Origin of the sequence: Pseudomonas sp. PDNC002 (genome assembly GCF_016919445.1) — a bacterium.
Classification (GTDB): domain Bacteria; phylum Pseudomonadota; class Gammaproteobacteria; order Pseudomonadales; family Pseudomonadaceae; genus Pseudomonas.
Genome location: NZ_CP070356.1, coordinates 3,811,582 through 3,925,184, shown reverse-complemented (window position 1 = coordinate 3,925,184; position 113,603 = coordinate 3,811,582). Strand labels below are relative to the sequence as shown.

The following is a 113,603-nucleotide window of genomic DNA, read 5'->3' as shown; positions in this document are numbered from 1 at the left end:
AGCGCATCCTCGCCTACTCGACCATGAGCCAGATCGGCTACATGTTCCTGGCCCTGGGCGTCGGCGCCTGGGGTGGCGCGATCTTCCACCTCATGACCCACGCCTTCTTCAAGGCCCTGCTGTTCCTTGCCTCCGGTGCGGTGATCGTTGCCTGCCACCACGAGCAGAACATCTTCAAGATGGGTGGCCTGTGGAAGAAGCTGCCGCTGGCCTATGCGAGCTTCGTGGTCGGTGGTGCGGCACTGTCCGCCCTGCCCTTCCTGACCGCCGGCTTCTACTCCAAGGACGAGATCCTCTGGGAAGCCTTCGCCAGCGGACACCAGAACCTGCTGATCGCCGGTCTGGTCGGCGCCTTCATGACCTCGCTGTACACCTTCCGCCTGATCTTCATCGCCTTCCACGGCGAAGCGAAGACCGAAGCGCACGCCGGCCATGGCATCAGCCACTGGCTGCCGCTGGGTGTGCTGATCGTGCTCTCCACCTTCATCGGCGCGCTGATCACTCCGCCGCTGGCCGGCGTCCTGCCGGAAAGCGCCGGTCATGCCGGTGGTGAAGCCAAGCACAGCCTGGAAATCGCCTCGGGCGCCATTGCCATCGCCGGTATCCTGCTGGCGGGCCTGCTGTTCCTCGGCAAGCGCCGCTTCGTCAGCGCCGTCGCCCAGAGCGCACCGGGCCGCTTCTTCGGCACCTGGTGGTACCACGCCTGGGGCTTCGACTGGCTGTACGACAAGCTGTTCGTGAAACCCTACCTGCTGATCTGCCGCCTGCTGGCCGCGGACCCGATCGACAAGACCCTGGTCCTGGTCCCGCTCACCGCCCGCGGTGGTCACAAACTCCTCAGCCTCACCGAGAACGGCCGCCTGCGTTGGTATGCCGCTTCCCTGGTGGGTGGCGCCGCGCTGCTCCTCGGCGCGCTGCTGCTGGCTTAATGAATTCACGAAAGAGATTGAGCCCGACATGATTCTGCCCTGGCTAATCCTGATCCCCTTCATCGGCGGCTTCCTTTGCTGGATCGCCGAGTACACCAGCAAGACCCTGCCTCGCTGGGTCGCCCTGGGATCGATGGTCCTCACCCTCGCCCTGAGCCTGTGGGTGTGGCACACCGGCGACTTCCAGCTGGCCCCGGCGCCGGGTGGCGAGCCGCAGTGGACCCTGCAGTTCCAGGTACCCTGGATCGAGCGTTTCGGCATCAGCGTGCACCTGGCAATGGATGGCCTGTCCCTGCTGATGGTCGCGCTGACCGGCCTGCTCGGCGTGCTGTCCGTCCTCTGCTCCTGGAACGAGATCCAGCGCCGCATCGGCTTCTTCCACCTGAACCTGCTGTGGATCCTGGGCGGTGTGATCGGCGTGTTCCTCGCCGTCGACCTGTTCCTGTTCTTCTTCTTCTGGGAAATGATGCTGGTGCCGATGTACTTCCTCATCGCGCTCTGGGGTCATAGCTCGGACGACGGCAAGAAGACCCGCATCTACGCCGCCACCAAGTTCTTCATCTTCACCCAGGCCAGCGGCCTGGTGATGCTGGTGGCGATCCTCGGCCTGGTGTTCGTGCACTACAACAGCACCGGCGTGCTGACCTTCAACTACGCCGACCTGCTCAAGACCCAGCTGCCGCCGCACACCGAGTGGATCCTGATGCTCGGCTTCTTCGTCGCCTTCGCGGTGAAGATGCCGGTCGTACCGGTGCACTCCTGGCTGCCGGACGCCCACGCCCAGGCGCCGACCGCCGGTTCCGTGGACCTCGCCGGCATCCTGCTGAAAACCGCGGCCTACGGCCTGATCCGCTTCGCCCTGCCGCTGTTCCCCAACGCCTCGGCCGAGTTCGCCCCGATCGCCATGACCCTGGGTCTGATCGGCATCTTCTACGGCGCCTTCCTGTCGTTCGCGCAGACCGACATCAAGCGCCTGGTGGCCTACTCCTCCGTGTCGCACATGGGCTTCGTGATGATCGGCATCTACTCCGGCAGCCCCCAGGCGCTGCAGGGTGTGGTCGTGCAGATGATCGCCCACGGCCTCTCCGCCGCCGCGCTGTTCATCCTCTGCGGCCAGCTGTACGAGCGCCTGCACACCCGTGACATGCGCAAGATGGGCGGCCTGTGGTCGCGCATTCCGTACCTGCCGGCCGTGGCGCTGTTCTTCGCCACCGCGTCGCTGGGTCTGCCGGGCACCGGCAACTTCGTCGGCGAATTCCTGATCCTGCTGGGCAGCTTCAAGGTCGTGCCGGTGATCACCGTGATCGCCACCTTCGGCCTGGTGTTCGGTTCGGTCTATTCGCTGATCATGATCCACCGCGCGTACTTCGGTCCGGCCAAGTCCGACACCGCCATCGCCGGCCTGAACTTCCGCGAACTCTCCATGGTGCTTGGCCTTGCAGTGCTGCTGATCGTGCTGGGTGTCTACCCGCAGCCGGTCCTCGACACCTCCGCTGCAACCATGCATGGCGTCCAGCAGTGGCTGGGTGCCGCCCTTTCCACCCTGGCAGCACGGTAAGCGAGCGCGATATGACCTTCACGATCCAACACTTCATCGCGCTCCTGCCGCTGCTCATCACCAGCGCCACCCTGGTGGTGGTGATGCTCGCGGTAGCCTGGAAGCGTAACCACTCGATGACCGCCACCCTCTCGGTGATCGGTCTGAACCTGGCGTTGCTGTCGATCTTCCCGGTACTGAAAGTCACCCCGATCGAAGTCACCCCGCTGATGCTGGTGGACAACTTCGCCTGCTTCTACATGGCGCTGATCCTGGTCGCCGCCCTGGCCTGCACCACGCTCGCCCATGCCTACATGGAGAGCTTCCCGGGTAACCGCGAAGAGCTGTACCTGCTCCTGCTGCTGTCCACTGCGGGTGGCCTGGTGCTGGTCAGCGCGCAGAACCTCGCCGGCCTGTTCATCGGCCTGGAACTGCTGTCGGTGCCGGTCTACGGCATGGTGGCCTACGCCTTCTTCAACAAGCGCACCCTGGAAGCGGGCATCAAGTACACCGTACTGTCCGCCGCCGGCTCGGCTTTCCTGCTGTTCGGCATGGCCCTGCTCTACGCCGAGTCCGGCAGCCTGGGCTTCTCCGCCATCGGCGCATCCCTGGCCGAAGGCACCAGCCACGGTCCGCTGCTGTCCATCGGCGTCGGCATGATGGTCGTCGGCCTGGGCTTCAAGCTGTCGCTCGCGCCGTTCCACCTGTGGACGCCGGACGTCTACGAAGGCGCCCCGGCTCCGGTAGCGACCTTCCTCGCTACCGCCAGCAAGGTCGCCGTGTTCGCCGTGCTGCTGCGCCTGTTCCAGATCGCTCCGGCGGCCCTGAACAACGGCCTGCTGCATGACGCCATCGCGGTCATTGCCATTGCCTCGATCCTGATCGGCAACCTGCTGGCGCTGACCCAGAGCAACATCAAGCGCCTGCTCGGCTACTCGTCCATCGCCCACTTCGGCTACCTGCTGATCGCCCTGGTGGCGAGCAAGGGTCTGGCCGTGGAAGCGGTCGGCGTGTACCTGACCACCTACGTGGTCACCACCCTGGGCGCCTTCGGCGTGGTCACCCTGATGTCCACCCCGTACAGCGGCCGCGACGCCGACGCGCTGTTCGAGTACCGCGGCCTGTTCTGGCGCCGCCCGGTGCTGACCGCGGTGATGACCGTGATGATGCTGTCCCTGGCCGGCATTCCGCTGACCGCCGGCTTCATCGGCAAGTTCTACATCGTCGCCACCGGCGTCGAGTCGCAGCACTGGTGGCTGGTCGGCTCGCTGGTACTGGGCAGCGCCATCGGTCTGTTCTACTACCTGCGCGTGATGGTGACCATGTTCCTGGTCGAGCCCAACATGAAGCGCCACGACGCTCCCCTGGACTGGGCCCAGCGCGCCGGCGGCATCATGCTGGTAGCCATCGCCCTGCTCGCCTTCTTCCTCGGCGTCTACCCGCAACCGCTGCTGGACATCCTCCAGCACAGCGGCCTGGTAGCCATCGCCGGCTGAGATCGACAGGCATGAAAAACCCCGCTTCGGCGGGGTTTTTTATTGGCCAGGATTCAGCTTTCGTAGGGTGCATAACGCGACAGCGTTATCCGCCAAATTGCCAACGGCGGATAACCTGTTCCAGGTTATTCGCCCTACGCACTCTCCTACTCCGCCGCTTTCGGTGTTTCCTCTTCACGGCCGGTGAACAGATCCCACGACGCCATGAACAGCGCTGCGATCAGCGGACCGATGACGAAGCCGTTGAGGCCGAACAGCGACATGCCGCCGAGGGTGGAGATCAGCACCACGTAGTCAGGCATCTTGGTGTCCTTGCCGACCAGGATCGGGCGCAGGATGTTGTCCACCAGGCCGATCACCACGACGCAGAACAGCGTCAGCACCACGCCCTGCCAGATCGCACCGGTGAGCAGGAAGTACGCCGCTACGGGCACCCAGATCAGCCCGGCACCGATGGCCGGCAACAGCGAGAGGAACGCCATCAACGTCCCCCAGAGCAGCGAGCCCTGGATGCCGAGGAACCAGAAGATCAACCCGCCCAGCGCCCCCTGGGTCGCGGCGACGGCGATGTTGCCCTTCACCGTGGCGCGGATCACCGTGGTGAACTTGGTGAACAGATGCTGCTTGTGGTCGACGCTGAGCGGCACCGCCTGCTTGATTCGCCGGCCAAGGGTCGAGCCGTCGCGCAGCAGGAAGAACAGCAAGTAGAGCATGATGCCGAAGCTGATGACGAACTCGAAGGTGTTCTGGCCGATGCTGAACGCCTTGGTCGCCACCAGTTGGCTGGCCTGCATCGCGCCGGAGGAGAGTTTTTCCTGCAGGCTGGACAGGTCGGCCAGGTCGAAACGTTCCAGCCACTGGTGCGCCCAGGACGGCAACGCCGCAAAAGCCTGCTGGAAATAAGTGACGAAGTTCAGCTCACCGGACTTCAGGCGCTGGTAGACGGTGGCGCCCTCCTGCACCAGCGCGCCGGCGATGAAGGTCACGGGCAGGATCACGATCAGGAAGCAGACCGTGAGGGTGATCAGCGCCGCGAGATTGTTGCGACCTTTCAGGCGCACCCGCAGGCGGCGCTGCATGGGGGCGAAGATGATGGCCAGGATGGTGCCCCAGAACACCGCGCCATAGAACGGCAGCAGTATCCAGGCGAAGGCGATGGTCACCACCGCCAGCAGGGCGAGGAACGTCCGGTATTCCAGTTTCGAGTCGAACATGAGCGGGTCCGTGGGTGGGAATCCTGCTCATTAGTCAGCAGTTGACCTGCCGAGTGCAACTTTCAACGCGGAATTTCCCGTCCAGAGCCTTAAAGCACCATCGCGGCCACCCAGCCGAAGGCCAGCAGCGGCAGGTTGTAGTGCAGGAAGGTCGGCACCACGGTGTCCCAGATGTGGTTGTGCTGGCCATCCACGTTCAGGCCGGAGGTCGGGCCGAGGGTGGAGTCCGATGCTGGCGAACCCGCATCGCCCAGCGCACCAGCCGTGCCGACGATGCTGACGATGGCCAGCGGGCTGAAGCCCAGATGCACCGCCAGCGGCACGAAGATCGCCGCGATGATCGGCACGGTGGAGAACGACGAGCCGATCCCCATGGTCACCAGCAGCCCTACCAGCAGCATCATGAAAGCGCCCAGCGCCTTGCTGCTGCCGATCCAGCCGGCCGCGCTGCCCACCAGGCTGGCGACCTGCCCGGTGGCGGTCATCACAGCCGCAAAGCCCTGGGCGGCGATCATGATGAAGCCGATCATCGCCATCATCTTCATGCCTTCGGTGAACAGGTCGTCCGCTTCCTTCCAGCGCACCACGCCGGACAGCGAGAACACCAGGAAACCCACCAGCGCGCCGAGGATCATCGAATCCAGCAGCAATTGCACGGCAAAGGCCGCCGCCACCGCGACGCCTGCCACCAGCAGGCTCATCTTGCTGTACGGCGTGTCGACCCGCTCGGCCTGTTCGATGCGCTCCAGGTCGTAGTCGCGCTTGCGCCGGTAGCTGAAGAGCACCGCGACCAACAGGCCGCAGACCATGCCCAGCGCGGGAATCAGCATGGCGTGGGTCACGTTGATGCCCTGCACATCGACCCCGGCGCGGGCCACGTTGGCCAGCAGAATCTGGTTCAGGAAGATGTTGCCAAAGCCCACCGGCAGGAACATGTAGGGCGTGATCAGGCCGAAAGTGATGACGCAGGCGATCAGGCGGCGGTCGATCTGCAGACGCGTCAGCACGTAGAGCAGCGGCGGCACCAGCAGCGGGATGAAGGCGATGTGGATCGGCAGGATGTTCTGCGAGGAAATGGCGACCACCAGCAGCAAGCCGACCATCATCCATTTGAAGCCGTTGGAACCGTTCGTCTCGTGCCGACCGAGCATCGCCAGGGCGCGGTCGGCGAGCGCGTGCGCCATTCCGGAGCGCGCGATGGCCACGGCGAAGGCCCCAAGCATGGCGTAGGACAGCGCCACCGTCGCACCGGCGCCAAGACCCTCGTTGAACGCCTTGAGCGTGCCGTCCATGCCCAAGCCGCCGAGCAGCCCGCCGACCACCGCACCGGCGATCAATGCGACCACCACGTGCACGCGACACAGGCTCAGCACCAGCATCAGGCCAATGGCGATCAGCACCGCATTCATCTTCACCACTCCTCTCGCACTTGTCCGCGCCGCGGCGCGGGCAAAAGGCGCGCACTCTGCCAAACGTCCGTCGGGGTGTCAAAAAATGAGTCGAATCAAGACGTTTCCGAAGTTGCCCGGCGGGGTTTTCGCCGTAGTGCGCACGCTTTTTGCCTGAAAGTCGCCATCCGTCGTAACGGCGCGCCAGAATCGCCTGTTTTCCGGCGTTTCGCCCTGTTGCGGGTCAAGAAGATGCGGGAAAGGCCGATATACCGGGCATCCCGAGGCTTAGTTCAAACAAGGATTCCCCTCCATGCTGCTGCGCCGTCTCTCCATCCAGTGGAAGGTCACGTTGCTCGCCGGCCTGTGCCTGCTAGGCGTCGTCTCGCTTCTCTCCGGCATTTCCGTCTACCGCACCCAGACCAGTACCTCGCTGGTCAAGCAATCGAGCACGCAGATGCTCAACGAAGCGGCCCAGGCGCGCCTGCAATCACGCGGCGAAGTCCAGGCCATGCGGATTCAGCGCTACATCATGGATGCCTACCAATACGGAAAGGGATTTTCCCGCCAGGTCCTGTTCCTGCGCGACCAGGCGCAGAAGCGCTTCCTCGACGCCTATGACCTGCGCGAGGACCTGACCCGCCAGGTGAAGACCGCGCTGGAAGGCAACCCGGAGTTGCTGGGCCTGTACGTGGCCTTCGAACCCGATGCGCTGGACGGCAAGGACAAGCTCTTCGCCGGCCAGGGCGAACTGGGCAGCAATGACGCCGGCCGCTTCTCGATCTACTGGTCGCAAGCCACGCCCGGCCAGCTGGAATCCGAGGCCATGGCCGAGTCGCTGCTCAACGACACCAGCCCCGGTCCGAGCGGCAGCGCCTACAACGCCTGGTTCACCTGCCCCAAGACCACCCGCCAGCCCTGCGTCCTCGATCCCTACTTCGACGACGTCGGCAGCAAGAAGATGCTGATGACCAGCATCGCCTTCCCGCTGGAACTGGACGGCAAGATCGTCGGTGTCATGGGCCTGGACATCAGCATGGAGAAGCTGCAGGAAATCGCCGTCGAGGGCAGCCAGGAACTCTACGATGGCCAGGGCCGCGTCAGCATCGTCAGCGCCGCCGGCCTGCTCGCCGGGCATAGCGCCGATGCGTCCAAGCTGAGCAGGAAGCTGCAGGAGGTCTACCCGAATCAGGGCGCCGAGCTGCTGCAGGCCATTGCCGCCAATCACGAGCAGGTATTCCGCCAGGACGATCAGCTGCGTGTAGTGGAACCGCTGCAACCGATTCCCGGCTCCAAGCCGTGGGGCGTGCTGCTGGAGGTACCGCAGAACGTCCTGCTCGGCCCGGCCATCGAACTGCAGAACGAACTGGACAACCAGCGCGTGCAGGGCACTGTCTCGCAGTTGGGCTTCGGTCTGGTCGCCGTGCTGATCGGCCTGTTCGCCATGTGGCTCACCGCCCGCGGCGTGACCCGGCCAATCCTCAACGTCGCCGCCATGCTGCGCAACATCGCCAGCGGCGAAGGCGACCTCACCAAGCGCCTGGACTACGCCGGCAAGGACGAGCTGGGCGAGCTGGCCGGCTGGTTCAACCGCTTCCTCGACAAGCTTCAGCCGATCATCCGCGACGTGAAATCCTCGGTGCAGGACGCCCGCGCCACTGCCGACCAGTCCTCGGAAATCGCCAGCCAGACCAGCGCCGGCATGCAGCAGCAGTTCCGCGAAGTCGACCAGGTGGCCACTGCCTCGCAAGAGATGAGCGCTACCGCCCACGACGTCGCCAACAGCGCCGCCATGGCCGCCGATGCCGCGCGTGGCGCCGACGGTGCGACCCGCGACGGTCTCAACGTGATCGACAACACCACCCGCCTGATCGACGAACTGGCCAGCGACATGAGCAGCGCCATGAGCCAGGTGGAAGGTTTGGCGGCGAGCAGTGAGCAGATCGGTTCGGTGCTGGAAGTCATCCGCGGCATCGCCGAGCAGACCAACCTGCTGGCGCTCAACGCCGCCATCGAAGCGGCCCGCGCCGGTGAGGCCGGGCGCGGCTTCGCGGTGGTCGCCGACGAAGTGCGCAACCTCGCCAAGCGCACCCAGGACTCGGTGGAGGAAATCCGCCAGGTTATCGAAGGCCTGCAGAACGGCACCCGCGATGTGGTCGGTGCGATGAGCAACAGCCATCGCCAGGCGCAGGACAGCGTGTCCCAGGTCGAACAGGCTGTGGCCGCGCTCAAGCGCATCGGCGACGCCGTCGGGGTGATCACCGACATGAACCTGCAGATTGCCAGCGCGGCCGAGGAACAGAGCGCGGTGGCCGAGGAGATCAACCGGAACGTGGCGGGGATTCGTGACGTGACCGAATCGCTGTCGAGCCAGGCGCAGGAGTCGGCGCAGGTGAGCCAGTCGCTGAACAAGCTGGCGAATCATCAGCAGGGGTTGATGGATCAATTCCGCGTTTAAACAGGATGCGTCTGTAGGAGCGGAGCTTCTCCGCGACAACCCGGACAACCGGGGCGTTACACCGGCCTGCTGGCCGGGTCGCGGATAAGATCCGCTCCTACAAAAAATCGCATCGGTGCAGGCCGCTCCTGCACAGCCAACCCGACTCACGCCGCTCGGCGCGGCAACTCGACGACTACGCGCAACCCACCCAACTCACTGCCTTCGAGATGCAGGCTTCCGCCGCACGCCGCCGCGATATCCCGTGCGATGCCCAGCCCCAGGCCATGCCCGGCGACCTGCTCGTCCAGCCGCGTGCCACGTTCCAGCACACTGTCGCGCTGGTTTTCGGGAATGCCGGGGCCGTCGTCGTCGACGCTCAGCCGATACGCATCGGCGCCCTTCTCCACCGTCAGGCGAACCTGTGAATCCGCCCACTTGCAGGCGTTGTCCAGCAGATTGCCGAGCATCTCCAGCAGGTCCTCCCGGTCATACGGCAAGCGCGTGGCGGGCGGCGCCTGCCAGCCGATGGCGAGGTGATCGCCATGGATGAGCTTGAGCATGTCGCACAGGCTGGGCAACTCGGCATCACAGTCGAAGTGCGCGCCGGGTAATGCCTCGCCCACCAACCGCGCACGCCCCAGTTCGCGGGCCAGGCGCTGTTCGATCTGCTCCAGCTGCTCCTGCAGCACTCGCCGCAGCTCCGGGTGATCACGCAGCTCTTCGCGGTCGGCAAGGCTGATGAGCACCGCAAGCGGAGTCTTCAGAGCATGGCCCAGGTTGCCCAGCGCATTGCGCGAGCGGCGCAGGGTATCCTCGGTGTGCTGCAGCAGGTGGTTGGTCTGTTCCACCAACGGCTCCAGCTCACGGGGCACCTGGCTGTCCAACTGGCTGCGCTGACCTTCCTGCAACTGTGCAATCTGCTGGCGTATCCGCTCCAGCGGGCGCAGCGCACGGCGCACGGTAAAGCCCTGGAAGACCAGGATCAGCAGCAACGCCAGGGTTCCGGCGCCCAGGCCGATGTTGCGCAGACGATTGAAGCTCTTCAGGACGGGCGTGTAGTCCTGGGCGACGACGATGCTGATTTTCTTGCCGTAACGCTTGTAGTCGCCACGATAGACCAGCAGCCGCTGGCCTTCGGGGCCTTTCTCCAGCGACTTGGCCAGTCCCTTGTGCGAAGGCAGCTCCAGTTCGTTGTCCCACAGCGATCGCGAACGCCAGGTCTGCTCATCGAAGCGGATGACGAAGTAGCGTCCGGAGAACAGCCGCTCATAGGCCGCATCGACCCGCTCGCCGTCGAGCTGCAACCCCGCGGGGCCACGGGTGATACCCACCAGCAGGCTTTCCGCTTCGTCCTGCAAGCCGTTCACCAGATAGCGGCGCAAGCCCTGGTCGAACAGCCAGAGGCCCGCCTGGGCCAGCACGAGACCGACCACCACCAGTACCACGCCAAGCCCGAGACCGAGCCGACGCTGGATCGACATCAATTCGCGGCACCGTTGCCGGTGAAGCGGTAACCCTGGCCACGGCGGGTCTCGATGATCTCGCGGCCCAATTTGCGGCGCAGATGGTTGATGTGGACTTCGATGACGTTGGAGTCGCGCTCGGTCTCGCCGTCGTACAGGTGCTCCGCCAGGTGCGATTTCGACAGCAACTGGCCGGGATGCAGCATGAAGTAGCGCAGCAGTCGGAATTCGGCGGAAGTCAGGTCGACCTCCTTGCCGCCCTGCTGCACGCATTGGCGCGACTCGTCCAGGCTCAGCCCGGCCACTTCCAGCTGACTCTGGTTGGCCAGCCCGCGAGCACGGCGCAGCAGCGCCTGGATGCGCAGCAACAGCTCTTCCGGATGGAAGGGTTTGGTCAGGTAATCGTCGGCGCCGGCCTTCAGGCCGTCGATGCGCTCGGCCCAGGAGCCGCGCGCAGTGAGGATCAGCACAGGGGTTGCCAGGCCCATGCCGCGCCATTCCTGCAGCACTTCCAGCCCCGGGCGCCCCGGCAGGCCGAGGTCGAGGATGACCAGGTCGTAGGGTTCGCTGGCGCCCTGCACGGCCGCGTCGCGACCGTCGGCCAGCCAGTCCACGGCGTAGCCCTGGCGGGTCAGGGTGACGAGCAGTTCATCGGCCAGGGGTACATGATCTTCCACCAGCAACAGGCGCATCAGTCGTCTTCCTTATCCTTGAGGATGCGGCCATCGCGGGCATCCAGTTCCAGTTCGCGCACCACGCCGTCGACGGTCAGCAGTTCCACTTCATAAATGTAGTTGCCGTGCTCCTTCTCCAGCTCGGCCTCGAGCAGGCGCGAGCCGGGATAGCGGTTCAGCGCGGCGGGAAGGATTTCCTCGAAGGGGCGGATCACCCCTTCGCGGCTCAGGCGCAAGGCTTCATCCTGGCTCAGGTCATGGGCCTGCGCGGTCCCGGCCATGGCCAGCAGCGCCAGGCCAAGCAGCGCCGCGCGGGGTAGAACGGTCTTCATCAGTCATCCTGGTGATCGGTGAGGACTTCGCCGGTGACCGCATCCAGTTCGACATCCCACTTCACGCCCTGGGCGTCCTTGATGTCGACCTTGTACAGATAGCGGCCATGCTCCAGCTCGAGCTCGCTATCGTACACCGAACCGCCCTGGTGCTTCGCCAGGGCCGTGCGGTTGAGATCCTCGAAGTTGCGGATGGTGCCCGCATCGCGCAGGCGCAACGCCTCGTCAGGACCGATATCGTGAGCCGTGGCGACGCCGGCGCCCAGCAGCAATGCGGAGAACGTGGTCAGGATCGGCAGCCATTTCATGAACGTACCTCATCAGAATTTCACTGCTGTCAGACTAAGGCGAAGGACTTAACTCAAGCTGAATCGGCAAAGATCATTCACCCCATGAAGTATCCTTGCTCCCGGCATACAGGCTCTATAATCGCGGCCTGCCACAGCGAGGCCCGCATGACCGCCATCCAGATCAAGACCCCCGCCCTCACGCTCAAGGCCGGTAGCCGAGCGCTCCAGCGCATCCGCGAACAGGGACTCTCTCCCGCCGATGTAGGGATACTTCCCGGCGCCGCCGGCGGTCCGAAGGCACTGGGCATCCAGGGGCTGGACCTCGCGCTGTTCGGCGAATGGCTGCCGCGCGCACCGCGTGAACGCTCGCTGATCGGCGCCTCCATCGGTTCCTGGCGTTTCGCCAGCGCTTGCCTGCCTGATCCCGCCGAAGGCATCCGCCGCCTCGGCGAGCTCTACACCCAGCAGCGTTTCGCCCGCAACGCGAGCATCAGTGATGTCTCGAGAAGCTGCGCGAAGATGCTCGACGACCTGCTCGATGGCCGCGACGCCAGCGTGCTGGACAACCCCTGGTATCGCCTCAACGTGGTAGTGGTGAAGAGCCACGGCCGCCTGGCGCAGGACGGCAAGGCCAACCTCGGCCTGGGCCTGGGCGCGGTGATCCGCGACAACCTGGTAGGCCGCCGCCACCTGCACCGGCATTTCGAACGGCTGATCATCCACGATTCGCGCCGTGCGCCGCCGCTGGGGCCGCTGTCGGATTTCCCCTCGCGCTACCTGCACCTGGACCTGGCCAACCTGCGCCACGCCCTGCTCGCCTCCGGCTCCATCCCCATGGTCATGGAAGGCGTGCGCGACATTCCCGGCGCCGGCCCCGGCACCTACCGCGACGGCGGGCTGCTGGACTATCACCTCGACCTGCCCTACCAGCCTGAAGGCGTGGTGCTTTACCCGCACTTCACCGACAAGGTCATTCCCGGCTGGTTCGACAAGGGCCTGCCCTGGCGCCGTGGTGATGCCGGACGCCTGCAGGACGTACTGCTGCTCGCCCCATCGAAGGAATACCTGGCGCGCCTGCCGCACAACAAGCTGCCGGACCGCAAGGATTTCCACCGCTACCTGGGCGACGACGCGGGGCGCGAGCGTTACTGGCACAAGGCAATGGACGAAAGCCGGCGGATGGGCGACGAGTTCCTCGAACTGGCGGACAACGGCAAGCTGGGCGAGCGCCTGCTGCCGCTCTAGGCGCCGCTCGCCAGCGAGCTCGCCTGAAGCTCCACGACGCCACCCCCGCTCCCGTAGGAGCGGATCTTATCCGCGATCCGGCCGGCAGGCCGGTGTGATGTCCCGGCCGTGTAGGGATTTCGCGGAGAAGCTCCGCTCCTACCAAGAGCCTCCCGGCTGGCTCTCTGTTCAGGCGGCAATGGCAGATTCGGCGACCTTATCCCGGCTGTCCATCCACCCGCGGCGTCCAGAACATCGGGCCGTAGTGCCAGGCGAACAGCAGGAAGGCGACCACCCAGCACGCCGCCGCGATGCTCAGGCCTTCCAGCGGCCACCAGATCACCAGCAGCACCCGTGCGACCACGCCCAGGTTGAGCAGAGCGAATGCCCAGGCCATCGCCTTCGGCGGTTGCAGCGGGCGACCGGTGTGGCCGAGGCTCACGCGGGCGATCATCGCCAGGATCAGGCCGCCCACTCCACCCACGGTAAGGGCATGGATCGCCAGGCTCACGTTGAAGGTCGGCGAAAAGTGCCACAACGCCATGCCCGCCGGTGCCAGCAGCATCCACAGATAGGCCAGGTGCAGCGACCAGAGCAGCGGGACGCCCCAGATGCCCTTGTCGTACCAGCGCCACAGGCGGATCAGATGCCCCATAGCCAGCGCCGCGAACAGCGCGCCGAGCAGCGGATGCGCCGTCAGGCCGAAACCGATCGCCGTCAGCACCGCCACCAGCATGGTGCCGCCAAGCAGGGCATTGTCCAGCCAGTTCCAGGCCGGCACCTGGGCGGTGCGGCCCAGCCCACGCTGGGTGAAGAAGGGAATCACACGGCCGCCGATCAGCCCCATCAGCGCCGCCACCAGCCACAGTGCACCCAGTGCACCACCTCGCTGCCAGGCATCGTTCCCCGTCCAGATACCAGCCATCACCAGCGCATCGGCGAGTGTCAGCAGGCTCAGTACCGCGATGATCGGGTAGTTACGCTTCTGACGGACTTGCCAGAGGCTGCGACCAATGAAGAAAGCCAGTGCCGGCATGAATGCCAGCTCCAGCACGGTGACCAGCCACAGTGGTGCACCAACGAGCCAGCCAATGCGCGCCGCCAGCCAGACCAGCGACAGCACCATCAGCGGCTTGCCGCTGACGCCGGGCCGTCCAGTCCAGGTCTGCACCGCGGTCAGCAGGAAGCCGGCGATGATCGCGGCCGCGAAGCCGAAAAGCATTTCGTGACGATGCCAGGCGAGCCAGCCGCCCAGCGGCTGCCAGGCCGGCAATACGCCGAGCAGCACCGCCGCCCAGGCAGCGATGCCAATCAGCGCGAACACCGCACCACCGAGGAAGAACGGGCGGAAGCCCAGGCGCCACAGTGGCGGAATGGTCAACAGGGCTTTTCGATCAACCAGTAACACAGCAGGCCTCCCATCCGTCCTTGCGCATCTGGTGCTGGGCAATGAGCCGAAGCACATAGCCCAGTTTCAATAATGTCGGGCCCAGGATGGTGAAGGCATGCGCTGCGACAACGCTTTGCAGGTTCAGATAGCCATCGACGAAATAGGCTCCCACGATTCCCAGCAGCAGAAGCACGAGCCCGCCGGTCAGCAGTGACCAGGACATCGACAGATTGCGTTGCGGGCAGGCGAAAAGACTTTCCATCACACACCTCCTCGGGTTGCGCCGGCCCGCCATCGGACCGGCGCTCAGGTTCAGGCCTCCAGCGCGCTGGCCGGGCCGAAGAACTCGTAGTGGGACTGTTGCTCGGGTACGCCGATCTCGCGCAGGTGACGCTTCACCTGGGCCATGAACGGTTTGGGCCCGAGGAAGTAAGCGTCCAGGTCACGGTCTTCCGGCAGCCAATCGGCAAGCAGCTCGCGGCTGAGGAAGCCTTCGGCATGGGAAGTATCCTGGGCGCGCGGCTCGCTGTAGCAGACGTAGTGCTTGAGCTGCGGATGCGCATCGGACTGCGCCTCGACCCACTCGCGGAACGCGTGTACGCCGCCATGGCGGGCACAATGGATGAAATGCACTTCCCGGCCCGACTCCAGCGCCGGCTTGAGCATGGCCAGGGCCGGGGTGATGCCGACGCCAGCGGTGATCAAGGCCAGCGGCTTGTCGCCGTCGCGCAGGACGAAGTCGCCCGCCGGTGGGAACAGGTCCAGTTCATCACCTGCATTCAGACGGTCATGCAGATAGTTGGACGCCTTGCCTTCAGGCTCGCGCTTCACGCTGATGCGGTATTCACGGCCATTGGGCGCGTCGGACAGCGAATAGGTGCGACGTACTTCCTCGCCATCGATGTCCAGCGAGAGGCCGATGTACTGGCCCGGCTGGAAATCCAGCAACGGCGCGCCATCCAGCGGCTGGAAGTAGAACGAGGTGATCTCCTCGCTCTCGGTCTCCTTGCGGGCGACGCGGAAGCGCCGGGCGCCACGCCAGCCACCATGCTGCTCGGCATTCTGCTGATACACCGACTCCTCGGCGCCGATCAGGATGTCGGCCAGTTGGCCATAGGCGGCGGCCCAGGCATCGATCACTTGCGGGGTAGCGATTTCCTCGCCCAGCACTTCACGGATCGCGCGCAGCAGGCAGGTACCGACGATCGGGTAGTGCTGCGGCTGGATCTGCAGAGCAACGTGCTTGTTGACGATCTTCGCCACCAGCGGGCCGAGCTGTTCCAGCTCATCGATGTGGCGCGCGTACATCAGCACGCCGTTGGCCAGCGCACGGGGCTGGTCGCCCGAGGCCTGATGGGCCTGGTTGAACAGCGGACGAACTTCCGGGTACTCGCTGAGCATCATCTTGTAGAAATGCTGGGTCAGGGTCTCTCCGCCGGTCTCCAGCAGCGGGACGGTGGCCTTGACCAGGGTACGGTGTTCGTTGGACAGCATGTGGATCTCCTCGGGTTGACCAGACAGCGAGTGGTCTGTCTGTACTTTCTGTCAGATGTATTTCAGGAAGCGTGCCAACCCTACAGCCCAGTATTGGCGGGCCTTTTGTCTTTTATTGAGTCATAATGACTGCAACCATTCCGAGTCTAAAAGACTTCAAAGAGGTCAAAATGACCCGAAACCCCTTGCTGGCCACCCTTCTCCCGCTGGTCGCCGATCTCTCCCGCGAACTGCCCGAAAGCGAACGCTATCGTCGCTTGCTGGAAGCGCTTCGCGGCCTGCTGCCATGCGATGCCACCGCCCTGCTGCGCCTTGAAGGCGATCAGTTGGTGCCGTTGGCCGTCGACGGGCTCAGCCCGGACACCCTGGGTCGGCGCTTCAAGATCAGCGAACACCCGCGCCTGAGTGCCCTGCTCGAACGCCCCGGACCGACCCACTTCGCCGCCGACTGCGGCCTGCCCGATCCCTACGACGGCCTGGTGGAAGGCCTGCATGGCCATCTGGAAGTCCACGACTGCCTGGGCTGCCCGCTGTTCCTCGACGAACAGCCCTGGGGACTGCTGACCTTGGACGCGCTGGACCCCGCCCGATTCTCCAGCGGTGACCTCGACAACCTGGAAGCCTTCGCCAGCCTGGCCGCCGCCACGGTCAAGGCAAGCCAGCGCATGCTCGACCTGGCCGAACTGGCCGCCCATGAACAACAACGCGCCGACGCCTACCAGCGCGCCTCGGGCGAACAGCCCCGCGAACTGGTGGGCCAGAGCAAGGCGCACCAGGGGCTGATGGACGAGATCCAACTGGTCGCCGGCAGCGACCTCAGCGTGCTGATCACCGGCGAGACCGGCGTCGGCAAGGAACTGGTCGCCCAGTCCATCCATGCTCATTCGCTGCGCCGCGGGGAGCCGTTGATCAGCCTCAACTGCGCCGCGCTGCCGGAAACCCTGGTGGAAAGCGAGCTGTTCGGCCACGTGCGCGGCGCCTTCTCCGGCGCGATAGGCGAACGCCGGGGCAAGTTCGAGCTGGCCGATGGCGGCACCCTGTTCCTTGACGAAGTGGGCGAACTGCCCCTGGCGATCCAGGCCAAACTGTTGCGGGTACTGCAGAGCGGCCAGTTGCAACGTCTGGGCTCGGATCGCGAGCATCACGTAGATGTGCGGCTGATCGCGGCCACCAACCGCGACCTCGCCGAGGAAGTGCGCGCCGGGCGCTTCCGCGCCGATCTCTATCATCGGCTGAGCGTCTACCCGCTGCGCGTGCCGCCGCTGCGCGAGCGCGGCAACGACGTCCTGTTGCTGGCCGGCTATTTCCTCGAACAGAACCGCCCGCGCCTGGGCCTGCGCAGCCTGCGCCTGACCCGCGAAGCCCAGGCCGCGCTGTTGGACTATGCCTGGCCGGGCAATGTGCGCGAACTCGAGCACCTGATCGGTCGTGCCTCGCTCAAGGCCTTGGCCAATCAGTCGCAGCGCTCGCGCATCCTCAGCCTCGCAGCCGACGACCTGGCGCTGACCGGCTTCGCCAGCCCTTCGCAGGACCAGGCGTCGGACAGTTCCCGGGAAACGGAAGCCGCGCCCGCTGGCGAACTGCGCCCGGCAGTGGACGCATTCCAGCGCAGGATGATCAGCCAGAGCCTGGAGCGCCACGACGGCAACTGGGCCGCGGTGGCCCGCGAAATGGGCCTGGACCGCGCCAACCTGAACCGCCTGGCGAGGCGCCTGGCGATCAAGTGAACCGCTGGCCGGGAGGGCCGGTCCGGGCGGCGCGTTGGTGATAGACTATGCGCCCATTTTCCGGCCGGCCCGTTTCCGGGCCGGCGATCGTCACAGAGCGCAGCACCTTGGAACTGTTCAAAGAATTCACCTTCGAATCCGCCCACCGCCTGCCCCACGTCCCCGCCGGACACCAGTGCGGCCGCCTGCATGGCCACTCGTTCCGGGCGGCCATCTACATCGAAGGTGAAGTCGATCCGCACACCGGCTGGATCCGCGATTTCGCCGAGATCAAGCAGATCTTCAAGCCGATCTACGACCAGCTCGACCACAACTACCTGAACGACATTCCCGGCCTGGAGAATCCCACCAGCGAGAACCTCTGCCGCTGGATCTGGCAACAGCTCAAGCCGCTGCTGCCGGAACTGTCCAAGGTGCGCGTGCACGAAACCTGCACCAGTGGCTGCGAATACCGCGGCGACTGATGCGCTCCAAGCCATGAAAAAGGCCGGCAAATGCCGGCCTTTTTCATGTCAGCGTTCCAGGTTTCAGAAGAGCCCCATCTGCTTGTCGATCAGCGCGCTGAAATCGTCCTCCACGAACGGCAGGATCGCGTCGGCAATCGGCTGTAGCTGCCGGCTGACATAATGGTCGTAGTCGATCGGCGAGCTGAGCGTCTCCAGCGGTTCCGGGCCATTGACCGTGATCACGTAGCTGATCCAGCCACCACGCTGGTACTGGCGCGGTCGACCCTGGCGTTCGTTGTAGTCGTCGGCGATCCGCGCGGCGCGTACATGGGGCGGCACGTTGCGCTCGTAGTCGCCCAGTTGGCGGCGCAGGCGCTTGCGGAAAACCAGCAGATCGTCCTGCGCGCCAGCGAGGGTGCGATTCACGTAGTCGCGGACGTAATCGCGGTACGGCTGACGCTGGAAGATGCGCAGGTAGAGCTCCTGCTGGAACTGCTGGGCCAGCGGCGACCAGTCGGTGCGTACGGTCTCCAGGCCCTTGAAGACCATTTCGTCGCTGCCGTCGGGGCGTCGCACCAGGCCCGCATAGCGCTTCTTGCTGCCCTCCTCGGCGCCGCGGATCGTCGGCATCAGGAAGCGCCGGAAGTGTCGTTCGAACTGGATCTCCAGCGCGCTCTCCAGTCCGTATTCCTCGCGCAGGTGCTCGACCCACCACTGGTTGACGTGAAGCACCAACGCACGACCGATCTCGGCGGCCTCTTCCTCGCCATGGGCCCGGCCGAGCCAGACGAAGGTGGAATCGGTGTCGCCATAGATCACCTTGTGCCCTTGCCCTTCGATCAGCTCGCGGGTGCGGCGCATGATCTCGTGGCCGCGCATGGTGATGGACGACGCCAGGCGCGGATCGAAGAAGCGGCAGCCGCTGGAGCCAAGCACGCCGTAGAAGGCATTCATGATGATTTTCAGCGCCTGGGACAGCGGCGCGTTGCCGTCGCGCTTGGCGGCGTCGCGCCCCTGCCAGACGCGCTCGACGATGGCCGGCAGGCAATGCCGGGTGCGGGAGAAACGCCCGCCGCGGAAGCCCGGAATCGAGGCCTCGTCCGACGGATCGCTGAGCCCCTCCACCAGCCCGACCGGGTCGATCAGGAAGGTGCGGATGATCGACGGATACAGGCTCTTGTAGTCCAGCACCAGCACCGACTCGTAAAGCCCTGGCCGAGAATCCATGACGAAACCGCCGGGACTGGCCTCCGGCGCCTTGCCGCCCAGATTGGGCGCCACGTAGCCCAGCCGGTGCATCGCCGGCAGGTAAAGGTGGGTGAAGGCGGCCACCGAACCACCGCTGCGGTCCGCCGGCAAGCCGGTGACGCTGGCGCGCTCGAGGAGGAAGTCGAGGATGCGGGTCTTCTCGAAGATGCGCGTGACCAGCTCGCAGTCCTTGAGGTTGTATTTCGCCAGGGCGGGCTTGTCCTCGGCGAAGCGGCGGTCGATCTCGGCCATGCGGTCGTAGGGGTTGTCGATGGACTTGCCCTCGCCAAGCAGGCTCTGCGAGACGCTTTCCAGGCTGAACGAAGGGAAACTCCAGAATGCCGAGCGCAACGCTTCGATGCCGTCGATGATCAGCCGGCCGGCGGCCGCGGCGAAGTAATGCTTCGAGGACGCATGCTGGCGCCAGCCCATCTCGTCGCCGCCACGGCCCAGGCGCAGCGGGATATCCAGGCGCTTGGCGTGCTCCTGAAGCACCCGCAGGTCGAACTGCACCAGGTTCCAACCGATGATAGCGTCCGGGTCGTGCTCGGCCAGCCACTGGTTCAGGCGCTCCAGCAGCTCGGCGCGACTGGCGCAGTATTCCAGGTCGAAATCACGCTCGCCGTCGACGCCATTGGCGGGGCCGAGCATGTAGACCTGGCGCTGGCCGCAGCCTTCCAGGGCGATGGAATAGAGATCGCCATGGATATTGGTCTCGATGTCCAGCGAGGCCAACCTCAGCTTGGGTCGATACTCGGGCGTGGGGCGCAACTGCGCGACAACCAGACGGCCGTCATCACCCGGCTCGCCGCTGAACGCCACCGGCGCGGTGATGAAGCGCTCCATCAGATAGCGCTCGGGCGGGCGGATGTCCGCCTCGAGCACCTCGACGCCCGCTTCGCGCAGGCGCTTTTCCAGGTTCATCAACTGGCGATGCTGCGGGCAGTACAGGCCCAGCACCGGACGCAGCTGGAAGTCGCGCAAGTCCAGCGGACGCAGTTCCGCGCCACGCTCGCCGGCCAGGAGCTTCTCGGCGCGGGCGCGCTGCTCCGCCGGCACGAAGGCCACCGACGTCTGTGGCGGTAGCACGACGTGTCGCGGCCCCTCGTCCGTGGCCAGCCAGAAGCCCACCTCGGTGCCTTCGGGCGTATCCCGCCAATGTCGGGTCAGGACGAAACCCTGCCGTACCTCCACGCTCTAACCACCCGTCTGTCGAATCAGAACGTCATTCTACCGGTCCGCCCGCGGATTCGTTGCAAGGCGTGTAAATCCGACCGATGCGTTTGACGCACGCCCCGCGTCTGCCCAAGCTAGCGGGCTTTCGTTTGCCTGCCAGGACTCGCCCGTGACCGATTCGTCCCGCCACTGGACCCGCCCTCTCCTCGCCACCCTGTGTTTCACCACCCTGCTTTCGGGCTGTGGCCTGTTCGGCAAAAAGCCCGAAGAGGCCCAGGCGCCCACCTATTCCAAGGTCGACTGGTCGGACCTGCCCCAGACTGCCGACACCGACGTGCTGCAAGGCTTCAGTGCCTGGCGCTCGGCCTGCGCGGTACGCCTGAAGAAAGATGACATCTGGGCTTCGACCTGCGCCGAAGCTGCGAGCGTGCCGGCTTCCGCCCCGGCGATCCGCCAGTTCATGCAGGCCCAGCTGCAGCCCTACCAGCTGCGTTCCGGCGAAGGCAGCAGGAACGGTCTGATCACCGGCTACTACGAACCCGTCTACCGCGGCAGCCTGCAACGCGACGCCAAGCACAGCGTGCCCGTGTATGGCGTGCCCAAAGACCTGATCACCGTCGCGCTGGACAGCGTCTACCCCGAACTCAAGGGCAAGCGCCTGCGCGGCAAGCTCGAAGGCAACACCCTGGTGCCCTACGCCGACGCTGCCGGCATCCGCCGCGATGGCGTGAATGCGCCGGTACTGGCCTGGCTGCCCGATCAGATGGATCTGCAATTCCTGCAGATCCAGGGTTCGGGCCGGGTGCAGTTGAGCTCCGGCCGCCAGCTGCGCCTGGGCTACGCCGACCAGAACGGTCGCCCCTACAAGCCCGTTGGCCGCTGGCTGGTGGAACAGGGTGAGCTGAGCAAGGAAGAAGTCAGCATGGCGCGCATCCGCGACTGGGCCCGCGCCCACCCGCAGCGCGTCGACGAACTGTTGGCGAGCAACCCCAGCTATGTCTTCTTCAGCCAGCGTCCGGACAGCAACGAGGGCCCGCGCGGCTCGCTCAACGTGCCGCTGACTCCCGGCTACAGCGTGGCCATCGACCGCAAGGTGATTCCGCTGGGCAGCCTGATGTGGCTGTCCACCACCCGCCCGGATGGGACTTCGGTGGTACGCCCGGTCGCGGCGCAGGACACCGGCGGCGCCATCGTCGGCGAAGTGCGCGCGGACCTGTTCTGGGGCACCGGCGATGCCGCCGGCGAACTGGCCGGGCACATGAAGCAGGACGGCCAGCTGTGGCTGTTGTGGCCAAAGAACAAGACCCTACCGGGGGCGTAAGTTTTCCGCAGGACGGAATACCTATTTCAGACAGAGTAAATTCCTACTCATCCTACAGAGCTCCCTGAACTCCAGGCGCCACCGCGCCCAGGACAATGGTCAGCGAATCCAGATCCCGGCTACCCGCCACCCTGGCCTTGCTTCCCATCCACCTGTTCGCGGTGACTGCCATGAAAGACAGCCAATCCCCTCTTCGCTCCCAACGGCAGCACCGGGGCTGGCCCCTGGACTACGACCTGCTCTACTGGATCGGCGCTGTCGCGCTGCTCCTGCTGCTGGCTGGCGCGGATCGCCTGCTCGTGCCGGGCTTCTCTGGCGCGAAGAGCATCGAACTGCAGCGCAGCATCCCTGAAGCTTCCAGGCCCGCCACATCACCAACGAACCGGCAGTAGGAGCTATCAGGCGCCCTGGCGGAACTGCCCGGGCGTCATGCCGCTCCAGCGACGGAACGCCTTGGCGAAGGCACTCTCGTCGGAGAACCCCAGGCGCTCGGCCACTTCCGACAACCGTGGCGAATCGCGCAGCAACTGCTCGGCCATGGCATGCAGCACCTGTTCGCGCAGGAGCTTGAAGCTGGTGCCTTCGTCGGCCAGCTTGCGGTTGAGGTGACGGCCGCTGAGTTCCAGTTGCTCCGCCACCTTCTCCTTGCCCCAGCGCGGGTTCTGCCGCAGCAGTTGCTGGACCCGCCCCGCCAGGCTTTGCGCACCCAGGCGCTCGAGCTGAGCGTCGGCCAGGGCGCGCAGGTGCTCGCGCATCAAGGCGTTAGCCTGGATCAACGGCACGCCCAGATCGCCGACGGCGAAGCACAGGGCGTTCTGGGCCGCGTCGAACGTCACCGGGCACGCCAGTATCTCGCCATAGAACCGGGCCTCGCCCCGCGCCTGGTGAGCGAAGGCCACGGCGGCCGGCGACACCTGTGCGCCGGTGATCCAGCGCGTCAGGTGCACGAGGCTGGCCAGCGCCGCCTCGACGCGCTCCTCGCGGCGCACGGCGTAACTGGGCCGGTACACCAGACGCACCTGCGCCGGCTCCTGCTCCAGCTGGAATTCACTGCCTTCGGCGATGATCGGGTAGTACTCCAGCAAGGCTTCCAGCGCCTCGCCGAAATGCTCGCAGCTCATCAAAAGCGCCCCGACCATGTCCAGGTGCCCCACTTGCAGCGCGCTGCCCAGGCGCAGGCCCAGCAACGGGTCACCGGAAGCGGCGCAGATGCTGTCCCAGAAGGCATCCTGGCTGTGCAGCGGGATGCGCGCTTCGACGGTCTCGGCGCGCAGGTCGGCGGGTAATGGCAGACCCAGGCGCTGGGCGGCCTGCAGGATGCCCTGGGCGTAATGGACGGTAATGGTGTGCGGCATGGTCCCGAATTAACCGGTGAAGGTCCCGATTGAGCCGTTACCGGGGGGCAACGGTCCCCTATGCTTGCCAATTACAACCATAAAGACAATCGAGACCTTGCATGCCTTGCATCCCCGGTGCCGCGCCCATCGCGACGGCGGCTGTCCGCTCGCCCGCCCCGACTCCTCATTCAGGGGAGTTCGCCAATGCCTGAAGTCCATCTCGAGTTCTCCGGCGGTTCGATGATCGCGCTGAACGCCATCATCGCCCTGATGATGTTCGGCGTGTCGCTGGAACTGCGCCGCGACGACTTCGTCCGCATCCTGCGTCAGCCCAAGGCTCCGGCGATCGGCATGCTGGTGCAGTTCCTGCTGCTGCCGGCCGCCACCTGCCTGCTGACCATCGCCCTGCCCATCGATCCGGAACTGGCCCTGGGGATGATCCTGGTTGCCACCTGCCCCAGCGGCACCTTCTCCAACATCATGACCTGGATGGCCCGCGGCAATGTTGCCGTCTCGGCCAGCGTCACGGCCGTTTCGGGCCTCAGCGCGGGTATCTTCACGCCGCTGAACTTCGCGCTCTACGCCGGGCTGAATCCGGCGACCCGCGATCGCCTCACGCAGATCCACATCGACCCGCTCGAACTGGTGGGCGTGGTGGTGCTGGTGCTGATCCTGCCGATGCTGCTGGGCATGGCCCTGGGTCGGCACAAGCCGCAGCTGGCGCGGCGCCTGGAGAAGCCCATGCGGCAGTTGTCGCTGCTCGTGATGCTCGGCTTCGTCGGCATGGCCTTCGCCAAGAACTTCCAACAGTTCATCGCCTACTTCCATCTGTTCTTCTGGCTCGTACTGCTGCTCAACGGCACGGCGCTGTTGCTGGGCTACACCTGCGCGCGGCTGTGGAAGCTGCCGGACGCCGACGTGCGCGCCGTCACCCTGGAGAGTGGCATCCACAACTCGGCGCTGGGCATGGCGCTGATCCTCACCTTCTTCCCGCAGGCCGGCGGCATGCTGCTGATCGCGGCGTTCTGGGGCTGCTGGCAGTTGTTCTCCGGGCTGGTCTTGGCGCAAATCTGGGCGCGCCGCGAACCTCGCGCAGCCGTTGTGACCGCAACATGAACGCACCCGCCATCGCCCTGGGTGGCTTCATCCTGCTGGCCTACACGCTGGAGGCCATCACCGGCTTCGGCAGCGTGGTGATCGCGCTGTCCCTCGGCGCGCTGCTGATGCCCATCGAGACGCTGCTGCCAATCCTGGTGCCGCTGAACATCGGCATGACCGGCTACCTGTGCTGGCGTCACCACCGCCTGATCGATACCCGCCTGCTGCTGCGCACCGTGTTGCCGGGCATGCTGGTGGGCATGGTGATCGGCTACCTGTTGCTGCCGCACCTGGACCCGCAACCGCTCAAGCGCGGCCTGGGTGTGCTGATCCTCTGGTTCGCCGGCCGCGAGCTGTGGCGCCTGCGTGCCACCGCGCCGGTGCGCGCGCATACCCCGAACTGGGTGGTGCGCCTGGCCACCGGCGCGGCAGGCGTCTGCCACGGCCTGTTCGCCTCGGGCGGGCCGTTGCTGGTCTACGCACTGACCACCCGGCCACTGGACAAGACGCGGCTGCGCGCCACCCTGGTCTGCGTCTGGTTCACCCTCAACGGCCTGCTGACCCTGGCCTTCCTCCTCGACGGCCGCCTGCGCCCCGCGCTACCCCAGGTGCTGGTCTACGCACCCTTGCTGCTGCTCGGTGTGTGGCTCGGCGAACGCCTGCACCACCGCTTCGAGGAACGCCATTTCCGCCTCGCCATCCACTGCCTGCTGCTGGTCAGCGGCGTCCTGCTGCTGTCGCCCTGGAGTCTCCTGTGAGCTACGACATCATCATCAAGAACGGCCTCTACTTCGACGGCAGCGATGCCCCCGGCAGCCTGCGCCACGTCGGTATCAAGGATGGCCGCATCGACACCCTGAGCGTCAGCCCGCTGGACGAAAGTGGCTGCGCGGAAGTCATCGACGCCAGTGGCCGCTGGGTCACCCCGGGCTTCCTGGAAATCCACTCGCACTACGACGCCGAAGCCATCGCCGCCCCGGCGCTGAAGGAATCGGTACGTCATGGCGTAACCACCGTCTCCGTTGGTTCCTGCTCGATCAGCATGGTGCTGGGCGAGGCCGAGGACTGCTCGGACCTGTTCACCCGTGTCGAAGCCGTGCCACGCGAGCAGGTGCTGCCGATCCTGCGCGACAAGCGCACCTGGAAGGACGCCAAGGGCTATCGCGCCTTCTACGACCAGCAACCGCTGGGACCGAATCTCTGCTCCTTCCTCGGCCACTCCGAACTGCGCGTCACGGTGATGGGCCTGGAGCGTGCCATCAGCGGCGCCAAGCCCACCGAAGCCGAACTGCAACGCATGGAAGAGCTGCTGGAGCAGGCGCTGGATGCCGGCTGCTTCGGCCTCTCGGTGATGACCACGCGGCTGGACAAGATGGACGGCGACCGCGCCTGGTCCAGCCCGCTGCCCTCCACCTTCGCCAGCTGGAAGGAGTTTTCCCGCCTGTTCGCTGTACTGCGCCGGCGCAACGCGCTGATGCAGGGCGCGCCCAACGCGGTCACCAAGATCAACGTGTTCGCCTTCCTCTACCAGGCCCACGGCTGGTTCCGCCGGCCGCTGAAGTGCTCGATGCTCACCGCGCTGGACCTCAAGTCCCAGCCGTTCATGCACCGCATCACCCGTGCCTCCGGCTGGGTCGCCAACCGCCTGCTACGCGGCCGCTACCGTTGGCAGACCCTGCCGGCGCCCTTCGTGGTGCGCATCGAGGGGCTGAACATGAACGGCTTCGAGGAGTTCGGTGCCGGCGAAGTGCTGCGCGACATCAAGGACCCGGAGGAGCTCTACACGCGCATCCAGGACCCGGCCTTCCGCGAGCGCTTCAAGAAGGACATCAAGGCAACCCTCAGCCTCGGCCTGTGGCACCGCAACCTGTCCGACTGCTGGGTGCGCGAGTGCCCGGACGCCTCTCTGGTCGGGCGCAACTTCGAGGACATCGGCCGCGCGCGCGGACTCGACCCGGTGGACGCCTTCTTCGAGCTGGCCGGCCAATACCGCAACGAACTCAAATGGACCACCTGCTACGGCAACCACCGCCCCGAGATCATGGGCAAGCTGCTGGCCAGCCCGTGGACCCAGCCGGGGTTCGCCGACTCCGGCGCGCATCTGGCCTCCCATGCGCAGTACAACTTCCCGCTGCGCATGCTCAAGTACGTGCGCGACGCCGAACTGGCCGGGCAGAGCTTCATGGATACCGGCCGCGCGGTGCACCGCCTGACCGGCGAGCTGGCGGATTTCGCCGGGATCGATGCGGGCTATATCCGCGTCGGCGACCGTGCCGATCTGGTGGTGGTCAACCCGGCTGGGCTGACCGACGAACTGGATGAAGTCAGCGAGGCACCCATGGAGGTCATCGGGCTGACACGGCTGGTGAAGCGCAATGACGATGCGGTGGACGCCACGCTGATCAATGGCCGCGTGGCGTATAGGCGTGAAAGCGGCTTCCCCGAAGCCTTGGGCAAGGAGCGCGTGTTCGGCACCTTCCTGCCGGGGCGCGATGTGCTGAGCCGTCCGCAGGAGGTCTCCGCCGGGACGCCGGTGTACAGCAACTGAGCATGAGGCCGCCTTCGTAGGAGCAACTGTCTTTCTCGGGAAGCCCGTGCCGATGCTTTCCCCTCACCCCAGCCCTCTCCCGGGAGAGAGGGAGCAGTCCGTACCGGCTGACACCGAAGATTCATCCCGCACCGAACGGTCCCCTCTCCCCCAGGGAGAGGGTTAGGGTGAGGGCTGACCGAAGCACGGACCGATCAGGTAGGAGCGGACCTTGTCCGCGAAGTGGTTCATTTCCTGCCGGACTGATTTGGAGCGCGCCGGATGGGATTTCGCGGACAAGATCCGCTCCTACGAAAAGCGAAGCCGTTTGGTGGAGGGTTCGATGCACGCTACCGCCCGGCCCACCGAGATTGACGGCCCCACGCGCACTCTCTAGAGTGCGCGTTTTCCTACATCCTACGCTGCACCCGCATCATGATTCCGTTCTGCCGCTTCGCCGATTCGTCGCTCGCCCTCCTACGGGAGCCTCCGCGCGTGCGCAAGGTCGATGCCGTGCTGAACCTGCGCCGCAGCGTCCTCTTCGCCTTCACCTTCTCCCCGCCTACCGGCCACTGAGCCGGATGCCGCGCGCCCTCGCGCCGGTCACTCCGCATTTCGACTTCGCCCACCGGTGAACCCCGGCGGGCTCGTTTGCATTTGCAGGCCCGCGGCTTGAGCGCCAGGGCACGAGAAGGTTTCCATGAATACCCCGACCACCCTCAACAAGCCCCTGCTAGCGGTGCTGCTGTTCGCCGTCTCCATCGTCGGCCTGAGCCTGGGCGCCACGCTGCCGCTGGTGGCGCTGCGCCTGCTGGACAACGGCGCCAGCGCCCTGCAGATCGGCATTCTCTCCGCCGTACCCGCTGCGGGCATGATCCTCGCCGCCACCCTGGTCGACCGCGCCTGCCAGCTGATGAGCCGGCGCCGCCTGTACCTGCTGTGCTTCGTGCTGTGCACCGCCAGCACCGTCGCCATCGAATTCAGCAGCCATTCGTTGTGGCTGCTGGCCGTCGCGCGCCTGGCCCTGGGGGTCGGCATGGGCATCGCGATCATCCTCGGCGAGGCCTGGGTCAACGAACTGTGCGGCGAGCACAACCGCGGCACCATCGTGGCGCTGTACGCCACCAGCTTCACCGCCTTCCAGCTGCTCGGCCCGACCCTGGTGGCGTTGCTGGGCGCACAGACGCCCTGGGTCGTGCTGCTGGTCAGCGCCGGGCACCTGATTGCCCTGGCCACCGTGGCGCTCGCCATGCTCGAGGACGGTATCCACGAGCACGTCGAGGAGCCGCGCAGCTTCTCCCTCGCCGGCTTCCTGCGGGTGGCGCCGGCGCTGTGCATGGGCGTGCTGTTCTTCTCCTTCTTCGACAGCGTGGTGTTGTCGCTCTTCCCCGTGTACGCCTCAAGCCACGGCTACGCGGTGGGCATTGCCGCCTTCATGGCGACGGTGATCCTGCTGGGCGACATGCTCTTCCAGATGCCGCTGGGCTGGCTCTCCGACCGCCTCGACCGCTCCAGCCTGCACCTACTGTGCGGCGTGGCGGCCATGCTGATCGGCCTTGCCCTGCCCTGGCTGATCGGCCAGCCATCGCTGCTGTGGCCGGCCCTGATGGTGCTCGGCGCGGTGGCCGGTGGCGTCTACACCCTGGCGCTGGTGCTGATTGGCCAAAGGTTCCGAGGGCGCGACCTGGTTACCGCCAACGCCGCCGCCGGCATGCTCTGGGGCGTCGGCAGCCTGCTCGGCCCCCTGCTCAGCGGCAGCCTGATGGACCTCGGCCCGCAAGGCGTGCCGATGGCACTGGCGCTGGCCGCCGGCCTGTTCGTCGCCACCGCGGCCGCCTCGCTGCGCCGCGCCACCGTACGCACCGCCTGATGCATCAATAGAAGGCAAGGCGCATCGACTTGGTGCCAGCGCGATCAGGGCTGGCACCCGCTCGCCGCTGGAGATTTCAGCTAAGCAATTGAAATCCCCGGTGGTTTTTCCGCTTCACGAAAACTGGCATTTCAATTGCTCTGTCCCCTGCAACGGGATGCATCGCCCACGGCAAGGTAGCCACCGGGTGAGCGAACGCAGCAAGGCACACACTGGAGTTGCACCACAGGCGAACTAGGGTTCCGGTCTCCGTGAAGGGATGTCTGGTCCGAGAGTTTTCCGGCCCTAGGGACAGGGCTACACGGCGGGAGAAAAGCCCGGGAGACGTGATGTCATCCCGTGCCGATTTCCAACCGTTAGGAGCAATGCCATGACCATGCCGCTTTCCCTGCGTTCCCTGCGCAAGACCCTGCTCGGTGCCTGTCTGGTTGCTGCCGCCGGGGTCGTGCCGCTGACTCTGCAAGCCGCCGAGAAGCTCAAGATCGGCACCGTCGTCTGGGCCGGTTACGCGCCCTTCTACGTCGCCGACAAGCTCGATCTCTACAAACCCCACGGGCTGAAGGTGGAGCTGCAGTTCTTCAACGACCCTGCGCTGATTCCCACTGCGATGACCGGCGGCGCGCTGGATGGCGGCATGCTCACCTACGACCAGGTGGTCGGCGGCGTCGCCAAGGGCCAGCCGTACCGCGTGGTGATGCCCATCGATTTCTCCAACGGCGGTGACGCCATCGTCGCCGAAAAGTCGATCAAATCCGTCGCCGACTTCAAGGGCAAGAAGATCGGCTTCAACCCGCTCTCGCCGTCGGACTTCCTGCTCGCCTATGCGCTCAAGAGCCATGGCCTGAGCGACAAGGACGTCAGCCCGGTGAACATGACTCCCGAAGGCATCCCCGGCGCCATGGCCTCGGGCAGCCTGCCGGTGGGCGTGACCTACGAACCCAATGTCTCGCAGATCCTCGGCATGCCGGGCAACAAGTTCCACGTCGTGTATTCGTCGAAGGACGCGCCGGGGCTGATCACCGACGTGCTGGTGTTCAACCAGGCGGTCATCGGCAAACACCAGAAAGCGATCAGCGCGATGATCCAGGGCTACGCCGACGGCCTGGCCTACATGAAGGCGCACCCGGATGAATCCGCCGAAATCATCGGCAAGGTGCTGGGCGTCAGCGCCGCCGAGGCCAAGGAGCAGATGGCCGGGGTCTACAACATCCCGCTGGCGGAGATGGGCAAGAACTTCGAGAAGTCCGACGCCACCAGTTCCTTCTTCGGCAGCGGCGCGGTGATCGCCCAACTGCTCAAGGACAACAGCCAGATCCCGGCAATCCCCGACCTCGCCCAGACCTTCGACGCGCAATTCGTCCAGGCCCTCGCCCAGTAAGACGTTCAGCCACCGCTCCCGCCAGGACGGCGGGAGCGCTCACGGAGGTATCCATGTCCGCGTCCCTGTACCGCTACGCCGATGGCCGGCTGCCCAACAGCCTGGCACTGGCCTATGCCTTTGGCGGCTATGCCGCCGGCTTCGCCCTGCTGTTCGCCGACAGCTGGCTGCTCAACGCCGCCGGCACCCTGCTGCTGGGCCACGCGATGATCGTCGCGGCCTACCTGATCCACGAATTCGCCCACGGCACCATCTTCGCCAAGCCGGCGCACAACACCTGGGCCGGCGAGGCCTGCAGCTGGCTCTGCGGCAGTTGCTACGCCGGGTTCCAGGACCTGCGCCGCAAGCACATGCGCCACCACGTCGACCGCGCCGACGTGATCACCTTCGATACCAAGGCCTTCCTCGCCCGCTGCCCGCGCTGGGCGCGCGGCCTGGTGCTGGCCGCGGAATGGGCCTACGTGCCGGCAGTAGAGCTGATCATGCATTACTACGTGATCCTGCTGCCCTTCATCACCGACAACCCGCGCCACCGCGCCAACCGCCGCCGTGTGGCGCTGACCCTGCTGGTACGCGGCGCACTGTTCGCGCTGGTTGCGGCGGTTTCGCTGAAGGCGCTGGTGCTGTACTTCGTCGCTTGGACGCTGATGATCATCGTGCTGCGCTTCACCGACGCCTACCAGCACACCTACGACGCCTTCGCGGTACTGGAGGACGGCGGCAAGATCCCCGACGACAAGTCCCGCGACCGCACCTACGAGCAGATGAACACCTACTCCAACGTGGTCTCGGTGCGCTGGCCGGTGCTCGACCTGCTGCTGCTCAACTTCGCCTACCACAACGCCCACCACGAGAAGCCCGTGGCGCCCTGGTATCGCCTGCGCAAACTGCACCACGAGCTGTATGGCGACGGCTACGCCCAGGTTCTGCCGATGCACCTGCTGTTCAAGGGCTTCCATCGGCACCGCTTGCGCCGCGTGATCGACGACCACTACGGCGAGGTGGCGCCCGAGGGCAAGGACCGCGCCGATGGCTTCTACGGCGCCGTGGGCGTCTCCTTCCTGACGGCGGTCTGAGCATGATCGACTACCGGGGCAAACGCGTGCTGATCACCGGTGCCGGAAGCGGGATCGGCAAGGGGCTGGCGCGAGCATTCGCCGAACAGGGCGCGACGCTGGAGCTGCTGGATCGCAACGCCGCTGCCCTGGCGGCGGTCGTCGACGAGCTGGCAGCGTTATGCGACGTGCGCAGTCACTCCCTGGACCTGAGCGACAGTGCGGCCATCGCTGGATTTGCCGCACTCCGCGAAGGCCCATCGATGGACGTGTTGATCAACAACGCCGGCGTCGAGTACGCCACGCCGCTGGACGACCCGGATGGCGAAGCGGACAGCCGCTGGCAGGCGTTGCTGGACAACAACGTCGCCTCGATGCTGCGCCTGACCCGCGCCCTGCTGCCGAGCCTCAAGGCGGGCAGCAGCGTGATCAACCAGGCCTCGATCTGGGGCCTGAAGGGCGTGCCGGGCTTTTCCGCCTATGTCACCAGCAAGCACGCTGTGATCGGCCTGACTCGCTCGCTGGCTTGGGAACTCGGGCCACGGCGCATCCGCGTCAACGCCGTGTGCCCCGGCTGGATCGCCACCGAGGCGGCCATGCGCTCGCTCGCGGTGATGGCCACCGCCAATGGGCGCAGCGAAACCGAGGAACTGGCGCAGATACTCGCCGCCCAGGCGGTGCCTGAACTGCTGACGCCGGCGGACCTGGCCGGCACCTTCCTGTTCCTCGGCAGCCCGCTGGCCACCGCCCTCACCGGCCAGGCGCTGTCGGTCAGCCATGGCGAGGTCATGCACTGATGAAACCGCTCGAAGGACAGACCGCGCTGGTTACCGGCGCCACCCAGGGTATCGGCCGGGCCACTGCCCTGGCGCTGGCGGCAGCCGGTGCGACGGTATGGATCAACCACCTCGACCAAGCCGAAGCCGCCAGCCCGCTGGTGGCGCGCATCGCCGCCTCGGGCGGACGAGCCTACGCGGTGCAGGCTGACGTTTCCGCGCCGCAGCAGGTCGAGGACCTGTTCGCCCGCGTGCTTGCCGAGGGCGACCTGCACATCCTGGTGAACAACGCCGGGATCATCCTGGAGAAACCTTTTCTCGAGACCAGCGAGGACGACTGGGCCACGCTGCTCGGCATCGACCTCACGGCGGTCTATCGCTGCTGCCGCCACGCCCTGGCGCACATGCAGGCGCGCGGGGATGGCTGCATCGTCAATATCGCCTCGGAACTTGGCCAGCTCGGCCGCGAGCGTTACGCCGCCTATTGCGCGGCCAAGGCCGGGGTGATCGGCCTGACCAAGGCGCTGGCCCGCGAGTTCGCCCCGCACATCCGCATCAATGGCGTGGCGCCGGGGCCGGTGGACACGCCGATGGTCTCGGTGGAGCACATGAGCGAAGCGATGATCGCCCGCGAAACGGCGATTCCCGCCGGGCGCCTGGGTAAGCCCGAGGAAATCGCAGCGGCCGTGTTGTTCCTCGTCTCGCCCGAAGCGAGTTTCTTCCACGGGCAGATGCTCGGCGCCAATGGCGGCGCCTGGATGGGCGCCTGATGCGCGCGGAGATTGTCCTGCTGCTCGGTGCCAGTCTCTGGGGCCTGGGCTGGATGCCGCTGGCGCACTTCGCCGGCCAGGGCCTGTCCGGCATGCCGGTGGTGCTCTGCACCTACGGGCTGCTCAGCCTCGTCGCTATTCCGCTGGTACTGCGCCAGCGCCGCCAGTGGTGGCCGCAGCGTGGCGCGCTGCTGGCGATCGGCGTGTTCGGTGGCTGGGCCACCGCCGGGCTGGTCGGCGCGTTGTCCGAGGGCGATGTGGTGCGGGCGATGCTGCTGTTCTACCTGGCGCCGGTGTGGGGCCTGATCGGCGGCCGCGTGCTGTTCGGCGAACGCCTCACCCCGCCACGCCTCGGCGCGCTGCTGCTGGCCATGGGCGGCATTGCGCTGACCCTGGGTGTCAGCCGCGAGACCTTCCGCCCGCTGGGCGCCAGCGACTGGCTGGCGCTCTCCGCTGGCTTTGCCTTCGCACTCAACAACCTGGCCACCCGCGCCGCCGAGCAGGTGCCGTTGACCAGCAAGGCGGTGGTCGGCTTCATCGGCAGCGCCGCGCTGGGCGGCCTGTTCTGCTGGCTGCAAGGCACACCCCTGCCGGCCGTCAATGCACACCAGTGGCTGCAACTGGCCGCCTTCGGCCTGTTCTGGCTGGCCGCCATGGGCGCGGCGCAATACGGCTTCAGCCATGTCGAGGCCAGCCGCGCCGCGGTGCTGGTGGTGATCGAACTGCTGGTGGCGGTGCTCACCGCCGCCTGGATCGGCGAGCGCGAGCTGGGCCTGCGCGAATGGCTCGGCGGCTCGCTGGTACTGGCCGCGGCACTGATCGCCGCGCGCCCTTCTCCCGAACCTTCCCCCACTCTCTGCGAGGCCGAATCATGACTGTCCGGATGGACCAGCTCAGCTGGGTCGAGTACGCGCGCCGGGTGCGCGAGCAATCCCCCGTGGTCTTCCTGCCCTGCGGCGCCACCGAGCAGCACGGCCCGCACCTGCCGCTGGGCACCGACGCGCTGCTGGCCAGCGCGCTGTGCGAAGACGTCGCCCGGCAGGTCGACGGGCTGGTCGCGCCCGCGCTCTCCTATGGCTACAAGTCGCAGCCCAAGTGCGGCGGCGGCCAGCATTTCTGCGGCACCACCAGCCTCGACGGGCAGACGCTGATTGCCCTGGTCCGCGACGCCGTGCGCGAGTTCGCCCGCCACGGCGTGACCCGACTGGTACTGGTGGACGGCCATTACGAAAACCAGTGGTTCGTCACCGAAGGCATCCAGCTCGCGCTGCGCGAGCTCTCCTTGCACGAACGGGGCTCCTCCAGCCCGCTGGAAGTGATGCGCCTGGAGCATTGGGACTTCTGCAGCGAGTCCACACTCAGCGAAGTCTTTCCCGACGGCTTCCCCGGCTTCGCCCTGGAGCACGCCGCGGTGATCGAAACCTCGCTGATGCTGCACTACCTACCCAACCTCGTGCGCCTGGACCTGATCCCCGACGACGGCCCCGCCGATTTCCCGCCCTACGACATGTACCCCAGCCGCACCGAGTGGGTGCCGCCGTCGGGCGTGCTGTCCTCGGCGCGTGGCTCCAGTGCCGACAAGGGCCTGCGCATGGCCCGCGACATCGTCGGCGGCATCGCCCAGGCCGTGCGCAAGGAGTTCCACCTGTGAGCACCGCGCTGATCGTCATCGACATGCAGCGCGACTTCTGCGCCCCCGGCGGCTACGCCGACCAGGCCGGGCTGGACATCGACCGCCTGCGCGCGCCGATTCCGGCCATCTCCCGTCTGCTGGACAGCGCCCGCAGCCTCAGCCTGCTGGTGCTGCATACCCGCGAAGGCCATCGCCCCGACCTCAGCGACCTGCATGCCAGCAAGCGCCACCGCGCCGAATTCGCCGGTGCGCCGATCGGCCACCAGGGCCCGCTGGGCCGCCTGCTGGTACGCGGCGAGTACGGTCACGACCTGATCGACGAACTGCGCCCACTGGCCGGCGAACCGGTGATCGACAAGCCCGGCTACAGCGCCTTCGCCTATACCGACCTGGACCTGCTGCTGCGCAGCCGCGGCATCGGCCACCTTGTGCTGTGCGGCGTAACCACCGAAGTGTGCGTTTCCTCCACCCTGCGCGCGGCGGTGGAGCTGGGCTATGCCTGTACTCTGGTGAGCGATGCCTGCGGCTCGCCCAGCGCCGAACTGCATGCCGCCGCCCTGGCGATGGTCGAGGTGGAAGGCGGGCTGTTCGGCCGGGTGCTGGACAGCCGGAGCGTACTCGTCGAATGGGAGGAAAACGCATGCCTGGCTTGAATATTGTCCCTGTACCGCCCGCCTATCTTGGCGTCTGGCAACGCATCCTGCTGACCACCACGGCAGGCGTCCGCGACACCAGCACCCGCGTCTACTGGCTGCAGACCGAGCGCCTGTTCGCCGACCTGCGCATTCCCCTGCCGGCGCCGCAATCACCCGGCGAGCTGGCCGCCCAGGCGGGATTTGCCGGCATCACCGAGATCACCGGCGACATTTGCCAGTGGCACCGGGCAATCGACTTCCAGCCGCCCAATGGCGGTGAAGACATTGGCCGGATGCACTTCGTGAACACCGAGAAAGTGCTGGAAGACGGCCTGGACGGCACCTACCACGAAGTCTGGGAGCGCCTGCCGGAATCCATCGGGCGCAACCGCGGCGTGTGGTTAAGCGCCGCCGATGGCCGGCAGGGCTGCCTGCTGCTGGCCGGCGACTGCTTCCTGTTCGCCGCAGGACGCCGCCAGGCATTGCCGATGGCCGACTCACTGGTCGCCCTGCTGAACAGTGACCACCCGGAACTACTGGATTTCGAGCTGTCGTTCGGGCGCCACCACGGCGGCGATACACCCTGGAAGATCGAGCTGTCCACCCTGCCCGCCCGTATCGGCGCCGACCTGCTGCCCGCCACAGCCGATCCGGATCACCCCGAGCTGCTGGGCGATGCCACCTGGCTGAACGGCCTCGGCGCCACTCCGCCGGCCGGTGGCTGGCAACCCTGCGAGCTGCCCCTGTTCCCCGAAGAGGTGACGCCATGACCGCCCACCAACCCCTGCCGCGCCCGGTGGCGCAACCTGCCCGCCAGCGCTGGTGGGTGATTCGCGGCGACCTGCCGCGCGGCGCCTTCTGGGCATTGGCCGGCGCCGGTTTGCTGTTGCCCGTGGTGCTCTGGTGGGCCTGCGGTGCGCTAGGCATGACCAACCCGATGTTCTTCCCCAGCCCCGACGCCGTACTCGCGCGCCTGGGCCACTGGTGGAGCGACGAAGGACTGGTCGGCGATATCGCCATCAGCGTCTACCGGGTCATGGGCGGCTTCCTCGCCTCGGCGGTGATCGCCCTTCCCATAGGCCTGTACATCGGCACCTATCGCCCCGTGCAGGCGTTCCTCGAACCGCTCACCGACTTCATCCGCTATATGCCGGCGGTGGCGTTCATCCCGCTGGTGATGCTCTGGGTCGGCATCGACGAAGGCTCCAAGGTGCTGATCATCTTCATCGGCACCTTCTTCCAGATGGTGCTGATGGTCGCCGAGGACGTGCGCCGCGTGCCCATGGCGCAGATCGAAGCGGCGCAGACCATGGGCGCCAACCGCGCGGAAATCATCAAGCTGGTGGTCCTGCCTTCGGCGCGCCCGGCGCTGCTGGATACCCTGCGCATCACCTGCGGCTGGGCCTGGACCTACCTGGTGGTGGCCGAGCTGGTGGCCGCCAACTCGGGCCTCGGCTACGCCATCCTCAAGGCGCAGCGCTACATGCAGACCGACAAGATCTTCGCCGGCATCCTGCTGATCGGCGTCATCGGCCTGCTCACCGACCAGGCATTCCGCTGGCTCGGCCGAGCGGCCTTCCCCTGGATGAAGAGGTAACCGGCATGAGCCAGAGCAAGATCGCCATCCGTCACGTCGACAAGGTCTTCAGCAGCCAGGGCCGTCAGGTGCAGGCATTGCAGGACATCAACCTGGATATCCGCGCCAACGAGTTCGTCACCTTCGTCGGCGCCTCGGGCTGCGGCAAGTCCACCCTGCTGCGCAGCATCGGCGGGCTGGAGCGCCACAGCGGCGGGGAAATCCTCGTCGACGGCCGCGCCGTGGACGGCCCCGGCATCGACCGCGCCATGGTCTTCCAGCACTACAGCCTCTACCCCTGGCTGAAGGTGATGGACAACATCAAGTTCTGCCGGCGGCTCAAGGTGGTCTCAGACACCGTGCGCGGCGATGCCGACGTGGAAGTCGCCAGCGGCCGCGCCGATGCGCTGCTCAACCTGATGGGCCTGTCGGCCTTCGCCCAGGCCTACCCCAGCCAGTTGTCCGGCGGCATGCAGCAGCGCGTGGCGATTGCCCGCGCGCTGATGCCCAAGCCGCAGATACTGCTGATGGACGAGCCCTTCGGCGCGCTGGATGCGCAGACCCGCGAGGTGATGCACGACCTGATCCGCCACGTGCACCGACTGGAGAACAGCACCATCCTGTTCGTCACCCACGACGTCGACGAGGCCATTTATCTCGGCGGCCGCGTAGTGCTGATGGCGCCGCTCCCCGGACGCATCGACAGCGTCTACGAGGTGCCGCTGCCCGCCGAGCGGAATCAGGACATGAAGATGGCTCCGGAATTCATCGCCCTGAAGAAGCAGATCCTCGCGCGCATCCGCGAAACCTCGGGCATGAGTACCGACCTGGAACTGCTGGAGCAACTGACCCGCACTGCGGCGCCGGCCTGAAAAAAGGCCGGGCTGGCTAGCCCGGCCCAACTACCGAATGCTCAATTACGCGCCTCGTCGGACCTCAACGCGCAGCCTTGAAAGCCTTGAAGCCCTCGTCGGCGATGCCCCGCAACGACTTGCCGATCTGGGCATACTGGTACTCGTTGAGGTTGGCCAGCGAGATACGTCCACCGGCCTTCAGCGGACCGAAACCATTGGCCGGCAACATCACGATCCCGGTTTCGTCGGCAATGCGGAACAACAAGGTATTGGCGTCCACCCGCTGGCCGATCCAGCGCCCGAACTCCTCGCCGTAGAGGCGCGTGGCGATGTCCTCGAAGTCGAGCAGCGTGTAGTACTCGGTCTCGAAGCGGTCGGTCGGCACCGGCACGCCCAGCTCACGGTACAGCGCATGATGGCGCTGGCGCAGCAGGTGCTTGAGCGCGGTCTTGTACTCGTCGGCGGCATCGATCAGCGCGAACAGCGCGAAGAACACCATCTGCACCTGCTGCGGCGTGGACAGACCGGCGGTGTGATTGAGGGCGACGGAACGGCTATCCGCCACCAGCCGGTCAATGAACTTCAGGCCGCGAGTATCCGGGACCAGCGATGCGTAGCGCTGGTTGAGTTCGGCATGCAGCGCCTCGGAATAGCTGGCGATGCGTTCGTCGAGGATGTTGTCCTTGTGCATGGCGATGGTGCCCAGGCGCCAGCCGGTGCAGCCGAAGTACTTGGAGAACGAGTACACCAGCGCGGTGTTGCGCGGGCAGGTGGCGAATAGCGAGGTGAAATCGTCGGCGAAGGTGCCGTACACATCGTCGGTGAGGATGAACAGGTCGGGACGATCCTGGCGGACGATGCCGGCGATATAGGCCAGCGATTCGTCGTCAATGCGTACTGAGGGCGGGTTGCTTGGATTGACCACGAAGAAGATCTTGATCGCCGGGTCCTTCAGCTTGTCCAGCTCCTGGCGCGGGTACTGCCAGTTGAGCGTGGGGTCGGCCTCGATGTACACCACTTCCAGGCCATAATCGTCCAGCAGCGGAATCTCGAAGTAAGGCGTGAACGTCGGCATGCCGATGGCGACCTTGTCGCCTCGCTTGATCAGGCGCGCCTCCTTCAAGCTGTTGAACAGGTAGGTCATGGCGGCCGTCCCGCCCTCCACCGCGAAGATGTCGAAGGCGTCGCCGGAAACCTGCCCGCCGATCATTTCCTTGACCAGGTACTCGCGCACTATCTGCTCGCTGATCTTCAGCATGCGGGGCGGCACCGGGTAATTGCAGCCAAGGATTCCCTCGACCAGTTCGTGCAGGAAGGCGGATGCATCCAGTCCCAGTTGATCGCGCACGTAGCTGAGCATTCGGCGCAGCAGTCCCACTCCCTGCTGCTGGCACTGTTCGGCCAGGAAGCGCTCGAAGCGTGCCTCGATACCGGCGATCTGCGGCAGGCCGCCGATTCCATGGCCAAGGAAGGAGAAGCTCATTTCGGCTTCGCGATTGGCGAACAGGCCGAAGTGGAAGAACGCGTCGCGCGGCAGCGTGGCGAGGAAGTTGGGATTGCCGCGCCCGGCGTTGAGCATCAGACGGTTCTCCCGACCGCTGGCAACTTCGATGAGTTTATCTTTCAGCTCGAACGGGCTGAGGGACTGGTACTGGCTGTAATCCATTTTTTCGGACATGTGGGTTCTTCCAGTCGGGGGCGCCACCCGGATGGCAGCGCCGGGTGGTTGGAGTCAGGAGAGAATCAGCACTGCGACCATCCCCCAGATGGTCAACAGCGTGTTGCCGACGGCGTAGGTCACGGTGTACCCCAGTGCCGGCACATTGCTTTTCGCCGCTTCGCAGATCATCCCCAGGGCCGCTGTCGTGGTGCGCGAGCCGGCCACCGCGCCGAACAGGATCGCGGGATGGAAGCGGAACACGTAGCGGCCGATCAGCAGGGACAGGATCAGCGGCAGCGTGGTGGCCAGCATGCCCCAGAGGAACAGGCTCACGCCCAGGGTGCGAAGGCCGCTGACGAAGCCGGCGGCGGCATCGATGCCGACCACCGCGATGAAGACGTTCAGGCCCACCGAGTTCATGAACCAGACGGTCGGCTCCGGGATGCGCCCGAAGGTCGGGCGAATCGAGCGCAACCAGCCGAAGACGATGCCGGAGATCAGCGCACCGCCAGCGGTGGAGAGCGTCAGGGGAACGCCGCCGACCTTCAGCACCACGGCGCCGATCAGGCCGCCAATGAAGATCGCCGCGCCAATGAAAGCGACGTCCGCCATGTTGCTCGGCGTGTCGGCCTGGCCGAGTTCGCGGGCCGCGATCTGTACGTCCTTGGTCAGGCCGGTCAGCGTGATCACGTCGCCATGCTGCAGGACGGTCCGCGGCAACACCGGAATCTCCGTGGAGACCGCGCCGCGCCTGATCCGGCGCAGATACACGCCGTGCGCGCGGGGCCGTTGCGCCAGCTCCTCCAGGGTCTTGCCCGCCACTGCCGGGTTGCTGACGTAGACGTCGATGCCCGCGATCGGCACATCGAGCAGTTCGTCGTCCTCGACCTCGTTCTGGAAATGCCCGAGCAGTTGCAGGATGTCGTCGCTGTGCCCGCCGATGGCCAGCACATCGCCGACCTGGATCACCTCGTCGGGCAGCGCATCACGCAGTTCGCCATTGCGGCGCAGGCGCTCGATGAACAGGCGCTTGCCGTGTGCCAGCGCCTCGGCCTCGGCAACGCTCTTGCCCACGGCCACGCCGCCTTCGGCAACCCGGTAGGCGCGCAGGACATAACGATGCCAGACACTGCCCTCGCCGGACCTGTCGGCGCCTGCGCCCAGCTCCAGCTCGTAATCCTTGCAGGCCTTGGCAAGGTCGATGCCCAACAGCTTCGGACCGACCAGGGCAAGCACGACGGCGGAACCGATGGTGCCGAAGATATAGGTCACGGCGTAGGCCACCGGCATGGCGTTGAGCAGTGCCTGGGTCTTGTCGGGAGCCAGCCCGAGCCTGTTGATCGCGTCGGTCGCCAGCCCCATCGACGCGGAGATGGTCTGCGAACCGGCGAACAGGCCAATGGCCGAGCCCAGGTCAAACTTCGCCACCCAGGCCACGGCAATCGCGCTTGCCAGGCACAACACGCAGACGACTACGGCAAACACCGCCTGGGGCAAACCGTCCTTGGCGATGCCACGGACAAACTGTGGTCCTACGCCATAGCCGATGGCGAATAGGAACATCAGGAAGAACACGCTTTTGACGGTGGGCGAAATGCTGATCCCCACCTGCCCCACCAGCAGCGCCGCAAGCAGGGTCGCGGTAACGGCGCCGAGGGTGAAGCCCTTGAAATTCTTGCCGCCGACCCAGTACCCGATACCAATCGAGAGGAAGATCGCCAGCTCCGGGTAGGAGCGCAAAGTCTGTTCAATCCAGGTCAACAAGATGATCGATCCTTCTGTGCAAGGAAGGGAAAAGCGCAGGTCGCTGCGCTCACCATTGGCTGCACCGTCGGGCTTCGATGAACCTCGTCACCGTCCGACGGCAGTGCCGGAGAAGACCGAGTCAAGCACGCGAATTCCCGCGCAAACGCCCGTCCTACAAGGCTTAAGGAATTTCTGATGGGGGTTCCGAAAAATCCCTTAGGACTGGACGGGAGCTACTGCGCAGGCACGCACAAAAGCGCCAGGCAGTTGCCGATGGCAATGCTGGCGGATTGACGCAGGAAGGAAGTGGACGGGGCGGATAGCCCCGTCCAGGCGTCATGGACGCGAGGGAGTAGGATGGCACCTCGGGGAGGATGGCTCCGAGGAAGTGAGGTGCCGACCTCCGGCCGCGGTTGACGGCCGAAGGTTGAAGCCGCGGGATGGGTTCCCGCGGCCGGACGTCAGCCGATGGTCATCAGGCTGGCGTTGCCGCCGGCGGCAGCGGTGTTGACGCTCAAGGCACGCTCGATCAGCAGGCGTTCCAGCGGGATATCGGTTTCCCCGCGATTCAGCCCGGTGACGCCAACGATGGCGCCCTTGCGCTGACTGGCCAGCTCGCAGACCGCACGCAGCTGGTCGGAATCGCCGTGGTGCAGGATGGCGTCGAAGGCCTTGTCGGTGGTGCTCCAGTCAGCGACCAGTTCGATGCGCTGGGCGACTTCCTTCGGCAGCTCCTTCACCAGGGCGGCGTTGGACTCGGCGACCAGCGCACGGCTGCCCACCGCGAGCACGGCGGCCAGTTGCGCGAGCAGGTCGGCGCGGTCTTCCGCCAGGCACAGCACGTGCTCGCGCGGCAGCAGGGTGTAGCTGTTGCGCTCGCCGGTCGGGCCGGTCAGCACCTGCTGGGTGAAGCTCTGCGACAGCGCGACGTAGCCGGCCAGTTGCGCCGCCAGGGCGGTGTCCTTCTGCGCCCACTGAGCGAGTGCTTCCACGGCCTTCTCGGCATCCTTCGGACGCGGCAGCGCCTGCGCGCCGTCGCCCTTGAGCTGGTTGGCCACCGCCTCCTGCGGGCGGGTCGAGAGCAGGCGGTACAGGTACAGCGGGCCGCCAGCCTTCGGGCCGGTGCCGGACAGGCCTTCGCCACCGAAAGGCTGCACGCCGACCACGGCGCCAACCACGTTACGGTTGACGTAGAGGTTGCCGACGTGGGCGGTGCCAACCACCTGGGCGATGGTCTCGTCGATGCGGGTGTGCACGCCGAGGGTCAGGCCGTAACCGGATTCGTTGATCTGCGCGAGCAGCTGGTCCAGCTCGGCACGCTCGTAACGCACCACGTGCAGCACCGGGCCGAAGATTTCGCGCTTGAGCTCGCTGAAGCTGTCCAGCTCGATCAGGGTCGGTACGACGAAGGTGCCGCGCTTGATTTCCTCGGCGTCCACGCGGGCGCTCTGGAATACCTTGCGGCCTTTGTCGCGCATCACCTGGATGTGCTTGTCGATATTGCCCTTGGCTTCCTCGTCGATCACCGGGCCGATGTCGGTATGCAGGCGCTCCGGCGCACCGACGCGGTACTCGGCCATGGCGCCCTTGAGCATGGCGATCACGCGGTCGGCGGCGTCTTCCTGCACGCACAGTACACGCAGCGCGGAGCAGCGCTGGCCGGCGCTATCGAAGGCGGAGTTGACCACGTCTACCACCACCTGCTCGGCCAGCGCCGAGGAGTCGACGATCATGGCGTTGAGGCCGCCGGTTTCGGCGATCAGCGGGATGGTGCGGCCCTGGGCGTCGAGACGGCCGGCGATGTTGCGCTGGAGGATGCCGGCCACTTCGGTGGAGCCGGTGAACATCACGCCACGCACGCGCTCGTCGCCCACCAGACGGGCACCGACGGTTTCACCACGGCCCGGCAGCAATTGCACGGCACCAGCCGGCACGCCGGCTTCCAGCAGGATGCGCACGGCTTGCGCGGCGATCAGCGGGGTCTGCTCGGCGGGCTTGGCCAGCACGGTGTTGCCGGCGGCCAAAGCGGCGGCCACCTGGCCGCTGAAGATCGCCAGCGGGAAGTTCCACGGGCTGATGCAGACCACCGGGCCCAGCGGGCGGTGGCTGTCGTTGGCGAAGTGGGTGCTGGCCTGGGCGCCGTAGTAGCGCAGGAAGTCCACGGCCTCGCGCACTTCGGCGATGGCGTTGGCGAAGGTCTTGCCCGATTCGCGCACCAGCACGCCCATCAGCGACTGGATCTCAGCTTCCATCAGGTCGGCGGCGCGCATCAGGATGGCGCCGCGTTCGGACGGCTGGGTCGATTGCCAGATCTGCGCGCTGGAGAGCGCACCGAGGATGGCGTTGTTCACGTCGGCTTCGCTGGCTTCACGCACGTGGCCCACGACGTCGCGCAGGTCGGCCGGGTTGCGCACCGGTTGCGCCTCACCCGGCGCCGCGTCGGCCAGGCCGAGGATCGGCTCGGCGACGTAGGCGTGGTTGGTGCTCGACAGCAGCGCCGAGGACAGCGAACCCAGGCGGTGTTCGTTGGCCAGGTCGATGCCGGCGGAGTTCAGTCGGGCATCGCCATAAAGATCGCGCGGCAGCGGAATGCGCGGGTGCGGCAGGCCCAGGGTGCCTTCCTGCGCGGCCATCTGCTCGACCTGCAGCACCGGGTCCAGCACCAGGTCCTTCAGCGAAATGCTGTGGTCGGCAATGCGGTTGACGAAAGAGGTGTTGGCACCGTTTTCCAGCAGGCGGCGCACCAGGTACGCCAGCAGCGTTTCGTGGCTGCCCACCGGTGCGTAGATGCGGCACGGGCGGTTGAACTTGCCGTCGGCAATCTTGCCCACGACCTGCTCGTACAGCGGCTCGCCCATGCCGTGCAGGCACTGGAACTCGTACTGGCCCGGGTAGTAGTTCTGCCCGGCGAGTTGGTAGATGGCCGACAGCGAGTGGGCGTTGTGGGTGGCGAACTGCGGGTAGATGGCTTCCGGCACGGCCAGCAGCTTGCGCGCACAGGCCAGGTAGGAAACGTCGGTGTAGGGCTTGCGGGTGTAGACCGGGTAGCCTTCCAGGCCGTTGACCTGGGCCAGCTTGATCTCGCTGTCCCAGTAGGCGCCCTTCACCAGGCGGATCATCAGGCGGTGGCGGCTGCGCTTGGCCAGGTCGATGACGTAGTCGATCACGTACGGGCAGCGCTTCTGGTAGGCCTGGATGACGAAGCCGATGCCATTCCAGCCCGCCAGCGACGGCTCGAAGCACAGGCGCTCGAGCAGGTCGAGGGAGATTTCCAGGCGGTCGGCTTCCTCGGCGTCGATGTTGATGCCGATGTCGTAGTCGCGGGCCATCTTCACCAGGCCGAGCACGGTCGGATACAGCTCGTCCATCACGCGGTCGTACTGGGCGCGGCTGTAGCGCGGGTGCAAGGCGGAGAGCTTGATCGAGATGCCCGGGCCTTCGTAGATGCCACGGCCGTGGGAGGCCTTGCCGATGGCATGGATGGCCTGCTCGTAGGACGCCAGGTAGTGGCGGGCGTCTTCCTCGGTCAGCGCGGCTTCGCCGAGCATGTCGTAGGAGTAGCGGAAGCCCTTGGATTCCATGTTGGCCGCGTTGGCGAGCGCCTCGGCGATGGTCTCGCCGGTGACGAACTGCTCGCCCATCAGGCGCATGGCCATGTCCACGCCCTTGCGGATCAGCGGCTCGCCGGACTTGCCGATGATGCGGTTGAGCGCCGAGGACATGCCGGTCTCGGTGTGGGTCGAGACCAGCTTGCCGGTGATCAGCAGGCCCCAGGAGGCGGCGTTGACGAACATCGACGGGCTCTGGCCCAGGTGCTGGCTCCAGTTGCCGTTGCTGATCTTGTCGCGGATCAGTGCATCACGGGTGGCCTTGTCCGGGATGCGCAGCAGCGCTTCGGCCAGGCACATCAGCGCCACGCCTTCCTGGGACGACAGGGAAAACTCCTGCAGCAGGCCCTGCACCAGGCCCTGGCGGCCGCCGGCGTTCTTCTGGTTGCGCAGCTTCTCGGCGATGCCCAGCGCCATCTTGTTGGCGGCGGAGGCCTGCTCTTTCGGCAGGCGGGCGAGGTCCAGCAGCATCGGCAACGCTTCGGTTTCCGGGCGGCGGTAGGCGGCGGTGATGGCCGCGCGCAGTACCGACTGCGGCAGGATGCTTTCGGCGAAATCGAGGAAGACCTGCAACCCTTGGTCGTTCAGCGAATCCAGCGACTCTTCGCCCGCGGCCGCGGCCAGACCGGACTGCTCCGCCGGAGTGAGACCGCCTTCCACCTGCTCCAGGTAGGAGAAGATGGCCTGCTTGATCAGCCAGTGCGGGGTACGGTCGAGTTGCTGGGCAGCCAGCTTGAGACGCTCGCGGGTGGCGTCGTCGAGCTTCACGCCAAGGGTGGTGGTGGCCATGGGGCTTCCTGTTGTTAGAAGGTGTGCCTGAAAACGGCGCAAGGTTATACCGCCGAATTGCAAGGCGCAACCAGGTGCAACCCAATAAAAACAAGCCTTTGGTCGTACGCGCAAATTCGGTGCAACCGGTGACATTTCCCCCACACGGCGCTACCAAACGGAGCACGGCCACGGGCTCGCCCGACTGCAACCCGCAAGGGTCGGCCGGACGGCAGGAGGAAAGCAGTGTTCGTGCCAGGGGTGGAAAAGGTGCAACCCACTGCGCAGATGGCCGACCAGGTGTGGGAGCGGCGGGTGGACAACGCGGACAGGGGGCGGCCCTGTGAAGATCAACTGCCCCTCACCCTAACCCTCTCCCGGGGGGAGAGGGGACTGTGCGGTGCAGGAGGGGCCCTCGGCGCCAGTCGGCTCGGGCCGCCCCCTCTCCTGAGGGAGAGGGCTGGGGTGAGGGGAATGCATCGGTACGGACTTCCCGGAAGAAGACGGTTGCTCCTCCGGGGAGAGTCCGCGCCGGATCAATCCAACGGCAGGTAGACGCAGAACTCCGCGCCCTGCCCCGGCTCGCTGCGCACCTCGATGCGCCCGCCGTGGGCCTGGACGATCTGCTCGGAGATGAACAGCCCCAACCCCAGCCCGGCGATGCGGGTTGCACCGGTGCCACGCTCGAACTGCTGGAAGATGCGGCGCTGCTCCTCGGAACCGATGCCATTGCCATGGTCGCGCACGCACAACCGCGCCTGGCCTTCGTGGGCCGCGACGCTTACCGCTACCGGCTGACCGGGTCCGTAGCGCAGGGCATTGCTGAGCAGATTGCTGATCACCTGCTCGACGCGATACGCATCCCACACGCCGTCCACCGCGTCGGGCGCGTCCAGGCTCAATTCGCAACCCACGGCCTGGGCCTGCACCGCGAAGTTGCCCAGCACGCGGCGCGCGATATCCGCGAGATTGGTGGGCTCCGGGCGAATCGACAGCTTGCCGGTGCGAATGCGCGAGACATCGAGCATGTCCTCGATCAGCCGCGTCAGGCCCGTGAGCTGGCGCTCGTCGCGCTCGAACAGCACACCCAGGCGCTCTGCCGCGAAGTTTTCCAGCTTGCCCTTGGCCAGGTGCAACCGGCGCAATTGGGTATCGAGCATCAGGCCGTTGAGCGGCGTGCGCAGCTCGTGGGAAACGATGGACATGAAGTCGTCGCGCATCTTCACCGCGCGCTGCAGCTCCACCTGGGTCTCGCGCAGCTCCGCGAGCAGCGCGTCCTGTTCCGCCCGGCTGCGCTCCAGCGCCTCGACGTGATGGTCGAGCACCTTGCGCTGGCGATAGAGGTCGACGAACACGCTGACCTTGCTGCGCACCGCATGGTTGTCCAGCGGCTTGTAGAGAAAGTCCACCGCGCCGCTTTCGTAGCCTTTGAACGCATAGTTCAGCTCACGTCCGGCGGCGGTGACGAAGACGATGGGAATGTTCTTGGTGCGCTCGGTGCCGCGCATCAGCTCGGCCAGGCCGAAGCCGTCCATGCCCGGCATCTGCACGTCGAGGATGGCGAGGGCGAAGTCGTGCTCCAGCAGCAGCGACAGCGCCTCGTCCGCCGAGGATGCCTTGAACACCTCGCGCCCCTCTCCCTTGATCAACGCCTCGAGCGCCAGCAGGTTCTCCGGCAGGTCGTCGACGATCAGCAGCTTGCTTCCCTGGTTACGCAACATGTTGAGGGTCCAGTCGGGTCAGGAGCGCGTGAATCTCGCGCAGGGGAAGAATGTAGTCCGGAGCGTGCAATGCGATCGCCGCCTCCGGCATGGTGGACACGGCGGCATCGGTCGGGTCCTGAACGATGCTGAGGCCACCCAGGCGATGGATATGCGCCAGCCCTTCGGCGCCATCCTGGTTGGCGCCGGTGAGCAGGATGCCGGCAAGCCCCTCGCGATAAGCATCCGCCGCCGAATCGAAGAGGATATCGATGGAGGGCCGGGAGAAATTGCGAGGCGCCTCGCGACTCAGGGCGAAGGTGTGGTCGCGCTCGATGGACAGGTGATAGCCGGCACTGGCGAAGTACAGCGTGCCCGCCTCCACCGGTGCCTTGTCGCGGGCTTCCTGCACCGGGATTGCCAGGCGCCGGGCGAACAGGTCGACCAACTGGCTCTCGTGGTCTTCGGGCAGGTGCAGCACTGCCACCAGCGGCAACGAGAAGTTCGCCGGCAGCCCGGTGAACAGCTGGAACAGCGCATCCACGCCACCTGCGGAAGCGCCAATGACCACGGCCCGGACCTCGCGCGGCGCGCTCATCGCTTGCGGAACACCCGTTCGCGGCGGTTCACCACCTCGAACTCGGAGGCGAAGTCGGTGAAGTCCAGGCTTTCCTTGCTACCCAGGCCGAGGAAGCCGCGGTGGCAGAGCGACTCGTGGAACAGGCCGATGGCGCGGTTCTGCAACTGGCGGTTGAAGTAGATCAGCACGTTGCGGCAGGACACCAGGTGCGTCTCGGAGAACACGCTGTCGGTGGCCAGGCTGTGGTCGGCGAAGGTCACGTTCTGCCGCAGCATCTTGTCGAACAGCGCACCGTCGTAGGCGGCCGTGTAGTAGTCCGAGAGCGAGCCCTTGCCGCCGGCGGCGCGGTAGTTCTCGCTGGCCTGGGCCAGGTCCTCCGCCGCGTAGATGCCGCGCTGCGCCTGCTCCAGCGAGCGCGGATTGATGTCGGTGGCATAGATCAGCGTGCGCTCCAGCAGACCTTCCTCGTGCAGCAGGATGGCCAGCGAATGCACTTCCTCACCGGTACTGCAGCCCGCCACCCAGATACGCAACGACGGGTAGGTGCGCAGCAGCGGTACCACTTCCTGGCGCAGCGCGAGGAAGTAGGACGGGTCGCGGAACATCTCGCTCACCGAAATGGTGAGGTACTGCAGCAGTTCGTGGAACGCATGGGGGTCGTGCAGGATGCGCTCCTGCAGGGCCGAGATACTGCGGCACTCGAACAGCTGGGTGGCATGCAGCACGCGGCGTTTGAGCGACGTGCCGGAGTAGTCCCGGAAGTCGTAGCTGTACTTCAGGTAGATCGCCTCGATGAGGAGGCGCAGCTCGATATCCTGGCTGCGATCAGGCATGTCAGATGCGCTCCAGCTTGGGTAGCCATACACGGATCAGGGAGAACAGGCGGTCCAGGTCGATGGGCTTGGCCAGGTAGTCGTTGGCGCCGGCGCGCAGGCACAGCTCGTGGTCGTCCTTCATCGCCTTGGCGGTGACCGCAAGAATGGGCAATTTCTTCCAGCGCGCGTCCTGGCGGATCAGGCGCGTGGCTTCGTAGCCGTCCATCTCCGGCATCATCACGTCCATCAGCACCAGGTCGATGTCGCCCACCTGGTTGAGCTTCTCGATGGCTTCGCGGCCGTTGCGCGCCACTTCCACCCGCGCGCCCTTGTGCTCCAGGGCGCTGGTCAGGGCGAAGATGTTGCGCACGTCGTCGTCCACCAGCAGGATGCGCCGCTCCTCGAACGCCCGGTCGCGGTTGCGCGAGGTACGCAGCATGCGCTGGCGCTCGCTGGAAAGCTGCGACTCGACCTTGTGCAGGAACAGCGTGACTTCGTCCAGCAGGCGCTCCGGCGAGCGCGCCCCCTTGATGATGATCGAGCGCGAATACTTGAGCAGCTCGGCTTCCTCGTCGCGGGTCAGGTTGCGCCCGGTGTAGACGATCACCGGCGGGAACGAGCAGATTTCTTCCTCGCCCATGCGCCGCAGCAGCTCGTTGCCCTGCATGTCCGGCAGCTTGAGGTCGATGATCATGCAGTCGTAGATGTTCTTGCGCAGCAGCTCCAGGGCCTGCTCGCCCTGCTCCACCGCGGTGATCTCGATGTCGTCGTCGCCGATCAGGCGCGAAACGCTGTCGCGCTGCAGCGGGTCGTCCTCCACCAGCAGGATGCGCTTGACCTCCTGGGTCAGCTTGGCCTCCAGCTTGCCGAACACCTCGCGCAGTTGCTCGCGGGAGGTGGGCTTGAGCGCGTAGCCGATGGCGCCCAGGTGCAGGGCCGCTTCGCTACGGTCTTCCACCGAGACGACGTGCACCGGCACATGGCGGGTGCGCGGGTTGGCTTTCAGCCGTTGCAGTACGGCGAGACCGGATTCGTCGGGCAGGTGCATGTCCAGCAGGATGGCGTCGGGAGCGTGCTGGTCGGCCAGGCGCAAGCCCTCCTCCGCGCCCATCGCCACCAGGCAGCGGTAACCCAGCTCATGGGCCAGGTCGTAGAGGATGCGGGCGAATTTCGGCTCGTCTTCCACCACCAGCACGCAGCGCTGACCGACGCTGGCCTGTTCGCGATCGTCGGCGAAGGTCGCAGCCACCGGGGCGCGCACCATCGGTTCGAGCACCTGAACGGGAGCCGGAGCGACCGCCGCGAGCGGCGCCGGCGCGCTGGGCGACTCTACCTCGGCGGGCGCCTCGTAGTTCAGCGGCAGCAGCAGGCTGAACACGCTGCCTTTGCCCGGCTGGCTGCTGACGATGATGCTGCCGCCCAGCAAATGCGCCAGGTCGCGGGAGATCGACAGCCCCAGGCCGGTGCCGCCGTAACGGCGATTGGTGGCGCCGTCGGCCTGCTGGAACGCCTCGAAGATACGTTGCAGCTGGTCCTCGGCGATACCGATGCCGCTGTCACGCACGTCGAAGCGCAGCCCTTCGGGCGCTGCGCTCACGCGCAGGGAAACCTCGCCGGCATCGGTGAACTTGAAGGCGTTGGACAGCAGGTTCTTGAGGATCTGCTCGACCCGCTGGCGGTCGCTGAACAGCATGGCCGGCGCATCCTCGGCCACTTCGGCGACGAAGCTCAGCCCCTTGTCGTCGGCCTGTGGACGGAACAGCCCTTCCACAGCCTCCACCAGGCGCCGCACGCTGGCGTTTTCCGGGCGCACTTCCAGCTTGCCGGCCTCGACCTTGGAGATGTCGAGGATGTCGTTGATCAGGTTGAGCAGGTCATTGCCGGCGCCATAGATCGACTCGGCGAACTTCACCTGCTCGTCGTCCAGATTGCCCTGCTCATTGTCCGCCAGCAGGCGCGCCAGGATCAGCGAACTGTTGAGCGGCGTGCGCAGCTCGTGGGACATGTTGGCAAGGAACTCGGACTTGTAGCGGCTGGCGCGCTGCAGCTCGTCGGCGCGGCCCTGCAGGTCCAGGCGAGCCTGGTTCAATTCGGTGTTCTTGGTGTCCAGGTCGTCGCGCTGGGCGGCCAGCTCCTGGGTCTGCTCGGCCAGGCGCTCATTGGTCTGCTCCAGTTCCGCCTGCTGGGCCTCGAGATGCGCCTGGGACTCCTTGAGCACCCGCGACTGCTCTTCGAGCTCCTCGTTGGCGGTCTTCAGCTCTTCCTGCTGGACCTGCAGCTCCTCGTTGAGCTGCTGGGTCTCGGCCAGCAGGTCCTGCTGGCGCTGGCGATGCAGGGCGGCGGCGACGGCGCTGCCCAAGGTTTCCGAGACACCCTGTAGGAACGCCTGCTCGCGCTCGCTCAGCGAGCGTAGGAAACCCAGCTCCAGCACACCCACCACGCCGCCTTCGCTGAGCAGCGGCAGCAGCGCCACGCTCACCGGCGAGCCATTGCCCAGCGCCGAGTTGACCTTCAGGTAATCCGCCGGCAAGCCCTCCAGCACGCGCAGCTTGCGTTGCCGCGCGGCCTGGGCGATCAGGCTTTCATCGGCGGCGAAGTACTCCTCGCCGCCATCTTCCCGGGCGAATCCATAGGTGGCGCCACGCAGCAGGCCACCGTGATCGTCGCGAACGTACAGCGCGCCGATGGGCGAGCCGACGAAGTCCCCGAGGAATTCCATCAGGCTGCGCCCCAGCAGCGGCAGCGACTGCTGGCCGATCAACTGGTCACCCAGGCGGCTCTGGCCGTCGCGCAGCCACGCCTGCTGCTGCAATTGCTCGTTATGCAGCACCTGGCGGCGCAGGGATTCGCCGTAGGACTCGGAAAGGCTCAGCAACTGGCGGCGGCCGAAATAGGCCAGCAAAGCGCCAACCACGATGCTGAAGACCAGGTAAAGGATCACCACGCCGGTGGACAGGCTCGAGGCGAACTGGTTGCGGTCGTGGCGCAGCTGCTGCTCGGTATTGATCAGCGAGGCGTACTGGGCGCGGATGGCGTCCATCATGCTCTTGCCCCGTCCGGACCTGATCGCATCGGTGGTTTCCTGACCGTTGCGACGCAGCTGGATCATCTCCTGGGCGAAGGTCATCCACTCGTCCTGCATCGCACTCAGGCGTTGCACCCGCTCCACTTGCGGCGGGTTGTCCGCCACCAGTTGGGCAAGGCTCTTCAGCCCGGCATTGATGCGCGGCCGGGCCTGTTCCAAGGGTTCGAGGAAGCGCGGATCAGCGGTGATCAGGAAGCCCCGCAGGCCGCTTTCCTGGTCGACGCTCAGGCGCTGCATCTCGTTGGCGCTGGAAATCACCCGGTCGGTGTGCTCGACCCAGCCCAGCACGTCGAGCATGTAGAGAATCAGGCCGATGAACAGCACCGCGCCCAGCAGACAGATACCCAGCGGCAACGCCATGTTGCGCGCAAGGATGCGGCGGAAAGCGCTTTCGTCGGCGAGGGCCTTCTGATTCATCACTGAATTCCTGGTGGCTATCCCTGCTGATTTGAAGGAAAAATCCGCCAAATTGCAGGTAAGTGTTTGAAGTTATTGTGAGATCTTTCTGAATACTACAGAGATTAATGTAGGCTAGACACAGGCTGGCGAATTGACACCCGCTCCTGCGGGTCGTTCGAAATATTCGCGACTATCGATAGAAATAAGTGGAATCTTCTGCCGACGGGCACGATCCAACGTCCGATAGGGACCATGATCAACCGTCGGACTGATCAATCGCAGGATCTGCAGATGCCAACACTTCCAGGGGAAACCGTCGCATCGCCCGAACCGGGCCAGGGCGAGTTCCTCAACAGCAGTAGCGCCATGGCACCGTTGATTCGCCAGCATGACTGGGCGGCTTCACCCCTCGGTCCCATGGAGCAATGGCCGGCCACGCTCAAGGGCATCCTCGAAGTCGGCCTCAATTCGCGCCTGCCGGTATGCATCTACTGGGGCCCGGAATTCATTCTGCTGTACAACGACGCCTGGAGTGCGATTCCCGGCGACAAGCATCCCGGCTGCCTGGGCCAGCCGGCGCGCGAGGCCTGGTCGGACATCTGGTCGATCCTCGACCCCATGTACAACGGCATCCTGCAGACCGGCGTGGCCGCCCACGAGGAAGATCGCCTGCTGCCCATGGTGCGCTTCGGCTATGTCGAAGAAGCCTACTTCACCTACAACGTCAGCCCGATCTTCGGCCAGGACGGCAAACCCGTCGGCCTGTTCAATACGGCGGTGGAAACCACCGGCACCGTCATCCAGCAGCGCCGCCAGCGCCTGCTCACGCGCCTGGCCGAGCGCCTGGGGCACGTCGACGACAGCAAGCAGATCTGCACCCAGGCAATCGCGCTGCTCGCCGATGCCGCCCATGACGTGCCCTTCTGCCTGATCTACCACGCCGGCACCCTGCTCGGCGCCAGCGGGACCGACGCCCGCGACCGTTTCGCCCCGGCGCAACTGACGGTGGACGACGATCCGCTGCACCTGTTCAGCGGCCTCAATCATGCGCATCAGTCGCCCCTGGGTAGCCAGCACGTCCGCGCTTTCGCGCCCTGGCCGGAGGCCCTCGACAGCACCTACGCCACGCCACTGACGGGCTATGCCGACAGCCTCGCGGTATTCGGCATCAGTCCGCGGCGCCGCCTGGACGAACACTACGCCGAGTTCTTCAACGAACTGGCCGCCCTGCTCGGCAGCGCCCTGGCCGCGGCCACCCAGCGCTCGCAAGAGCGGCAGGTCCAGGAGGCGGTCCAGGAGGATGCCCGGCAACGTACCCTGGAGCGCGACCGCGTCTGGGCCATGAGCCAGGACCTGCTGTGTGTGCTCGACCACCAGGGCGTCCTGCGCAGCGTCAACCCCGCCTGGACCAGCCTCCTGGGCTGGACAGAGCAGCAACTGAGCGGAAGCAGCAGCGAGTCACTGGTGCACCCGGACGACCTGCCCGCCAGTATCGACATGCGCGCCGTCCTGTCCCGTGGCGAGCGCCTGCAGCATTTCGAGAACCGCTTGCGCCACGCCGACGGCAGCTACCGCTGGGTGTCCTGGCACGCCAGCGAGGACAACGGCCTGATCTACGGCTGCGGGCGCGACATCACCGAGCAGAAGCGCAGCGCCGAACTGCTGAAACAGGCGCAACTGGCGCTGCTGAGCGCCCAGCGCATGGAAGCGGTCGGCCAGCTCACCGGCGGCATCGCCCATGACTTCAACAACCTGCTGGCCAGCATCCGTTTCAGCCTCGACCTGATCACCCGCCGCGCGCCGGCCAACGCCCAGCCGGAGATCAACCACATTCTCCACGCCGCCACCCAGGCCACCGAGCGCGCCGCCGAACTGACCCACAACCTGCTCGCCTTCGCCCGCCGCCAGGCGCTGGCGATGCACCCCGTGGCGCTCGACCAACAGTTGCACGCCTGGCAGGCCGAACTGAGCGAGCGGGCCGGACCGGGAGTCGAGCTGACCCTCGACACCGATGCCGCCGACAGCGTCATCAGCGACCGCGACCAGTTGCACAAGACCCTGCAGCACCTGGTGGACAATGCGCGAGACGCCATGCCCTCGGGCGGCACCCTGGAAATCACCCTGCGCACCCAGGAGATCGTCAGCGGCGACAGCGATCTACCGGCCGGCGACTACCTCGCCCTCAGCGTGCAGGACAACGGCCAGGGCATGAGCGAAGCGACGCTGGCCCACGTCTTCGACCCGTTCTTCACCACCAAGGGCATCGGCCCCAACAGCGGCCTGGGCCTGTCGATGGTCTACGGTTTCATCAAACAATCCGGCGGACACATCCGCCTGCGCAGCCAGCCCGGCCAGGGCACCTGCGTCACACTCTATTTCCCGAGAGGCAGCTCCGTGGTCAGCATCCCCGACATTCCCGTCACCCCCAACCAAACGGCCAACCAGCAACTCTGCGTGCTGGTGGTCGAGGACAATGACCTGGTGCGCATGCTCACCGTGGAAGTGCTGGAGGAGATCGGCTACCAGGTGCTGCAGGCCGAGGATGCCGAGCAGGCGCTGCCGGTCCTGCAGGGCGAAACGCGCATCGACCTGCTGCTCACCGACGTGGGCCTGCCGGGGATGAACGGCGAGGAATTGGCGCAAGCCGCGCGCCAGGTGCGCCCCGAGCTGCCCATCCTGTTCGCCACCGGCTTCGCCGAGATCGTGCACATCGACGGCAGCGAACTGGCCACGCGCATGTCGATGATCGCCAAGCCCTTCTCCATCGACGCGTTGCGCGACAAGGTCAACGGCATGCTGGGCCGCCAGGGCGACTGATCGCCCGCGCGGCGCGCAAGCGGCTCGGGCGCAGGCTCAGCGCAACGTGCGGACGAGATTGGCCCGGCGCATCCGGGCAGCTACCATTCCCCGCTCCACTGAGTTTCCGGAATTTTCCCACCATGAGCACCGCCCTGCTGATCATCGACGTCCAGTCCGACCTGTGTTCCGGCAACTCCGCCTGCTTCGATATCGACAACGTCCTGCAGCGCATCAACGGCATGAGCCGCGCGGCGCGCCAGGCGGGCGTACCGGTGGTACTTGTACAGCACGAGGACGACGACCTGCCGTATGGCAGCGCGGGCTGGCAGCTGGAGTCGCGCCTGCTGGCCGAAACCAGCGACCTCAAGGTACGCAAGACCACGCCGGATTCCTTCCTGCGTACCGAGCTGGGCGAGCTGCTGCAGGCGCGCGGCGTCGACCACCTGGTGATCTGCGGGCTGCAGAGCGACTACTGCGTCGACACCACCACCCGCCGCGCCCTGGCCCAGGGTTATGCGGTCACGCTGGTGGGCGATGCGCACTCCACCGTGGACAACGCCGTGCTGAGCGCCGCGCAGATCACCGCCCACCACAATGCGGTGCTGGGCAGCATCAGCAGTTTCGGCCAGCGCGCGACAGTCGTCGCAGCCACCGACGTGCGCTTCTGATCGCCGCAGGGAGATCGCCGTGAACTTCGACTGGAACGACATCCCGATCCTCCTCGCGCTGGCCCGCCACGGCAGCATGAGCGCCGCCGGCCGCGCGCTGGGCGTCGACCCCTCGACCATGAGCCGGCGCCTGGTGGCCGCCGAAAGCGCCTTGCAGACCCGCCTGTTCATCCGCGACAACGCCGGCTACAAGGCCACCGATGCCGGCGAGGCGTTCCTCGCCTATGGCGAGCGCATCCTCGGCGACGTGCAGAGCATGTTGCTGGAGACCCGCAACGAAGCCAGCGCCATCACCGGCTCGGTGCGCCTGACGTCGATCGATTTCCTCTTCAGCCACTGGCTGGTGCAGCACATGCCGCAGTTGTCGCGCACCTATCCGAACCTGCAGCTGCAATTGATTCCGGCCAACCGTTCGTTGTCCTTCACCCGCCGCGAGGCCGACTTCGCCCTGCGCCTTGCGCGCCCCCAGGAAGACGCCGCACTGGTGGCCCGCAAGGTGGCCGATATCGGTTTCGCGGTCTATGCCGCCACCGCCTTCGCTCAACTGCCGCCGCAGGACTGGCCGCAGCAGCCCTGGCTGGCCTATGGCGAAGAGCTGGACGACACCCCGGAAATGCAGTGGCTGCGCACCTTCGCCCCTGACGCCAGCTTTGCCCTGCGCGCCAGCAGCGTGACCACCCTCACCCACGCCTGCGAAACCGGCCTGGGCATGGCACTGCTGCCGTGCATCCTCGGCGAACGCAATGGATTGGTACGCCTGACCGGCCCGGTGGTGGCGCGGGAAATCTGGCTGCTCAGCCACCGCGACGCGGGGCGTATCGGGCGCTTCCAGGCGGTGAGTGACTGGCTTCGCGCGATCTTCGATCAGGACGCGGCGCAGTTCAGCGGCGAGAACCTGGCTGGCCGCGACATCGGCCGCTGCAAGCCTGACTAGAACACGCCCTTGAGCGGGTACTCGACGATCAGGTACAGCCGGTCGATGTCATCGCCGCCCTGTGCGGCGTTGGCGCGATGGCTGACCTGCGACACATACAGCGACAAGTCCTTGGCCGGACCGGACTGGAAGACATAGCGAAACTCGCTGTCCCGCTCCCAGTGACGGCCGCCCCGGCCTTGCAGTCCGGCGTAGGCGCCATTGGCCGGCGCATGGCTGCCGTTGATGCCACTGCCACGCACATAGCGGGTCATGAAGCTCAGCCCCGGTACGCCGAACACCCCCAGGTCCAAGTCGTAGCGGGCCTGCCAGGAGTGCTCGCCGGGCCCGTTGAAATCCGCGTACTTGATCGAGTTGGCGAGGTAGATGGAGTCGCCTCCGACGAAGTCGAATGGCGTGTCGCCGTCGATCTTCTGGTAGCCGAGCAGGAAGCCCTGGGCCCCCACCCGATAGCGCGCCGCCAGGCTCCAGGCGGTGGTGTCGATGGCTCCGGCGCGGGCCTGGCCTTCGTCGCGGGTGCGGTAGAGATTGCCGTCCAGCAGCAGACCGGCATGGCGGTAGTGCAGGTTGAGGTAGTACTGCCGCCAGGTGTCGTCGAGCTGACCGGCGAACAGCGACCCGCCGAGCGACTCGGACGGCGTGAAGTCGGCGCCGGCGAAGCTCACGGCGCTGTGCCGCGTGGTCGCTCCGTATCCGTCGAAGTCGCCTCGGCTGGAGCTGGCATCCTGGTTCTTGAACGCCGTGAACCGCCCGGCCTGGAAACGCACACCGCCCAGTTCGCGGGAGTCGATCAGGGCGCCGGTGGCGTATTCGGGTTGCAGACGCTTGTCGCCGGTGTCGAAGACCGGCGTTTCCACCGTCATCTCGCCGACTTTCAATGTGGTCTGCGACAGGTCGAGTTTCAGCGCGCCACCGGCGTCGGAATAGTCGTCCGCCGCTTCACCCTCGGCGTTGCGTGGCAACAGGCCGGTGCCGGCGTGGCCACGGCCGCTGTCGAGCTTGAGGCCGAGAAAGGCGTGGGCGTCGAAGCCCACGCCGAGAGTTCCCGGCGTAAAGCCTGATTCGAGCGTGGAGATGAAACCTTGCGCCCACTCCTGGCGATAGCTCTGCCCGCTGGGCGATGGTTGGGTGCGGTAGTCGGTCTGCAGGAAGTAGTTGCGGCTGAGCAGCGATACCGTGGCGCCCTCGAACACTCCGTCGTGGGACGCCGCCTGGGCGGTGGCACAGGCCAGCGCGAAGCAAGACAGTGGCGCGGCGCGGAGCATGAGCCGATACATGACGGTATCTCCGTCCGGGCGGGAAGAAAGCGCGGGCCGGCAGGCCCGCGCAGACAGGTCAGAAGGCGAAGCAGGAACAGCCGAACGCACCCCAGAATCCCTGGAAGTCGCTCACCGGCACGCTCGATTGCCGGGCGCGCTCGTGGCTGTGGCCATGCACGCCGCAGGAGCCGGCGCACTGGTGCACCGCTTGCTGCAGCGGACCCTGCAGCCGCCAATGGCCGGGAACCTTGGCCACCGGCGACCAGTCCGGCAGTACCGGAATCGCCGTCGGCGCCTGCCGCTCGAAGTCGCCGCTGCCGAACACCACGCGGCCGTCCACCACGGTGAGCACCGATTCGATCGCCTTGATGTCGTCTTCCGGCACGCTGAAGTAATCCGCCGAAAGCACCGCCAGGTCGGCCATCTGCCCGACCTTGATCATCCCTTTCTTGCCCTGTTCATTGGAGAACCAGGCGCTGCCGTGGGTGTAGAGCTGCAGCGCGGTGGAGCGGGACAGGCCCTCGGGGTACAGCTCCATGCCGCCGACGGTCTTGCCGCTGACCATCCAGTACAGCGAGGTCCAGGGGTTGTAGCTGGAGACACGGGTGGCATCGGTACCCGCACCGACCGGTACGCCTTCAGCCAACATGCGCTTGATCGGCGGGGTCGCCTCGGCCGCCTGCTTGCCGTAGCGGTCGACGAAGTATTCACCCTGGAAGGCCATGCGGTCCTGGATGGCGATGCCGCCGCCCAGCGCCCTCACCCGCTCGATGTTCTTCGGCGAGATGGTCTCGCAGTGGTCGAAGAACCAATGCAGGCCGTTGAAGGGAATGTCCAGGTTGACCTTCTCGAACACGTCGAGCATGCGCGAGATGGATTCGTCGTAGGTGGCGTGCAGGCGGAACGGCCAACGCTGTTCGACGAGGTGACGCACCACCGGTTCCAGCTCGGCTTCCATGGTGCCGGGTAGGTCCGGGCGCGGTTCGAGGAAGTCCTCGAAGTCGGCCGCCGAGAACACCAGCATCTCGCCGGCGCCGTTGTGCCGCAGGAAGTCGCTGCCCTGCCCGTACTTCACGCTGCTGGTCCAGTTCTTGAAGTCGGCCAGTTCTTCCTTGGGTTTCTGGGTGAACAGGTTGTAGGCGATGCGCACGGTGAGCTGGTTTTCTTTTTCCAGCTGCTCGATCACCTGGTAATCGTCCGGGTAGTTCTGGAAACCACCGCCGGCATCGATGGCGCTGGTGACGCCCAGGCGGTTCAGTTCGCGCATGAACTGGCGGGTGGAGTTGACCTGGTACTCGAACGGCAGCTTCGGCCCTTTCGCCAGGGTCGCGTAGAGGATCATCGCGTTCGGTCGCGCCACCAGCATGCCGGTGGGCTCGCCCTTGCTGTCGCGGACAATCTCGCCACCGGGCGGGTTCGGGGTGTCCTTGGTGTAGCCGACGACGCGCAGCGCGGCGCGGTTGAGCAGCGCACGGTCGTAGAGGTGAAGGACGAAGACGGGTGTTTCCGGCGCCGCCTGGTTCAGCTCTTCGATGGTCGGCATACGTTTTTCGGCGAACTGGAATTCGTTCCAGCCGCCCACCACGCGCACCCATTGCGGCGAGGGCGTGCGCAGCGCCTGCTCCTTGAGCATGCGCAGGGCGTCGGCCAGGGACGGCACGCCTTCCCAGCGCAGCTCCAGGTTGTAGTTCAGCCCGCCACGGATCAGGTGCAGGTGCGAGTCGTTGAGGCCGGGGATCGCGGTGCGTCCCTTGAGGTCGATGACGCGGGTGGCGCCGGCGCGCAAGGCCATGGCCTCCGCTTCGGTGCCGACGGCGATGAACTTGCCGTCGGCGATGGCCACGGCGGTGGCCTCGGGTTTCTCGCGGTCGACGGTGTGGAAGCGGCCGTTGGTCAGGATCAGGTCGGCGTACATGGGCAAGTTCCTCTTTCGATCAGCGGGCGTTGAGCCAGGCGGAGAACAGGCGCGTGGCCCGTGGCATGAAAACGTAGACCACCAGCAGGACGATGGTCGCGACGATGAGCATGTTGGCCGGGACGAAGCCGCCCAGCAGCGGGACCTGGGAGAACAGCGGGCGCCAGAGCTGCGGCACCAGCATCACCAGCGGCAGGATCACCAGGTAGGAAACGGCCGCTTGCTTCCAGCGCGGCGGTTGCTTCTGCGGGTTGTCCGGGGTGGTGAACCAGAACTCGTGGGCCTTGTGCAGTTCCTTCTGTTCGCCGTCGACCAGGTGCGGGTCAGCGCGTTCGATCAGCTCGCGGCGTTGCGGCGAGTCGAGCCAAGCCTGCAGTTCATTGGCGCTGGCGAAGCGCAGCACGGAAGTGAAATGGTCGCCCTGGCGCATCACATCCACGCCCAGGTGGCCGGGGAACTCGCTGGCGGCGCGGGTCAGCTCGCGCAGGATGGCTTCGTAGGCGGCCACGCTGTCGGGCCGCGCACGGTGGCGGATGATCAGCGTAACGGACTCTTGGTTGAGTGGGCGGCTCATGGGGTTCCCTCCGGCAGTTCCCTCCCTCGTCGGAACGAGGGAGGGTTAACCGATCAGTGGCCTTCGCTGGCGTTGAACATGGTCTTGGCGTAGATCAGGCCCAGGCCATAGGCGCCACCGTGTTCGATGGAGGTCTTCACGGTCTGGTCGTAGGTTTCGCCGCGGGCCCAGTCGCGCTGCAGTTCCAGCAGGTATTGCAGCGACGTCATCGGGCGTGCGCCCAGCTGGATCATGCGTTGCAGGGCCATCTCATGGGCTTCGGTGGACACGTCGCCACAGGCATCGGCGATCACGTAGACCTCGAAGCCCTGGTCGATGGCCGAGAGTGCCGGGCCAACGATGCACACCGAGGTCCAGAGTCCGGCCAGCACGATCTTCTGCTTGCCGAATTTGTTCACTTCCACGGCGATGCGCGGGTCTTCCCAGGTGTTCATGCTGGTGCGGTCGATGACGTTGTGTTCCGGGAACACCGATTTGATCTCGTCGAAGATCGGCCCGGAGAAGCTCTTCTCGGCGACGGTGGTGAGGATGGTGGAAACCTTGAATTCCTTGGCGGCCTTGGCCACCAGTGCCGCGTTGTTACGCAGGGTCACCGCGTCGATGGACTTGGTGGCGAAGGACATCTGCGACTGGTGGTCGATCATGATCAGGGTGTGATCGGTCGGGTTCAGCAGGGTCTTGCCCGGAACGGCTTTGGCGATAGCGGTCATGGTGAGTTTCCTTCTTCGTTGCATCAGTGGGAGAGTCTTCTGGTCGGTCCGCATGGGTGGGTACCGAACCGTGGAGCCATCTTTGCCGATCACCCGAAGGCGCGGAACAGACAGCTTTGCAGGGCCACTTTGCAGTTCTGCAACGGCCCCTCCACGCCGCGCCACGACAGGGCTGCGCGACACCGCAGGGGCATTGCGGAAATGCCAGGCGGCCTTACTTCAGGTGAACCTTGAGTTCTTCACCGGCCTGGCGCAGGGCGGCCTGTACCGCCGGTACTTGGCTGACCACGTTGAGCAGGCCGTAGTCGTGGATCATTCCGTTGTAGCGCACGGAGGTGACAGCCACGCCAGCGGCATCGAGCCTGCGCGCATAGGCTTCGCCTTCGTCACGCAGCACATCGGATTCGGCCGTCTGGATCAGCGCCGGCGGCAAGCCCTTGAGCTGTGGGAGGGTGGCGCGCAAGGGAGAAGCGTAGACCTCGGCGCGCTGTTTCGGGTCGGTGGTGTAGCTGTCCCAGAACCACTGCATCATCGGCTTGGTGAGGAAGTGCCCCTGGGCGAACTGGTTGTACGAACCGGTCTCGAAGCTGGCGTCGGTCACCGGCCACAGCAGGGCCTGGAAGCGCAGCTTGGGTGTGCCCTTGTCCTTCGCCATCAGGGCGACCACCGCCGCCATGTTGCCGCCGACGCTGTTGCCGGCCACCGCCAGACGCTTGCCGTCGACATCGATGTCCTTGCCGTGCTCGGCAACCCACTGGGTGGCGGCGTAGGCCTGGTTGATCGCTACCGGGTAATGCGCCTCGGGGGACGGGGTGTAGTCGACGTAGACCGCCACCGCGCCGGAGTTCACCACCAGGTCGCGGATCAGGCGGGCGTGGGTCGGATAGTCACCCAGCACCCAGCCGCCGCCGTGGAAGTACATGAACGCAGGCAGCGTGCCCTTCACGCCGGCCGGGCGGACGATGGTCAGCTTCACCGGGCCGACTGCGGTCTGCACGGTCTTCTCGCTGACCTGAGTACCGGAGAGATCGACTTTCACCGAGGCCTGGGCGCCAGTCAGAACTGCACGGGCGTCCTTCGGCGAGAGGGTTTCCAGCGGCTTGCCGCCACCCGCCTCCAGGGCTTCGAGGAAGGCCTGGGTGTTGTGCTCGACGGTCGGGTTGCCGGCGGCGAAGACGTTGCCGACGGCCAGGGCGAGGGAGGCGGCGAGCAGGGATTTCTTGGCGTTCATGGTTCGGTTCCTTGAGGGTGTGGGGGAGGTTTTCCGAAACGACGAGCGCATCTTCTGCCAAGCCTGGGAAGCTCGGAATAGACAGGTTTGCAGGGTCACTTTGCAGTTCTGCAAGGGCACCGCCCTGCCCTCTGCAGCGTTGCAAGGGAGCCGCATTGCGCAGCTCCAGGGCGGGTCCGTATTGATTCAGGTCAGGCGCAAATCCGCCTGGCCATGACGTTTCTCAATACCCATGGCGGATTCGAAAACCTTCTGACACAGCTCAACGGTATTTCCGGGCGAGGTAGTCAACAATCGCCATCGCTATCAACTCCCGTGAGTGACTCACAGTGCCAGGACACCACCACTGAAACCCACCATCCCACCCCTTCACGTCGGGCATTGCCTGACGCGGCACACGGAAACTGCGCAACCGGGTTCTCTTCACCCATCCCGCCGAGAGGCGGTAGGAGACCGTGATGAAGAACACCCCATTGATGCTCTTCCTGGTCAGTCCACTGGCCATGGCCACCGCGATGGCGGCCAACAGCGTCACCGAAAACAACCAGAGCTACACCGCCAACCAGAGCGGCCTTTACGAAGACTTCACCCAGGTTGGCACCATCAAGACGTTCAACGTCAGCAACGGCGCCATCATCACCATGACCGGGCCGAGCGGCTCGCCCCTGGTGCTCACCGGGCAGACCGTCAGAACCGACGCCGGCAATACCGTCGACATCAAGGGCGCTGGCAGCCTGGTCACCGTCAACAGTGACCTTGAGTACCAATACGGCAGCAACACCAACTCTGCCGGCAAATATGTCTACAACGGCATCGCCGTCACCGGCGGCGGGCGCTTCGTGCTCAACGGCAACCTCACCGCCTCCAGCACCAACACCAGCTACAGCAGCCCCAAGAGCGCGATGTACGTCGATGGCACGACCTCCAGTGCAGAGCTCAACGGCAATGCCAACCTGACCATCGCCGCCGGCAAAGGGTTGTTCGCCGCCAATGGCGGGACCATCGACATGACCTCGGACAGCAGCTCACCCTACGTCCTGACGGTCACCAACAAGTCCAGCCAGCGTTCGGTGGAAGCCAACAATGGCGGCACCGTGACCCTCGATCTGGTGGACATGAACGGCACCGGATTCAGCAACGGCGTGGGTCTCTACGCCACGAAGAACTCGTCGATCACCTTCATGGGCGGCGACTTCAATCAGGGCAGCAACAGTCGCTACGGCGCCAACGCTCTGTTCGCGCTGAACCACTCAAGCGTCACCGCCACCGGCTATGACAGCGGCCACCTGCGGATCAAGACCGCCGGCACCAACGAGATGGGCGCCTGGGCCACGGGCAACTCGGTGGTGGAGATCAACAGCGAGAAACACCAGAACTTCGAGACGGTGATCCACACCACCGGCACTGGGCAATCCCACGGCCTGGCCGCAGGCTCGCTGGGCGGCGGCAGCGCCAGCGCCCCCGCCAACAGCACCGGCCACGCCGGCTCGCAATACGGCAATTCCGAAGTGACGGTGTACGGCAAGGCCGACATCACCACCGAAGGCAAGGACTCCGCCGGCCTGCGGGTGATGGGCGACGGCGCGAAGATCACGCTGACACCGCTGGTGGCCGGCGTGCGCAACAGCATCACCTCCGCCGCCAGCGCGATCCGCTACTCCTTCGCCAACGGCTACAGCCTCGCCAGCAACGGTGACCGCCTCGAAGGTGGACAGGTGATCGACCTGACCGACACCGACATGGCGCACCTCGACGGCGCCACCGGCACGGCCGGGCTGATCGAAGTCGGCGGCCTGGCCGGACGCACCAGCGACGGACAGAACAGCGGCATCATGAACGTCGCCGATGCGGTGCAGGACGCCACCCTGAACCTCGCCAACAGCAGCGCCACCGCCCAGGACGGGCGCAGCCTGCTCAACGTCAACACCAGCCAGAACAGCGCCGATGGGGCGTTCGCCAGCAGCTTCACGCTCAATGCCGAGAACAGCGAACTGGTGGGCCGTGCGGTGACTGACAGCACCGTTGCCAGCGATGGCAGCGTCAGCAGTGCCACCCTCAACCTGAAAGGTTCGCGCTGGTTTCTGCTGGACAAGAACAGCAGCGACGCCAACCACTACACCACGTCGAACCTCACGGCGCTGGACCTGCAGGACGGCTCGCAGGTGTTCCTCAACAGCCGCGAGTCCTGGCAGAACGGCTTTGCCGCCAACCAGCCCGAGCACTACGGCAGCCTGCAACTGGGCTCGCTGAGCGGCGCCGGGGCGTTCCACTTCTACACCGACATCGTCAACCAATTGACCGACAAGTTGACCATCAGCGATGCGGGCGGCAGCACCGGCAGCCACTCGGTGCTGGTGGCCAACGACGGCTCGCAGAGCACCCTGGGTAACGAGCGCATCGAGATCATCGAAACCAACGGCGGCAGCGGCCAATTCGGCCTCTACGAAGGCGCGCTGGTGGAACTGGGCGGCAACACCTACGCCCTGCGCAAGAACGAGGGCGACAACTGGGAGCTGTATGGCTACACCGCACCGCCGGTGGATCCGGGCCCGACCGATCCCGTCGACCCGACGCCGCCTGGCCCGGACCCCGAGGATCCAACGCCGCCCGGCCCGATCGAGCCAGGTAACCCCGTCGAACCGGCACCGCCGGCACCCGGCCCAGGTCCCGGCACCTCCACCACCCGTGCCTTCCACGCTCAGGTGCACACCAACTACCTGCTGTCCTACCTCGACATGCAGACCCTGCTGCAACGCATGGGCGAGCTGCGCTATACCGAGCGCGACACCGACGGCAACGTCTGGCTGCGCACCAACGGCGGCCGCCTGCACTCCTTCGCCGGCGGCAACTTCGACGGCTATCGCCTGAGCTACCAGGGCATCCAGCTCGGCGTGGACCGCCGTGTGCCGGTGTCCAGCGGCGACCTGTTCGTCGGTGCCATGCTCGGCCACACCGAGGCCGACCAGAGCTTCGACGAGGGCAGCGGCGGCGCGCGCAACACCCATGTCGGCATCTACGGCACCTGGCTGCACGAGAACGGCTTCTACATCGACGCCGTCCTCAAGGCCGCGCGCCTGAAGAACAACTTCAGCGTCAGCGACACCCAGGGCAACCGCGTGAAAAGCTCCGGCCACAGCACCGGCTACTCGGCCTCGCTGGAAGCCGGCAAGCGCTTCAGCCTGCACCGCGAAAAGGACAGCCAATGGTTCGTCGAACCCCAGGCGCAACTGGTCTACACCGACCAGGGCGGCTTCTCCTCGCGGGCCAGCAACGGCCTGAAGATCCACTACGACGACTACGACTCGCTGCTGGCCCGCGCGGGCGGCATCGTCGGCTATGAGCTGAGCAACGCCAAGCACAAGTCCGAGGTGTACCTGAAGGGCGGCTATGTGCGTGAACTGATGGCCGACGACATCGGCTACCGGGTCAACGGCACGCCCAAGCAGAGCTCGGACTTCAGCGGCGGCTGGCGTGAAGCGGCCGTGGGCATCTCCACGCGGCTGGAAGGCGGGCACAGCCTGTTCATGGAAGTGGGCTACCGCGACGGCGACAACTTCGACCAGAACCACGCCAACGTGGGTTATCGGTTCGAGTACTGAGCACGCAGGGGGCGGCGGCCGGCCGTCGCCCCCTGCCCGGGCTCAAGCCCCGCCGCGAGCCTGGAATGCGAAACCGCGCCGGGACGATTTCAGCAGGGCCGGTTCAAAGGATGATCCGAACGCCCAACTGATCCATATCCCGATTGAATATCGTCACTGCGGTGACCATTTCCTGAATATTCGGGTTATCCGAATAGTCGGCAATCGATATCTGGGAAATCTGCCCGGCATTATCAAACCTGACAATCTTCTTCTTCATGATGTACTGCAGCACGGCCTGAAAATAAACAGCAAGCCCCTGTTGATCCCGGAAGAACTTTCCCGCCTTTATCTCCTTGAGCAACGGCGTACCCAGCACTGCTTCGTTGATGGTGATGGCTGGATATTCAGCATCATCGAACCAGGGTGGAGCGAGGTCGACCTCCGAATAATCCTTCGCCTTGATAAGGTTCTCGTACTTGGAATGGGTCTTATGATCGAATTGCCCCAGCCTGTTGTTATGCGCCCCGACAGATTGCGGATGCGCCCGACTGTACCCGCCACTGTCACGGAACACGTTCCCGATGCGGTTATCCAGTTTCTTGGACCACTCATAAGGGTCCGTATTACGCCTGGTGAAGAACGCATGTCCCGGTTTATACAGGACAACCTGCGAGCGGTAGCCGGCCACCATGCAATTGTTCAGAACCGTCAATGACATCGGCTGCTGATTGCCGAAAAAGCCGCCGTTATTCAGCGTGCCAACCAGGTGGTTGCAGAAGTCCAGAATCATATTGGGCTCATACTTGATACCCAATTCGATCTGATGCCCTATCTTGCCTGCCGAAAAACAGGCATTGAGATTTATCTTGCGGAATCGCAATCCGGCCTCGAGAAATTTGGCGGTGAGTTCCGCAAGGAGCTGCATCGAAGGAAAGGTACTGTTATCCGAGGCCACATAATGCGCGGCCAGATACAACCCGATCGACTGTGCACCGTTGAAGAAGGCGATATTGACGTTTGCCGCCTGAAACAGCGTGGTGGCCGTCGGGTTGTCCGGCACCACCACCTTGGTGTTCACCAGACGGGCCCCGTGCTTGCTGCCCTTGGTCGCCATGGCCTCATGGCTGGCATTCATTTCCGGGTCATCATCCGGCCCGACGAAAGTGAGCGACAGGATATGTGTACATCTCACGGGGTAGGCTCCTTGGGTTGGGCGCAGCCGGCTGCGCCCTTTCAATGTAGCCCGGCGAAGTGTGCTGACAAGACCGGAGCCTGCACCCATGCTCCTAGCCTCCCCCCCATCCGGCCGCCCGTGCCGGCAGCCTGCGCACCGCCGGGCATGCCGCCCGGCACGCCGCGGATGCCGGCGCGGCGTTTGGCCGGTACAATGCGCGATTGCCCGTGCCACGCCTCATAAAGAAGAAACCATGTCCTTGCCCAAACACCATCTGGAACTGCTCAGCCCTGCCCGCGATGTGTCCATCGCCCGCGAGGCCATCCTGCATGGCGCCGACGCCGTCTACATCGGCGGCCCGAGCTTCGGCGCGCGGCACAATGCCTGCAACGAGGTGAGCGATATCGCCCAGCTGGTGGAGTTCGCCCATCGCTACCACGCGCGGGTGTTCACCACGATCAACACCATCCTCCACGACAACGAGCTGGAGCCGGCGCGCGCGCTGATCCACCAGCTCTACGACGCCGGTGTCGACGCGCTGATCGTGCAGGACCTGGGCATCATGGAGCTGGACATTCCGCCGATCGAGCTGCACGCCAGCACCCAGACCGACATCCGCACCCTGGGCCGGGCGAAGTTCCTCGACCAGGCCGGCTTCTCCCAACTGGTGCTGGCCCGCGAGCTGAACCTGCAGGAAATCCGCGCCATCGCCGACGAGACCGATGCCGCCATCGAGTTCTTCATCCACGGCGCGCTCTGCGTGGCCTTCTCCGGCCAGTGCAACATCTCCCACGCCCAGACCGGCCGCAGCGCCAACCGCGGCGACTGCTCCCAGGCCTGCCGCCTGCCCTACACCCTGAAGGATGACCAGGGCCGCGTGGTGGCCTTCGAGAAGCACCTGCTGTCGATGAAGGACAACAACCAGAGCGCCAACCTCAGCGCCCTGGTGGATGCCGGCGTGCGCTCCTTCAAGATCGAAGGGCGCTACAAGGACATGGGCTACGTGAAGAACATCACCGCCTATTACCGCCAGCGCCTGGACGGCATCCTCGCCGAGCGCCCGGACCTGGCCCGCGCCTCCAGCGGCCGCACCGACCACTTCTTCGTGCCGGACCCGGACAAGACCTTCCACCGCGGCAGCACCGATTACTTCGTCAGCGATCGCAAGATCGACATCGGCGCCTTCGACTCGCCGACCTTCACCGGCCTGCCGGTGGGCACCGTGGAAAAGGTCGGCAAGCGCGACATGCTGGTGGTGACCAAGGACCCGCTGTCCAACGGCGACGGCCTCAACGTGCTGGTCAAGCGCGAAGTGGTCGGCTTCCGCGCCAACATTGCCGAGCCGAAGGGCGAGTTCGAAGAAGACGGCGAGAAGCGCTATCGCTACCGCGTCGAGCCGAACGAGATGCCCGAGGGCCTCTACCGCCTGCGTCCGAACCATCCGCTGTCGCGCAACCTCGACCACAACTGGCAGCAGGCGCTGCAGAAGACGTCCGCCGAGCGCCGTGTCGGCCTGTCGTGGGTTGCCAAGCTGCGTGAAGAGCGCCTGGAACTGACCGCCACCAGCGAGGAAGGCGTCAGCGCCAGCGTCGCCCTGGACGGTCCGTTCGGCGTCGCCAACAAACCGGAACAGGCGCTGGACCAGTTGCACGACCTGCTCGGCCAGCTGGGCACCACCCAGTACCACGCCGACGCCATCGAGCTGGACGCCCCGCAGGCGTTCTTCATCCCCAACTCCCAGCTCAAGACGCTGCGCCGTGAGGCCATCGAGGCGTTGACCGCAGCCCGCATCCAGGCCCACCCGCGTGGTGGCCGCAAGGCCGAGACCAACCCGCCGCCGGTGTACCCGGAAGCGCACCTGTCGTTCCTGTTCAACGTCTACAACGAGAAGGCCCGCGCGTTTTACCACCGCCACGGCGTGCAACTGATCGATGCCGCCTACGAAGCCCACGAGGAAACGGGCGAAGTGCCGGTTATGATCACCAAGCACTGCCTGCGCTTCTCCTTCAACCTGTGCCCGAAACAGGCCAAGGGCGTCACCGGCGTGCGCACCAAGGTGCAACCGATGCAGCTGATCCACGGCGACGAAGTGCTGACCCTGAAGTTCGATTGCAAGCCGTGCGAGATGCACGTGATCGGCAAGATCAAGGGCCACATCCTCGGCCTGCCGCAGCCGGGCAGCGAGGGCGTGAACACCATCGTCGGGCAGATCAGCCCGGAAGACCTGCTCAAGACCATTCGCAAGCCGGCGCATTGAGGCCATCCGCATTGGCTTTGGCACTGCGCTGAAAACCCCTCACCCCAACCCTCTCCCCAAGGGAGAGGGGGCGGTCCGAGCGATGGGTAATTACAGGTAGTCAGCCGGCTGACACCCAAATGAAAGCCCGCACCGAAACGGTCCCCTCTCCCTCCGGGAGAGGGCTAGGGTGAGGGGGCCGCAGGCCACAAACAGATCTGCCCCTGCGCAATTCCCCGATCCCCCGCTATGATCGGGAGCATGCCCACCACTCCCCCACTCCGCCAGCAATGCCCACCCGGTGCCTGCGACTGCGACCGGGAGCGGCTGCTGGCCGACCCCAACGCCGACCTGCGCATCCTGCTGCTGACCCGGCACGAAGAGCAGCGCCTGCTGGAGCGCCTGGAAAATCTCAAGGACCTGGCCGACCTCGAGCATCTGCAACAGAAGCTCTTTGACCAGCTCGGCATCCGCCTGCACATCGCCCCGGGCTTCAACGAAGTGCGCACCATGCGCGGCATCGAGTTCGCCTTCGACGAGCAGCCCGGCCTCTGCCGCAAAACCCGCCAGGCCATCCCCGCCGCGATTCGCCGGGGCCTGGATAAGAATCCGGAAATCGCCTGGCGCCTGCTGGATTCGCACGATCTGCTGGGCGGCTTCTGATCGCAGGCGTGGCCCGCTCCTGCAACCGCCGCACGAATCATCCGGGAGCGTAGGAGCGGACGTCATCCGCGATTGGCTCCCGGCAGCGCCGATGCGACAAACAGGTGCCAATGCGCCCCTTGGGAGCGGAGTCTCTGCGCGATCCAGCTAGGAAGCTGCCTGGAAGCAATCGCGGACGGAGTCCGCTCCTACGAGATGCCTCTCTGCTTGGGCCGCCCTCACCCTCTCTCAGGGAGAGGAAACCGTCAGGTGCAGGATGAAACCATCGCGTCAGTCGGCTCGGACTGCCCCCTCTCCCTCTGGGAGAGGGCTGGGGTGAGGGAGATGTATCGCTACGGACTTCCCTGAAGAAGACAGTTGCCCCTATTCCTTTGCCGACCGCATCGCCGCGGAAAGCTCCGAGCTGCCGAGTTGCTCCAGCCGCTCGGCGGCGCCCAGCCGATCCCGGTCTTCCTTGTTCTGGCTGAGCTTGGACTTGCCGACGATCTCGCTGATCTCCACCTCGATGCCGACGATGTTCGCCAGCATGCCGCTGATGAATTCCGGGGTGGAGTCGCTCATCTTCCAGGGGCGTTCCTCGCCGGCCTCGTGCGTGCGGGTCAGGCGGCCGACCACGCCGCGCACGAAGCGCTCCTCGTCCATCACCTTCAGACAGCCGCGCACGTGGACCACCTGGTAGTTCCAGGTCGGCACCTGGCGGTGCGCCTCGTGCTTGCTCGGGTACCAGTTGGGCGACACATAGGCGTGCTCGCCACGGAAGATGACCAGCACCTCCTCGCCGTCCGCGTCCTGCCACACCGGATTGTTGCGGGCGACGTGGGCGCGCAGCAGCGGCTTCTCGCCGGCCAGTTCCAGTTCGAACGGCAGGTGATTGGCGTCCAGCAGGCCGTCGTGGCCGGTGACCAGGATGCCCAGGGGATACTCGCGGATCAGCCGGTGCAACTCATCCGGCCGGGTTTCCTCGAAATGCGCAGGTACGTACATGTAAAGCCTCGACATCAGGTGGTGCAGTCATCATGCCGCCGCATTGGCACCCTATAAAGATCCATTTACAGCCATCGGTGAAGGACCAATCCCAGGCGAGTGAAGATTTGCCACACCCCATGCATCGCCCCGCTGGACGGCAATGGTGCCGCACCCTACTCTAGCCCTTGGCCAGCATTCGCCCTGGATGGCAGACACAGGCTCCCACTCTCGATGACCGCACCCGAGTTTCCCGCTGTTCCTCCCCGGCAGTCCCAGGGGAGAATTCCGCCGCGCCTGCAGGATGCCTACAAGGCGTACGTGGTCCAGCACTACCGGCGTTTCCTGCTGGCGATCAACTTCATCGCCATGGCGGCCTACGACTCCTATGTCCTGGCCGATGCCCTGCTGATCCCCGACATGGCCAGGGAATCGCTGCTCCTGCGTTCCGGCCTGAGCCTGATCGGCCTGATCAACATCTTCCTGGTGTTCCGCTTCAGCCGCAGCGTGCTGGTGATGGACCTGCTGATGCCGGTGCACGACATCATCTCCACCATCGCCTGGTTCGAGCTGCTCAAGCGCAGCGCCTCGCCCGACGTGCCCTTCTTCCTCTATGCCTCGGTGGTCTTCGTGCTACTGGGCAACCTGGGTGTGCGCTACTCCTTCAAGGGCATTGTCACGGTCTCGGCGATCATCTCCGCGATCATTCTCTACAACGTCTGGCTGATCCACGACGGCGCCACCAAGCCGCTGCTGATCTTCACCCTGGTCTACCTGCCCATCGCGCTGTTCAGCCTGTTCATCAGTTGGACCAACATCAAGGGCGTGCGCCAGGCATTCCTCGCCGACCTCGAGGAGCGCCGCCAGCGCGCAGAACTCGCCTCGCTCAACCTGCGCCTGCAGGAACTGGCCGCCACCGACGGCCTCACGGGCGTGGGCAATCGTCGTGCCCTGGACCTGCAGCTCAACGAGAGCTGGCACGGCATGCGCGCCCATGGCCGTCCGTTCGCCCTGCTGATGGCCGACATCGACTACTTCAAACCCTACAACGACCACTATGGCCACCAGGCCGGCGACCGCTGCCTGTGCCAGGTTGCCGAATGCCTGGTCAGCACCCTGCGTGGCGGGCGGGCGAACGTCTATCGTTATGGCGGAGAAGAGTTCGCCATCCTGCTGGAAGCGACCAACGCCGAGGACTTGCGCTGCGTCGCCGAACGGCTGCGCGAGCAGGTGGCCAACCTGGGCATCGAGCATCTCTACCGGCCCGACAGCCTGCGCCACCTGACCATCAGCCTGGGGGCGGCGATGGCCAATGAGCACGACCTGAGCGAGCCGCGCGAGCTGCTGGCGCGTTGCGACCGGCACCTGTACTTCGCCAAGCAGAACGGTCGTAACCGTGTGCAACTCAGCGCGCTGCAAGGCGTCTGACGAACGACACGTAACCCGGCGCGCGCGGCCGGCATCTTCCTGGTCTGCTGCCGGGCGATGTCCGCGGCGCGTGGCAACCGCCACAGGGACCGACCCAACGAGGCCAGTGTGAAACGCGACATCCGCCTTGCCTTCCTCCTGCTGTCGATCATCGGCCTCACCCTGGCCACGGCCACCGCCTGGGAGCTATGGTCCGCCCGCGAGCGCACGCTGGCCGAAGCCACCACGCACAACCTGAACCTCACCCAGGCGCTGGACACCTATGTCGAAGGCATCGTCACCCAGAGCTCCATGCTCCTGCTGGGCCTGGCCGAACGCCTGGAGCACGAGGGGCCCGGCGCCCCCCAGCTGCAACGGCTGAACGACCTGGTGCAGCGCCAGCAACACCTGCTCGGCCAACTGGACGGCATCGGCATTTACGACGCCCAGGGCAACTGGTTGATGACCTCCACCGGGCGCTTCCCGCCGGGTTCCAACAGCGCCGACCGCGCCTTCTTCATCCACCATCGCGACAATCCCTCGCTGGACGCCTACATCGGCGAGCCGATCCATAGCCGCTCCACCGGCACCTGGGTCATAACCGTCAGCCGCCGTTACAACGATGCCCAGGGCAAGTTCGCCGGCGTCATCGTCGCCGCCCTCGGCGTGCAGGACTTCCTGCGGCTGTTCGGCAAGATCGACATCGGTGCCACCGGTGCCATCGGCGTAGCCACCAGCAACGGCCAGGTGCTGGTGCGCTATCCCTTCCGCGAGAGCGACATGGGCCGCGTACTCTCGCGCTCGCCGATCTTCACCCGGTATCTGGAAAACACCACCGTCGGCAGCGCGACCTTCGCCTCCTCGCTGGATGGCATCGAGCGCATCTACGCCTTCCGCAAGAACGAGCGTTATCCGCTGGTGACCTCCGTCGCCCTGGGCAAGGACGAAGCCCTCGACGCCTGGCGCGCCGACGCCCTGCGCACGGTGGCCATCGCCTTCGGCCTGCTGATGGTCATCGTCGTCATCGGCAGCCTGCTGATTCTCGCCATCCAGCGCCGCATCGCTACCGAACGACTGTTGCGCGACGCCCGTGAAGACCTGCTCAAGGCCAACCGCCAGCTGGAAGTGCTCGCCTCCCGCGACCCGCTCACCGGGCTTGAAAACCGCCGCGCCTTCGACGACCACCTCGTCGCCGAATTGCGTCGCGCCCAGCGCGAGCGCGCGCCGCTGAGCCTGCTGCTGATCGACATCGACCACTTCAAGCGCTTCAACGACACCTACGGCCACCCCGCCGGCGACGACTGCCTGCGACGCATCGGCCGCATCCTCGCCGACAGCGTGCGGCGCCCTGGCGACCTTGCCGCGCGCTACGGCGGCGAGGAGCTGGCGGTGATCCTGCCCAATACTGACGGCGACGGCGCGCTGGCCGTCGCCGAGCAATTCATGCAGCGCCTGCTGCAGGCCAACCTGGCCCATGTCGGCAGCCCAGTGGGGCGCATCACCGCGAGCATCGGCATCGCCACCCTGCCCGGTGGCAGCGACAGCAGTCCGCAAGCCCTCATCGAAGCCGCCGACCGCGCGCTGTACCGCGCCAAGGCGGCCGGCCGCAACCGCCTGGAGCGGGCGCCGACGCGGCAAGGAGCAAACCCGTGATCTTCGACTCCACACTGCTGGAAGCCCTGCGCAACGCCCGCCACCTGGTGGTGTTCACCGGTGCGGGAGTATCCGCCGAGAGCGGAATCCCCACTTTCCGCGACCGTCTTACCGGCCTCTGGGAACGCTTCGACGCCGCCTCCCTCGCCACTGCCGAAGCCTTCCGTGCCGACCCGGCGCTGGTCTGGGGCTGGTACCAGTGGCGGCGCAGCATCGTGCATCGCGCACAGCCCAATCCCGCACACCGGGCCATCGCCGCTCTGGCAAACAAGGTGCCCAGGCTTACGCTGATCACCCAAAACGTCGACGACCTCCACGAGCGCGCCGGCAGCCACGACGTCACCCACCTGCACGGCCAGCTGGAGCGCCCGCGCTGCTTCAAATGCCAGCGCGAACCGGATGCGCCGCTACCCGTACCGGACGAATCCGAAGCCGGCCGCCGCGTGCAACCGCCGACCTGCCTCCATTGCGGCGGCCCGCTGCGCCCCGGGGTGGTGTGGTTCGGCGAGAGCCTGCCGGTGAATGCCATCAGCCACGCCTTCCAGGCCGCCGAAGACTGCGACCTGCTGATCTCCGTGGGCACCTCCGGCGTGGTCTACCCGGCGGCCGAAGTCCCGCAGGTCGCCTGGCGCGCCGGGGCGACCATCCTGCACATCAACCCCGCACCGGGCCCGCTGCACGGCGAACGCGACTTCGCTCTCGCCAGCGCGGCGGGTAATGCCCTGCCAGCTTTGCTGAACTCGGCTTTCGCCGAGCACTGATTCCACCACTCTGTAGGGCGCATAACCCGGAACGGGTTATGCGCCGAAAAGGCGGATAACGCCTGGGGCGTTATGCGCCCTACTTTCTGGCTGAGCTGCACACCGGGTCCACGATGTCATCGATTTCGTAGGAGCGAGCCAATCAGCCCTGACCGCTAAACCGCCGGCATCTGCAACGTCACGCAGTGGATGCCACCGCCACCGGCAGCAATCGGGTCGATGTTCAACTGCACGATCTCCCGGTCCGGGTACAGCTCGCTGAGCAACGCATGGCAATGCTCGTCCGCCGCCGGATCGCCAAACTTCGGCGCGATCACCCCGCCGTTCACTGGCAGGTAGTTGATATAGCCGGCGGCGAAGTCCGGATTGTCGCGGTTGAATGCGCTTGGCTTGGACTTCATCGGCGGCGGCAGCGTGTGCAGCTTCAGCGGGCGGCCATCGGCATCCGTGGCGGTCTTGAGGATCTCCAGGTGGCGACGGGTGACAGCGTGGTCATAGGACTGCGGATCATTGTCCAGATTGACCACCACCACGCCCGGCTCGACGAAGCGCGCGTAGAAGTCCACGTGCGCATCGGTGATGTCCTTGCCACGGATGCCCGGCAGCCAGATCACCTTGCGCAGCCCCAGCATGCGCTTGAGTTCGGCCTCGACGCGAGGACGCGACCAGCCAGGATTGCGGTTGTCGTTGACCCAGCAGCTCTCGGTGAAGATCGCCGTGCCGTGGCCATCGACCTCGATGCCGCCGCCCTCGCCGCACAGCTCGCTGACGATGGCCTTGGCCTCCAGGTCCTCGGCCAGCGCCGCCGACACTTCACGGTCGCGCTCGGCGTGCTGCTTGCCGCCCCAGCCATTGAAGTTGAAGTCGGCCAGCGCCAGGCCGCCCGGCGCATCGTTGACCAGGAAGCAACCGCCGTAGTCACGTACCCAGATGTCATCCACCGGCACCGGCAGGAAGTCGACGTTCTGCCCACCGCAGGCACGCTTGGCCTCCGCCTGCTGCTCCGGCCGGCAGAGCACCGTCACCGGCTGGAACTCGGCAATGGCGCGGGCCAGCCGCGCCACGGTGGCGTTGACGTCCGGGGCGATGTCTTCCCAGACGTCGGCGCTCGCCGCATAGGCGACGAACACCCGCTCCTGCTTGCGGTGTTCGTCAGGCATGTACCACTTGCCCGAGGCCAGGGCGACGCGCCCCAACCCCAGGCCGAGCCCGGCGGCCAGCGTGATGCCGGTGCCGAGCAGGTTCCTGCGTGTCATCATCCTCGCCTCCTCAACCGCCGGTGCCGGTCTTGAAACTGGTCCAGGTGCGCATCCGCGCGCGCATGTCGCGCTGGGGAATGTCCTTGCCGGGGAACAGCCGCGCGTAGGCCTTCTCATCAAGATAGATGTCCGGGTTGTCGCGCATGCTCGCCTCGACCATCGGTCGCGCCTTGGCGTTGGAGGTCGGGTAACCGGTGGCGTTGCTGATCGCTGCCATCACTTCCGGACGCATCAGGTAGTTGATCAGCGCGTAGGCGTATTCCGGGTGCGGCGCGTCGACGGGAATGGCCATGGTGTCCATCCATACCGAGGTGCCTTCGCGCGGGACGCGGTACTCGAAGCGCTCAGGCTTCTTCGCCTCGTCGGCCGCCCGCTGCGACTGGGTGACGTCGCCGCTGTAGCCCAGTGACAGGCACAGGTCGCCATTGACCAGCTGGGTGACCGGCTGCGACTGGAACTTGCGGATGTACGGACGGATGCCGTTGAGCAGCGCCAGGGCGTCCGCCAGGTCCTGCGGCTTGCCGCTGCGCGGGTCGCGGCCGAGGTAGTTGAGCACCACGGCCAGCACTTCGTCCGGCGAGTCGATCATGGAGATGCCGCAATCGGCGAAACGCTTGGCGACGTCCGGCTTGAACAGCATGTCCAGGCTGTTCACCGGCGCGCCGGGCATGCGCTGCTCGATCTTCGCCTGGTTGTAGGTCACGCCGATGCTGCCCCAGGTATAAGGCACCACCGCGTGGCGCGAGTACGGGTACTTGGTCTGCAGCGTCTGCAGGCCCGACTCGATGTCGGCCAGCTGCGTCAGCTTGCTGTCGTCGAGCTTCTGCAGGGCGCCAGCGCGCATCAGCCGCTCGGCCACGGTGTCGCCGGGGAAGACCAGGTCGTAGCCGCTGTGCCCGGCCATCATCTTGGCTTCCAGCGTCTCGCTGCTGTCCATCACGTCGTAGATGACGCGGATGCCGGTTTCCTTGGTGAAATTCGCCAGGGTGTCGGGGGCGAAGTAGTCCGCCCAGTTGAACAGGCGCAGGACCTTCTCCTCCTCCGCCACGGCCGGTTGCAGGACGCACGCCAGGGACAACCCCAGCGCGCCGATCAGCAGGTGCTTGTTCATGGTCAGACTCCTTGCCAGCGTGGGTGCAGGTGGCGGCCGTCGAGGCCGAGCAGAGGGCCGTACATTTCCGGGCGGCGGTCGCGGTAGACGCCCCAGGTCAGGCGTTCTTCGCGGGCCAGGTTCAGGTCCAGCTCCTGCACCAGTACGGCGGCTTCGTTGCGCCCGGCCTCGGCCAGCAGCGCGCCCTTGTGGTCGGTGATGAAGGACGAGCCGTAGAAGCGCATGCGCAGCGCGTCGTCGCTGGGCGCCACTTCCTCGCCGATACGATTGGCCGCCAGCACCGGCAGCAGGTTGGCGGCGGCATGGCCACGCTGGGCGGTCTGCCAGTGATCGCGGGAGTCCAGTTGTTCCGCGCCCGGCTCGGAGCCGATGGCGGTGGGGAACAGCAGCAGCTCCGCGCCCTGCAACGCCAGGCAGCGGGCGGTCTCGGGGAACCACTGGTCCCAGCAGATACCCACGCCGATGCGGCCGACGGCGGTGTCCCAGACGCGGAAGCCGGTATCGCCGGGGCTGAAATACTCCTTCTCCTGGTAGCCGATGGCGTTGGGGATGTGCGTCTTGCGGTACACGCCGAGCAGGCTGCCATCGGCGTCGGCCACGGTCAGCGAGTTGAAGTAGGCGTTGCCGGCGCGCTCGAACCAGCTGATCGGCAGCACCACGTTCAGTTCCGCCGCCAGGCTGGCGAAGCGCTGCAGCAGCGGGCTGTCGTCGTAGGGTTGGGCCAGCGCGAGGTGGACGTGGTCCTGCTCGATGCAGAAGTACGGCGTGGCGAACAGCTCGGGCAGGAGGATCAGCCTTGCTCCGGCGGCCGCCGCCGCGCGCACGTGGCGCTCGGCTTCGGCAAGGTTGCGCGGCAGGTCCCAGCTGCAGGAGAACTGCAACACGGCGACAGTCAGCTTGCTCATCACAGTCCTCCCAGCGGCCAGGCCGGCTGCTGCTGGGTGATGCAGTGCACGCCGCCGCCACCGTGGGCCAGGTTGTTGATGCGTACCGGCACCACTTCGCGGCCGGGGAAGGCGCGGGCCAGCACGGCAGCGGCTTCGTCGTCGGCAGCGATGCCGTAGGCCGGCATGATCACAGCACCGTTGGCCAGGTAGAAGTTGGTGTAGGACGCGCAGAACACCTCGGCCTCCGGGTCCACTGCCGCGCTCGCCTCGAACAGCTCGATCAACTCGAAGGAGCGGCCCTTGGCGTCAGTGGCCAGCTCCAGCGCGCGGCGGTTCTCGCGGGCCACTTCGGCATAGGTGCTGGAGGCGTCATGGGTGGCGTCAACCAGCAGCACGCCGGGGCGGGCGAAGGCGCACACACCGTCAACGTGGCCATCGGTCATGTCGCCGGTGACGTACTGCGGATCGCCCGGCAGCCAGATGGTCTTGGTCACGCCCAGCAGGCGGGAGAAGATTTCCTCCATCTCGCGCTTGCTCACGCCGGGGTTGCGGTTGGGGTTGAGCAGCACCGACTCGGTGGTGATCAGCGTGCCCTCGCCGTCCACGTGGATCGCCCCGCCCTCGTTGGCCAGCGGCGTGCCGAAGCAGTCCAGGCCGAGGTGGTTGAGGATGCGGCGGCCCAGGCCTTCGTCCAGGGTGTGCTCGGACTTGCCGCCCCAGGCATTGAAGCGCCAGCTCACACCGGCCACGCCGTGCTGGGGATGGCAGACGAAGGTTGGCCCGGAATCGCGGCACCAGCTGTCGTCGATGGGCAGCGGCACCAGCTCGACGTTCGGCCCGCAGAGCTCAGCGGCGCGAGCCACGGCGGACGGATCGACCACCAGCTTCACCGGCTCGAAGCGGGCAATGGCGTTGGCAACGCGGGCAAAGTCTTCCTGCACCTGCTCCAGAGTGACGCGCCAGCCACCCTCCCAGAGCGGACGGTTGTGCGGGAAAGCCATCCAGGTCGCCGCGTGGTTGACCCATTCAGCAGGCATGCGCCAGCCGTTCTGCATGTCGTCGTTGCGATGCATACTCAAACCTTTGGTAAGGAATTTTTATCGGAAGAAAAGGGTTCAGCGGCGCCTGGTCACAATGCTAGGCCTGTAAAAACGCGACAACAAACGATAGATTTTGCGTAAATCTGATTAGGCGAACTTATCGATCATGCTCAAGCACTGGCCCCCCCTGAACGCCCTGCGCGGCTTCGAAGCCGCCGCCCGCCTCGGCAGTTTCCACAAGGCCGCCGAGGAGCTGCACCTCACCCAGTCGGCCATCAGCCAGCAGATCCGCAGCCTGGAAAGCTTCGTCGAGCAGCCGCTGTTCTACCGTTCCGGGCGCAAGGTGGCGCTGACCGACGCCGGCGCCGACCTGCTCAGCACCACGCAATCCATGCTGCAGCAACTGGCCGTGGGCATCCGCCGCCTGGACCAGTACCGCAAGCCCAACCAGCTGGTGGTCAACACCACACCGGCCTTCGCCCGCCACTGGCTGGTGCCGCGCCTGGGCGACTTCCACGCGCGCCACCCGCAGATCGACCTCTGGCTACTGACCACCGACGAAACCCCGGACATGGCCTCCCAGACCATCGACATCGCCGTGCGCGACGACCTCACCGCCCAGGCCGAATGCCGCTTTCGCGTACTGCTGGAGGATCGTCTCTATCCCGCCTGCCATCCGTCCGTACTAGCGCAGGCAGAGCCGTCGCGCACGACCCTGCACGGCGAACGGGAAATGGACTGGGCGCATTGGCAGGTGCAAGGCGGCGCGGATGTCGGCCAACGTAGCGAGGGGTTGAACTTCTCCGATCCCGGCCTGTTGCTGGATGCCGCCAGCCAGGGTTTGGGCATCGCGCTGGTGAGCCAGTTGCTGGCGGGGGATGCTCGCAGCGGCGGCCTGCTGGCGCCGCTGAGCGAGCAGACCGTGCGCGGGCCGAACTGGTCGTTGCTGGTGCACCAGCAGAGCGAGCGGAATGCGCAGGCGGTGGGGTTCTGCGAGTGGCTGGAAGCGGCGCTGGGGCTACCAATGTAGGAGCGAGCTTGTTCGCGAACAGCCCAAGGTTGATGTAACCGGCCGACATTGTTCGCGAGCAAGCTCGCTCCTACAGAAAGCCCCTCTCTCAGAGGGAATTGTCCGTGCCGGCTGACGCCATGCTTTCATCCCGCACCGTACAGTCCCCTCTCCCTCTGGGAGAGGGTTAGGGTGAGGGCAAGCCCCTGCGCCGAACTATCAGGCCCTTCCCTTCCTCAACCGCCCCCGCTCCTTCTTCCCCTCCAGCGCACTCTCCGCCGCCGCCTTCACCAGCCGCTGGAAGGTCGGGCACTCCGCATGACTGGGCGCCGGGCACGCCGCCGCATGCCGCAACCCGCGACTCATGGCGCGCAGGCGCCGGATCGTCGCATCCAGCTCATCCGCCTTGGCCGCCAACATCTGCCGGTCGATATTCGCTCCACCGTCGCCGGAAAACATCGAGCGAATCTCTTCCAGGCTGAAACCCGCCGACTGCCCCAGGGTGATCAACGCCAGCTGGTCGAGAATCTGCGGGGCGAACTGGCGGCGCGCGCCGGGCCTGGCGAGCGAGACGATCAGTCCTTTCTCCTCGTAGAAACGCAGGGTCGATGCCGGCACACCGGAACGTCTGGCCACGTCAGCGATATCCATGGAACACCTCTTGACTTCAAGTTCACTTGAACTTGTAGGTTCACGCCAAAGCCCGTCGTGGTCAATCCGAACGCGGCTTTCCACCTTGCGTGCACCCACGGAGAAACCATGAAAACCATCGCCATCGTCTACCACAGCGCCAGCGGCCGCACCGAGCGTATCGCCCAACTCATCGCCAATGGCGCAGCTCTCGTTCCCGGCTGCCACGCACAGCTGATAAAGGCACAGGATCTGATCGAGCACCCCGCCGCCCTGCTCGACTTTCACGGCCTGATCCTCGGTTCGCCCACCTACCTGGGCGGTGTTTCGGCGCCGCTGAAGGCGCTGATGGACGCCACCGGCCCGCTCTGGCGCCAGCAGAAGCTGCGCGGCCGCCTCGCCGCCGGATTCACCGTCTCGGCGCTGCCGGCGGGCGACAAGCAGTCCACGCTGATCTCGCTGTTCACCTTCTGCATACAGCACGGGATGCTCTGGGCCGGCAACCCGATCCTCCCCGAACAGCACCAGGGCGTCCCCTACGAGGAAGCCGCCAACCGTCTGGGCTCGTGGTCCGGCCTGATGGCCCAGGCCGACAAGACCGCACCGGACTTCTGTCCTGGCGACCTGAAGACCGCACGACTGTTCGGCCAGCACTTCGCTGAAACGCTGAGTCGTCTGCATCAGCCGCACGCCGAGCACACGCAGGAGTCCCACGCATGATTGCCCGTCGCTATGCGCCGTTGCTGTTCGCGCTGATCCTGTCCGGCGTGATGACCTTGCTCGTCTCCGGCCTCTCCACCTGGCGCGCAGTTGGCCTGGCTCCCGCCTTTGCGCAGCTCTGGCTGGGCACATGGCTCACCACCTGGAGCATCGCCTTCCCACTGGTGCTGGTCATCGCTCCGCTGACGCGGCGCCTCGTGGAGAAGCTGGTGCACGCGTAGGCGCAACTGCCCTCTATTGAAAGCCCGTGCTGGCGCTCCCCCTCACCCCAGCCCTCTCCCTCAGGGAGAGGGGGCGACCCGTGCCGACTGAGACTTAGGCTCCAGCCTGCACCGAACGGTCCCCTCTCCCGCGTAATGAGCGGGGCGCGCAGCCAGGGTTAGGGTGAGAGGCTCTTGACCTTGTAGGAGCGGACTCCGTCCGCGATCGCCATCCGCCCGCAGAGGTCTAGTGGGGAATCCCCGCCGGCTTACTGCCGAATCCCGTCAGTGAACCGGCAGAAGCCGTCACGCACCGCGCCTTCGGTGGTGTACATACCACCCAGGGTGACGAAGACATAACTGACCTTTGAGCCCGCCCCCGCCTTCTCCACCACGATGTTCAACGGTGCATTCCGGCTGCTCAGGATCACGCCCTGGTAGGCAGAGATGGTGCCGCTCTTCTCGTCGGCGGTCTGGATGGTGAAGCCTTCCTTCACCAGCGTCTTCTGCGCCCGGTCGAAGACCTTGGCGTAAGGCATGTCCAACTGCACGTTGGAGGTAAAGGTCTTGCCGGCGATGAAGCCACCTTCGGTGTTGAAGTTGTCTTCGCACTGGTTGCCGGTCTTCTGGTGCGCGCAGCCCTGCAACAGGGCGGCGGCGAGCAGAATCATCGTGACTCGTCGCATCATCGTTCCTTGATCGTGTGGGGCCGCCATCCCTGCGGGTCTACAGCGGCGAACGAGTTTTATAAGCCGAGGCCGCTGGCCAAGGCCAGACTTTTCCTCGCCCGATGAGACAGCCGGCACGTATGAAACGTCAGCGAATGCCCTCAAGCATGCGCTTTCGTGCCGTTCGTCCCGGAATTTTCCCGGCGACCGTTTCATGCTCGCCTACGCTTTGTCCGGCCCACTTCAATCAAGGAAACGCTATGTCGGAGCCCTTCGATAGCAGTCGTCGCGATCTCATGCGCCTGGCCGCCGTGGCCCTGGCCGCCACCCAGCTGCCGGCCGTGGCGTTGGCAGCCAGCGAGAAAGCCAAGGCCGCACCAACGGTGAAAGCCGGCGCGCATACCGAGTTCAAGGCACTCAAGCAGATCGATGCAGGACTGCTCAGTGTCGGTTACGCCGAGGACGGTCCAGCGGATGGGCCGGTAGTGATCCTGCTGCACGGCTGGCCCTACGACATCTACAGCTTCGTCGACGTGGCGCCAGCACTCGCCGCGCAAGGCTTCCGGGTCATCGTGCCGTGGCTGCGCGGCTACGGCAGTACACGTTTCCTCGCCGAACAAACGATGCGCAACGGCCAGCCAGCGGCAGTGGCCAGCGACATCATCGCGCTGATGGATGCGCTGAAGATCGACAAGGCCGTGCTCGCCGGCTTCGACTGGGGCGCGCGCACCGCCGATATCATCGCCGCCCTCTGGCCCGAGCGCTGCAAGGCGCTGGTGGCGGTCAGCGGCTACCTGATCGGCAACCAGGCCGCCGGCCAGCAACCATTGCCGCCGGAAGCCGAGTTCCTCTGGTGGTACCAGTTCTACTTCGCCACCGAGCGCGGCGCCGCCGGCTACGCGAAGAACACCCGCGACTTCACCCGGCTGATCTGGAAGCAGGCTTCGCCGAAGTGGAATTTCGACGATGCGACCTTCGAGCGCAGCGCGAAAGCTTTCGAGAATCCTGACCACGTCGCGATCACGATCCACAACTATCGCTGGCGCCAGAACCTGGCGGCAGGCGAAGCGCAGTACGACGAGCTGGAGCAGAAGCTGGCCAAGGCCCCGCCGATCAGCGTGCCGACCATTACCCTCGAAGGCGACGCCAACGGCGCGTTCCATCCGCCACCCAAGGCTTACGCGGCGAAGTTCACCGGTCACTACGAGCATCGCACGCTGACCGGGGGTATCGGCCACAACCTGCCGCAGGAGGCGCCGGAAGCATTCGCCAAAGCCGTCGTCGACGTCAGCAAGTGGTAAGACCCGGATCGAGCGCATAAAAAAGCCCCGCCTGAGCGGGGCTTTTCGGTACTGCCTGGCGCGTTACCAGATCGGCAAGGTGTAGCTGACGATGAAGCGGGTCTCGTCCATGTCATTGCCGAAGCTGCTGCGGAAGGTGCTGTTGCGCAGCTTGAAGCCGACGTTCTTCAGCGGGCCGCTCTGCACCAGGTAGCCGACGTCGGTGTCGCGCTCCCACTCCTTGCCGTTGCCCTGGCCGTTGAGCAGGTCGATGTTGTCTCCGCGCAGGTAGCGGGTCATCAGGCTCAGGCCGGGCAGCCCGTAGGAAGCGAAGTTGAAGTCGTAGCGCAGTTGCCAGGAGCGTTCGTCCTTGTTGGCAAAGTCGCCGATCTGCACGTAGTTGACCAGGTACGGATCGGTGCCCGACAGGTAGGCGAAGCCGGTGTCGCCGGACATGCGCTGCAGGCCCAGGCCGAACGCCTGGTTGCCCAGCTTGTAGGTGAACATGGCGTTGAGCGCGCGGTTGTCGACGTTGCTGCCGCCATCATCGGTGGAACGCGCCCAGCGGATGTCGGACTTCAGCGACTGGCCCTCGGCAATCGGCAGCGTGTGCACCAGGCTCACGTAGTGCTGGCGATAGAGGTCTTCGAGGTTGGCGTAGTGGTAGCTGGTGCTCAGCTGGCTGTTCCAGCGGTAGGTGCCGCCGGCGATGTTGAAACGGTCGCTGGTGAGGTGGCTGCCGGCGACGATGTTGCGCTTGTTGCCGCGGGTCATCGACAGGTCTTCGTTGTTGGACGAATCGCGCTGCTTCACTTCGCGCAACTGGCCGAGCTGCAGGTCGAGGTCGTCGAGCTCCTTCGACTCCACCAGCGCGCCCTGGAAGGTCTGCGGCAGCAGGCGGGTGTCGTTGTACTGCACCACCGGCAGCTTGGGCAGCAACGTGCCGACTTTCAGCGTGCTCTTGGAGACGCGCAGCTTGGCGGTCAGGCCAAGGTCGCTGTAGTCGTCGGCGGCGCGCTTGTCGCTGGCCGAGTACGGCAGCAGGCCGGAGCCGGAACGGTCCGGGCTGGAATCCAGTTTCAGGCCCAGCAGGCCAAGGGCATCGACGCCCACCCCGACGGTGCCATCGGTGTAGCCCGATTCATAGCGCAGCAGGAAACCCTGGGCCCACTCTTCGGATTTGGACTGCGCGGCACCGCTCTGGCGGTAGTCGCGGTTGAAGTAGAAGTTGCGTGCTTCGATGCTGGCCTTGCTGTCGGAGAGGAAATCGGCCTGGGCGAACGGGGGCAGCAGCGCCAGTCCGGAGACCAGCACAGGGAGTCGACGAGTATTCATTGTTCTTGTTTCTTTCTACTGAGGTGTTGGCAAAACGCCGGGCTGCTGTCGACTGGCCCGGCAAGAGGAAGAACTGGATCAGACGGCCTTTTCCAGCTCCGGTACAGCTTCGAACAGATCGGCGACCAGGCCGTAGTCGGCGACCTGGAAGATCGGTGCCTCTTCGTCCTTGTTGATCGCGACGATCACTTTCGAGTCCTTCATGCCCGCCAGGTGCTGGATGGCGCCGGAGATACCGACGGCCACGTACAGCTGCGGAGCGACGATCTTGCCGGTCTGGCCGACCTGCATGTCGTTCGGCACGAAGCCGGCGTCAACGGCGGCGCGGGAAGCACCGACTGCAGCGCCCAGCTTGTCAGCCAGGGAGTAGAGGATCTTGAAGTTGTCGCCGTTGCCCATGCCACGGCCGCCGGAAACGACGATCTTGGCAGCGGTCAGTTCCGGACGGTCGGACTTGGCCAGCTCTTCGCCAACGAAGGCGGACTTGCCGGCATCGGCCGGGCCGGAAACAGCTTCAACAGCGGCGGAACCACCTTCGGCAGCGACGGCGTCGAAGCCGGTGCCACGAACGGTGATCACTTTCACGGCAGCCGAGGACTGCACGGTAGCGATGGCGTTACCGGCGTAGATCGGGCGCTTGAAGGTGTCGGCGCTGACGACTTCGATGATCTCGGAGATCTGGTCGACGTCCAGCAGAGCGGCAACGCGCGGCAGGAAGTTCTTCCCGTTGGTGGTGGCGGCGGCCAGCACGTGGCCGAACCCACTTTCCTTCACGAGAGCCGCGATCAGCGGAGCGACGTTCTCCGGCAACTGGTGAGCGTAAGCGGCGTTGTCGGCGACCAGCACCTTGGAAACACCGGCGATCCTGGCAGCGGCTTCGGCTACGCCAGCGACGCTCTGGCCAGCCACCAGAACAGCGATATCGCCGTCGATCTTCTGGGCCGCCGCAACGGTATTCAGCGTCGCCGCACCCAGCGCACCATTCGAATGTTCTGCAACAACCAGCACAGTCATCAGATCACCTTCGCTTCGTTCTTCAGTTTCTCGACCAGTTCGGCCACCGACTTCACCTTGATCCCGGCGCTGCGCGCGGCTGGCGCTTCGACCTTGAGCGTCTTCACGGTCGAGGCCGTGGAGATACCCAGCGCATCGGGAGTAAGGATCTCCAGCGGTTTCTTCTTCGCCTTCATGATGTTGGGCAGCGACGCATAGCGCGGCTCGTTCAGGCGCAGGTCGGTGGTGACGATCGCCGGCAGGTTCAGGGCAACGGTCTGCAGGCCGCCGTCGATTTCACGGGTGACGTTGACCTTGTCGCCAGCGACTTCGACCTTGGAGGCGAAGGTGCCTTGGGCGTAGCCGGTCAGCGCGGCCAGCATCTGGCCGGTCTGGTTGTTGTCGCTGTCGATGGCCTGCTTGCCGAGGATGACCAGCTGCGGCTGCTCCTTGTCGACAATGGCTTTCAGCGCTTTCGCCACAGCGAGGGAATTCAGCTCGTCATTGCTTTCGACCAGCACTGCGCGGTCGGCACCCAGCGCCAAAGCAGTACGCAGCTGCTCCTGCGCGCCACTCGGGCCGACCGAGACCACCACGATCTCGCTGGCGACGCCTTTCTCTTTCAGGCGGACGGCCTCTTCCACGGCGATTTCGCAGAAGGGGTTCATGGACATCTTGACGTTGGCGAGATCGACGCCGGAGTTGTCCGCCTTGACGCGGACCTTGACGTTGTAGTCGACCACGCGTTTTACCGCGACCAGTACTTTCATCAGTTGTTTCCTTGGCTAACGCCGGTTTGCATCGGCGCTGCGGTTGGGGGAGGCCTCAGCTACGTAGGGCGCATAACCGCTTGCGGTTATCCGCCATCATTCGGTGCAGCGGCGGATAACGCTGGCGCGTTATGCGCCCTACTCCTGCGGCTGGTTAGCGAACGAACTCAGGCCTTACCGAGTTGCTCGATCACACCCTCGGCCTTCAACTGCGCCAGGCGTGCGTCATCGATCCCCAGGCGGCGCTTGAGTACCTCGTCAGTGTGCTCGCCGAGCATGGGCGCCGGGCGCTGGTATTCCACCGGCGTCTCGGACAATTTCAGCGGGCTACCGACCATGCGGAACGCCGGGTTCTGCGCGTGGGGAATCTCCACCAGCATGTCGCGGGCGACCACCTGCGGCTCATCCAGTGCGCGACCGATATCATTGATCACACCGACCGGCACCTTCATCGCATGGATGCGCTTCACCCAGTTGTCGGCGGTGTCGCCCTGGAAGTGCTCGGCCAGCTTGCCGACGATGATGTCGCGGTTGCGCACGCGGTCGGCATTGCGGGTGAAGCGCGGGTCCTTCGGCAATTCGGGCAGGCCGATGGCATCGCACAGCGAGACGAACTGGCTGTCGTTGCCGCAGGCGATGATGAAATCCATGTCCTGCGCGCTGAACACCTGGTACGGCACGATGTTGACGTGGGCATTGCCCTGGCGGCCCGGCGAGCGGCCAGTGGCGAGGTAGTTCTGGCTCTGGTTGCCGAGCATGGCGACCTGCACGTCGAGCAGCGCCATGTCGCAGTGCTGGCCGCGGCCGGTCTTCTCCCGCGCCAGCAGCGCGGCCTGGATGGCGACCACCGAGTAGAGGCCGGTCATCACGTCCGACACGGCAACACCGACCTTCTGCGGGCCGGCGCCGGGCACGCCGTCCTTCTCGCCGGTGATGCTCATCAACCCGCCCATGCCCTGGATGATGAAGTCGTAGCCGGGCTCCTCGGCGCGCGGGCCGGTCTGGCCGAAGCCGGTGATGGAGCAGTAGACCAGGCGCGGATTCACTTTCGACAGGCTCTCGTAGTCCAGCCCGTACTTGGCCAGCGAGCCGGCCTTGTAGTTCTCGATCAGCACGTCGCACTCGCAGGCCAGGGCGCGCACCAGCGCCTGCCCTTCTTCGGTGGCCAGATTCAGCGCCACCGACAGCTTGTTGCGGTTGGTGGACTGGTAGTACGCCGCCTCGGAGCTGTCCGAACCATCGGCGGCTTTCATGTAAGGCGGGCCCCAGCCACGGGTGTCGTCACCCACGCCGGGACGTTCGATCTTGATCACTTCCGCGCCCAGGTCGGCCAGCACCTGGCCACACCAGGGGCCGGCCAGCACGCGGCTGAGGTCGAGTACGCGGTATCCGCTCAAAGCACCCATCTTCAACTCCTCACTGGCGCGCTCAGGCGCGCTCGATAACCATGGCGAGCCCCTGGCCCACGCCGATGCACAGACTGATCACCGCATAGCGTTGACCGGCGCGCTGCAGTTGTCGCGCCACGCTCAGCGCCAGCCGCGCGCCGGAAGCGCCCAGCGGGTGGCCGACGGCGATGGCGCCGCCATTGGGGTTGACCCGCGCATCGTCGAAATCGACACCCAGACCGTGCAGGCAACCGAGCACCTGGGAAGCGAAAGCCTCGTTGATCTCGATGATGTCCATGTCAGCCAGGGTCAGGTTGGCGCGGGCCAGCGCCTTGTTGATCGCCTCCACCGGACCGACGCCCATGATGCGCGGCTCCACGCCGACTGCCGCCGCCGAAAGAATCCGCGCCAGCGGCTTAAGGCCGTGGCGTTCGCCCGCCTCTGCCGAGCCGATCAGCAATGCGGCGGCGCCGTCGTTGACGCCGGAAGCGTTGCCCGCGGTGACCACCCCGCCTTCGGACAGCGGTTTGAGGCGCGCCAACGCGGCTTCATCGGAGGACGGGCGCGGATGCTCGTCCTGCTCGACGACATTCGGCGGCGTCTTGCGCCCGGTCGGTACGCTGACCGGGAGGATTTCCCCGGCGAAGAAACCGGCCTGGCGGGCGGCTTCAAAGTTGGCCTGGGAACGGGCGGCGAAGCGGTCGGCCTGTTCGCGGCTGATGCCGAATTCGCGAGCCACGTTGTCACCGGTCTCCGGCATGCTGTCGTTGCCGAACCCGGCGACGATCTTCGGGTTGGGGAAGCGCGCGCCGATGGTGCTGTCGAACACCGTCAGGTCGCGGCTGTACGCCGCCTCGGCCTTGGCCATGACGAAGGGCGCGCGGGACATGCTTTCCACACCGCCAGCGACGAACAGCTCGCCTTCGCCACAAGTCACCGCGCGCGCAGCGTCGATCACGGCAGCCAGGCCGCTGGCGCACAGGCGATTCACCGTCTGGCCCGGCACGGTCACCGGCAGGCCGGCGAGCAGCGCGGCATGGCGGGCGATATTGCGGCTGTCTTCACCGGCCTGGTTGGTGTTGCCGAGGATCACGTCCTCGATGGCTTCGCCCGGCACCTTGGTGCTGGCCAGCAGCTCGCGGATTACCTGGGCGATCAGGTCGTCGGGGCGCACCGGCGCCAGGGCGCCGCCATGGCGACCGAAGGGCGTGCGCAGGCCGGCATAGATATAAGCATTGAGCATCGGTATCTCCTTGAATCGGTAGGCGCAGGGCTTCAGCCCAGCGCAGGCTCGACGTGGCGCAGCGACAGGCCCAGCGCGGCGCGGCGGCGCAGCCACGGGCCGGGGCGGTAGCGGGCATCGCCGGTCAGGTCGGTCATGCGTTCGAGAATGGTCAGCAGGCGCGCCGGGCCGACGCTGTCGCCCCAGGCCAGCGGGCCTTGCGGATAACCGAGGCCACGGCGCACGCCTTCGTCGAGGTCGTCGACGCTGGCGATGCGCTGCTGGACGATGTCGCCGGCAAGGTTGACGATCAGCGCCAGTACGCGCTGGGCGACGAAGCCGACGCTGTCATTGATGACCGTGACACCTACGCCGTCAGCCGCCAGCAGTGCATGGGCGGCATCACGCATGGCCGGGGCAGTCGCCGGGTTCTGCATCAGGCAGCGGTGGCGCTGCAGGTCCAGCAGCAGGTCGATGCAGACGGTGCGTGCCGGATCGGTATCGAATCGCTGGCAGGCGGTGGTGGCGTCGATGCCGTAGGGCGCGAGCAGGCACAACGCCTCGCTGCTCGGTTGGGCGACCTGCTCCAGGTTTGCGCCAAGCTTCTTCAGCAGCTCGCTGAGCAGTTCGCGGTCTTCATCGTTCTCGGTGCCGATCCATACCGGCGGCAACGCTCCCACGCTCGGCACTGGTTGCGGCGCCGACGGGTCGATCATCTTGCCGTCTGCATAGCGATAGAAGCCGCGACCGACCTTGCGGCCGACGAAGCCGGCCTCGAGCATCTGCCGGGTCAGCGCCGCCGGGCGATAGCGCGGCTCCTGGTAGAACTGGTTGTAGATGGACTCGATAACCGGATGGGAAACGTCCAGCGCGGTGAGGTCGAACAGCTCCAGCGGCCCCATGCGGAAGCCCAGGCCCTCGCGCAGGATGCGGTCGATATCGGCCGGTTCGGCGATGGCTTCCTTGAGCATCTGCAGCGCTTCGGTGCTGTAGGCACGGCCGGCGTGGTTGATGATGAAACCCGGAGTGTCCTTGGCGCGGATGCCGCGATGGCCCATGCGCGCGGCCAGTGCCACCAGGCGGTCGCCGACCTGTGGGTCGCTGGCCAGGCCGTCGATCACCTCGACCACCTTCATCAGCGGCACCGGATTGAAGAAGTGGAAGCCCGCCACCCGCTCCGGATGCTGGCAACCACGGGCGATGCTGGTGACCGACAGCGACGAGGTGTTGGTGGCGAGGATGCAGTCGGCACTGACCACCGCTTCCAGATCAGCCAGCAGCGCCTGCTTGGCATCCAGGCGCTCGATGATCGCCTCGACCACCAGATCGGAATCCGCCAGCTCATTCAGGGAGCCGGCGACCAGCAGGCGCGCCAGGGTGGCGTCGGCTTCGGCTGCAGTGATCTTGCCCTTCTCCGCCAGCTTGACGAGGGTGCGACCGAGGTTTTCGCGCGCGGTTTGGGCCGCACCGTCACGGGCATCGAAGAGCTTCACCTGGATGCCGGCCTGGGCGGCGATCTGGGCGATGCCGCTGCCCATGACGCCCGTACCGACGATGGCCATGCGTTCGATGCGTTCGATACCGAAAGAAAGGGTCATGCTCATTCCCCCAGGAAACTGGCTTGGCGTTTTTCCAGGAAGGCGGCGGCGCCCTCTTTCTGGTCTTTCGAGTCGAACAGCAACTGGAAGGCCTTGCGCTCAAGCGTCAACGCGCTGTCCAGCGGCAGGTCGGCGCCGGCGAGCATCACTTCCTTGATCTGCGCCACCGCCAGCGGCGGCAGTGCGGCGATCTCGGCGGCCAGTTCCAGCGCGCGGGGCAGCGTGCGCGCGTCTTCCACCACTTCACTGAGCATGCCGATGGCCAGGGCTTCGGGCGCCTTGACCAGGCAGCCGGTCAGGGCGATGCGCATTGCCTGGAACTTGCCCACGGCGCGGATCAGCCGCTGGGTGCCGCCAGCACCGGGCATCAGGCCGAGCTTCACTTCCGGCTGGCCGAAGCGCGCCGACTCGCCGGCGACGATGATGTCGCAGTGCATCGCCAGCTCGCAGCCGCCGCCGAGGGCGAAACCGTTCACCGCAGCGATCACCGGTTTGGGGCAACGGGAAATCGCCTCCCACAGCAGTTCGGTATGGCGACGGTACATCTCGATGGGGCTGGCCTGGGCGAACTCACGGATGTCCGCCCCAGCGACGAAGCACTCCTCTCCCCCGGTCAGCACCACCGCGCGAACCTCAGGGTTGTCGCTCAGGGCGCGGAAGTGCTCGGCCAGTTGTTGGCGCACGGTCGCGTTGAGAGCGTTCTTGGCTTCCGGACGATCGATGCGGACGACCGCCACGCCATCGGCCCTGATATCGAGATGAACCACGTTGGTACTCATGAAAGCGATAACCTCGTTTTGTTTCGTCAGACGAAACTACATTCCGTATTTCGATTTCATCATAGTGACCCTGAAACGGAGCTGTAAACGGTGACAATCGAAATAGCCCTGAAAGGCCCTTTAAATATGGGCCTCCAATATTTTTAGCGGCACGCCTGTACTAACCAGCTCGGACCCATTACAATTTCGCCTGACGAAACTGCATTTTATTTTATTGATTTTCCGTGAATAGGGGTTCTACCATGCGCCGCAACAAGACGGAGATGGACTCGGCTGCGCCGACGAAAAACGAAGGTGAAATCGGCCTGCTGGAACGCGGTCTGTACGACCCGGCCACGGCACTGAGCGAAGAGGAAAACAGCGGCCAGTTCGTGACGGCCCTGGCTCGCGGTCTGGAGATTCTGCGTTGCTTCACGCCACGGGAAAACGTGCTGAGCAACCAGGACCTGGCCCGCAAGACCGACCTGCCCAAGCCGACGGTGACGCGCCTGACCAACACCCTGATGCGCCTGGGTTGCCTCAAGCGCGAAGTGCATTCGGGCAAGTACCAGCTGGACGTCGGCGTGCTGGGTTTCGGCTACGCGATGCTGTCGAACCTGTCGATCCGCGCGGTGGCCCATCCGCTGATGGAGGAACTGGCCAACCACGCCCAGGCGGCGGTGGCCATGGCCGCCCGCGACCGTCTGCAGATGGTGTACCTGGACGTGGTCCAGGGACAGGGAAACATGACGATGCGCCGGCAGATCGGCAGTTACCTGCCGCTGGCGGCGAGCTCGGTGGGCCGCGCATGCCTCGCGGCGATGCCGGAGAACGAGCGGGAATTCCTGCTCGACCACATTCGCGAACGCGAACCGGACACCTGGCCGGCCATCCGCAAGGGTCTGGACCGCGCCTTCAGGGACTACACCGACTACGGCTACTGCCTGTCGATCGGTGAATGGCACCGCGACGTCAACTCCGTCGCCGTGCCCTTGGTACACCCGCAGTACGGCCTGCTGGCCTTCAACTGCGGCGGACCGAGCTTCCAGCTGACCCGCGAGAAGCTCGAGGACGACATCGGGCCCCGCCTGATCAACATGGTCAACAACATAGGTGCCGCCGCTCGCTGAATCTCGGGTGACGGTGCCTCGCCAGACTGGCCCGCTCGCGGGCCTTGTGAGGAGTGCACATGATCCGAGACCCAGAAACGCTGCAGATACTTCTGGACTCCATCCACCAGTTCGTCGGCGAAGTGCTGATCCCGCGGGAAAACGAGGTCGCCGAGACCGACGCGATCCCGCAGGACATCGTCCAGCAGATGCGCGAGATGGGCCTGTTCGGCCTGACCATCCCCGAGGAGTTCGGCGGCCTGGGCGTGACCATGGAAGAAGAGGTGAACATCACCTTTGAACTGGGCCGCACCTCCCCCGCCTTCCGCTCCTACATCGGCACCAACAACGGCATTGGCTCCATCGGCATCCTGATCGATGGCACGCCGGAACAGAAAGCCCACTACCTGCCCAAGCTCGCCAGCGGCGAACTGCTCAGCGCCTTCTGCCTGACCGAGCCGGACTCGGGCTCCGACGCCGCCTCACTGAAGACCACCGCTGTGCGCGATGGCGACTTCTACGTGCTCAACGGCACCAAGCGCTTCATCACCAACGCCCCCCACGCCGGCATCTATACCGTGATGGCCCGCACCAACCCGGCGATCAAGGGTTCCGGCGGCATCAGCGCGTTCATCGTCGAGCGCGGCACTCCGGGCATTTCCCTCGGCAAGCCGGACCACAAGATGGGCCAGAAAGGCGCGCACACCAGCGACGTCATCTTCGACAACGTGCGCATCCCGGCCAGCCAGCTGATCGGCGGCGTCGAGGGCGTCGGTTTCAAGACCGCCATGAAGGTGCTCGACAAGGGCCGCCTGCACATCGCCGCGCTGAGCGTCGGCGCCGCCGAGCGCATGCTCGCCGACGCGTTGCAGTACGCCCTGGAGCGCAAGCAGTTCGGCCAGCCGATCGCCGAGTTCCAGCTGATCCAGGCGATGCTCGCCGACAGCAAGGCCGAGATCTACGCCGCCCGCTGCATGGTGCTGGACGCCGCGCGCAAGCGCGACGAGGGCCGCAACGTCAGCACCGAAGCCTCCTGCGCGAAGATGTTCGCCACCGAAATGTGCGGCCGCGTCGCTGACCGCTGCGTGCAGATCCACGGCGGCGCCGGCTACGTCAGCGAGTACGCCATCGAGCGTTTCTACCGCGACGTCCGCCTCTTCCGGCTCTACGAGGGCACCACGCAGATCCAGCAGGTGATCATCGCCCGCAACATGATCCGCGACGCCCAGGCCTGACCCGACACGGCGGTGCGAGGCCACGCACCTCGCGCCGCCCAATCAAAAGCACCTGCCACACGCTTACCGAGGATCGGCCCGCCGGTCCGCCAACAACTACAACAGGTAATTCGTTCATGGAAAACACTGCTTCCGTTCCGGCGGCAACCGCCGCCACCCAGGACAAGACCTGGGTGCTCGTCTTCGCCTTCTGCTTCATCGGCCTGCTGATCGATGGTGCGGACCTGATGCTGCTCTCCTACAGCCTCACCAGCCTCAAGGCCGAGTTCGGCCTGAGCAACCTCCAGGCCGGCAGCCTGGGCAGCGTCACGCTGGCCGGTATGGCCATCGGCGGTATTTATGGCGGCTGGGCCTGCGATCGCTTCGGTCGGGTCAAGACGGTGGTCTGGACCATCGTGCTGTTCTCCGTCGGCACCGCTGTCCTGGGACTGACCCACAACTACTGGCAGTTCGCCGCCGCGCGCTTTGTCGCGTCGCTCGGCCTTGGCGCCCTGTATGTCGCCTGCAATACGCTGATGGCCGAGTACGTGCCCACCAAATACCGCACCACCGTACTGGGCACCCTGCAGGCGGGCTGGTCGGTCGGCTACATCGTCGCCACCCTGCTGGCCGGCTGGATCCTGCCGGACCACGGCTGGCGCTACCTGTTCTACATCGCCATCATCCCCGTGGTGCTGGCCATTGCCATGCGCAAGCTGATCCCCGAACCCGCCGCCTGGGTCCAGGCACAGGCCGAGCGCCAGCAGCGCAAGGCCGACGCTCCTGCCGGAAGCGTTGCCGCTCCGCGTCAGAACGCCTTCCGCCAGATCTTCGCTGACCCGCGGGCCAGCCGCATGTTTCTGTTCTGGGCGCTGACCGCCGGCTTCCTGCAGTTCGGCTACTACGGCGTGAACAACTGGATGCCGTCGTACCTGGAAACCGAGATGGGCATGAACTTCAAGGCCATGACCTCGTATCTGGTGGGCACCTACGCCGCGATGATCCTCGGCAAGATCCTGGCCGGCGTCGCCGCCGACTGGTTTGGCCGCCGCACGGTATTCTCCTTCGGCGCCTTGGGCACCGCGGTGTTCCTGCCAGTGATCGTGCTGCTCCACAGCCCCGATAACATCCTCTGGATGCTGGTGGTGTTCGGCTTCCTCTACGGCATTCCGTATGGCGTGAACGCGACCTACATGACTGAGAGCTTCGCTGCGGCGTTCCGCGGTACGGCCGTGGGCGGTGCATACAACATCGGCCGCATCGGCGCGGCCATTGCGCCGGCGGTGATCGGCTTCCTCGCCACGCAGATGTCCATCGGCGTGGGCTTCCTGGTGATGGGTGCGGCGTACTTCATCTGTGGCGTGATCCCCGCCCTGCTGATCCGCGACAAGCAGTTCGACCCGCAACAGGAATGATCGGGAGCCAGTGAGCCCACTTCGGTTGGCTCACTCCCTTCAAAGCAAAACGCCCGGTGCAGTGCACCGGGCGTTTTTTATTGCCCAACCGAATTGCGCGGAGCAAATCGAACAGGCAAAAAAAGCCCCGCCTAAGCGGGGCTTCCTTCGTTAGCGATGTCGATTAGACAGCGCGAACTTGTTCAGCTTGCGGGCCTTTCTGGCCGGCGGTCACAACGAAGCTGACCTTCTGGCCTTCGTCGAGGGACTTGTAGCCGTTACCTTCGATTTGACGGAAGTGAACGAATACGTCCGGGCCGCTTTCCGGAGTGATGAAGCCGAAGCCTTTCTCGGAATTGAACCACTTAACGATACCGTTTTGACGATCGGACATGATGTTGTCTCCTGAATAGATGCTAAAGGCCGGCCGAATGCCGACCGGCGATGAGCTGAATGCGTAGTGAAGAGGTGCCGAGGAGATGGAACATCTTGTAGAAGAACATCAAGTCGCGGAACTCGTTACTGGGCAGGCAGCCCATGCAGAATACAGTGTCTGGCGACGATTCATAGCTTTTTTTATCGACGAACGGTGAATTTGACAAATGGTCGCACTATCTCGGCGTGATTTCGAAAAGAGGTGTAGTCTGGCCGGGCCGGTTTGGCGCCCCAACGCATAGGTGACTTCATGACTGATTCACAGCTGATTCGCGAACGTTCGGAGCTTGATGAGAAGATTGCAGCCTTCCTTTCCCAGGGCGGGGAAATCCAGGAAATCCCTGTGGGTCAGCTGGCGGTGAAGGTCGAGAAAAAGTCCCAGTGGGCCAAGTCCGACGGCAAGAAACCGGCTCCCTAGCCTGGCGCCCTCGATGAATACCCGGAAAAAACCCCGCCAAGGCGGGGTTTTTCATTTGCGCCTCAGTGACTGAGGTAATGGTTCGACAGCCAGTTCAGCGCCCTGCCCGGCCGCGTCAGTGCGTCGATGAAGCTTGGCCCCCAGAAGCGGATGTCATTGGCCTCCAACACCGCATACATGTCGCGATGGCGCGCCTGGCGCTCCTTGAGTGGCATGTTCAGCGCCTGCCGCATGGCCTCCGCCAAGGCATCTCGGTCATGGGGATTGATGATCAGCGCCCCGCCCAGCTCGGCGGCTGCCCCGGCGAACTGGGACAGGACCAGCACGCCCGGATCGTCCGGGTCCTGGGCGGCGACGAATTCCTTGGCCACCAGGTTCATTCCATCGCGCAACGGCGTGACCAGCCCGATCCGCGCATGCCGCATGACCATCGCGATATCCGCCCGCTGGTGGTTGCGCGCCACATAGCGCAATGGCACCCAGGACACCGCGCCGAATCGCCCATTGATATGCCCCACCCGCGCACTGACGGCGGCGTCGATATCGGCGTATTCGGGGATCGCCTGCCGGCTGCCTGGTGAAATCTGCAGGCAGGTCACGCGGTTGTGCCACTGCGGATTGCGCTCGAGAAAGCGCTCGTAGCCATCCAGCCGATTGACGATGCCCTTGGAGTAATCGAGGCGGTCCACGCCGACCATCAGGGCCCGGCCGCCGAGACTTTCGCGCAGGTCCGCGGCAGCCTGGCTCTGCGAGGCCTCCTCGGCCAGCCGGCGGAATCCGTCGGCATCCACCCCCACGGGAAACACGCCGACGCGGAAGTGCTGGTTCTCCAGGTGATAACGCCGCCCGTCGGGCGTGGCAGCGCCGACCACGCGGGTCAGGTAGCGGGCGAAGTTGCTCGCGTCGTTCTCGGTCTGGAATCCGATCAGGTTGTACTCGGTCAGCGCGCGGATCAGCTCGTCGTGGTGCGGCAGCGCGGTGATCAGGTCGGCCGGCGGCATCGGGATATGCAGGAAGAAGCCGATGCGGTTGGCATGTCCGCGCTGCCTCAGTGCCGAGGCCAGGGGAATCAGGTGGTAGTCATGCACCCAGAGAACGTCGTCCTCTTCCAGCAGCGGACTCAGGCGTTCGGCGAAGAACTCGTTAACGCGCTGGTAGCCGCCGAATTCCGCTTCGTTGAACTCCGCCAGGTCCACCCGATAGTGCAGGATCGGCCAGAGCACACGGTTGGCGAAACCGTTGTAGTACTCGTCGAAATCCTGCGGATGCAGGTCGGTGAGGACGTAATGCAGGTTGCCGCGCTGCACCGTGGTCGGCGGCCCCGGCTCTTCGGCCTTCTCTCCGCTCCAGCCGAACCACAGGCCCTCGCGGTTACGCATCGCCGCCTCCACCGCGACGGCAAGGCCGCCCGGCGCCGGGCCGTTTTCATCGGGAATCGCGACCCGATTGGAGATCACCACGAGGCGCGACATAGGCCGTCCTCCCATCCAATGGAAAGTCGCATGGCGGAATTGACCAGCCCGGCCATGGAGTAGGTCTGCGGGATATTGCCCCACAGCTCGCCGGTGTGCGGATGCAGATCCTCGGACAGCAGCCCGTAGCGATTGCGCGCGGCGATCAGTTGCTCGAACAACTGGCGCGCCTCGGCGGTGCGGCCGATGGCAGCGAGCGCATCGAGATACCAGAACTTGACCACCAGGAACGCGGTTTCCGGCACACCGAAGTCGTCCGGTGCGGCGTAGCGCAGCAGATGGCCATTCACGTCGAGTTCGCGACCGATGCACTCGACGGTGGCGATGAAGCGCGGATCATCGGCCTCGATGATGCCCAGTTCGTTCATGAGCAGCACGCTGGCATCGAGATCGTCGTAACCGAAAGCGCCGGTGAAGCATTGTTTGGTCTCACTCCAGGCTTCGGCGAGGATACGTTGGCGCAGGTTATCGGCCTTTTCCCGCCAGGCACTGGCCTCGTCACCACGCCCCAGGCGTTTGGCGATGCGGCCGACGCGGTCGCAGGCAACCCAGCAGAGCAAGGCGGAATGGGTATGGACCCGCTGCCGACCGCGGTATTCCCAGATTCCGGCGTCCGGCTCGAAGGCCGCATGCACCGCCTTGGCGGCCAGGTTTTCCAGCAGTTGCAGCATGCCCGCGCTGCTGGGGTTGGGCAGGCGCTCGTCGACGAAACTCTGCAGCACCGCCAGCGCGACCGAGCCGAACACGTCGTGCTGGTTCTGCTCCACTGCCTGGTTGCCGACGCGGACCGGGGCATGGTTGAGGAAACCCGCGAGGTCCGGCTCGATGCGCTCGCTCGTGTCCTGGTTGGGAATGATGCCGTAGAGCGGCTTGAGCTCGGCGTCGCCGCTGGCGACGGTGGTAATGAAGTCGATGTAGCCCTCCATGGTCCGCGTGGCCCCCAGGCGATTGAGGGCGAGGATCACGAAGTAGGCGTCGCGCAGCCAGCAATAGCGGTAGTCCCAGTTGCGCTGGGAATCCGGTGCCTCGGGCACGGACGTGGTGGCGGCGGCGATGATCGCGCCGGTGTCTTCGAAGTTGCACAGCTTCAGGGTGATGGCCGAGCGGATCACTACCTGTTGCCACTCGAAGCAGATCGCCAGGCCGCGTACCCAGTCGTGCCAATGGTTCTGGGTGCGCTTGAGGTAGTCGCGAACGACCTCGCCGGGCGCGTTGTCCAGCGGCTCGTCGAGACCGATCACCAGGCTCACGGGATGGCGCAGGGCAAACGGGGTTTCGTGCTGGATGTAGGCCAGCGGCGCGTCGGTGGTGAGGCGGATTGGCTCGTCACCTTCCAGGTAGCGGATGTGGCTGGCGCCGGCAATGCCCCGGCTGGGCTTGCCGTAGCCGTGGGTCGGACGCACGCGCAGGGCGATCTTCGGCACGCCCTCGATGGGTTCGATCAGCCGGCACAGTTGCGCCGGGCGGTAGATGTGGCCGTATTGCAGGAAGCGCGGAGCGAAGTCGGTGATGCGTACCGCCCCGCCATTTTCGTCGCGCAGGACGGTGGTGATGATTGCCGTGTTGCGCTGGTAGTCGGAGGTGCTGCTGACCTGGTTTTCCAGCAGCACGTCGGCAAAACCTTTCTCGTCGTCACCGGCCAGCAGCCGGGAGAACGCCGGATCGCTGTCGAAATTCGGGTAACACCACCAGACCAGGCGCGCCTGCGGGTTGACCAGTGCGGCCACCCGGCAGTTGCCGATCAGGCCCAGTTCCAGAGCACCTTCGTGCCGGTTCGTCATCGGTCTGTTCCTCCTGCTGCTTTGATCAAGGCTTCGCGGACCTGCGCCGCATCGCTGAACACCGCGCTCGCGCCGGGCAAGGCGCGCTCCACTGAAAGGCCCAGTCCGCCAAGGGAGGGCATCAACGCCAGCGCGGGTTCGTCGGTGACGTCATCGCCGATGAACAGCGGCAGGCGCCCGGCGAAGCCCGGGGTTTCCAGCAGGCGCTGGATCGCCCGGGCCTTGTCGACGCCCTCGGCGACAACTTCGTAAACCTGCTTGCCATGGAGCAAGCGCAGACCCATGCCCCCTGGCCCACGCAGCAATGCCTGCAATTGCGCGCGCAGATCGTCGGCCAGCGCGGGGGCGGCGCGGTAATGCAGGGCAAAGCTGGTGCCCTTGTCTTCCGTATGGATTCCGACATGCCGATTCGCCAGGGCGTTCAACTGCACGCGCAGGCAGGCAGCCAGGTCTCTGGTGGTGCGCCGCAGCGGGCTGGCGCCGGTCTCGCGCCAATGCGCGCCGTGCCCGCCGCTGGCGGCGAGGCGCAGGGGTTGAAAGAGCCGGTCGAGTTCTTCGACCGGGCGGCCGCTGATCAGGGCCAGGGCACCGTCGAGTCTGCGCTGCAGCTGCGTCAGCGCATGGAGCAACCCTTGCGGCACGTGCACCGCGCCGGGCGATTCGGCGATGTCCAGAAGAGTTCCGTCGACATCCAGGAACACTGCGGTCTGCTGAGGGCGGCTGAGCCATAGGGTCAGCAACGCAGTGGCTGAGGCCTCGCTGTGCGGGACCATGGCTGTGTCGACAGGTCCTCGCTGGGTAGGACGTGACATGAGCCATTCTCCGTTTCTGAAGGCGTACCGCGCGGCGCTGGATAGCCGCGGCGGACGAAGGAAGGAGTCGAAAGACCCTAACAGATAGGACCCGCAGGGTCGACCGAAAGTGCCATTGCAGAGCGCACCGACCGCTGCTCACACCCGTCCTGGACCAGCCCTGGCGCGGGCTGCACGGCGATCGAAGGACATCTTCCAGGGCCGGCGATTCTGTTGGATAGGAGTTCTCCTACGCCAATATTGGAATTGAACGACTCAGCAGTGGGAAGCCTATCAACACAATGCTGCGATCTGATCCATCGGAGCTCTTCATGCCCGCCCTTTCCGCGCTGGTCCTCCAGGCATCCGGCCTGCACCGCTCGACCGCGGTCATCGCTCTCCATCATCTCGGCTACGGCCAGTTGTCCGAGGTGACGAGCACTGCCTTCGCCCTGGATCGCCTTCGCAACGCAGTGGGCGTGCACCTGTTGATCTGCGATGTGCGCATCAATCCGCTGGCGCGCCTGGAGTTTCTCCAGACTGTCGCCCGCGAGGGACTTGCCCAGGGCATCGTGATCAGCGGCGAGATGGCGCCGGGCACCTGGACCGCCCTCGCTCATCTTCTGCAATTGCAGGGCATTAAGGCATTCTGGCTGGGCAACGAGCCCGCCACGCTGGAGCGCTTGCGAATCCTGCTGGCCGACTTCGTCCCGCAGGAGCAGGAGAGCCATCCCCAGCCCCTGCAGCCGGAGCAGGGCCGCAGCGACGGCGACGACGGTTTTGCTTTCCTGGGGAAAGGCAGTCCCCGCGCCTATTTCCAGCCGAAGGTCGACGTCGCCACGGCGCAGCCCTATGGCTTCGAGGTTCTCGCGCGCTGGCAGTGCGAGGACGGCCAGGAGCTGTCACCGGACGTTTTCCTGCCGCAACTGCGCCGTAATGGCCTGCTCGACACGTTGCTGTTCGCACTGATGCGCCAGGCTGCCGACGCGCTGCGCAGCCGTGGGCGCGCTGACCTGGAGCTGTCCTTCAACCTGGAGGCCGAGCAGATCGCCCAGCCCGGTTTCTCCGCCACGCTCGAACGTGAATTGAACCGGCTTGAGCTCGACCCCCGCAATGTCACTTTCGAGCTCACGGAATCTTCCCCTCTCCACGCGCCATCACTCAGCCTGGAGAATGTCCTGCGCTTGCGCCTGCTGGGTTGCGGACTGGCCATCGACGATTTCGGCTGCGGTCACTCCACCCTGCAACGCCTGGTCGAACTGCCCTTCACCGAACTGAAACTGGACCGCAGCTTCCTGGCCGACCTGGGCGGCGGCAATCCGCGTCGCCTGATCGTCCTGCGCAACAGCCTGGCACTGGGTCGCGAGCTGGGTCTGCATGTGGTGGCCGAAGGGGTCGAGAATGCCGTGCAGCACCGCCAGTTGCAGAGCCTTGGCTGCGATGCGGCGCAGGGCTATCTGTTCGGCAGGCCGGTACCCGCCGAGCAACTCGACAGACTGTTGCGTACGAGGCCTCCGCGCCTGCGCAAGGCAGAGCTGGCGTACAAAAAAGCGGAGTCGGTGATTCGCCTGGTCGAATGACGCTGCGAATGAAGAAACGGCTGTTGCGGACCTCCTGTCCGCAACAGCCGTCTGAATGTCCTCAGCAAAGGACGCGTCGATTGTAGGCTAATTGCCATCAGCGAATCTTCCCATTTCTCCCGCATGGGCCACGAACAAAGCTGAAAGCCGCAAATTCCATGACGGATGTCTGCCGTTTCACGGAACATTCGCTCCATCACCGGCCCACCGGGGTCCGCTTCCCCCATCGGCAATTTCCGCTTTCCTTGTCCCCGGACCGCAGCGCTGGTCCATACGCGAACAGTCTGGGTACTATGCCCGGCCGCGCGCCGGATGCCAGGACGACAGGAACGCACACCCCGCTCCCGTCAGGATGACGCCCGCCGCCCTACCCACTTCCAGTTGGCCGCCACCTCCATGCCCCACGCTCCCTCGCGCCGCTCACCGATTCGCCTTGCCCTGGCCGCCACAGGCCTGCTCGTCGTCGCCGCCGTCGGCTTTTTCGCCTGGCAGGACTTCTATCCCGTGCAGGCAGCCAGCGGCTGGAGCTACCAGGTGATCCACGACGATGTGCAGAAAGCCGCATCGCTGGTGCCGCTGCCGGACGGTGGGCTGCTGGTCAGCCAGGAGCTGAAGGACGACCAGGGCAACATCCTGCACATCGACCGGGACGGCAAGCGCCGCGCCATGATCGACAAGCTGTCCAAGCCCGACGGGATGATCGCCGCCCAAGATGGCTGGGTATTCAGCCAGGAATCCCCGGACAGGCCGGTGCAGTTGTTGCGCGACGGCAAGGTCACCGACCTGTTCATGGGCAACGCCGTGCAGGGCCTCTGGGACGATGGCGATTTCCTCTACGCCATCGAGGATCGCCGCGACGACGGCCGCCTGCTGCGCTATCGCTGGAGTGACGGCCACCTGGAAGTCCTCCGCGAGCATCTGAACGAGAGCGAGGCCATCACCCGCTGCACTGATGGACGCCTGCTCTACAGCGCCAAGAAAGACGGCGCGATCCGCCAGTTCACCGAGGATGGCAAGGACCCGGTGGTGCTGGCCGGCCTGAACCAGCCCACCTTCCTGATGTGCGACGCGCGCGGCATCTGGATCAGCGAGGACTCCACGCACCGTGCCCGCCTGCTGCTGTGGGACGGCAAGGGCGAGCCCCGCACCATCCTCTCGTTCCTCAAGGCACCGCAATCCATCGTGCCCGACGGCAAGGGCGGTTACCTGCTGGCCGAGGGCGGCCGCAACCGCGTGCTGCAACTGACCCCGGCACACTGATCGCCTGGTGGCCTGCGACCAGGGCCGCCCTACTCCGCCAGCCCCGGCATCACCAGGCCGGGGATCACCTCGATCAATGCATCGATCGCCAGCCGCACCTTGCGCGGCAACTGAGCGGTCTGCAGCCAGGTCGCGTGCACGCCGTACAGGAAGCCCGGCTGCTCTGGCAGCACGTCTTCCAGCTCACCGCCCAGGATGGCTTCGCCTACCAGCCAGTACGGCAACCACGCCAGCCCCATGCCGCGAACCGCGGCATCGGCAATGGCGGCCAGGTCATCGAAACGCAGCCGGGAGTTTGGCGAGAACTCCTCCGGCGCCTGCCCTTCACGCGGGAACAGCCAGGGGTTTATCCGCCCGGAACGGTGGTAGACCAGCACCTGGTGTGCGGCCAGCCCCTCGATGCCCGTCGGCCGCCCGTGTTGCGCCAGGTACGCGGGCGCGGCGCAGACCACCATGCGTTGCCGGCCGATGCGGCGGGCAACGACCCCGGCCCTGGGCTCCGGCTCGCCGGTGCGAATGGCCAGGTCGATCTGTTCTTCCGCGAGGTCCGTCAGGCGGTCACTGAACCGAAGATCCAGCTCCAGTTGCGGGTAACGCTGGGCCAACTCCAGCAGCACCGGCGCCACGCAGCGACGGCCGAAATGCACCGGCAAGGCCACCCGCAGCCGGCCACGCGGCTCGGCCACTTCTCCGGCGGCGAGGATGTCCGCCGCCTCGGCATCGGCCAGCAACGCGCGGCAGCGCTCGTAGTAGATCCTTCCCGCCTCGGTCAGGCTCTGCCGGCGCGTGCTGCGCACCAGCAACCGGGCGCCCAGTCGCTCCTCGAGAAAGCGCACATGCTTGCCCACCATCGGCGCGGACATTTCCATGGCATCGGCGGCCGCCGCAAAGGACCCCAGGTCTACCGCGCGAACGAACACGGCCATGCTGGTCAGACGATCCATTCGAAACTCCTGCTTTCGACTCAACGCCTGTATACGCCATTTATTGGGTTATTCCGATCATCGATAGTGCTTTTACGTCGAATCACTTTCGTATTGGAGCATCACATGGAAAGAGCCACCGCACGGGCCGTTCGCTTTCATCAGATCGGCGGACCGGAAGTCCTGCGTATCGAACCGGTAGAGGTTCGCCAGCCAGGCCCGAATGAGGTGAGTATCCGGGTCAAGGCGTTGGGGCTGAACCGCGCCGAGGCACTGCTGCGGACCGACCGCTACATCGAAAGCCCGCAACTCCCCTCCGGCCTCGGCCTGGAGGCAACCGGGCTGGTGGAGGCCGTGGGCAGCGAAGTGCGCGGGTTTTCTCCGGGGGACGCCGTGAGCGTCCTGCCACCGACCTCGATGCATGAGCAGCCGACCCACGCCGAACGCCTGGTGGTCCCGCAGTCTCGCCTGGTGAAGAACCCACCGGGGCAGGCCTGGACCGAGGCCGCCGCCACCTGGATGCAGTACCTCACCGCCTATGGTGCGCTGGTTCAGGTAGCCGGTATGCGAGCCGGAGATTTCGTCGTCATCACCGCCGCTTCGAGCAGCGTCGGCCTGGCGGCCATCCAGATCGCCCGGCGAGTGGGCGCGGTGCCGATCGCCGTCACCCGCACCTCGGCCAAGCGCGATGCCCTGGCACAGGCGGGTGCCGCGGCGGTGATCGCCAGCGACGAGGAAGACCTGCGCTCCCGGCTGCTCGAAATCACCGGCAACGCCGGCGCGCGCGTGGTGTTCGATCCGGTCGGCGGTCCGATCTTCGAGCCCCTGAGCGCGGCCATGGCTGAGGGCGGGATTCTCATCGAGTACGGCGGCCTGAGCCCCGAGCCAACGCCCTTCCCGCTATTCGAAGTGCTGAGCCGCTCGCTGACGCTGCGCGGCTATCGCGTCTACGAATTACTGGAAGATCCGGCCCGCTTGCAGGCAGCCAGCGCCTTCATTCGCGACGGCCTCGCCGACGGCACGCTGCGCCCGGTGATAGCCCGCACCTTCGCCTTCGACGATGTAGTCGAGGCCTACCGCTACCTGGAGTCGAACCAGCAGTTCGGCAAGGTGGTGATGACGTTGCAGGAGTAGGCTCGCTGCGCCACCCGCGAAGACGGCGGGCGCAGGGAGCGCCACGCCCGCACCCACCGGCAAGACCCTACAAGCTCTCCAGCTCCACCGGGCGATACAACGGCTCGCTGGCCAGCACCTTGATGCCGGACGGCGAGCTTTCCAGCAGGCGCCGTTCGCTGTCGGCCACCATCAGCTCCAGGTCATAACCCAGCTCCCCGAGGCAACTGGCGATGGACTGGACAGCTTCCCGCGCACGCGGCACGTCGGAATCGAAATAGCCGAGCAACTGGCCATGGTGCTGGATGATCAGGCGGTACTTCTGCATGGGAACACTCGAATAAGGAATGACCGGGTATCTGGTATCGAATCGACACCTTGACAGAGCCTACTGACTTGGCGGATTTTGTCCAGGTAGTTTTTGGTCGATACCACTTTCGAGAGCCCCGTCATGAGCCTTTCCGCCGTTTCCCTCGATGCGCTCCTCACCGGCCGCGCCGTCCCCTTCACCCGTCCGGGTTCGCTCAGCGCCATCGCCAAGGAACCACGCCAGACAACGCTGAAGGTGACTGCGCTGGGCCTGGAGAGCGACGAACAAGGTGATCTGCGCGTACACGGCGGCGTGGAGAAAGCCATCCACCACTATCCGCGCGAGCACTACGCGAACTGGACCGCGGAGCTGGGCGAACACCCGTTGCTGAGCCGGCCGGGCGCGTTCGGCGAGAACTTCAGCAGCACCGGCTGGACCGAGGCGGACGTTTGCCTCGGCGACCGTATCCGCGCCGGCACTGCGCTGCTGGAGGTATCGCAAGGGCGCATGCCGTGCTGGAAGCTCAATGATCGCTTCGAGGTAACGCACATGGCGCTGCGGGTGCAGGAATCCGGACGTACCGGCTGGTACTACCGGGTACTTGAGGAAGGTACGGTGGCCGCCGGCGCGACGCTCGAATTGGTGGAGCGGCGCCATGCCGACTGGTCGCTGCAACGTCTGTCCGCCGTACTGTTCGACAAGCGCATCGATACCGACACCCTGCGCGAATGCTTGGAGCTGCCGCTGCCGCCGAACTGGCGCCGCACGCTCTCGCGGCGCCTGGAAAACGGCGCGGTGGAAGACTGGAGTTCGCGCCTGCAGGGCAGCCCGAAAAACTGAATCAGGACTCGACGGCGCGCACCGGGGCCTCGGCGGGCGCGCGGTGCAAGCCGATCGCCCAGAGCACACCGATGGTCAGCAGGACGATTGCCAGTGCCTCCACCGGGCCCGGCAGACGCTGTTGGTGCAGGTACGCGTAGGCACAGGCGAACAGGGTTTCGAAGACGATCAGTTGGCCGCCCAGGCTCATCGGCAGCCGGCGGGTAGCGGCGTTCCACAGGCCGTTGGCGACCCAGGAACCGAACACCGCGAGGAACAGCGACACCCAGAGGAACGTCATCCAGCGCTCGCTGGACACCTCCGTCGGCACCGCCTGCGGAGCGACCAGCACGCCGACGCCGGCCAATACGAGGGCCATGGCGCCAGTGACCACGCCCAGCAGCGTCGACCACTCATGGCTGTCGAAATGACTGGCCTTGAGGTAGCGCGCATTGGCGGCCGCGTACCAGGACCAGCAGGCCACCGCGCAGAAACCGCAGACGATGCCGAGTATGCGCTCCGCCGGCGTGCCACCGGCGCTGCTGAGCGCCGTCGGATCAAGGTTGATGCAGAGGATGCCCATCGCCACCAACGCCAGCGGCATCTTCATCCGCGACAGGGGCAGCGAGTCGTGTTCCGACCGGCTCTGATAGGCGATCGCCAACGGCATGATGCCGTTGATCAGCGACGCCGCCGCGACCCCGGCGAACTGCACCGCCGCCGAGAGCAGCGCGAAGTACAGCAGGTTGCCGGCCAGCGACAGGCGCACCAGCATCGACAGGTCCTGACGGGAGATCCGACGCAGCAGGCCGAGTGCCACCGGCAGCGCGATCAGCAACGAAATGGCGCCATACAGGGCGAAACGCACGGAGCTGATCAGCAGCGGGTTGAATTCCGGCACCAGCGACGGCGCGAGAATCACGCCGCCCCAGATTGCTCCCGCCATGCCTGCATAGACCACCCCGCGCTTCATTTCCAACGACCTCGATACTTCAAGAATGCCCGTAAACAGCCGCCACGGTAGCGGCTGTGATAGTTTCTGACCAAGGATAAATCTGCACCGAGCCATTCCAGTCGGGAATGGCTCGCTGAATTCGCCGGAGAAACGTCATCAGCCGCTACCTGCGCACCTTGCCGCCGCTGGAAACCCTCATCACCTTCGAGGCTGTCGGTCGCTGCGGCAGCTTCACCCAGGCCGCTACGGAGCTGTTCCTCACCCAGAGCGCGGTGAGCAAGCAGATGCGCGCGCTGGAAGAGAGCCTCAAGGTGCCGCTGTTCGAGCGCAGACCGCGCGGGGTCACCCTTACCGCCGCCGGCGCCGAGTTGCTGGGCACCGTGGACATGCTGCTCGAGCGCTTGCAGCACAGCGTCCGGCGCATCCGCAACGTGCACCAGAGCAACGCCGTGTCGGTGCTCGCGACCCATGCGATGGCACAGTTCTGGCTGTTCCCCAAACTGATCGAGTTCAACAAGGCGCACCCTGGCATCGCCGTGCATGTGCACGCGATCAACGAGATGGACGAAGCCAGCCTGGTGGATTTCGACCTGGGCATCCTTTACGGAGCCGGCGACTGGACGACGCTGGACAGCCAATTCGTGCTGCCGGAAGTGGTCTATCCGGTGGCGCGCCCGGACCTGGACGTTTCCGCCATCCGCACCCTGGAAGATCTGGCGGCGGCACCGCTGGTGCAGCTCGACACCTCGGCCTGGAGTTGCCTGGACTGGCACGACTGGTTCGCCCACTTCGGCAGGGACTACCAGGCGTCCGAGAGTCTGCCGGTGTTCAACCAGCTCACCCTCGCCTACCGCGCCGTGCAGCAGGGCATGGGGATCGGCCTGGCCTGGGGCTTCATGGCCGACGAGGCGGTGGCCATCGGCGAGATGCAGCGCGTGACCGACCTCGCCATGGTGACCGAGCGCGGCGAGTATCTGGTTTCCCTGCGCCACCGCCAGCTGTCACCGGCGGCGCAGCTGTTCCATGACTGGCTGCTGGAGTCGGTCAACGGGCATTGAAACAGCGATTGTGGCGTGTCATTCGCTGGCTTATTGTCTACACCCTGCCTCCAGATAGTTGAAACCGGACAATCATCGTGCCCTGGCTCGCCCCTGACAGCCCCTTCGATCCGGAAGGATTCGACACCGATATCGTCGGCATATTCTCGGAGCTGGAAGAGCACGATTCCGGAGTGCACTGCCACCGCGTGGGGCAGGTGCTGCTGACCCGCTCAGGCTGTACGCGCATCGAGCTGGACCAGCCCGCCCTGCTCTACCTGCTTCCACCGACCCGCGCCGCGTGGATTCCTCCCGGAATTCCTCACCGCGCGCGCATGAGCCAGGCGGTGGAGTACCGCTCCGTCTACCTCGCCGCGTCGCTGTGCGAACGCCTGCCAGCCACGCCGCAGATCGTCTCGGTGGCGCCGCTGCTGCGCGAGTTGCTGGAGCAGATTTCGCTGGCGGACTATGACACCGACTGGAGCCAAGGCCGCGCCTATCACCTGGCCAACCTGTGCATCGAGGAGTTGGTGGCGGCGCCGCGCGAGCCCATGCGCCTGCCACTGCCCGCCGACCGTCGCCTGACGCGATCCTGCACGAGCCGCAGCTACCGCCGCCGTTGAATGAACTGGCCAGCCGCGTCGGCGCCAGCGAACGTACCATCGCCCGGCTGATCCGCCGCGACACCGGCATGTCCTACCAGCAGTGGCGTCAGCAATGGCGCCTGATGCGCGCGGTGGAGCAACTCAGTGTCGGCGAGCGCCTCAGCGATGTGGCGCAGGAATTGGGCTTCGCCAGCGATAGCGCCTTCATTGCCTTCTTTCGCGGCATGACGGGCACCACGCCGCGCGCCTACCTGCGCTGATTCAGGCGAAACGGCCGCGCAGCAATTCAATCACCTGCGCAATCGCCAGGCCCTGCACTGGCGGCGGCACCGGCGCCTCGCCGAACTCGCGCCAGACGAACAGGGTCAGTTCGGCGCCATCGGTCTGGCTGCTCGCAGCCTCGAGGTGTGCGAACTGCTCCAGCGAGCGGTAACGCTCGTCTGCCCAGAACAGTTCCTCGACCCAGTCGTAGACGGGGATGAAGTGGAAGTGAATGGGGAAGCCAGGCGAATGGCCGAAGCGGCCGATGTACAGCCACTTCGGTTGCAGGCATTGCTCCAGGGTGCGCTGGACCCTGGCCATCAGCACGCCCATTTCCGCCAGCGCTTCTTCTGGCAGATCGGCCAGGGAGTCCACCGGCTGCGTCGAGCCCAGCATCAGGTAGCCGGGCAAGGCCGACCCCAGGTGATGATTGAGCAGCCAGTGCTCGGTCTGGTGGATGACGTGGGATGGCGGAATCTGCATCGATTGGCGTCCAGCGCAAAACGGGACGCCAGCCTAGCAGAGCTTCGCCTCAGGCGAGCGCGACCCAGCCGCGGAAGGCAAAGCCGACATAGAAGGCTTCGATGCGGTTGAAACCGGCCTCCCAGAGGAGTGCTTCGTCCTGTTCGGGGGTGAGGATGTTCAGGTGTGCGTCCACCGCTGCCCTTGCCTGCTGGGCACTGGCCGGCTCCATTCCGGCGCGGATGGCGAAGGCCGCATAACGCGACAGCCAGCGCGCCCGCTCGCCGGTTCCTTGCGGCACGCTGGCATGGGCCATCACGAACGCCGCCCCCGGCTTGAGCCGCTCATGGATCTCACGCAGCACGCGCAGGCGTTCGGGCTCGGCAAGGAAGTGCAGCGTCAGCAGGCAGGCCGCGCCGTCAAAGGGACCTGGCGGCGCATCGTCGATATAGCCCTGGCGAAAGTCGACGCGCTGGGCCTGTTGACCCAGCATCTGCGCCGCGACCGCGAGCATCTCGGCGGACGGATCGACGCCGGTGAAGCGCCAGTGCGGCTGGGCATCGGCGAAGGCTTTCAGTTCCATGCCGCCACCGGCGCCAAGCACCAGGAGATGACCGTCCGCCGGCGCGCTTTCCGCGAGCAGGATGCCCGCCATGCGATGCAGGTCGGACAGGCCGGGGACGAAGCGCGGTGGGTTTTCCGCGTAACGCGCGGCGGCTTCGGGGTCGTGGAACGGCGCCATCAATTCGGAGGGGTTCATGCAGATTCCTTTCTGGTCATTCGCCGGCGAACAGTTTCTTCAGTTCCCGCTCGCTGACGGCCTTGGCCATGGCGGTGAGGAATACCTTGAACAGCAACCCGCAGCAGAGCGCGGTCAGGGCGACGGTGAAGAAGGTCGCCACCAGCCAGTCGACCACGGCCCAACCGCTGGCGATCACCACCGGACGGTAGACCAGGGTGCCGGCGATCACCACCCAGTGGCTGAAGCAGTAGAAGCACTGGAACAGGTGGCCGACCTGCGGGTGGACCTTCCACGCCAGCGCCCGCAACGGGGCGAACAGCTCGGTCTGGGTCACCGTCATGGAGAGGGCCGATGCGGCCATGGCCAGCACGATGCAGGTCCACAGCGCGCCGGCAAGGGGCAGGTTCAATAGATCGATCATGGGCGTTTCCTGGGGGCTCGATTATCACGATACTTTTAAAGTAACTTGATTGAGCGCACAGGGTCAACGCCGGCTATCGAGGCGTTGATGTCAGTGGTCTTTCGGGTAGAGCGCGCTGAAACGTCCGGCGAGGTCGGCCAGGGATACCGCGCCCAGCCGCTCCAGGAGGATCGCGGTGGCCTGCTCCATGGCGTCCTGCAGCGCGGCATTGACCACCTTTTCCACCAGGCAGTCCGGGTGCGCATTGTCGAAGCCCATGGCGAACAGGCGCTCGCTGCCGACGGCGCGGTACACATCCAGCAGCGTCACCTGCCCGAGGTCGCAGTCCAGCGTCCAGCCGCCGCCGTGGCCCTTCTCCGAGCGCACGTAGCCGGCATCGCGCAGGCCGCCCATGGTCCGCCGCACCACGGCCGGATTGGTGCCGAGCATCCGCGCAATGCGCTCGGAGGTCACGGGCTGGTCGTCACGGGCCATGTGCAGCAGCACATGGAGCATGCGCGAGAGGCGGCTGTCGGTTCTCACTGCGGGGTCTCGAATGGGAATGCGCCTGCATCATCGCACCCTGCCACCGCGCGGTTCAAACTCCCGCGCCACTGGCATTGCCGCGCCAATGAGGGAGAATATCGCTCACCGCGCCCTTCCCTGCCGCATCGCGAGCCTTCGACCATGAACGACCTGTCCATCCAGCTGGTGCAGACCGGCCCCGAGCACCAGGACCTGATCCGCAACCTCTACCAGTTCTACGCCTACGAGTCCTCGGACTGGGAAGACGAGGACGTGGAAGTCGATGGCTGTTTCTACATCCACGAGGAGCACCTGGCACGCTACTGGAGCGAGCCCGAGTGGAGCGCCAACCTGATCCTCGCCGATGGATTCATCGCCGGTTTCCTGCTGGTGGAAGGCAGCGAGCTGCCGGGCATCGATGCGCTGGAGCTGTCCGACCTGTTCGTGCTGAAGAAGTACCGCCGCCTCGGCATTGGCCGGGCGTTGGCGAACCAGGTGCTGATGGGCAATCCCGGCCCGTGGCTGGTGCGTTTCTACTCGCAGGACGAGGTGGCCACGGCATTCTGGAAGGCGGTCTTCGCCGATCTGCCGCGCCCGGTGACGGCCATCGAGCCGGGAGACGATCCGCAATTGGTCAGCTACCTGATCAGCCCCGCGCGACACTGAGGCGGCCGGTGGCTGTGCGCCGCGATCAGTCTTCTGTCATTTCCGATCATTGAGCCGCCTCCCGGCACGGCCGTATCGTCCTGAACGACAACAAGAAGCCTCAGGAGCTCTACCCGTGACCGCACTGAACCTGCATCCCCAGGCCGCCGCTTCCCTCGCCAGCTGGCACCAGATGGTAGCCGCCAAGAACCTGTCGAACCTGCCACAGTTGCTGGCGCCGAACGCCGTATTCCGCTCGCCCATGGCTCACACGCCCTACCCCGGCGCGCCGGTGGTCTCGACCATCCTCAACACCGTGCTGCAGGTGTTCGAGAACTTCACCTACCACCGCGAGCTGGCCACCGGCGATGGCCTGAACGTCGTGCTGGAATTCAGCGCCACGGTCAGCGGCAAGGAGCTCAAGGGCATCGACATGATCCGCTTCGACGAGAATGGCAAGATCGTCGAATTCGAGGTGATGGTCCGCCCGCTCAGCGGCCTGCAGGCCCTGGGCGAGGAAATGGGCCGGCGCCTGGCGCCCTACCTGGCCGCCGCCAAGGCGCAGACCGCCAAGAGCTGATTGCCCGCCGGGGGGATTTCTGCTGGGATGGGCCATCGCCCCGCTTCAAGGAAATCCCCATGGCCTCCTATGAGGAACTCTTCTCCATCGGCGAAGGCTTCGACGCCTTCGTCGCCCACGGCCTGCCCGACGAAATCGCCGGCGTGCGCAAGGTCCAGCAAATGCTGGCCGAGCCCGACGCCGTCAGCGCCGACACCCACCGCCGCATCCAGGCCATCGAGGGCCGCTACCGGCTGCTGATCGCCGGCGAAATGTGGTGCCCGGACTGCCAGATCAACGTTACCGTGATGGACTATCTGCAGCGCCTGCAGCCGCGCGTGGAACTGGCGGTGATCACCAAGGGGCGCGCCGAGGACGACCTGCGAGAACGCATGGCGCTGGATCGCATCCTGATTCCGGTCGTTCTCGTGCTGGATGCCGACTTCCAACCGGTGGGGCGCTTCATCGAACGCCCGCTGGAAGTAGTGGCCGGTGGCGATGCGCTCAAGCCGGCGTACCGCGCCGGCGAGTACCTGGAGAGCACGCTGCGGGACTTGCTGACCCTTTTCGAAAAAGCCGAGGGGCGCGCCTGATCCAACCTTTGCCCGTAGGAGCGAACCTGCTCGCGAACCGCCTGAAATCGGCGTAGCCGGTAACTCCGTTCGCGAGCAAGCTCGCTCCTACGAATAGCAGAGCCGCGTCTCCAGCATGAACTCGATGAACGCCCGCACCCGCGACGGCACATGGCGCGCATGGGGGTAGATCAGCAGGAAAGGCCGGCTGGTCTGGCCGTAGTCCTTGAGCACCTCCACCAGATCGCCCCTCTCCAACTCCTCCTGCACAGTGAAGCGGTACGCCTGCATCAGCCCGCCGCCGCACTTGGCCAGGGCCGCGGTGGCCAGGTAATCCTCCAGCACCGTGAAGCTGCCGGACGTTTCGATCTCCACCGGTTTGCCGTTCACCCGGAACGACCAGGGCACGCAGCGCCCCGTGCTGGGCAATTCGAACTGAATGCAATCGTGTCCAGCCAGATCCTCCAGTGTCTGCGGAGTGCCGGCGCGCGCCAGGTAGTCGGGTGTGGCGACCACCACGTTCTCCGCGTCCTCCAGGCGCCGCGCCACCAGGCTGGAGTCCGCCGGGTCGCGGCCACGGATAGCCAGGTCGTAGCCCTCGTTGGCGAAGTCGATGTTGCGGTTGCTGACATGCACGTCCACCTGTACCTGCGGATAGCGCCGGCGGAACTCCGGCAGCCGCGGGAACAGCCGGTAGTGCGCGTATGGCGTCGGCACGCTGATGCGCAGCCGACCGGACGCCACGCTCTGGCCGCCGGTAACGGCGCGCTCGGCGTCCACCAACTGGGTCAGCGCCTGGCGACATTGCTCGAAGTACGCACGGCCATCGTCGGTCAGGCGCATCTGCCGCGTGGTACGGATGAACAGACGCGCACCCAGGCGCTCCTCCAGTCGCGCAACCGACCGGCTGACCGCTGCCGGAGTGATCCCCGCCTCGTTGGCGGCGGCGGTGAAGCTGCCGGTTTCCGCAGCGAGACAGAACAGCTCGATGCTGCCCAGTTGCAGGTCGTCGAAATGGCGGGTCATGGCGCGGCTCGATTGATTACATGGCGTATCAATTCAAATGCCATCAGCCTCATTTTTCAAGCAGCGATTGCAGCCTAGATTGGCCTCCAAGACGCGGGCACACCGCCCCGCCCCACTCTCGGAGAATCCACCATGAGCAA

Annotated in this window: 100 protein-coding genes, 1 pseudogene and 1 riboswitch (2 of these 102 only partly in view); of the genes and pseudogenes, 51 read left to right on the top strand and 50 right to left on the bottom strand. The window is 65.7% G+C overall.

Annotated elements, in window-relative coordinates:
- The 3 genes in view from nuoL to nuoN are tightly spaced (at most 28 nt apart) and all read left to right on the top strand, a layout consistent with a single transcriptional unit that may run on beyond the window.
- A protein-coding gene (nuoL, locus tag JVX91_RS17950; protein WP_205335544.1) for an NADH-quinone oxidoreductase subunit L crosses the window boundary here: on the top strand, window positions 1–929 show its 3' portion. 919 nt of this gene lie to the left of the window's left edge; only the last 929 of its 1,848 coding nucleotides appear in the window; its start codon lies beyond the left edge, outside the window; its stop codon occupies window positions 927–929.
- 28 nt (window positions 930–957) lie between these two features.
- The gene (gene nuoM, locus JVX91_RS17945) at window positions 958–2,487 is read left to right on the top strand and encodes an NADH-quinone oxidoreductase subunit M (protein WP_205335543.1); all 1,530 of its coding nucleotides are present in this window, start codon (window positions 958–960) and stop codon (window positions 2,485–2,487) included.
- Window positions 2,488–2,498: 11 nt separating this feature from the next.
- Complete coding sequence (gene nuoN / locus JVX91_RS17940; RefSeq protein WP_205335542.1) at window positions 2,499–3,962, top strand: NADH-quinone oxidoreductase subunit NuoN; 1,464 nt, start codon at window positions 2,499–2,501, stop codon at window positions 3,960–3,962.
- A gap of 146 nt (window positions 3,963–4,108) precedes the next feature.
- Here nuoN and JVX91_RS17935 read toward each other — a convergent pair whose 3' ends face one another.
- Both JVX91_RS17935 and JVX91_RS17930 read right to left on the bottom strand, forming a co-directional pair.
- On the bottom strand, window positions 4,109–5,176 hold the full coding sequence (locus JVX91_RS17935) for an AI-2E family transporter (protein WP_205335541.1): 1,068 nt from the start codon (window positions 5,174–5,176) through the stop codon (window positions 4,109–4,111).
- A gap of 89 nt (window positions 5,177–5,265) precedes the next feature.
- Window positions 5,266–6,585, bottom strand: coding sequence for a Na+/H+ antiporter NhaC family protein (locus tag JVX91_RS17930; RefSeq protein WP_205335540.1), 1,320 nt, complete (start codon window positions 6,583–6,585; stop codon window positions 5,266–5,268).
- A 292-nt stretch (window positions 6,586–6,877) separates the two neighbouring features.
- On the opposite strand from JVX91_RS17930, the gene JVX91_RS17925 reads away from it, so the two are divergent.
- Complete coding sequence (locus JVX91_RS17925; RefSeq protein WP_205335539.1) at window positions 6,878–9,022, top strand: methyl-accepting chemotaxis protein; 2,145 nt, start codon at window positions 6,878–6,880, stop codon at window positions 9,020–9,022.
- Between the two features lie 146 nt (window positions 9,023–9,168).
- On the opposite strand, the gene JVX91_RS17920 is transcribed toward JVX91_RS17925, so the two are convergent.
- Genes JVX91_RS17920 through JVX91_RS17905 form a run of 4 tightly spaced genes read right to left on the bottom strand, consistent with a single transcriptional unit; the run spans window position 9,169 to window position 11,781 of the window.
- Window positions 9,169–10,488, bottom strand: a complete 1,320-nt coding sequence (locus tag JVX91_RS17920) for a sensor histidine kinase (RefSeq protein WP_205335538.1) — start codon at window positions 10,486–10,488, stop codon at window positions 9,169–9,171.
- Window positions 10,485–11,159: a response regulator transcription factor gene (locus tag JVX91_RS17915; RefSeq protein WP_205335537.1), complete on the bottom strand. Its 675-nt coding sequence runs from the start codon at window positions 11,157–11,159 to the stop codon at window positions 10,485–10,487. Before JVX91_RS17915 ends, JVX91_RS17920 begins: the two co-directional genes overlap by 4 nt.
- Entirely contained in the window at window positions 11,159–11,473 is a 315-nt protein-coding gene (locus tag JVX91_RS17910) for a PepSY domain-containing protein (RefSeq protein WP_205335536.1), read from the bottom strand. The genes JVX91_RS17915 and JVX91_RS17910 overlap by 1 nt, the downstream gene beginning before the upstream one ends.
- Entirely contained in the window at window positions 11,473–11,781 is a 309-nt protein-coding gene (locus tag JVX91_RS17905; protein ID WP_205335535.1) for a PepSY domain-containing protein, read from the bottom strand. The genes JVX91_RS17910 and JVX91_RS17905 overlap by 1 nt, the downstream gene beginning before the upstream one ends.
- 147 nt (window positions 11,782–11,928) lie before the next feature.
- Between JVX91_RS17905 and JVX91_RS17900 the strand changes: the two genes are divergently transcribed.
- Window positions 11,929–13,008, top strand: a complete 1,080-nt coding sequence (locus tag JVX91_RS17900) for a patatin-like phospholipase family protein (RefSeq protein WP_205335534.1) — start codon at window positions 11,929–11,931, stop codon at window positions 13,006–13,008.
- Between the two features lie 196 nt (window positions 13,009–13,204).
- On the opposite strand, the gene JVX91_RS17895 is transcribed toward JVX91_RS17900, so the two are convergent.
- From JVX91_RS17895 to hmpA, 3 genes are read right to left on the bottom strand one after another with little or no spacing between them, the layout of a single operon-like run.
- The gene (locus tag JVX91_RS17895) at window positions 13,205–14,395 is read right to left on the bottom strand and encodes an NnrS family protein (protein ID WP_205335533.1); all 1,191 of its coding nucleotides are present in this window, start codon (window positions 14,393–14,395) and stop codon (window positions 13,205–13,207) included.
- Entirely contained in the window at window positions 14,382–14,639 is a 258-nt protein-coding gene (locus JVX91_RS17890; protein WP_205335531.1) for a transmembrane sensor/regulator PpyR, read from the bottom strand. The genes JVX91_RS17895 and JVX91_RS17890 overlap by 14 nt, the downstream gene beginning before the upstream one ends.
- Window positions 14,640–14,689: 50 nt before the next feature.
- Entirely contained in the window at window positions 14,690–15,871 is a 1,182-nt protein-coding gene (hmpA, locus tag JVX91_RS17885) for an NO-inducible flavohemoprotein (RefSeq protein WP_205335530.1), read from the bottom strand.
- 170 nt (window positions 15,872–16,041) lie between these two features.
- Here hmpA and norR point away from each other — a divergent pair, with 170 nt between their 5' ends.
- Entirely contained in the window at window positions 16,042–17,598 is a 1,557-nt protein-coding gene (gene norR, locus JVX91_RS17880) for a nitric oxide reductase transcriptional regulator NorR (protein WP_205335529.1), read from the top strand.
- Between the two features lie 107 nt (window positions 17,599–17,705).
- Complete coding sequence (gene queD / locus JVX91_RS17875) at window positions 17,706–18,062, top strand: 6-carboxytetrahydropterin synthase QueD (RefSeq protein ID WP_017516521.1); 357 nt, start codon at window positions 17,706–17,708, stop codon at window positions 18,060–18,062.
- A gap of 63 nt (window positions 18,063–18,125) precedes the next feature.
- Here queD and JVX91_RS17870 read toward each other — a convergent pair whose 3' ends face one another.
- Window positions 18,126–20,486: a DNA polymerase II gene (locus JVX91_RS17870; RefSeq protein WP_205335528.1), complete on the bottom strand. Its 2,361-nt coding sequence runs from the start codon at window positions 20,484–20,486 to the stop codon at window positions 18,126–18,128.
- Between the two features lie 151 nt (window positions 20,487–20,637).
- Here JVX91_RS17870 and JVX91_RS17865 point away from each other — a divergent pair, with 151 nt between their 5' ends.
- Together JVX91_RS17865 and JVX91_RS17860 are read left to right on the top strand one after the other, a co-directional pair.
- Window positions 20,638–21,789, top strand: coding sequence for a murein transglycosylase A (locus JVX91_RS17865; RefSeq protein WP_205335527.1), 1,152 nt, complete (start codon window positions 20,638–20,640; stop codon window positions 21,787–21,789).
- A 170-nt stretch (window positions 21,790–21,959) separates the two neighbouring features.
- Window positions 21,960–22,181: a hypothetical protein gene (locus JVX91_RS17860; protein WP_205335526.1), complete on the top strand. Its 222-nt coding sequence runs from the start codon at window positions 21,960–21,962 to the stop codon at window positions 22,179–22,181.
- A 6-nt stretch (window positions 22,182–22,187) separates the two neighbouring features.
- On the opposite strand, the gene JVX91_RS17855 is transcribed toward JVX91_RS17860, so the two are convergent.
- On the bottom strand, window positions 22,188–23,144 hold the full coding sequence (locus tag JVX91_RS17855; protein ID WP_205335525.1) for an AraC family transcriptional regulator: 957 nt from the start codon (window positions 23,142–23,144) through the stop codon (window positions 22,188–22,190).
- 186 nt (window positions 23,145–23,330) lie between these two features.
- Between JVX91_RS17855 and JVX91_RS17850 the strand changes: the two genes are divergently transcribed.
- The 15 genes from JVX91_RS17850 (at window position 23,331) to JVX91_RS17780 (ending at window position 37,316) form a co-directional block, all read left to right on the top strand.
- On the top strand, window positions 23,331–24,242 hold the full coding sequence (locus JVX91_RS17850) for a bile acid:sodium symporter family protein (RefSeq protein ID WP_205335524.1): 912 nt from the start codon (window positions 23,331–23,333) through the stop codon (window positions 24,240–24,242).
- Entirely contained in the window at window positions 24,239–24,982 is a 744-nt protein-coding gene (locus JVX91_RS17845; protein WP_205335523.1) for a sulfite exporter TauE/SafE family protein, read from the top strand. Before JVX91_RS17850 ends, JVX91_RS17845 begins: the two co-directional genes overlap by 4 nt.
- Complete coding sequence (locus tag JVX91_RS17840) at window positions 24,979–26,772, top strand: amidohydrolase family protein (protein ID WP_205335522.1); 1,794 nt, start codon at window positions 24,979–24,981, stop codon at window positions 26,770–26,772. The genes JVX91_RS17845 and JVX91_RS17840 overlap by 4 nt, the downstream gene beginning before the upstream one ends.
- A gap of 414 nt (window positions 26,773–27,186) precedes the next feature.
- On the top strand, window positions 27,187–27,327 hold the full coding sequence (locus tag JVX91_RS17835) for a hypothetical protein (protein WP_205335521.1): 141 nt from the start codon (window positions 27,187–27,189) through the stop codon (window positions 27,325–27,327).
- Between the two features lie 124 nt (window positions 27,328–27,451).
- On the top strand, window positions 27,452–28,621 hold the full coding sequence (locus JVX91_RS17830; protein WP_205335520.1) for an MFS transporter: 1,170 nt from the start codon (window positions 27,452–27,454) through the stop codon (window positions 28,619–28,621).
- Window positions 28,622–28,844: 223 nt separating this feature from the next.
- Window positions 28,845–28,947, top strand: a riboswitch (guanidine-I (ykkC/yxkD leader).
- Between the two features lie 44 nt (window positions 28,948–28,991).
- Complete coding sequence (locus tag JVX91_RS17825; RefSeq protein WP_240201616.1) at window positions 28,992–29,999, top strand: ABC transporter substrate-binding protein; 1,008 nt, start codon at window positions 28,992–28,994, stop codon at window positions 29,997–29,999.
- Between the two features lie 53 nt (window positions 30,000–30,052).
- Window positions 30,053–31,075, top strand: coding sequence for a fatty acid desaturase (locus JVX91_RS17820; protein WP_205335519.1), 1,023 nt, complete (start codon window positions 30,053–30,055; stop codon window positions 31,073–31,075).
- A gap of 2 nt (window positions 31,076–31,077) precedes the next feature.
- Window positions 31,078–31,851: an SDR family oxidoreductase gene (locus JVX91_RS17815; protein WP_205335518.1), complete on the top strand. Its 774-nt coding sequence runs from the start codon at window positions 31,078–31,080 to the stop codon at window positions 31,849–31,851.
- Window positions 31,851–32,600, top strand: a complete 750-nt coding sequence (fabG, locus tag JVX91_RS17810; protein ID WP_205335517.1) for a 3-oxoacyl-ACP reductase FabG — start codon at window positions 31,851–31,853, stop codon at window positions 32,598–32,600. The genes JVX91_RS17815 and fabG overlap by 1 nt, the downstream gene beginning before the upstream one ends.
- Complete coding sequence (locus JVX91_RS17805; protein WP_205335516.1) at window positions 32,600–33,475, top strand: DMT family transporter; 876 nt, start codon at window positions 32,600–32,602, stop codon at window positions 33,473–33,475. The genes fabG and JVX91_RS17805 overlap by 1 nt, the downstream gene beginning before the upstream one ends.
- A complete protein-coding gene (locus JVX91_RS17800) occupies window positions 33,472–34,251 on the top strand; it encodes a creatininase (RefSeq protein ID WP_205335515.1) in 780 nt (259 codons plus the stop codon). The genes JVX91_RS17805 and JVX91_RS17800 overlap by 4 nt, the downstream gene beginning before the upstream one ends.
- Window positions 34,248–34,886 (top strand): cysteine hydrolase, encoded by a 639-nt coding sequence (locus tag JVX91_RS17795; RefSeq protein WP_275892373.1) that lies wholly within the window; start codon window positions 34,248–34,250, stop codon window positions 34,884–34,886. The genes JVX91_RS17800 and JVX91_RS17795 overlap by 4 nt, the downstream gene beginning before the upstream one ends.
- Window positions 34,874–35,638 carry a hypothetical protein gene (locus tag JVX91_RS17790; RefSeq protein WP_205335514.1) on the top strand — a complete coding sequence of 255 codons (765 nt, stop codon included), beginning with the start codon at window positions 34,874–34,876 and terminating at the stop codon, window positions 35,636–35,638. Before JVX91_RS17795 ends, JVX91_RS17790 begins: the two co-directional genes overlap by 13 nt.
- Window positions 35,635–36,465, top strand: a complete 831-nt coding sequence (locus JVX91_RS17785) for an ABC transporter permease (protein WP_205335513.1) — start codon at window positions 35,635–35,637, stop codon at window positions 36,463–36,465. Before JVX91_RS17790 ends, JVX91_RS17785 begins: the two co-directional genes overlap by 4 nt.
- 5 nt (window positions 36,466–36,470) lie before the next feature.
- The gene (locus JVX91_RS17780; protein WP_205335512.1) at window positions 36,471–37,316 is read left to right on the top strand and encodes an ABC transporter ATP-binding protein; all 846 of its coding nucleotides are present in this window, start codon (window positions 36,471–36,473) and stop codon (window positions 37,314–37,316) included.
- A 64-nt stretch (window positions 37,317–37,380) separates the two neighbouring features.
- On the opposite strand, the gene JVX91_RS17775 is transcribed toward JVX91_RS17780, so the two are convergent.
- The 7 genes from JVX91_RS17775 to JVX91_RS17745 form a co-directional block, all read right to left on the bottom strand.
- Window positions 37,381–38,976 (bottom strand): bifunctional aspartate transaminase/aspartate 4-decarboxylase, encoded by a 1,596-nt coding sequence (locus JVX91_RS17775; protein ID WP_205335511.1) that lies wholly within the window; start codon window positions 38,974–38,976, stop codon window positions 37,381–37,383.
- 54 nt (window positions 38,977–39,030) lie between these two features.
- Window positions 39,031–40,722 (bottom strand): aspartate-alanine antiporter, encoded by a 1,692-nt coding sequence (gene aspT, locus JVX91_RS17770; protein ID WP_205335510.1) that lies wholly within the window; start codon window positions 40,720–40,722, stop codon window positions 39,031–39,033.
- Window positions 40,723–41,165: 443 nt separating this feature from the next.
- The gene (putA, locus tag JVX91_RS17765) at window positions 41,166–45,101 is read right to left on the bottom strand and encodes a trifunctional transcriptional regulator/proline dehydrogenase/L-glutamate gamma-semialdehyde dehydrogenase (RefSeq protein WP_205335509.1); all 3,936 of its coding nucleotides are present in this window, start codon (window positions 45,099–45,101) and stop codon (window positions 41,166–41,168) included.
- A 515-nt stretch (window positions 45,102–45,616) separates the two neighbouring features.
- Window positions 45,617–46,801, bottom strand: coding sequence for a hybrid sensor histidine kinase/response regulator (locus JVX91_RS17760; protein WP_205335508.1), 1,185 nt, complete (start codon window positions 46,799–46,801; stop codon window positions 45,617–45,619).
- Window positions 46,791–47,378, bottom strand: coding sequence for a chemotaxis protein CheB (locus tag JVX91_RS17755; protein WP_205335507.1), 588 nt, complete (start codon window positions 47,376–47,378; stop codon window positions 46,791–46,793). Before JVX91_RS17755 ends, JVX91_RS17760 begins: the two co-directional genes overlap by 11 nt.
- Window positions 47,375–48,193 carry a protein-glutamate O-methyltransferase CheR gene (locus JVX91_RS17750; protein WP_205335506.1) on the bottom strand — a complete coding sequence of 273 codons (819 nt, stop codon included), beginning with the start codon at window positions 48,191–48,193 and terminating at the stop codon, window positions 47,375–47,377. The genes JVX91_RS17755 and JVX91_RS17750 overlap by 4 nt, the downstream gene beginning before the upstream one ends.
- 1 nt (window position 48,194) lies before the next feature.
- Window positions 48,195–51,677 (bottom strand): response regulator, encoded by a 3,483-nt coding sequence (locus JVX91_RS17745; protein WP_205335505.1) that lies wholly within the window; start codon window positions 51,675–51,677, stop codon window positions 48,195–48,197.
- A gap of 273 nt (window positions 51,678–51,950) precedes the next feature.
- On the opposite strand from JVX91_RS17745, the gene JVX91_RS17740 reads away from it, so the two are divergent.
- The 3 genes from JVX91_RS17740 (at window position 51,951) to JVX91_RS17730 (ending at window position 56,060) form a co-directional block, all read left to right on the top strand.
- Window positions 51,951–54,476 (top strand): ATP-binding protein, encoded by a 2,526-nt coding sequence (locus tag JVX91_RS17740; RefSeq protein WP_205335504.1) that lies wholly within the window; start codon window positions 51,951–51,953, stop codon window positions 54,474–54,476.
- 122 nt (window positions 54,477–54,598) lie between these two features.
- Window positions 54,599–55,126, top strand: coding sequence for a cysteine hydrolase family protein (locus tag JVX91_RS17735; RefSeq protein ID WP_205335503.1), 528 nt, complete (start codon window positions 54,599–54,601; stop codon window positions 55,124–55,126).
- A gap of 19 nt (window positions 55,127–55,145) precedes the next feature.
- Entirely contained in the window at window positions 55,146–56,060 is a 915-nt protein-coding gene (locus tag JVX91_RS17730) for a LysR family transcriptional regulator (RefSeq protein WP_205335502.1), read from the top strand.
- On the opposite strand, the gene JVX91_RS17725 is transcribed toward JVX91_RS17730, so the two are convergent.
- The 5 genes from JVX91_RS17725 to JVX91_RS17705 all read right to left on the bottom strand — a co-directional run bounded on the left by JVX91_RS17725 (window position 56,057) and on the right by JVX91_RS17705 (window position 61,749).
- Window positions 56,057–57,337, bottom strand: a complete 1,281-nt coding sequence (locus JVX91_RS17725) for an OprD family porin (protein ID WP_240201615.1) — start codon at window positions 57,335–57,337, stop codon at window positions 56,057–56,059. The two genes, JVX91_RS17730 and JVX91_RS17725, sit on opposite strands and share 4 nt — an antisense overlap.
- A 58-nt stretch (window positions 57,338–57,395) precedes the next feature.
- Window positions 57,396–59,234 (bottom strand): amidohydrolase, encoded by a 1,839-nt coding sequence (locus tag JVX91_RS17720; protein ID WP_205335501.1) that lies wholly within the window; start codon window positions 59,232–59,234, stop codon window positions 57,396–57,398.
- A 19-nt stretch (window positions 59,235–59,253) separates the two neighbouring features.
- Window positions 59,254–59,808 carry an antibiotic biosynthesis monooxygenase gene (locus JVX91_RS17715; protein WP_205335500.1) on the bottom strand — a complete coding sequence of 185 codons (555 nt, stop codon included), beginning with the start codon at window positions 59,806–59,808 and terminating at the stop codon, window positions 59,254–59,256.
- A 53-nt stretch (window positions 59,809–59,861) separates the two neighbouring features.
- On the bottom strand, window positions 59,862–60,518 hold the full coding sequence (locus tag JVX91_RS17710; protein WP_205335499.1) for a hydrolase: 657 nt from the start codon (window positions 60,516–60,518) through the stop codon (window positions 59,862–59,864).
- 214 nt (window positions 60,519–60,732) lie between these two features.
- A complete protein-coding gene (locus tag JVX91_RS17705) occupies window positions 60,733–61,749 on the bottom strand; it encodes an alpha/beta hydrolase (protein WP_205335498.1) in 1,017 nt (338 codons plus the stop codon).
- A gap of 458 nt (window positions 61,750–62,207) precedes the next feature.
- On the opposite strand from JVX91_RS17705, the gene JVX91_RS17700 reads away from it, so the two are divergent.
- Window positions 62,208–65,348, top strand: a complete 3,141-nt coding sequence (locus JVX91_RS17700) for an autotransporter outer membrane beta-barrel domain-containing protein (RefSeq protein WP_205335497.1) — start codon at window positions 62,208–62,210, stop codon at window positions 65,346–65,348.
- A gap of 103 nt (window positions 65,349–65,451) precedes the next feature.
- Here the strand turns inward: JVX91_RS17700 and JVX91_RS17695 are convergent, their stop codons facing one another.
- Window positions 65,452–66,522 carry a hypothetical protein gene (locus tag JVX91_RS17695; RefSeq protein WP_205335496.1) on the bottom strand — a complete coding sequence of 357 codons (1,071 nt, stop codon included), beginning with the start codon at window positions 66,520–66,522 and terminating at the stop codon, window positions 65,452–65,454.
- Window positions 66,523–66,757: 235 nt separating this feature from the next.
- On the opposite strand from JVX91_RS17695, the gene JVX91_RS17690 reads away from it, so the two are divergent.
- Together JVX91_RS17690 and JVX91_RS17685 are read left to right on the top strand one after the other, a co-directional pair.
- Window positions 66,758–68,761, top strand: coding sequence for a U32 family peptidase (locus JVX91_RS17690; protein WP_205335495.1), 2,004 nt, complete (start codon window positions 66,758–66,760; stop codon window positions 68,759–68,761).
- A 240-nt stretch (window positions 68,762–69,001) separates the two neighbouring features.
- On the top strand, window positions 69,002–69,403 hold the full coding sequence (locus JVX91_RS17685; protein WP_205335494.1) for a hypothetical protein: 402 nt from the start codon (window positions 69,002–69,004) through the stop codon (window positions 69,401–69,403).
- A gap of 363 nt (window positions 69,404–69,766) precedes the next feature.
- On the opposite strand, the gene JVX91_RS17680 is transcribed toward JVX91_RS17685, so the two are convergent.
- Entirely contained in the window at window positions 69,767–70,387 is a 621-nt protein-coding gene (locus tag JVX91_RS17680) for an FMN-binding negative transcriptional regulator (RefSeq protein WP_205335493.1), read from the bottom strand.
- A 213-nt stretch (window positions 70,388–70,600) separates the two neighbouring features.
- Between JVX91_RS17680 and JVX91_RS17675 the strand changes: the two genes are divergently transcribed.
- The 3 genes from JVX91_RS17675 (at window position 70,601) to JVX91_RS17665 (ending at window position 74,187) form a co-directional block, all read left to right on the top strand.
- Window positions 70,601–71,794, top strand: coding sequence for a GGDEF domain-containing protein (locus JVX91_RS17675; RefSeq protein WP_205335492.1), 1,194 nt, complete (start codon window positions 70,601–70,603; stop codon window positions 71,792–71,794).
- A 108-nt stretch (window positions 71,795–71,902) separates the two neighbouring features.
- On the top strand, window positions 71,903–73,426 hold the full coding sequence (locus JVX91_RS17670) for a sensor domain-containing diguanylate cyclase (RefSeq protein WP_205335491.1): 1,524 nt from the start codon (window positions 71,903–71,905) through the stop codon (window positions 73,424–73,426).
- On the top strand, window positions 73,426–74,187 hold the full coding sequence (locus JVX91_RS17665; RefSeq protein WP_205340036.1) for an NAD-dependent deacylase: 762 nt from the start codon (window positions 73,426–73,428) through the stop codon (window positions 74,185–74,187). Before JVX91_RS17670 ends, JVX91_RS17665 begins: the two co-directional genes overlap by 1 nt.
- Window positions 74,188–74,342: 155 nt before the next feature.
- Here JVX91_RS17665 and JVX91_RS17660 read toward each other — a convergent pair whose 3' ends face one another.
- Genes JVX91_RS17660 through JVX91_RS17645 form a run of 4 tightly spaced genes read right to left on the bottom strand, consistent with a single transcriptional unit; the run spans window position 74,343 to window position 78,517 of the window.
- Window positions 74,343–75,446 (bottom strand): agmatine deiminase family protein, encoded by a 1,104-nt coding sequence (locus JVX91_RS17660; RefSeq protein WP_205335490.1) that lies wholly within the window; start codon window positions 75,444–75,446, stop codon window positions 74,343–74,345.
- Between the two features lie 10 nt (window positions 75,447–75,456).
- Complete coding sequence (locus JVX91_RS17655) at window positions 75,457–76,557, bottom strand: extracellular solute-binding protein (RefSeq protein WP_205335489.1); 1,101 nt, start codon at window positions 76,555–76,557, stop codon at window positions 75,457–75,459.
- A gap of 2 nt (window positions 76,558–76,559) precedes the next feature.
- Window positions 76,560–77,462: an N-carbamoylputrescine amidase gene (aguB, locus tag JVX91_RS17650; protein WP_205335488.1), complete on the bottom strand. Its 903-nt coding sequence runs from the start codon at window positions 77,460–77,462 to the stop codon at window positions 76,560–76,562.
- On the bottom strand, window positions 77,462–78,517 hold the full coding sequence (locus tag JVX91_RS17645; RefSeq protein ID WP_205335487.1) for an agmatine deiminase family protein: 1,056 nt from the start codon (window positions 78,515–78,517) through the stop codon (window positions 77,462–77,464). The genes aguB and JVX91_RS17645 overlap by 1 nt, the downstream gene beginning before the upstream one ends.
- A gap of 133 nt (window positions 78,518–78,650) precedes the next feature.
- Between JVX91_RS17645 and JVX91_RS17640 the strand changes: the two genes are divergently transcribed.
- The gene (locus JVX91_RS17640) at window positions 78,651–79,514 is read left to right on the top strand and encodes a LysR substrate-binding domain-containing protein (RefSeq protein WP_205335486.1); all 864 of its coding nucleotides are present in this window, start codon (window positions 78,651–78,653) and stop codon (window positions 79,512–79,514) included.
- A 198-nt stretch (window positions 79,515–79,712) separates the two neighbouring features.
- Here JVX91_RS17640 and JVX91_RS17635 read toward each other — a convergent pair whose 3' ends face one another.
- Complete coding sequence (locus JVX91_RS17635; RefSeq protein ID WP_205335485.1) at window positions 79,713–80,144, bottom strand: helix-turn-helix domain-containing protein; 432 nt, start codon at window positions 80,142–80,144, stop codon at window positions 79,713–79,715.
- 108 nt (window positions 80,145–80,252) lie between these two features.
- On the opposite strand from JVX91_RS17635, the gene JVX91_RS17630 reads away from it, so the two are divergent.
- Both JVX91_RS17630 and JVX91_RS17625 read left to right on the top strand, forming a co-directional pair.
- On the top strand, window positions 80,253–80,843 hold the full coding sequence (locus JVX91_RS17630; RefSeq protein WP_205335484.1) for a flavodoxin family protein: 591 nt from the start codon (window positions 80,253–80,255) through the stop codon (window positions 80,841–80,843).
- Window positions 80,840–81,064: a DUF2798 domain-containing protein gene (locus JVX91_RS17625; RefSeq protein ID WP_205335483.1), complete on the top strand. Its 225-nt coding sequence runs from the start codon at window positions 80,840–80,842 to the stop codon at window positions 81,062–81,064. Before JVX91_RS17630 ends, JVX91_RS17625 begins: the two co-directional genes overlap by 4 nt.
- A 248-nt stretch (window positions 81,065–81,312) precedes the next feature.
- On the opposite strand, the gene JVX91_RS17620 is transcribed toward JVX91_RS17625, so the two are convergent.
- The gene (locus JVX91_RS17620) at window positions 81,313–81,729 is read right to left on the bottom strand and encodes a hypothetical protein (RefSeq protein WP_205335482.1); all 417 of its coding nucleotides are present in this window, start codon (window positions 81,727–81,729) and stop codon (window positions 81,313–81,315) included.
- Window positions 81,730–81,971: 242 nt separating this feature from the next.
- Here JVX91_RS17620 and JVX91_RS17615 point away from each other — a divergent pair, with 242 nt between their 5' ends.
- Complete coding sequence (locus tag JVX91_RS17615) at window positions 81,972–83,012, top strand: alpha/beta hydrolase (protein WP_205335481.1); 1,041 nt, start codon at window positions 81,972–81,974, stop codon at window positions 83,010–83,012.
- Between the two features lie 63 nt (window positions 83,013–83,075).
- Here JVX91_RS17615 and JVX91_RS17610 read toward each other — a convergent pair whose 3' ends face one another.
- From JVX91_RS17610 to JVX91_RS17580, 7 genes are all read right to left on the bottom strand, one after another.
- The gene (locus tag JVX91_RS17610; RefSeq protein ID WP_205335480.1) at window positions 83,076–84,326 is read right to left on the bottom strand and encodes an OprD family porin; all 1,251 of its coding nucleotides are present in this window, start codon (window positions 84,324–84,326) and stop codon (window positions 83,076–83,078) included.
- Window positions 84,327–84,404: 78 nt separating this feature from the next.
- Window positions 84,405–85,340: an FAD-binding protein gene (locus JVX91_RS17605; protein ID WP_205335479.1), complete on the bottom strand. Its 936-nt coding sequence runs from the start codon at window positions 85,338–85,340 to the stop codon at window positions 84,405–84,407.
- Window positions 85,340–86,089: an electron transfer flavoprotein subunit beta/FixA family protein gene (locus JVX91_RS17600; RefSeq protein WP_205335478.1), complete on the bottom strand. Its 750-nt coding sequence runs from the start codon at window positions 86,087–86,089 to the stop codon at window positions 85,340–85,342. Before JVX91_RS17600 ends, JVX91_RS17605 begins: the two co-directional genes overlap by 1 nt.
- 167 nt (window positions 86,090–86,256) lie before the next feature.
- Window positions 86,257–87,495: a CaiB/BaiF CoA-transferase family protein gene (locus tag JVX91_RS17595; RefSeq protein ID WP_205335477.1), complete on the bottom strand. Its 1,239-nt coding sequence runs from the start codon at window positions 87,493–87,495 to the stop codon at window positions 86,257–86,259.
- A 22-nt stretch (window positions 87,496–87,517) separates the two neighbouring features.
- Window positions 87,518–88,720, bottom strand: coding sequence for a 3-oxoadipyl-CoA thiolase (locus JVX91_RS17590; RefSeq protein ID WP_205335476.1), 1,203 nt, complete (start codon window positions 88,718–88,720; stop codon window positions 87,518–87,520).
- A 32-nt stretch (window positions 88,721–88,752) separates the two neighbouring features.
- Window positions 88,753–90,303 carry a 3-hydroxyacyl-CoA dehydrogenase gene (locus JVX91_RS17585; RefSeq protein WP_205335475.1) on the bottom strand — a complete coding sequence of 517 codons (1,551 nt, stop codon included), beginning with the start codon at window positions 90,301–90,303 and terminating at the stop codon, window positions 88,753–88,755.
- Window positions 90,300–91,076: an enoyl-CoA hydratase gene (locus JVX91_RS17580; protein WP_205335474.1), complete on the bottom strand. Its 777-nt coding sequence runs from the start codon at window positions 91,074–91,076 to the stop codon at window positions 90,300–90,302. Before JVX91_RS17580 ends, JVX91_RS17585 begins: the two co-directional genes overlap by 4 nt.
- 242 nt (window positions 91,077–91,318) lie before the next feature.
- On the opposite strand from JVX91_RS17580, the gene JVX91_RS17575 reads away from it, so the two are divergent.
- From JVX91_RS17575 to JVX91_RS17565, 3 genes are all read left to right on the top strand, one after another.
- Window positions 91,319–92,185 (top strand): IclR family transcriptional regulator, encoded by an 867-nt coding sequence (locus JVX91_RS17575; RefSeq protein ID WP_205335473.1) that lies wholly within the window; start codon window positions 91,319–91,321, stop codon window positions 92,183–92,185.
- Between the two features lie 59 nt (window positions 92,186–92,244).
- Window positions 92,245–93,399: an acyl-CoA dehydrogenase family protein gene (locus JVX91_RS17570; protein WP_205335472.1), complete on the top strand. Its 1,155-nt coding sequence runs from the start codon at window positions 92,245–92,247 to the stop codon at window positions 93,397–93,399.
- Window positions 93,400–93,515: 116 nt separating this feature from the next.
- Window positions 93,516–94,793: an MFS transporter gene (locus tag JVX91_RS17565; protein ID WP_205335471.1), complete on the top strand. Its 1,278-nt coding sequence runs from the start codon at window positions 93,516–93,518 to the stop codon at window positions 94,791–94,793.
- A 163-nt stretch (window positions 94,794–94,956) separates the two neighbouring features.
- On the opposite strand, the gene JVX91_RS17560 is transcribed toward JVX91_RS17565, so the two are convergent.
- Window positions 94,957–95,166, bottom strand: coding sequence for a cold-shock protein (locus JVX91_RS17560; RefSeq protein WP_205335470.1), 210 nt, complete (start codon window positions 95,164–95,166; stop codon window positions 94,957–94,959).
- Window positions 95,167–95,457: 291 nt separating this feature from the next.
- Here JVX91_RS17560 and JVX91_RS17555 point away from each other — a divergent pair, with 291 nt between their 5' ends.
- Complete coding sequence (locus JVX91_RS17555) at window positions 95,458–95,625, top strand: hypothetical protein (RefSeq protein WP_205335469.1); 168 nt, start codon at window positions 95,458–95,460, stop codon at window positions 95,623–95,625.
- A 62-nt stretch (window positions 95,626–95,687) separates the two neighbouring features.
- On the opposite strand, the gene otsA is transcribed toward JVX91_RS17555, so the two are convergent.
- From otsA to otsB, 3 genes are read right to left on the bottom strand one after another with little or no spacing between them, the layout of a single operon-like run.
- Window positions 95,688–97,097, bottom strand: a complete 1,410-nt coding sequence (otsA, locus tag JVX91_RS17550; protein ID WP_205335468.1) for an alpha,alpha-trehalose-phosphate synthase (UDP-forming) — start codon at window positions 97,095–97,097, stop codon at window positions 95,688–95,690.
- A complete protein-coding gene (locus tag JVX91_RS17545) occupies window positions 97,079–98,878 on the bottom strand; it encodes a glycoside hydrolase family 15 protein (RefSeq protein ID WP_205335467.1) in 1,800 nt (599 codons plus the stop codon). The genes otsA and JVX91_RS17545 overlap by 19 nt, the downstream gene beginning before the upstream one ends.
- Entirely contained in the window at window positions 98,875–99,579 is a 705-nt protein-coding gene (gene otsB / locus JVX91_RS17540; protein WP_240201614.1) for a trehalose-phosphatase, read from the bottom strand. Before otsB ends, JVX91_RS17545 begins: the two co-directional genes overlap by 4 nt.
- A 422-nt stretch (window positions 99,580–100,001) precedes the next feature.
- Here otsB and JVX91_RS17535 point away from each other — a divergent pair, with 422 nt between their 5' ends.
- Together JVX91_RS17535 and JVX91_RS17530 are read left to right on the top strand one after the other, a co-directional pair.
- A complete protein-coding gene (locus JVX91_RS17535) occupies window positions 100,002–101,249 on the top strand; it encodes an EAL domain-containing protein (RefSeq protein ID WP_205335465.1) in 1,248 nt (415 codons plus the stop codon).
- A 396-nt stretch (window positions 101,250–101,645) separates the two neighbouring features.
- Window positions 101,646–102,509 carry a hypothetical protein gene (locus JVX91_RS17530; protein WP_205335464.1) on the top strand — a complete coding sequence of 288 codons (864 nt, stop codon included), beginning with the start codon at window positions 101,646–101,648 and terminating at the stop codon, window positions 102,507–102,509.
- A gap of 29 nt (window positions 102,510–102,538) precedes the next feature.
- Here the strand turns inward: JVX91_RS17530 and JVX91_RS17525 are convergent, their stop codons facing one another.
- A complete protein-coding gene (locus tag JVX91_RS17525) occupies window positions 102,539–103,453 on the bottom strand; it encodes a LysR family transcriptional regulator (protein ID WP_205335463.1) in 915 nt (304 codons plus the stop codon).
- A gap of 105 nt (window positions 103,454–103,558) precedes the next feature.
- On the opposite strand from JVX91_RS17525, the gene JVX91_RS17520 reads away from it, so the two are divergent.
- On the top strand, window positions 103,559–104,566 hold the full coding sequence (locus JVX91_RS17520) for a zinc-dependent alcohol dehydrogenase family protein (protein ID WP_205335462.1): 1,008 nt from the start codon (window positions 103,559–103,561) through the stop codon (window positions 104,564–104,566).
- 67 nt (window positions 104,567–104,633) lie between these two features.
- Here JVX91_RS17520 and JVX91_RS17515 read toward each other — a convergent pair whose 3' ends face one another.
- A complete protein-coding gene (locus JVX91_RS17515; protein ID WP_205335461.1) occupies window positions 104,634–104,873 on the bottom strand; it encodes a cytoplasmic protein in 240 nt (79 codons plus the stop codon).
- 123 nt (window positions 104,874–104,996) lie between these two features.
- Between JVX91_RS17515 and JVX91_RS17510 the strand changes: the two genes are divergently transcribed.
- On the top strand, window positions 104,997–105,695 hold the full coding sequence (locus JVX91_RS17510) for an MOSC domain-containing protein (protein WP_205335460.1): 699 nt from the start codon (window positions 104,997–104,999) through the stop codon (window positions 105,693–105,695).
- Window position 105,696: 1 nt separating this feature from the next.
- Here JVX91_RS17510 and JVX91_RS17505 read toward each other — a convergent pair whose 3' ends face one another.
- Window positions 105,697–106,647 (bottom strand): DMT family transporter, encoded by a 951-nt coding sequence (locus JVX91_RS17505; RefSeq protein WP_205335459.1) that lies wholly within the window; start codon window positions 106,645–106,647, stop codon window positions 105,697–105,699.
- A gap of 158 nt (window positions 106,648–106,805) precedes the next feature.
- Here JVX91_RS17505 and JVX91_RS17500 point away from each other — a divergent pair, with 158 nt between their 5' ends.
- Window positions 106,806–107,687: a LysR substrate-binding domain-containing protein gene (locus JVX91_RS17500; RefSeq protein ID WP_240201613.1), complete on the top strand. Its 882-nt coding sequence runs from the start codon at window positions 106,806–106,808 to the stop codon at window positions 107,685–107,687.
- A gap of 77 nt (window positions 107,688–107,764) precedes the next feature.
- Window positions 107,765–108,531 (top strand): annotated as a pseudogene (locus JVX91_RS17495) (helix-turn-helix transcriptional regulator).
- 1 nt (window position 108,532) lies between these two features.
- Here JVX91_RS17495 and JVX91_RS17490 read toward each other — a convergent pair.
- The 4 genes from JVX91_RS17490 to JVX91_RS17475 all read right to left on the bottom strand — a co-directional run bounded on the left by JVX91_RS17490 (window position 108,533) and on the right by JVX91_RS17475 (window position 110,679).
- Entirely contained in the window at window positions 108,533–109,015 is a 483-nt protein-coding gene (locus tag JVX91_RS17490; protein WP_205335458.1) for an HIT family protein, read from the bottom strand.
- Window positions 109,016–109,064: 49 nt separating this feature from the next.
- Window positions 109,065–109,754, bottom strand: coding sequence for a class I SAM-dependent methyltransferase (locus JVX91_RS17485; RefSeq protein ID WP_240201612.1), 690 nt, complete (start codon window positions 109,752–109,754; stop codon window positions 109,065–109,067).
- 16 nt (window positions 109,755–109,770) lie between these two features.
- Window positions 109,771–110,157, bottom strand: a complete 387-nt coding sequence (locus tag JVX91_RS17480; RefSeq protein ID WP_205335457.1) for a DUF1360 domain-containing protein — start codon at window positions 110,155–110,157, stop codon at window positions 109,771–109,773.
- A gap of 90 nt (window positions 110,158–110,247) precedes the next feature.
- On the bottom strand, window positions 110,248–110,679 hold the full coding sequence (locus tag JVX91_RS17475; protein ID WP_205335456.1) for an Rrf2 family transcriptional regulator: 432 nt from the start codon (window positions 110,677–110,679) through the stop codon (window positions 110,248–110,250).
- 144 nt (window positions 110,680–110,823) lie between these two features.
- Here JVX91_RS17475 and JVX91_RS17470 point away from each other — a divergent pair, with 144 nt between their 5' ends.
- The 3 genes from JVX91_RS17470 to JVX91_RS17460 all read left to right on the top strand — a co-directional run bounded on the left by JVX91_RS17470 (window position 110,824) and on the right by JVX91_RS17460 (window position 112,458).
- Complete coding sequence (locus JVX91_RS17470) at window positions 110,824–111,327, top strand: GNAT family N-acetyltransferase (RefSeq protein WP_205335455.1); 504 nt, start codon at window positions 110,824–110,826, stop codon at window positions 111,325–111,327.
- Window positions 111,328–111,442: 115 nt separating this feature from the next.
- Window positions 111,443–111,886, top strand: coding sequence for a nuclear transport factor 2 family protein (locus JVX91_RS17465; protein ID WP_205335454.1), 444 nt, complete (start codon window positions 111,443–111,445; stop codon window positions 111,884–111,886).
- A gap of 59 nt (window positions 111,887–111,945) precedes the next feature.
- On the top strand, window positions 111,946–112,458 hold the full coding sequence (locus JVX91_RS17460) for a thioredoxin family protein (protein WP_205335453.1): 513 nt from the start codon (window positions 111,946–111,948) through the stop codon (window positions 112,456–112,458).
- Between the two features lie 87 nt (window positions 112,459–112,545).
- On the opposite strand, the gene JVX91_RS17455 is transcribed toward JVX91_RS17460, so the two are convergent.
- Window positions 112,546–113,463, bottom strand: coding sequence for a LysR family transcriptional regulator (locus JVX91_RS17455; RefSeq protein WP_205335452.1), 918 nt, complete (start codon window positions 113,461–113,463; stop codon window positions 112,546–112,548).
- 132 nt (window positions 113,464–113,595) lie between these two features.
- On the opposite strand from JVX91_RS17455, the gene JVX91_RS17450 reads away from it, so the two are divergent.
- Window positions 113,596–113,603, top strand: the beginning of a protein-coding gene (locus JVX91_RS17450) for an SDR family oxidoreductase (RefSeq protein ID WP_205335451.1). It continues 727 nt past the right edge of the window; the window shows 8 of its 735 coding nt (coding positions 1–8); the start codon lies at window positions 113,596–113,598; its stop codon lies off the right edge, out of view.

Coding starts and splice junctions, on each gene's coding strand:
- nuoM (WP_205335543.1), top strand. CDS start 958: ATGATTCTGCCCTGGCTAATCCTGATCCCCTTCATCGGCGGCTTCCTT.
- nuoN (WP_205335542.1), top strand. CDS start 2,499: ATGACCTTCACGATCCAACACTTCATCGCGCTCCTGCCGCTGCTCATC.
- JVX91_RS17935 (WP_205335541.1), bottom strand. CDS start 5,176: ATGTTCGACTCGAAACTGGAATACCGGACGTTCCTCGCCCTGCTGGCG.
- JVX91_RS17930 (WP_205335540.1), bottom strand. CDS start 6,585: ATGAATGCGGTGCTGATCGCCATTGGCCTGATGCTGGTGCTGAGCCTG.
- JVX91_RS17925 (WP_205335539.1), top strand. CDS start 6,878: ATGCTGCTGCGCCGTCTCTCCATCCAGTGGAAGGTCACGTTGCTCGCC.
- JVX91_RS17915 (WP_205335537.1), bottom strand. CDS start 11,159: ATGCGCCTGTTGCTGGTGGAAGATCATGTACCCCTGGCCGATGAACTG.
- JVX91_RS17910 (WP_205335536.1), bottom strand. CDS start 11,473: ATGAAGACCGTTCTACCCCGCGCGGCGCTGCTTGGCCTGGCGCTGCTG.
- JVX91_RS17905 (WP_205335535.1), bottom strand. CDS start 11,781: ATGAAATGGCTGCCGATCCTGACCACGTTCTCCGCATTGCTGCTGGGC.
- JVX91_RS17900 (WP_205335534.1), top strand. CDS start 11,929: ATGACCGCCATCCAGATCAAGACCCCCGCCCTCACGCTCAAGGCCGGT.
- JVX91_RS17890 (WP_205335531.1), bottom strand. CDS start 14,639: ATGGAAAGTCTTTTCGCCTGCCCGCAACGCAATCTGTCGATGTCCTGG.
- hmpA (WP_205335530.1), bottom strand. CDS start 15,871: ATGCTGTCCAACGAACACCGTACCCTGGTCAAGGCCACCGTCCCGCTG.
- norR (WP_205335529.1), top strand. CDS start 16,042: ATGACCCGAAACCCCTTGCTGGCCACCCTTCTCCCGCTGGTCGCCGAT.
- JVX91_RS17860 (WP_205335526.1), top strand. CDS start 21,960: ATGAAAGACAGCCAATCCCCTCTTCGCTCCCAACGGCAGCACCGGGGC.
- JVX91_RS17855 (WP_205335525.1), bottom strand. CDS start 23,144: ATGCCGCACACCATTACCGTCCATTACGCCCAGGGCATCCTGCAGGCC.
- JVX91_RS17850 (WP_205335524.1), top strand. CDS start 23,331: ATGCCTGAAGTCCATCTCGAGTTCTCCGGCGGTTCGATGATCGCGCTG.
- JVX91_RS17845 (WP_205335523.1), top strand. CDS start 24,239: ATGAACGCACCCGCCATCGCCCTGGGTGGCTTCATCCTGCTGGCCTAC.
- JVX91_RS17835 (WP_205335521.1), top strand. CDS start 27,187: ATGATTCCGTTCTGCCGCTTCGCCGATTCGTCGCTCGCCCTCCTACGG.
- JVX91_RS17830 (WP_205335520.1), top strand. CDS start 27,452: ATGAATACCCCGACCACCCTCAACAAGCCCCTGCTAGCGGTGCTGCTG.
- JVX91_RS17825 (WP_240201616.1), top strand. CDS start 28,992: ATGACCATGCCGCTTTCCCTGCGTTCCCTGCGCAAGACCCTGCTCGGT.
- JVX91_RS17820 (WP_205335519.1), top strand. CDS start 30,053: ATGTCCGCGTCCCTGTACCGCTACGCCGATGGCCGGCTGCCCAACAGC.
- JVX91_RS17815 (WP_205335518.1), top strand. CDS start 31,078: ATGATCGACTACCGGGGCAAACGCGTGCTGATCACCGGTGCCGGAAGC.
- fabG (WP_205335517.1), top strand. CDS start 31,851: ATGAAACCGCTCGAAGGACAGACCGCGCTGGTTACCGGCGCCACCCAG.
- JVX91_RS17805 (WP_205335516.1), top strand. CDS start 32,600: ATGCGCGCGGAGATTGTCCTGCTGCTCGGTGCCAGTCTCTGGGGCCTG.
- JVX91_RS17800 (WP_205335515.1), top strand. CDS start 33,472: ATGACTGTCCGGATGGACCAGCTCAGCTGGGTCGAGTACGCGCGCCGG.
- JVX91_RS17790 (WP_205335514.1), top strand. CDS start 34,874: ATGCCTGGCTTGAATATTGTCCCTGTACCGCCCGCCTATCTTGGCGTC.
- JVX91_RS17785 (WP_205335513.1), top strand. CDS start 35,635: ATGACCGCCCACCAACCCCTGCCGCGCCCGGTGGCGCAACCTGCCCGC.
- JVX91_RS17780 (WP_205335512.1), top strand. CDS start 36,471: ATGAGCCAGAGCAAGATCGCCATCCGTCACGTCGACAAGGTCTTCAGC.
- JVX91_RS17775 (WP_205335511.1), bottom strand. CDS start 38,976: ATGTCCGAAAAAATGGATTACAGCCAGTACCAGTCCCTCAGCCCGTTC.
- putA (WP_205335509.1), bottom strand. CDS start 45,101: ATGGCCACCACCACCCTTGGCGTGAAGCTCGACGACGCCACCCGCGAG.
- JVX91_RS17760 (WP_205335508.1), bottom strand. CDS start 46,801: ATGTTGCGTAACCAGGGAAGCAAGCTGCTGATCGTCGACGACCTGCCG.
- JVX91_RS17755 (WP_205335507.1), bottom strand. CDS start 47,378: ATGAGCGCGCCGCGCGAGGTCCGGGCCGTGGTCATTGGCGCTTCCGCA.
- JVX91_RS17750 (WP_205335506.1), bottom strand. CDS start 48,193: ATGCCTGATCGCAGCCAGGATATCGAGCTGCGCCTCCTCATCGAGGCG.
- JVX91_RS17745 (WP_205335505.1), bottom strand. CDS start 51,677: ATGAATCAGAAGGCCCTCGCCGACGAAAGCGCTTTCCGCCGCATCCTT.
- JVX91_RS17740 (WP_205335504.1), top strand. CDS start 51,951: ATGCCAACACTTCCAGGGGAAACCGTCGCATCGCCCGAACCGGGCCAG.
- JVX91_RS17735 (WP_205335503.1), top strand. CDS start 54,599: ATGAGCACCGCCCTGCTGATCATCGACGTCCAGTCCGACCTGTGTTCC.
- JVX91_RS17725 (WP_240201615.1), bottom strand. CDS start 57,337: ATGTATCGGCTCATGCTCCGCGCCGCGCCACTGTCTTGCTTCGCGCTG.
- JVX91_RS17720 (WP_205335501.1), bottom strand. CDS start 59,234: ATGTACGCCGACCTGATCCTGACCAACGGCCGCTTCCACACCGTCGAC.
- JVX91_RS17715 (WP_205335500.1), bottom strand. CDS start 59,808: ATGAGCCGCCCACTCAACCAAGAGTCCGTTACGCTGATCATCCGCCAC.
- JVX91_RS17710 (WP_205335499.1), bottom strand. CDS start 60,518: ATGACCGCTATCGCCAAAGCCGTTCCGGGCAAGACCCTGCTGAACCCG.
- JVX91_RS17705 (WP_205335498.1), bottom strand. CDS start 61,749: ATGAACGCCAAGAAATCCCTGCTCGCCGCCTCCCTCGCCCTGGCCGTC.
- JVX91_RS17700 (WP_205335497.1), top strand. CDS start 62,208: ATGAAGAACACCCCATTGATGCTCTTCCTGGTCAGTCCACTGGCCATG.
- JVX91_RS17690 (WP_205335495.1), top strand. CDS start 66,758: ATGTCCTTGCCCAAACACCATCTGGAACTGCTCAGCCCTGCCCGCGAT.
- JVX91_RS17685 (WP_205335494.1), top strand. CDS start 69,002: ATGCCCACCACTCCCCCACTCCGCCAGCAATGCCCACCCGGTGCCTGC.
- JVX91_RS17680 (WP_205335493.1), bottom strand. CDS start 70,387: ATGTACGTACCTGCGCATTTCGAGGAAACCCGGCCGGATGAGTTGCAC.
- JVX91_RS17675 (WP_205335492.1), top strand. CDS start 70,601: ATGACCGCACCCGAGTTTCCCGCTGTTCCTCCCCGGCAGTCCCAGGGG.
- JVX91_RS17660 (WP_205335490.1), bottom strand. CDS start 75,446: ATGATGACACGCAGGAACCTGCTCGGCACCGGCATCACGCTGGCCGCC.
- JVX91_RS17655 (WP_205335489.1), bottom strand. CDS start 76,557: ATGAACAAGCACCTGCTGATCGGCGCGCTGGGGTTGTCCCTGGCGTGC.
- aguB (WP_205335488.1), bottom strand. CDS start 77,462: ATGAGCAAGCTGACTGTCGCCGTGTTGCAGTTCTCCTGCAGCTGGGAC.
- JVX91_RS17645 (WP_205335487.1), bottom strand. CDS start 78,517: ATGCATCGCAACGACGACATGCAGAACGGCTGGCGCATGCCTGCTGAA.
- JVX91_RS17640 (WP_205335486.1), top strand. CDS start 78,651: ATGCTCAAGCACTGGCCCCCCCTGAACGCCCTGCGCGGCTTCGAAGCC.
- JVX91_RS17635 (WP_205335485.1), bottom strand. CDS start 80,144: ATGGATATCGCTGACGTGGCCAGACGTTCCGGTGTGCCGGCATCGACC.
- JVX91_RS17630 (WP_205335484.1), top strand. CDS start 80,253: ATGAAAACCATCGCCATCGTCTACCACAGCGCCAGCGGCCGCACCGAG.
- JVX91_RS17625 (WP_205335483.1), top strand. CDS start 80,840: ATGATTGCCCGTCGCTATGCGCCGTTGCTGTTCGCGCTGATCCTGTCC.
- JVX91_RS17620 (WP_205335482.1), bottom strand. CDS start 81,729: ATGCGACGAGTCACGATGATTCTGCTCGCCGCCGCCCTGTTGCAGGGC.
- JVX91_RS17615 (WP_205335481.1), top strand. CDS start 81,972: ATGTCGGAGCCCTTCGATAGCAGTCGTCGCGATCTCATGCGCCTGGCC.
- JVX91_RS17610 (WP_205335480.1), bottom strand. CDS start 84,326: ATGAATACTCGTCGACTCCCTGTGCTGGTCTCCGGACTGGCGCTGCTG.
- JVX91_RS17605 (WP_205335479.1), bottom strand. CDS start 85,340: ATGACTGTGCTGGTTGTTGCAGAACATTCGAATGGTGCGCTGGGTGCG.
- JVX91_RS17600 (WP_205335478.1), bottom strand. CDS start 86,089: ATGAAAGTACTGGTCGCGGTAAAACGCGTGGTCGACTACAACGTCAAG.
- JVX91_RS17595 (WP_205335477.1), bottom strand. CDS start 87,495: ATGGGTGCTTTGAGCGGATACCGCGTACTCGACCTCAGCCGCGTGCTG.
- JVX91_RS17590 (WP_205335476.1), bottom strand. CDS start 88,720: ATGCTCAATGCTTATATCTATGCCGGCCTGCGCACGCCCTTCGGTCGC.
- JVX91_RS17585 (WP_205335475.1), bottom strand. CDS start 90,303: ATGAGCATGACCCTTTCTTTCGGTATCGAACGCATCGAACGCATGGCC.
- JVX91_RS17580 (WP_205335474.1), bottom strand. CDS start 91,076: ATGAGTACCAACGTGGTTCATCTCGATATCAGGGCCGATGGCGTGGCG.
- JVX91_RS17575 (WP_205335473.1), top strand. CDS start 91,319: ATGCGCCGCAACAAGACGGAGATGGACTCGGCTGCGCCGACGAAAAAC.
- JVX91_RS17570 (WP_205335472.1), top strand. CDS start 92,245: ATGATCCGAGACCCAGAAACGCTGCAGATACTTCTGGACTCCATCCAC.
- JVX91_RS17565 (WP_205335471.1), top strand. CDS start 93,516: ATGGAAAACACTGCTTCCGTTCCGGCGGCAACCGCCGCCACCCAGGAC.
- JVX91_RS17560 (WP_205335470.1), bottom strand. CDS start 95,166: ATGTCCGATCGTCAAAACGGTATCGTTAAGTGGTTCAATTCCGAGAAA.
- JVX91_RS17555 (WP_205335469.1), top strand. CDS start 95,458: ATGACTGATTCACAGCTGATTCGCGAACGTTCGGAGCTTGATGAGAAG.
- otsA (WP_205335468.1), bottom strand. CDS start 97,097: ATGTCGCGCCTCGTGGTGATCTCCAATCGGGTCGCGATTCCCGATGAA.
- JVX91_RS17545 (WP_205335467.1), bottom strand. CDS start 98,878: ATGACGAACCGGCACGAAGGTGCTCTGGAACTGGGCCTGATCGGCAAC.
- JVX91_RS17535 (WP_205335465.1), top strand. CDS start 100,002: ATGCCCGCCCTTTCCGCGCTGGTCCTCCAGGCATCCGGCCTGCACCGC.
- JVX91_RS17530 (WP_205335464.1), top strand. CDS start 101,646: ATGCCCCACGCTCCCTCGCGCCGCTCACCGATTCGCCTTGCCCTGGCC.
- JVX91_RS17525 (WP_205335463.1), bottom strand. CDS start 103,453: ATGGATCGTCTGACCAGCATGGCCGTGTTCGTTCGCGCGGTAGACCTG.
- JVX91_RS17520 (WP_205335462.1), top strand. CDS start 103,559: ATGGAAAGAGCCACCGCACGGGCCGTTCGCTTTCATCAGATCGGCGGA.
- JVX91_RS17515 (WP_205335461.1), bottom strand. CDS start 104,873: ATGCAGAAGTACCGCCTGATCATCCAGCACCATGGCCAGTTGCTCGGC.
- JVX91_RS17510 (WP_205335460.1), top strand. CDS start 104,997: ATGAGCCTTTCCGCCGTTTCCCTCGATGCGCTCCTCACCGGCCGCGCC.
- JVX91_RS17505 (WP_205335459.1), bottom strand. CDS start 106,647: ATGAAGCGCGGGGTGGTCTATGCAGGCATGGCGGGAGCAATCTGGGGC.
- JVX91_RS17490 (WP_205335458.1), bottom strand. CDS start 109,015: ATGCAGATTCCGCCATCCCACGTCATCCACCAGACCGAGCACTGGCTG.
- JVX91_RS17485 (WP_240201612.1), bottom strand. CDS start 109,754: ATGAACCCCTCCGAATTGATGGCGCCGTTCCACGACCCCGAAGCCGCC.
- JVX91_RS17480 (WP_205335457.1), bottom strand. CDS start 110,157: ATGATCGATCTATTGAACCTGCCCCTTGCCGGCGCGCTGTGGACCTGC.
- JVX91_RS17470 (WP_205335455.1), top strand. CDS start 110,824: ATGAACGACCTGTCCATCCAGCTGGTGCAGACCGGCCCCGAGCACCAG.
- JVX91_RS17460 (WP_205335453.1), top strand. CDS start 111,946: ATGGCCTCCTATGAGGAACTCTTCTCCATCGGCGAAGGCTTCGACGCC.
- JVX91_RS17455 (WP_205335452.1), bottom strand. CDS start 113,463: ATGACCCGCCATTTCGACGACCTGCAACTGGGCAGCATCGAGCTGTTC.